Raw genomic sequence first — 115,343 nt, forward strand, 5'->3', positions numbered from 1 at the left:
GAACGTATGAATGTTGAAGCCAAGAAACTCGGTATGCATCATACGCAGTTCATGAACGTCTCAGGTATGCCGATGTCTGGACATTTTGCCAGTGCTTATGATTTGACAACTTTGGCACGGGCAATCATTCATGAGCAGCCCCAGTACTTCCCCATTTATGGGCAGCGCCAATATCGTTATAGCCCTGCTATTTTGCTTGAAAGTCATAATCCCTTGCTGGTCGATCCAACGGTTGATGGCATGAAGACTGGGCATACCAATGAGGCGGGATATTGCCTCGTCGTCACCCAGAAGATCGGCAATATGCGTTTGATTAGTGCTGTTCTGGGTACGAAAACCCGCGCGGAGTCCGGCATTCAATCCAAAGCACTATTAGCTTGGGGCTTTAATCAATTTGAGACGTTGAATCTAAGCACCAAGAACCAAGTTTTGAAAACCGTGCCGCTGTGGTTGGGCCAAAACAACACGCTGGATATCGGGACTAGAGATTCCTTTGCCATCACAATTCCACGTAGTCAGCGTCAGAATGTGCGTATTCAAACGACCCTAATCACTCCCCTCAAAGCACCCATCATTCAAAATCAACAGGTTGGGACGATGACGGCGATCTTGGATGGTCACGTTCTCGGCACGGCTCCTTTGATCGCATTGAATCATGTGCAAGAAGGGAGTGTCTTTAAACGACTGATTGATTATGTAAAATTATTATTGATTTGATGTTTGTATAAAAGGAGGGCGAGAACCCCCTCCATATCCTACACATCAGCGTTTATCTCGCAAAGTGTTCCATGAGTAGGACTTGCATTTCTCCGACGAGAAAACCGAGCGTTGCACCCACTGCAATCAGTATCCATTCATCTTGCTCAAAGGCTGGGTGCAGGAGTTCTTCAAATTCCTCCAGCGTGAGTTCGGTCATTTTTGAGGCCAGAGTTCGTTCAAGATCCATGGCATCTTCAGCATATTGTTCGATATTTTTCAGCGTCTCTGGCAGACGTTTGATGATCTCCTGAGCAACCAAGAGCTTCATTTCCTGATAACGACCACTGCCTACGGCAAATACGACAAAAGGCTTGGCAATACCAGATTGTTCATCCACTACCAATTGCACATGCTTTTGCACCATGCCAAACAAGCGATCTGACAAGGGGCCACGGAGAATCGAATCGATGATATTGCGTGGGGTGACGACCTCTTTGGCGATCAGACGTCCATATTCTGCAGACACTTCATGGCGACGCTTCAAAAATAGACCTTGCCATTGAATGAGTCCGCCGAGATACTTGGTCGGTTCTTTAGGGTTGAAAACCATTTTTAGGGCGAGCCAGTCCGTAAACCAGCCGGTGAATAGACCGAAAATTGGCATCACCCACGGGGAGTGTGTCACTGCCCATGTCACAGCTTGCACGATTCCAATGATAAAACCAAAGAGAGCGCCTGAGTTGCGAATAAAGCGAAACTCTCCGCTTCCTGCTTCTAGAAAGATCCGATTCAGGAGTTCTTTATCGCGTAAAAGACTGGTGACGACCATATCTTTGAGGTCGAATACAGAGCCGATATTGGTTTTAACATCATTCATGATGTTGTTGACGATATTGGGAGCATCATCTTGGATTCGACGGATAATCTTATTTTTAACGGATAGCGGTGCAACTTCCCAAAGACCCGGTGAGTAGTGCATTGCAACTTCACGGGTAATGTCTTCAATGGCTTCGAGTAGCGGCTTTTCAATTTCTTTAGCAATCCGATCAGGATCCAGCTTATTAAAAATATCTTCAGGGCTGATCAGTTTGGTGGTCATGGTATCGCAAGCGATGCCTGCCATGACGGCAGCTTTACGCGGCACGATCCCTTGCCAACCGAGGTAGGGCTTGATCCCAAAAAACTCAAGTGGCCTGAACATCATATTGATTGCGACGATTTTGGTACCGTAGCCAATGATCGCGGCAACAAAAGGCATAGAGGCATAGAGCCACCAGTTTTGCTGCACATCGACGACTATTTCTGACCATGTTTGCATTTCTTGTTATTCCTATCCATTAATGGCGTGGTGCTTATTTTTCATCAGTTTATGGGCCGTTGTTATTCAACGTATTTAACGCTGACATGCTGCCCAGAGGCGTTCCCCGAAGTCGGATATGCGTAGTGTATGCCGAATAATCCTGCTGCGCTGCCCATTTTTCTTCAATTGCTCAAGGACTTTACGCACCACTGGCTCTGTTTCTAATATTTCATACTTCATGGTTTGACTGTGCTCAACGGGTTCAATTCTGACGAGTCCCATATTGCGTAGATGTTGGACATAAATATGGGTGAGATCCGAGCATTGCACGCCACAGTTTTTGCCGACACTTGAGACGCACTCGACCGCATAGTGTGTCCATACAAAGCGAGTACCAGCTTCGACATGGATGAGTGGATAGCCAGTTCCTTCAGAAAGCGCTGACAGAATACGGGCCTGATCGGGCACTAAGGATTCTAGAATGGTGTAAAAATAGTTGTATTCGGCCTGCTCTCGGGTCTGGATTTGTGAGTTTTCCAGCAGTTCGGAGAGTCGTGCACTGAGCTGTCCAGAGGTAGAATGATCGACTAAGGTATGTTCGGCTTCAGTCGGTTCCATTAAATCCAGTCGATGTTTGATCTCATGCAGTAATCGTTGCTCTGCGTATTTAAGCTGATTTAATGCAAAGTCACGTCCAGGTAAATTCTTGAGAAAGCGTGACAAACGCGGTTCAGGTGTGGGCGCAGCTTCGAAGATGCTGACTTCGTAAATTTTTGATACGTCGTTATTCATGGCGTTGCTCACTTTCAGTCACATCAATGCTTGAGCGGGTAAAAAATATATGCAGTTCATCATGATAACCGCAAGTCATAGTGTCTGATTTGCTTACTGTGGATGATTACTATTGGTTTTAGTGGCGTTCTGAGGTCTCACAGGTATTTTTGTCCATGATTTTCGATGTCTGGTCCTTTTTTTGTGCATTTTTTGAAATTATTGTGATCTACTTCTAAGATTGGCTATTATGCGATTGATAGTATGAAGATGCATTTACAGAGTCAATAGGTTTTTGGCTTCACATGTGACTGGATGTCGAGGATTTACTTTCGTCTTACGATATGCATGGATTGAATCCATTTTAAAATCATGTCAGTCGCTTTATGTGGGTCCAAGTTTTGTTAAATATGGAGAATGACTTTGCGTAAGATTTACCTTGCCGCTGCGCTGTTGTTTAGCTCTCTGAGCTATGCGGCTGATCCTGCTTTGATTGCATCCAATCATCCGATTTTGGGCGTATGGAAGTGGACGACCCCAAATGCAGGGTGCTCAGAGCTGTATAACTTTAAAGCCAATAATCGTTTAGGCTTTGCAAGCGGCGCAGAAGTGGGGGAGAGTCTGTATACCGTTTCTGCTGAGCCCAGCCCGAAAGGTTATTACCGAATTGAGAATACTGTAGCTTCAGATAATGGCTCGAATGATTGCCGGGGACAACCGGGACAATCAGGGATGCATTCCACCTTATTTGCACGTTTTAGTCCTGATGGCAAGCAGGTGAAAATGTGTTTTGGAGAGTCTGATGATCAGTGTTTTGGGCCGTTGACTCGCGAATAAACCCATTAACGATTTAATTCATCGATACGTTCATAAAAAGGTCTGACACATGTCAGGCCTTTTTATTTTGATTGCACCTTTTGAGTACTGGAACACTCCTATTTTTTAGAAAGTCGTCAAACACGCTGACCAATCTACAAAAAGCATTTTCGTTCATCACGATCGCATTCGCGACCATAAAAAATTTCTTTTCCTTTTTTTGAATCCAAAAGCAGCTTTATCTCGTAATTATCTATGTGATGGTAAAAAACATCACGCACGTGGCATGGGGATCGATTCTAGATTTAAAAAAACAATGCTCGTTCAATCATTTTAAGGAAATAGAATATGAAACGTCAGCTAACTACGCTTGCGATTGCTCTCATGATGGCGACAGGGAGCTTTAGCGCCAGTGCTTCAAGTCATCGTGAAGCACCATCAATTACCAAAAGCCCCAAGGTGGATGGTACAGATTTTTATATGTTTAAAAGTTATGAGTCAGGTCGTGCAGGATATGTCACGCTGATTGCCAACTATCTGCCCTTACAGGATGGCTATGGTGGACCCAATTATTTCTCTTTAGATCCCAATGCATTATATGAAATTCATATTGATAATAATGGCGATGCTAAAGAGGATATAACCTTTCAATTCCGCTTCCAACAAATCTTAAAAGATCTTCAAGTTCCTGTGAATGGACAAATGGTCTCTGTACCACTATCGAATATCGGTGCCATTACCAATGATGCTAGCTCAGCTCAAAATACATCAGAAACGTATAGTGTGACCATGGTGAAAGGAGATCGTCGTACGGGTACGAAAACCACTTTAGGTACAGGGTTTAAAAAGCCATTTGATAACGTGGGCAATAAATCGATCCCGAATTATGCTGCCTATGCCAATAGTTTTATTCAACCTATTACGTTTCCCGGTTGCGGCTCAGGAAAAGTGTTTGTAGGGCAGCGTAAAGACTCCTTTGCCGTGAATCTTGGCGAGACCTTTGATCTGGTCAATATCAAAGCACCAGCGACGGAGTTTGATCCTCAAGCTGAAAATAAAGGTCTTAATACGCTTGAAGATAAAAACGTGACTACGATTGCACTGGAAGTTCCTGTGGCCTGTCTCACGGCAGGAAGCGAGACTGTAATTGGTGGCTGGACTACGGCGAGTTTACGTCAAGGTCGCTTGTTAAATCCCGTGCCCGGCAGTGATATTAGCTCCGCGAGCAAGGAAGGCGGCGCATGGACACAGGTCTCACGCCTAGGAATGCCGCTGGTAAATGAAGTGGTTATTGGACTGAAAGATAAAGATAAATTTAATGCCAGTAAACCCGTCAATGATAGTCAGTTTGCAACCTATGTGACTAATCCAACGTTACCTGCGCTGCTTGAGATTCTATTCAAAAGTGCGGGCGTCAAAGCACCAACAAACTTTCCGCGTACTGACTTGGTTGCAGCTTTCCTGACCGGGGTTCCTACACTTAACAAGCCCGCCAATGTTGTTGCATCTGAAGAGTTGCGTTTAAACACCGCGATTCCAGCAGCGCCAAAAGCAAGTCAGAACCGTCTAGGTGTTATCGGTGGAGATGTGGCTGGATTCCCGAACGGTCGCCGCCCCGGAGATGATGTCGTTGATGTCGCTTTACGAGTGGTGATGGGTAAGCTGTGTACGATTGATGGCGTGAATACCGCTGTGGGTTGTAAACCGAGTGATGCCCCTGTAGGCGGGTTGCATTTCACGGACGGAGCATGGCAAAGCCCAACACAGTTTGGTGAAACTTTCCCTTATTTGAATACACCGATTGCGGGTTCTCCAAACCCTGCGAATAAATAAGCGCAATCAGATCTCATCAAGGAGAAATATCATGCGTTTTAAATTGATTATTCCACTGGGATTATTGCTTTCCCTCCCGCTATTTTTGGCCAGCTGCGGTGGAAGTCATGACGATACGTCGTTTAATTTTATCCCGACGCCATCCGCCGATGATCCTTTCATTACCTTAGTACGTCAGCAGACCGATACACCCAGTGCCATGTCTGACGAATCTGAGCCGATAGACATCGTCAGAGTTGTTGCAACCACACCAGAAGATAGCGAACCACAGACAGTTAGTTTTTAAACGGTCTGTGAATTGATGCCATTGGCTACCTGTAGCCGATGGTGTTTTCATTTCGATTTTGATTTAAAAAAGGGCAGCATATGAGGCAACGATTAGATTGGGCCAAGTTTTTAAGTATCAGCCTTCTTGCCTTTGCAATGACGCAGACCTGGGCTGAGGTTTATCGTCCTGCTCAGGATTCTGAGGTTATTGATACTTTGCCTGCGGGAAGTCCCACTTTTCAATCTCGGACTCGCCTGATCTCTAGCGTGCAACAGCCTTTTACGCGTGTTGAGCCTGAAATTCGTACGCTTTTAGCCCAGTCGTATGCACAAGGTGATCCACGAGCGCTAGGCCAAGCAGAGTCGCTCATAGAGCCGTATAACAAAGAGACATCTCCTAGCGTGCGCATCCTTCGGGCCAACATTTTACAAGCCAGTCACCGCTTTGATGATGCTAAGGCAGAGCTACAGGCGATTTTGAAGAGCATCCCAAACCAGCCTGATGCCTTGCTGATGTTATCGTCTATTGATCTGGTTCAAGGGCATTTTGATGAGGCACGAGGGAGCTGTGATCATTTGCGTGATATGGGGCTGTTAGTTTTACGTTTTGCCTGCTTTGCGCAAATCGATGCAATGACCGGAAAACTGCAAGAGAGCAGAGATACTTTATTGAAATTAAAGCAAATGAATAATGGACTCACGACAGAGCAACAGCGCTGGATCAATCTGATGTTGGCTGATATTGCTTTGCGTTTGAATGATGCAGTGCTTGCGAAATCTGTCTTTGAACAATTGGACATTGAAACTGCACCCTCGTTGATGGCCCGTGCAGATTGGCTAATCGCGCACCATGAATGGGAAAAAACACAGCGGTTGCTTGCCTCTCATACTGAGAATGACAGCTTACTTTTACGTTTAGTGATGAGTGAGGTACGGCTCAAAGATCCTCAGGCGAGCGCACATTTCAAATTGCTCAGTGAACGCATTCGCGTTTGGAATGAGCGTGGCGAAACCGCCCATCAACGCGAAGAGGCGATGTACGCACTGATGTTACGTCCCCCTGAAAAATCCTTGGCACTGGCGCGTACAAATTGGCAAAAGCAACGTGAGACAGCCGATGTCGGTGTGTATGCGAATGCTGCGTTATACGCGCATAGCCGAGCTGATTTACAAGTCATTCAGGACTGGATCAAAAAGACGGGTTTTGAGTACCCCAGACTGACCCAAGTGGTCGCACAAGCATTGCAGGCGGGCCATTGATCATGAAAAAGTTATTCTTATCAAGCCGCCATTGTCTGTTGCTCATCATGGTTTTTTTTGTCTTTACAGTGCCTGAGACGACCTATGCACATCAGTCCAGTACCGCGTATTTAACGATGAGCAATTCGGCAAAGAGTGCTCGCGTTGACGCAGAATATCGCCTCGCTGTGCGTGATTTGGCACTGCTTGTTCCGATCAAAGAAGAGCAGAATCGATCGATTACTTGGGGTGCGCTAAAAGCTCAAAATGCGGCGATTGATCAACTTCTCGCGCAAAAAATGCAGTGGCAGGCTGATCAAACACCATGCCGGATGACCAGTCAGCGAGAGCCTATTGCATTGGACCATATAGCCGGAATGGCTTATGTGGTGATGTATTTGGGTGTGGATTGCGGCTCAAAGCCCCCAACGCAACTAAATTATCGAATCCTTGAACACATTGATAGTGGACATCGTTTGATTATCAGTATGAACGATACGCAGCACGTGGATAAGAGTCGCAGTTGGTTGGTTGCACCCAGTAAGGTTTCTTTACTTGCTCCAGATGGCAGTTTGAAAGAGACATTTCAAACGTATGTCAAAGAAGGTATCCATCATATTTTGACAGGCTATGATCATTTGTTGTTTTTGCTGTGCTTATTGCTACCTGCAGTTTATATGCGCATTCAGTCCACACAACTGACTGGGCGAGCTTTACACACGGATGATCAATGGGTTCCCGTGACGGCACCCATGAGCGCCGTACGTCACACCTTATATATCGCCACAGCATTTACACTGGCACACTCCATCACTTTAAGTTTGGCTGCCCTTAACGTGATTTCGCTGCCCTCAAGGCTAGTCGAGTCAACGATTGCTTTTTCGATTGCGTTGGCCGCATTGAATAATTTATTCCCCATGTTTGGAACCCGTCATATTCGTCTGGCCTTCATTTTTGGTTTAATCCATGGTTTTGGTTTTGCCAGTGCACTATCTGACTTACCGATTGGAACCGGTAGTCGTGTCTTAGCATTATTTTCTTTTAATCTGGGTATAGAGCTTGGGCAGATTACCTGTATTTTGATATTCCTACCGATTGCGCTGGCTTTAAGGCGTAGTCTGTTCTATCGTCAAATCATGTTCAAAGGGGGATCTGTGGTTGCTTGTTTTTTAGCGATCCTGTGGATGACACAACGTATATTTGACTTGAATTGGATACCAGGATGATGTTTGCACAGCTCGCAGATGAACGGACTTTATTGTTGCAAATCGGACAAGGTGATCGTCAAGCATTTCGTCAGCTTTATGATCAAACATCGCCCCACTTATTTGCAGTGGCATTACGGCTTCTTCGTAAGCGTGATATTGCTGAAGAAGTGCTTCAGGAGGTTTTTTTGACACTATGGCATGCAGCAGATCAGTACGATACCGAACGGGGATCGGTACGAACTTGGCTATCGACGATTACTCGAAATCGATGTATTGATCGAATCCGCCGTGCGCCTGTGGAGACTCTACCGTTGTTGGATGATGATGCTTTGGCTTCAGAAAAAGATGATCCCTTGACCCATGTATTGGATCAAGATCACCATGCGCTCTTGTCAGTTTGCTTAGGCGAGTTGGATGAACAGCAACGCCATTGCGTATCTCTGGCTTTTTTTGATGGCATGACGCATCAAGAAGTTGCGACTCATCTCACTGTTCCGCTAGGGTCTGCGAAGACATGGATTCGTCGTGGCTTAGATTTTTTAAAAAAATGTATGGGAGCCGTATAATTATGACTCTACATGATGACGTTCCAAATGGCGAAGAATCGCCTCTAAACCTGATCGCCGCTCAATATGTATTGGGTACCTTATCGGCCTCTGCGCGATTACGTTTTCAGGCCCGTTTGCAGCAAGAACCCGAACTTCGAGCCTTAACCCACGCATGGGAGAGGCGTTTGAATCCTCTAACGGATCTTCTGCTACCCCAAGAGGTTTCCCCAGAAGTTTGGAAAAAAATAGAATCGCGTCTGAATGCGACGGCACCAGTAAGCGTGCCCGACACAACGCAATCTCCAGTGCGAGAAGCCGCGAATGACGGCTATTGGAAACCTTGGGCATGGGCGAGCTCAGCGATAGCGGCTGGCCTAGCGGTCTTTATTCTGGTTCGTCCTGAAGGGATAATGCCGAAGAACCCTGAAATAATAGCGCAGGCACAGCAGGTCAGCCGTGATGTAGCGGTCCTCAGTACAGATAAACAAACCCCAGCTTGGGTCGTACGCCAGCAAGGACAGGCCCTCGTCTTGAGTGCTCTAAATACAGAGACCGTTCCATCAGATCGTGATCTAGAGCTCTGGAGTATTCAAGGCAATACCGCTCCGCGTTCTCTGGGCGTACTGCATATCAAAAATGGTCAAGCGACCATCTCAAGGGTTGCTGCAGATCTGGTCGTCAAGGACAGTACACTTGCAATCAGTCTAGAGCCAAAGAATGGGTCGCCTACAGGGCAACCGACAGGTGCTGTGCTCTATACGGGTAAAATTATCCGCGGTTAAGACATTATATTTTGCAGATGATGTAAACAAGGCATATGGCACGTCATCAAACTGAGATATTCTCATCTGAATTTGGTGACGCTCCCTTGGGTGTGTTGAGGCTGGTATGGCATCTTCAGAAGTGATAATTAATCCTAGTTTTAGGGTTTCAGTGTTACTGAGTTTTATCGCAGGTTATATCGATACCATTGGTTTTGTTGCTTTTGCCGGTTTGTTTATGGCACATGTCACCGGCAACTTTGTTCTGATCGGCGCGTCGATCGTGAGTCAGCACGGAGGTTTGATCGCCAAGTTTTTGGCGCTGCCAACGTTTATTGCGGCTATTGGTCTCACTATGCTGATCGTACACTTCTGCGAGAGACGTCAGCGGTCAGCAATTTCTCCCCTTTTGATGACCCAAGCATTTTTTCTACTGTTACTCATGGTGATGGGCTTGATGCTGCCAGATCGATCCCATCCTGATAGCTTACTGAGCATTCTCACTGGAATGATGGGGGTGATTGCGATGGGCATACAGAATGCCAGTGGCCGATTGGTCTTTAATGATCTTGCGCCATCCACCGTCATGACCGGTAACGTGACTCAAGTGGTGATCGACACTATTAATTTCGTGCGTCATCGTGGCGATAATAGTGCAGAGGAAAAGCGCATCAAAAAGATGCTGCCTGCAGTGCTGGCGTTTGCGTTGGGCGCGATCAGCGGTGCGTTGTTTTATCATCTTATGGGTTTTTCAGCGGTCGCCATCGCCATTGGATTACTAGCGATCGTCTGGTGGAATCGCGCATTTCCGGTCGCTGAAAAACCGATTTGAGGATGCATAGTCGTGCAAAATGAATCCTGTGTACGGTTTTTCTGCACCTGCTTTAGCTTCTAAAATCTCTTAGAAACTCACTCTTAAACTTGCGCGCACAGCGCGTGATTCTGCGGGATGGATATGCCGATCTAAAAAGCCCTCACGGTTAGTCGAGCTTGCACTACATTCGGCTGTCGCAGAGTCACTTCGCAAGCAGGAGTTGTAGAGATACTCGATATCATTCACCTGACGATTGAACAGATTCAGAATCTCTAGTTTGCCTGATAAATGTTTGGAAAATTGATACCCTGCTTGTGCATTGACCAGTGTCGATGCGGTAGAGCGCACGCTATTATCTTCGATAAGCGGTCTAGGTCCAAAATAGCGTAGACGTAAGCCTACTGACCAAGGGCTATTTGGCGTATAGGCGATACCCATGGAGGAGGTTGTACCAATGGCATCTGGGATATGATTTCCAACAAGGTCATCGTCTGTAAATTTGGCTTGTGAGAACGCCGCATCAAAATCGATTTGCCATGCTTTAGAGGGTTGGTAGTAGTTTGTCCATTCGATCCCGCGACGACGGCTGGGTCGACTGGCTTCCGTGGTGCCCGCATCGCCGACAAAGACCAATTCTGAGTCAGAATCCAATTGCCATAGGGCGATGGTACTGTGAAGGTGAGGCAGGATTTCCGTCCGTAGCCCCAGTTCCCCGCCCTTAGTGCGAACAAGAGGGGAGACTGTATTGACAGGGGATAGATAGCCCGCATCACGTGGATCGGGATTGATTCGTAGTGTGGTCCCCCGTGCATCGTTACTGTGAAATCCATAGCCATAGTTCAGATAATATTCTGTTTTTCCAAAAGGACCAAAGACAAAACCAATTTTGGGGCTGGTCTTATGTGCATTGAGATTTCCGCTGTTTTGCGCAATATTTGCATCAACATCAAAATGATAAAAATCCGTACGTAATCCGAAAGTACTGCGAAAATAAGGCGTCCAGTTCAGCGTGTTTTCTGCATAAAGTGCGACAGTGGTTTCATTGACTTTATCATCGCTGATCGTCGCATAGCGGACGCGATTTTCTGTGAGGAATAATCCGTCACTGCTGATGGCGTCATGGCGTGCAGAGATGCCAAACTTGTTTTGCATAGGGTAAGTGAGGAGGTTGCTAAAGAAACTTTGTTCATAGCGCCCGCCAAAAACGTTGCGCTCATCGAGTTGTTCGAATTGATCACCGTGAATCGGATCGTTTAGATAATAAGTAAAATCTGAAAATAAATTAAGCTTGTAGTGCAATGCAAAGAGATCCAGTTTTCGCTGCTCTGTTAACGTGGTATCTGCCCAATTAAAAGTGAGCGCAGTACGTTTGGTTTCTCCGCCATCACTGGGGTTTAACGAACCATATCGTCCTATGAGCCCATCATCAATCGCCCGCTGTGCAACTTGGTCTGTAGACCCCCAGTCGGATTGATAATGACTGAATGCCAGTGACCAGCCATCATTCAAAGTACCGCGGCTATAACGAAGTTGGACATTTTGTTTTTCTGAATTTTCGGCGACATCCCATGGACCGTTTGAATGTGAGACATCCACAGCACCGAGCAATTGCCCGCCCAGATATTCTGTAGTTCCCGCGGCTAGAAGCCGCTCATAGCCGAAAGATCCACCCGTAAGTTCAACGAAATTCTCTTTAAGTTGGCGCATTTGCTCAATTCGTACACTGCCTGCGGATGCAAAATCACCATCGGCAGCATTGTATGGTCCTTTACGGTATTGAATAAAATTAACCAGTTCAGGAATGAGGAAGTTAAGGTCACTATAGCCTTGTCCGTGGGCATGACTCGGCATATTGACAGACACACCATCAACAAAGCTCGCCAAATCAGTACCATGATCTAAATTAAAGCCACGCAGAAAATACTGATTCGCTTTCCCATCACCACTATGCTGAGTCACGATTAAGCCCGGTACGGTTTCAAGAATCTCTGCGGGTCTCAGCAAGGGGCGATTTTTGAGTTGAGCTTGGGTGACAGTGCCCTGAGATGCGGTATTTGCAACGCCCAGCAAATTGAAGGTCAGTGGTGCAGTCACTGTAATCGTCGGTAGAGAGGTTTCTTCGACTTGGTTGCTATCTAGGGGGAGCCCACCCGCATGCACATGGAATGCACAGCAAAAGGGCAGGAATGCTTGCCAGCTTCGGAGTCTGGATTGGATGATGAATCGTGACATCATGAATTCTTCCCTAATTTATCTTCCGCATGTAGCATTATTTTAAATTAATATATAAAACAATATCTTGTGCTTATTATTGGGATGCGGGTGTTTATGTGCAATACGAAGAATAACGTAATGCATTGAAGGCTTTGATCTCTATCTTTTCTGATTTCTCCAAAAACAGGCCTCTACAAGAGAAGCCTGATCGGATCATCTGCTCAAAAAATATTACTGGGGCATCAAAACAGTATCGATCACATCAATCACACCATTGGATTGATAGACGTCATACGTGGTGATGTTGGCATAACCGCCTTTTTCATCCCACACGAGGATGTTGTGTGCACCGTTCATGCTGAAGGTCAAGGTGCCGCCGCTAGCGGTTTTGAGCTTCGCTTTGCCCTGTTCTTTGGCAATCAGTTTAGACAATGCGGCAAAGTCATATTTACCAGGCACGACATGATAGGTGAGTACTTTGGTGAGTGTGGCTTTGTTTTCAGGCTTCAAGAGTGTATCTACCGTGCCCGCAGGTAGTTTGGCAAAAGCCGCGTTGGTCGGTGCAAATACAGTGAATGGCCCTTTACTTTTCAGCGTATCGACCAGACCTGCCGCTTGAACCGCAGCAACAAGAGTTGTGTGATCCGCAGAGTTGACTGCGTTGTCCACGATGTCTTTGCTGGGCAGCATGCTTTGCCCGCCGACCAGTACAGTGCTATCAGCCAGAGCAACACTGCTCAGAGCCATAGATGCTGTTAGAGCGAGGGCAAGAGATAACTTATTCATGGGGTTCATCCTTTCTCAAAATTATTAGGTAAGGTGCAATCAAGTCAGATATTGATTGTGGGTGTTACCTAGAGATATACGCAGTTGAGATGCGTTTGGATTCAAAAAAAGATGGGCAATTTTTATAATTTTTTATAATGGTGGTTTTTAGCCATTCCAGTTGAAAATTATTTTGATCTAAAATTTTAATTTGTCTATAAAAAATAAATCCTCAAGCGGTAGGTCACCGCTTGAGGATTCTGTGGTTATTTTGTTGGCTGATAGCGCTTTTCAGTCTAGGTCAGTCTTATTTGCCATGCACGACATTCGGATCAATGAAACTGTCTGCATTGAGCAATTGTTTATAGGCACCTGTTGTGACGTTAAATTGATTGACGAAATAGGTTGAACCATAGATTGAATCAAAGCCTTTGCCTTTGAGCATAGCTTTTTGATTGGCAGTGAGATCCAGTAAATGTGTGCCATTCAAGAAGTGTTGATACGTCGCAGGTGCAACGCCGACACGACCAGACATAATACGCACAGCATCCGGTTGTGTTTTCGGGTCATTGATGTACTTCACGACACGATCCCAGACTTTGCCCATTTTGATCCAGTCCGCGCGTTTGGCGGCAAGGCTGGCAGGGTTTACGGTGATTCCGTCATAGATCAACCCCGGTGCATCGGCTGAGGTGTAGAGCGGATGTGAGCCGGCTACCGCTTTAAGCGTTTGGTTCGCAACGGGCTGCCACACAGCGACTGCGGCGACACTGCCAGAGGCCAAGACCTGCGGCAATTCATTGGTTTTACCATTGACCAGTTTGACTGAGGATTCCGCTACGCCATTTTTTTTGAGCGCATTGACCAGCAGTAGGTGATCGACGAGTCCACGTTCGACACCGACAGATTTGCCGGCTAAGTCTTTGATGGATTTAATCGCGGGTGTGCCGATGACCATATCATTGCCGCTGGAGTAGTCGGTAAGCAGCACCATGACACCTTTAGTACCGCCAGCTCCTGTGACCAGCATATCGCCATTGGTTGCACCGACTGCATCGAGTTTGCCTGCGGCAAAGGCATCCAGTGAAGCAGAGTAGTCAAACCATTGGAAGCTTGCATCAACACCGGCTTCTTTTAACCAGCCTTTATCAATCGCGATCTGCCATGCAACAAAGCCTGGCCAATCGCTATAGCCAATTTTAAGCGGTGCCGCTTGGGCAACCGAAGTGATGAGCCCTGCTGTGCTTAGGATGAGCGTTGCAAGTGCAGTCCGTTTGATGAAGCGTTGAGTCTTAGATGTCGTCATGATGTTTCCCCGCGGATATAAAGTTAAAAAAGTGAATCGTTGTTTACAGTGGTGTTACGTGCTTTGTTGCTGAATCAAAAAAAATTGTCCTATAGCTTGTGCTCAGATGGGCCAAAGGAGTTTAGTGGTCGTGCGTGATGACCGAGTTTGAGTGAACCGTTGTTGAGTCGGACCTTGAGGTAGCCAAAACTTTGCGCGGTCTGGGCAAACAGATGCTCACCAGCATTCAATGCAGGATATTTTTGAATCGTTTCTGCTGTGGCAAAGGCTGGTAATGGTTCCACGCGGGTGTGATAGTCACAACCAAAAAAGAGCGGAAATGAATAGCGTTCCGTGCTGACCTTACGCACGCGATGAGCTGTGGCGACAAACGTGCCACCACTCCAGATTTCCATGAGATCACCGATATTGACAATAAAGGCATCTTCCATGGGGGGTGCATCAATCCATTTGCCTTCGCCATTGACGACTTCTAGTCCGGGTGCCGTGGGCAGCAAAATAGTGAAGCACTCATAGTCTGTATGCGCACCGATGCCCGGGCTATCACTGGCGCTTGCATCAAAAGGATAGTGAATCAGTCGTAGTTGGGAGGTGGGGTTCTGGATAAAACCATCAAACGCATCTTCGGCTAATCCGAGCGCGAGGGCAAAACCGTGTAAAAGGGTTTGACCCAGTGCAAAGACGGCTTGGTAATAGGTGCGAATTGCTGCCTCAAATCCTGTCTGTTCTGGCCAGACATTGAGTCCATGCATCGGCGTCCCTGCAATCACATCAGGATCATCCACTGAATGTTCAAAGCCCAAATCAAAAGCTTCTTTACGATCATGCTTGCCGGTGGCAAACACTTCTTCCCCTTCCGGCACATAACCCCGATGCGCTAGGTTCCCTGAATTGCCGATGTAGTAGCGCATTTTTTCAGTTAAGGGTAAATCAAAGAAATCTCGGGTTTGCTCAATCAAGTGGCTACGCATTAATCTGGATACGGCATGGCCAGTGATATAGAAGAAACCCACTTCACGTGCGGCTTTACCGAGAGCTTCTGCGGTGTGGAGGCGAATGGGAAGATCAGGACTGTATAACCCTGAAATATCAATAATCGGTAGTTGATCGAAATGATGCGATGTCGGTGGCGCGGTTGTTAAGGTCGTTTGCGAATGTGTTGCTGGTGCATGGTACATGGCGTAAACACTCAGACTGAATCTGGTCGTCCAGAAAAAGTAAGCACCATGATGTTTGGGTCGTCCCAAACGGTGGGTTATCAATAACGCGTCATCCGCGCTAAAAACAAATCATTAATGTTCATAAAAGCAAAGGACATGCCATTTTTTAAAAATGAATGCGAATCAATGCTGTGACAAAATTTAAGCAATGCTAGATTCAGCACGCTGTAAAAAAGCACTGTCATGGTGCGAGAAATGCACTCTTTCGGTGTCTCCAATCCAGCGATTCATCTGCCAAATGTCAGCCACTTGCTCACCAGTGAAAGGGATTTGATGGGTATAGCCATCTGGGCCACATTCTGGGGTCATGGTACTGATTTGATAGCCTTGCGCGCGCTGTGCATCCCATACCGCTTCCCAGCAGCGCTGGTGCGATGCTAGACAATCGGCATAAGCGGGATCTGCCGGATGAGGCACTTGTGGACCTTGCGGATAACCGATCCGACCATGAACATGATGACCATGGGGTGCGAGCTCAGCGATCGTATCCCACTCACTGTCCATGAGTCTTTCCGAGACCACGACCCAATGACTAAAATCACAAGTTAATTTCAGAGCCGGAACTTTACGTACGACATCACGCGTCACCCATGGATTGAAAAATGAACGTCCGCGATGTGTCTCAAAACTGCAGATCACATCATGTTGATCTGCGATATCAACGGCACGCGAAAAGAAATCAATTTGCTGATCCAATGACCATGCGTCACAACCTGCCATCACATTAAAAAAGCGCGGTTTCAGGTCTTTGCCATTAATGATTTTTGCTTCAAGATCAGCAAGGTGATCGGCAATTGTTGCGCTGCGCTCAGGCACATAACTGCCTGCTGTACAGATCTCGGCGATCAGCCCTAAACCTGACTCGGTCACTTCAATTGCAAAGCGTTCACGTTTGGCTGGGTCATGCGGAATCGGGGCTTCAATGCCATCGAACTGTGCTTCACGGACCGCGCTAAAGGCTTCGGATAACGGCCCGTGAAAACCCCAGAAGGTTTTGTACAATTGTAATTTCATAAAAAAAACTCACACGGTGGAAGGAGTCTTCATCCAGCAAGTTCTGTACCACGGATTTTTAGAGGCGGAAAATAGCGGTGTGATTTAAGCTAAAGCAGTTTGAATTTCTGCCCGTAGTTCACTGAGTTGCTTTGCTTTTTTAAGTTTAGCCCACAACAGTTCGGCTTCACTATAACCTTGTGTGAGCATTCCTAGCCATTGCTTATAGCGTCCGACCAGTCCGGCATCGGTTTTGGTTGGACTGTCCAAGAAATCGAGTTGCAACTGCAGCAATGTCGCCCAGTCAATCTCAGCTTGACCACGAATGCGATTCACCAGATCTGGACGGGTGACTGCGCCGCGGCCCAGCATCAGATCTACACATCCTGATACCTGTTGACATCGTACGGCGTCATCTACAGTCCAGATTTCACCATTGGCGATCAGGGACATTTTGACGGCTTCGCGTACCGCAGGTAGCTTTTCCCAGTAGGCTGGCGGCTTATAGCCATCTGTTTTGGTACGGGCGTGAATAGTCAGCCACGCGGCTCCCGCTGCCTCTATCGCGCGGGCATTATCCAGTGTCCGGCTATCGTCAAGATAGCCAAGGCGCATTTTTGCGGAGACCGGGATATGAGCAGGTACGGCTTGGCGAACAGCACTGATAATCTGGTAAATCACCTCTGGCTCATCTAGAAGCACGGCACCGCCACGATGGCGATTGACGGTTTTTGCAGGACACCCAAAATTCAGATCAATCGCAGGCGCACCAAGTTCCGCTGCAAACGCAGCGTTGTCGGCCAAAGCGATCGGATCATTACCTAAAAACTGGATATGCACGGGCGTGCCGCTGTCAGTTTTGCAGGCATTGTGCAATTCTGGGCAGTAGCTGTGAATCACATGGGCTGGCAGAAGCTGATCGGTCACGCGAATAAACTCAGTTACGCACCAGTCGTAAGAACCGACTTCGGTGAGTAGACGACGCATGGGTGGGTCAGTGAGACCTTCCATGGGGGCGAGGATGAGTTTCATGCGGGGAAAATGTGGTCAGGTGCGATTCGGGAGGTCTTTATAGCGGATTTTGAGTAATAGGTAAACAAAACCTTGAGCCTGATTGGAAAAGTGGTCTATAGCAGTGAGGTTATCTATATAGAAAAGATTATTGGAACTAAAACGAGAGATTTGATGTCAAAAAAATCACCGCAGATATGCGGTGATTTTTTGACATGGTGAACCGACTTATTTAGAGAAGTCAGGGTTGGCTTTGATAAAGGCGTTTAGCTTGGAAATGTCAAAGCTACCAAAGCCTGTGGAAGCATCCCATCCTGCCTTAGCGACATAGCCTGGGTTACTGCCGTATCCGTTATTGCCCGAGGTGATGTCGTGAACCAATGTTGTATCGGTATTGGTTGAGAAGTATTTGTAGATACTGGCCGCTGGGAAACCAAGTGTATTGTTATTGGCTGACTGCAAGCGTGCCCAGATCCCGACAAAAATAGGTGAGGCTAAGCTTGTGCCACCATATTGAACAAGTTTACCGTTGTAATAGATTTGAGCACCGCTGTTTCCGTCGGCATCGAAGGCAATGTCAGGTAGTGCACGTTTTGTTGATCCTGTGATCGCTGTGGTTTGCCATGTGGGTGCCGCTTGCAAGGTACTATAGCCACCCCCTGTTGCCCAGATTCGTGTTCCAGACAGACCTTCATTCCAGACGGTTTCGCTGCTATAAGCGGTGCCATCGGTATAGAGTCCCGTTCCGCCTACGGCAATCGCGTACGGCGAACTGGCTGGTGTTGATACAGTGTAGTTTGCACCATTAGGTACGCCACCTGTTTTTTCATATACGCCTTCATCGCCGCTGGAAACCGAAACGGTTTGCCCTTGCGCAATAGCTTGTTTAAACACGGTATTGGTTGCATCGATGCTGTCATCGGTGCCTTCATATTGACCAAAAGATGCATTGATCACTTTGACAACGTTGTCAGTCACCGCACGATTAAAAGCGTTCACGATGGAAGCATTGGTGTTCCGATCTGGGGCATTATAGAAAATAATTTGTTTTACTGCGCCTCCTGCGGCACCTACGATTGACTGGCTATCCAGTTGCCATTCCGCATTTGATTTGGAGTGAGATCCCGAGCCAATATTGATAATGGATGTTGATACAGGGCTCAGATTGTTTGCTGTCGTATAAGTATTAAGATCTTTGACTGTGAGGGTTTGACTACCCCAAGTTACGATACCTACAGCCGTATTGGATGCTGTTGGTGTGGTTCCTGCACCGTATAATCTTGAGAAGTCGAGAGGGTTATGACCCACTTTTGCAGGTGTAGCGGAAGTACGAGCGTCAGAAGCTGTTTTTCCAGTACTTAATGGAACCTCATGGTGATAGGTGCGTGCAACTGCCGCTGTTTGTAGACCGAGAACCGTATCTACGATGCCACTCAATGATTGAGGAACCTGAGCATCGGTTGTGTTGGCAAAGACAGTACTACCGTCCTTTTGGAATTGTTTCAGCGTGGTATTAAATGCTTTTTTAGCAGTCGCAGTGGTTCCTGTCGCTGTAATGAATAAGCGGTTTGGAGCAACATTAATGTTGCTATAGCCAGCTTGAGTCAAATGTTTAACAACGGTATCAACTTGTTTTTGAGTTGGACCGTATTGCTCTGTAAATTGAGCGGGAGTTAAATATTGACGCGTAGCACCCGATAGGAAAAATTGAAGCTGTTTATCGAGCTGTGCTTCGTTGCGGAGCTTGAGTCCGACAGTGATTTCGACAGGCTCGTTACTGGAGAGCTCAGTTGCATTGGCCAGTACTGACGCTGATGGCGCACTTAATCCAGAGGTAGTTGCTTTCACTGCAGCGGGATTAAAGGCTTTAGTTTTGGTAGACACCCAAGCTTCGGCACCTTGTGCGGTCAACGATGTGGCAAGCGCTACAGAGATAGCGGCGGATAATACAGTCAAACGACGCGCTTGGGTAAAGCGCTTAGCGATAGATTGTTGCATATAAAACTCCGGATAATGAAGGTATGATGCGATTTGTCTTTTTACTGATTGGTCTGTTTGTTGGTAATGAAGACAATTTGAGTATAGGATTATTTATCCAAAAATAAAGTATTATTGTTCATTATAAATAGAAGGATTTATTTTTTAATTATCGTATGAATTCATAAGTTAAATAATTATATTTAAAAACGATATTGAGCTAATTTTAAAGTTGTTATTTTATATTTATTTGATTTTTAATAATTAAATTTTATTTTCGTATTATGTGTTATCAATCTTGGATAACGAATTCAGTGTTTGTGATATCAAAAGTTAATTTAACTTTTTTGTCAACATATGGGTCTGGTTATGGGGTTTTGTAAATATATATTAAAAATCATATTATCAATTTACATTTAAATATTTGTCTGTTTTAAATGTTATTTTGTCTGAAATAATAAATAATATTATTCTTAAATGATGACTTGGTCACATTTTGAACGGATTTTTAAATCTAGAGCACTCTTTTAATCTTCATTTGCGCGATAAGAGGGTGTCATCCCTGCCTGCATCTTGGGTGCAGTGCCTTCTTTATTCTGCTTAATCCTAAGCGCGCCAATCAATGGCAAAACATGATGCACATTTAAATTGGTCTGCGCACGCGTAGCCGCCACATAAAGCAAGCGTAGCTCTTCATCGGCAATCTGGGCTTCGTTTTTATTGATTTTATAGCTGTAGTCATCTTCAAGCTGGACGTTGTGCCACTCCAATCCCTTCGCTTTATGCGCAGTAGAAATCACGTAGTCTGCCGTGGCGATCGGGGTGATTTTGAGTAAGGCTTTTTTCAGGGGGTCGGTGCCATGATCATCAACCAGTTTCACCAAGGATTTGATGTCACTGCCATCATTGGTTTCACAGTATTCATGTACGTCCTGCCAGCTTGAAAACCATGCGAGTTCAGGTGCGTCAAAGACACGTCGCCCCGCCTTAAGTGACGCGGCGGCATCGACAAATTTCAATAAGCGTTCACTGTCTGCTTGCAGCGCAACTTTATCCCCATTGACGAGGCCTGAAAGCAATAACGACATGGCTCGGGCATTGGTACGGCACAAGATGGCATTTTTGACGCTCATGCGCGGAGATAAATCAATCTTGGATTGCTTGGAGGGCTCGCCTTCCAGCGGGACTTGCTCTTTGAGCTCACGTAAAAAAACATTAGCGACATCGGCAACAGCATCACCAAAGCGAAATGAGCGGGTGAGTCGAGTCGCAGTCAGAGGCAACTGCTGCATGGCATTGACCGCACCGCGCCAAGCGTAAATTTGCTGATGCGCATCGCCAACATAAATCACCTGCGCGCGCTTTTGTTTCATCAGCACACCCAGCATTAAGGGGTCAGAATCCTGTGCTTCATCAAACAGAATATAATCCACAGGGATGATCGGATCAGACAGTGCCCAGCATTTGAGATAAATGTCATGTCCGATTCCAGCTTGATGGCGAGGATCGATCGAATCTCGCCAGCGTTTTTCAACATGGGGAAATAGATACAAACGCAGACTTTCGACATCATCGGGGTGAAGCCATTCGGGCAGTTCAATATGACGTGGAGCAGGATGCTGGGCATTGGTTGCGCAGAAGCGGCTGACTGCATTGCTGATAAAACTGCCGAGACGACTGGGAGTCAGCGTAAAGTATTCAAAACGATTACCCAGCATGCGCCGAATTTTCATCGGCTCTAGTCGATATTCTTCTGCTAAACGGGATGGACTTAACCTCGGCAGCCGTAGCTTATCCGTGATGGCACGATTGACGTGACGAAATGCCATGGAGTGGAAGGTGCGGCAATCCACGTTGGCGTGAAAACGCGTTTTGGCGTGATCGGCAATGGCTTTATTAAAGGCTAAGTAGATCCCCTTTTTTTGTGGAATCGCTTGGCTGATCAGTTGCAAAGTCGTGGTTTTACCACTGCCGGCATAAGCAATAATTTTAAAAGACTGTCCGCTCTTGGCCTGCTCAATCGCTGTGGATTGCTCAGGCGTCGCAAGCGCTGCCTTTTGACCAGTTTTTTGTGTGGTATGGATGGTGTTCGGGTTTACAGAGTTGTTCACTTCAGATCAGGTACTCGCACGACGTCTTTCAAGTATACGCGCAAAGACCAATCCTAATTCAAATAATAACCACATCGGGATCGCCAGCATCGCCATACTGATCGCATCCGGTGGAGTCACAAACATGGCAATCGCAAAGCAACCCACGATGATATAGCGTCGTTTTGCGACCAATGAATCCACAGTCACAATTCCAGCCAGAACCAGTAAGAGGGTCGCAATCGGAATCTCGAAGGTTAAACCAAAGACTAGGAATAACTTTAAACAAAAGTTTAAATAGAGATTGATATCCGTCATTGGCACCACGCTATGCGGTGCAATATGAATAAAGAATGTCAGGATTGAGGGCAACGTAATAAAGTAAGCAAATGCCACACCGACATAAAACAGAAGAATACTGGAAGTCAGCATGGGGATCGCGATCTTACGCTCGTGCTTATACAGGGCTGGCGCAATAAACTGCCAAATCTGATGCAGGATATAGGGCATACCAATCATAATCGCGACAAAGAACGTCAGCTTAAACGGTGCCATGAAGGTCGAGGTAATATCAGTCGCAATCATGGTCGCATTATGTGGAAGCTGTGCGCGCAATGGCACCGACAGCATTTCGTACAAGTCACGTGCAAAATACGCCAATGAGAAGAAAATCAATCCGACACAGCTGAAAATTCGAATGAGATGCTTACGCAGTTCAATCAGGTGTGCGGTGATCGGCATCTCTGCGTGATCATCGTTTGATTCAGGTGGGGGTAAGGCTTCAGTCATGGGTGTTTTTGTATTCTTCGGTGAGTGTCGTCTCATGTAGAGGACGAATTGCTTTGCGGTGCTGATAAGGTGCTGCTGGAATCAATGCGTCGCGTTCGGATTGAGAAATGACGACAAAATCACGTTGCACAAAGGAATGGGTTGGTGTCGCTTCGGCATTTCCTTTGATGGATTGTTCTAAGCTGCTCATTTCACCTTGGATGTTTTGATGAATACTGTTCATCTCACTGCCAATCGACTGTTCGGCTTGGCGGATTTTCTCAAGTTCGTCGTTCATGCGTTTACGCATTTCAGCCAGATTGACCTCTTGCTCAATCTCCGCCTGAATCGTCGCAATACTGCGACGAATACGACCATACCATGCCCCAGCCATGCGTGCAGCGTGAGGGAGTTTTTCAGGTCCGAGCACAATTAATGCGACGGCGCCCAGCAGTAAAATTTCAGTAAAGCCTATATCTAACACGTCAGGATTCTCTTAAAACTCGTTAAAGTTGTGCAGTATCAGTGCCGCGCTGCTTAAAGAAATGACACCGTTTAGACTTTGTCTTTATCGTGCTGTTCGGTGCGCTGTGCAGTGCCATCTAGGGTACGGTCTTGATTCAATTTAGCCGCATCTTCATCTTTCATCGATTCTTTGAAGCCTTTGACTGCGCCGCCCAGATCTTTACCTATATTTTTCAGTTTAGATGTACCGAAAACCAGAATGACAACGACCAAAATCAAAATCAAATGCGCGGGAGATAAACCAAACATGACGATGTCCTCTATATGTTTTTTAACAGGGTTGAGCCCTCTAAAAAAAGAGGGGTCAACAATAAAATAATCAATCAAAAATAGATGGGTAATCCGTACTCATCCGTTTAGCCTTCTGTGCGAGAGGCTTTTTCAGCCAGCCCAGAAAGATTGAAACGTCTTGCCAACTCATCCAATACGGCTTGAGGAGGGACATTAAACTGCCCCAGCATGACGATAGCATGAAACCAGAGGTCCGCGGTTTCATAAATAAGGTCTTGTGTGTCTGTTTCGCTGGCATCTTTTGCGGCAAGAACGGTCTCAAAGGCTTCTTCACCCACTTTTTCTAAAATCTTATTCAAGCCTTTATGATAGAGGCTGGCAACATAAGATGAGTTCGGGTCGGCGCCTTTACGCGCTTGAACAATTTGCCCGAGCTGCGCAAGCACATCGATGGTTTCCGAGTTGGGAACGTCATCAATAGTGGGTGTCGCACCGTGATCGTGTTTATGATCATGGCTATTGGCATCACCATAAATCGCCTTCGGATCTTTCTTAACCGCATCGACAATTTGCCAGCCGTCTGGGGTCAGCACACGATAGAAGCAAGATTCGCGCCCAGTGTGGCATGCAATGCCGCCCTGCTGGGTGATCTGAAGCACAATCACATCGCCATCACAATCCAAACGAATTTCATGCACATCTTGCGTATGACCCGAGCTTTCCCCTTTATGCCAAAGTGCTTGGCGTGAGCGTGAGAAATACACGCCTTGTCTACGCTCAGCAGTTAGTTGCAAAGATTCTTTATTCATCCATGCCACCATCAAGATCTGACCAGTATCGCGGTCTTGGGCTATGGCAGGGATCAGGCCGTGTGCATCAAATTTGACGTCATCTAGCCAAGATGCTTGGGATGTGCGGTTCATGCAGCTCGCTCGTTTTTTAAAAATAGCAATATAGGGAATCTATTGTAGAAGATGTTGGGCAAAATGTGGGGATTCAATCATATGAATCCTGTCGAAAGATGGTGCGAGAATCGACTTTAGATTGCTCAATAAATTTAGCGCGTGTTTTGTAATCAACTTAGATTCTGTGCAAAGTGATGTGATATTTTCCAATAGGTCAAGATTTTAAATGTCGATCAACAAGGTCGATGTTTGTTTTAACAGTTTGCTTAATTGCTGTGATCTACCCCCTTCGTTGTTTGATCAGAAAATTGCCGTGAGTCATCAGGGACGTTTCTATGAAAATCTCTAATCCGTTTGCCGAGTTGACCGGACCACAACTCCATGCCTTTATCGCTGCGTTGTCAGGTTGGTCGCTTGATGCTTTTGATTTTTTCCTTTTTGTCTTTGCGATTAAGTCGATCGCAGGTGATTTTCATACCGATGTCAAAGCAGTATCCGAAGGCATCTTTTTGACTTTAGCCATGCGCCCAGTGGGCGCATTATTATTTGGTTGGTTGGCCGAGCGTTATGGCCGACGACCGATACTGATGATTAATGTGGTGAGCTTTGCCATTTGTGAATTGGCGTCCGCATTTGCACCGAGTCTTGCTGTTTTACTCGCTTTCCGTGCCTTGTTTGGGCTCGCCATGGGCGGAGAGTGGGGGATTGGCGCAGCGCTTGCTCTTGAAACACTGCCTGCAACGAATCGTGGTTTTTTCTCTGGTCTCCTGCAAGAAGGCTATGTACTTGGCTATTTAATGGCGGCATTGGTTTTTAAATTTGCATTTGATCATGTTGGCTGGCGTGGGATGTTTATCATCGGTGCGTTGCCTGCTCTGCTCGTGTTTTTTATTCGACGTTCAGTGCAAGAGTCTCCCGCGTGGCTGGCAGGGGCAAAACAGAAACGACAAACCATCGGGGAGATGTGGGGTGCCGTGCGTGGGCATATTCCGCTGATGTTGTTTATGGTGGTGATCATGGTGTGTTTCACGGCTTTAAGTCACGGTTCTCAAGATCTATACCCCACGTTCTTACAGGTTCAACATGGCTATGGCACCGATATCACGGCAAATATCGCGATTGTTTTAAATCTTGGTGCGCTGTGTGGCGGTGTTTTATTTGGTTCTTTGTCTTCTCGCTTAGGGCGACGAAAGACCATCGCCTTAGCCGCGCTTCTGGTCCTACCAATGATCCCCCTTTGGGCTTATGCGGCGACCCCTGTTATGTTTGCTCTTGGTGCTTTCTGCATGCAACTCATGGTTCAAGGGGCTTGGGGGGTTGTTCCTGCCCATTTGAATGAATTATCCCCCCCTGCTGTCCGCGCCATTCTGCCCGGTTTTGCATATCAACTCGGTAATTTGGCTACATCGAAGATGGCGCCCTTTCAAGCGAGTATCGCGGAATCCCATAGCAATAATTTTGCGCTGGCGCTGTCATGGACCATCGGGGTTGCTGCAGTTATTTTGGCCATTGTGGCCTGGTTTGGATATGAAGCTAAAGATGTGGATTTGACAAAGTCGAGCTAGGCAGTAAGGGCTTTAGCAAAATTTTAGAGTCCCGTAACAGTTTTGAATGGGTGTTTGGGCAAGGTCAAACGCGGGGAGAATAACCTGCGTTCCAAATACACCCGTCAGCGCAGTGAGCAGAGGAATATCAATTTCATTATTGCTGTTCAGGTTATTGATCGTGATCGATGGCAGGGACAACCACCAGCCTGTTTGCGCAGCTGGAGCATCAAATGCACCCGTACTGATCGTTTGCCATTTCAACGCGGTTTTCTGTAGGGATAAATAGACGTCAGAGGTTGCCGTACCGTCGGCATTCGTGAGCGCTAGATTATGGACGGAGGATAGGGGCTCACTGTCCAAGGTAATATTGCTCAGTGTGAGATTAGAGATTGTCGGCAAGATTCCCCCCAGTTTGAGAGATCCCGTTGTTGCGCTAATACCATTTAAGGTGATCGTTGAGGCACGAGTGAGCGACTGGGTGGAGGAATAGTTGGCGATGGTTGCCGTCGTGGTCAAGAGTCCGCCACCAATTTTAATATTATTGAGTTTGCCATTAATGATGTTGACTGTGAGATTACCACTCAGGCTTGAAATACCCGTGTCATCGGCTGTCGTTGTGGTGTCATCATTCGTTCCGATCGAGAGTCTACCTAAGATACTCGCTGCACCGATTCGAAATCCCTCTACTTCTCGGGTCGATAAACTGGTTGGATTCTTAATCGCAAATTCAAGATACGGGTTGGTGATGGTTGCGTCAGAACTGGCATAACTGCCGTCTGATCCTGGATTGAGCCCAGTTAAGCTGACATTGGATAGATTGATGTCGCACCCCGGGCCATTAACCCCACCGCAGCCTAATTGCAGGGATTGGATATTGGTATTAATCGAGGTCGTTGCTTGTAAACCCACCCGGTAGAAGCCAACATTGGCAGTGGTGCTGCCATCGACCATATTGTTATTGCCGCTTGCTCCAGGGGCGACATATGTCAGGTTGAGTAGTGACTGTCCAGTGGCTTCTGACATCTCTGCATCTGGCATGACGGTCATTTTTGACCATGCTGATTGACTCAAAGGAATGAGCATCGTCGTTAAGATCGCTTGTGCAAGGTATTGTTGTAATTTGCGCATGATCAGGGTTGGCATGATGGTCGCTACGACGTCCTGTCCGTATTAGTCATGCATAAAACGGTGCAACAAAATTATGGAGCAACCATGAAGCAGAATCTGCTTGCAAATGCCGCGTCGCCGCGGCATGTTAATCAGATTCCCTCCATGAGAAATTTGCTGCGTGCGCTCATTTTTAAAACTCGTCTCAATCCGTTTGCCCATTGCGATTCGCCTCTTTATGGCCATCCTTTTGACCGCGGTGACGATTACGCTTTTGGGTCTGTGGATGTTCCATTTGGCGATGCGCGATGGCTTTGCGGTCTATGTTGCACAGATTGAGATCAATAAACTCCAGGGTTTGGTTACGCAACTGCAACAAGATTATGAGCGATCAGGGCATTGGCCCGAGTTATCAGAGGATGAAAAGCATCAGTGGTTGCGGGCACAGTTTCATCATCATATGTTTAGCAAGTTCAGTGAAAAAAAAGAAGCGCGCAGACTCATGCTGCCAAATTACCAGCCATCAACTTCAGAACCACCTCCGAACGGAGTTGATAATCATCGGCCTTATCCGCCGACGCTGAGTGACTCTGGGCCCCAAGCCCTTTTCGAGATGAAACGTTTAAAAATGCCGCCGCCGTTATTTGGAGGATTTCCTGATCGGCTGGACATAGGCAGTCGCTTGGGTCTCATTGATTCGCAAGGCATATTGGTCGCGGGTGCTTATGCCACAAATCGTGCGCCCAGATTAGTGATCCGAGTTCATGAAAAGACTGTTGGCTATCTGACTCTTGAGCCGCGTATCGATCCTGATGATGCACTGTCCAAAGCATTTTTTACTCAGCAAAAAGAGCAACTGTTTTGGATTGGCATCGGTTGTATTGTCATGAGCGCAGTAGTGGCGGGGCTGTTGGCTCGTCATTTCCGGCGCCCCATCCAAACGCTTATGGATTCTGCAAATCATCTGATTCATGGGCAGTACACGTTCAAAAATCACATCAATCGTTCGGATGAACTGGGTGATTTGGGTAAAACCATGAACCAACTGTCAGAAATCTTGAGTCAACATGAGTCCTCACGTCGGCAATGGGTTGCCGACACTTCTCACGAACTGCGTACTCCGGTCAGTGTATTACAAGCGCAAATTGAAGCGATGCAGGATGGTGTACGTGAGCCTAGTGTTCAACATTTACAGGCAATGCATGGGCAAGTGAGTGCTCTGTCACGCTTATTAAATGATGTCTATGAACTGGCGCGGGCCGATGTGGGGCAGCTCTCTTGTCATCTACGCATCACTGAGCCTTGGACAGTTGTTCATGCGGAGTGCGAAGGATTTAGTGAGCCGATGCAATCACAAGGGTTGGAGTTGCAAGTTATTCCGCCCAATTTTTCTATACAGCTCGAAATTGATGCGGATCGGATCCGTCAAGTGGTGGCCAATTTACTCGAAAATAGCCGACGCTACACCGATCCCGGTGGTGTAGTACGGGTCAGTACCGAATTACAACTTATCCAAAAGGAACGATTTTGGACCTTGTTGATCGACGATAGCTTGCCGAGTGTCTCGAATAACGTCCTTTCTCATTTAGGTGAGCGTTTTTTTCGTGCAGATTCTTCGCGGACCAGAGCAACGGGTGGCGCAGGATTAGGTCTTGCGTTATCTCGCCAGATCGCGGAAATGCATGGGGGTGATTTATTGTTTGAGCATTCTCCATTGGGTGGGCTCCGAGCGATTTTACGCTTGCCTGTCAGGCAAATCATTCATGAAAATTAATGGTAGAGGTGTGATGTGGCATATGTGATGGTGGTTGAGGATGAAAAAGAGCTCGCGAGTTTAATCGAGGATTATTTGCGCCATGCCGGTTTTGACGTCGGTGTCTATCATGATGGTCAGCGCGCTTTTGATGTCATCCATCAGAAAGTACCTGACTTGATTGTGCTCGATATCATGCTACCGCGTATGGATGGCATTACGATGTGTCATGCGATTCGCCAGTTCTCAGAAGTGCCGATTATTATGGTGACGGCCCGCAGTGAAGAGATTGATCGGTTATTGGGCTTGCGAATAGGCGCGGATGATTATTTGTGTAAACCATTTAGTCCTCGAGAGTTGGTGGCGCGGGTTCAGGCCGTTTTGCGCCGCTATCAGTATGGTCTGGCATTAGCACAAGAAAATTCAACCGATTTGGGCTTTAAGGTTGATGAGTTAGGGCGGCGGGTTCTGTTTGACGGCAAACCTTTATTGTTGACGCCATACGAATACAACTTATTGAGTTTATTTATCAAAAATGCAGGGCGGGTCTACTCTCGGGCGCAATTATTAGATCATTTGAGCCCTGATAGCATCGATGTGGCGGACCGAGTGATTGATAGTCATATCAAAAATCTGCGTCGCAAGCTAAGTGAGGCAGCCAAACGTACCGATCAATATGAGTGGATTCAGTCCATCTATGGTGTGGGTTATCGTTTTGAATGGCCAGAGTCGTCTTAGTCAGTTGACGCTCATGATGGTTTGCCCATCAATTACATCGCCGCTATGGAAGTCTTTGTATTGGCCCTGTAATCTCTTCGGATTAGGATAATTAAAAAGATCATGAAGAGGAAGAATCATTATGGCAAGTACATCTCACCCCATTTCTAAAACATCAGTCACTGAAAAGCCCTTATTGGTGTCGATTAGTGGTTATGCACTACTAGTGGTTGCATTAGTTCTATTGGCTTTTGCAGGGATTTCATTTTTGCAGGCGCACGAACCAACGATCTTATCGGTCACGCTATTTGTTTTGAGTCTGCTTATTTTTAAAGGCATGTCGGTGATTGCGCCGAATGAGGCAGTCATTACAACCTTTCTTGGCACCTATATGGGTACCATGAAAAAGAGTGGGCTGCGTTGGGTCAATCCCTTTTATAGTAAGCAGAAAATCAGCCTCCGTGCCCGGAATCTCAATGGTCAAGCGCTGAAAGTGAATGATAAAAGTGGTAATCCTATCGAAATTGCAGCCGTTGTGGTGTGGCAGGTGGACGATACTGCACGTGCGACGTTTGATGTCGATGACTATTCAGTATTTGTACATATTCAGTCCGAAGCTGCGGTGCGTAAGCTTGCAAGTTCCTATGCATATGATCATAGCGAAGATGACCATGCCGATATCACCCTGCGGGATAGTACCGGATTGATCAATGAGTACTTAGAGCGTGAATTAAATGAGCGTTTGGCACGTGCGGGTGTGGTTGTAATCGAAGCACGAATCAGTCATTTGGCCTATGCACCTGAAATTGCACAAGCGATGCTTCAACGTCAGCAAGCAGCAGCGATGATCGCCGCGCGTCGTCAGATTGTCGATGGTGCTGTGGGTATGGTCGAAATGGCACTCCTGCGCCTTGAAGATAAAGGGACGGTAACGCTGGATACCGACCGTAAAGCGGCACTGGTGAGCAATCTTTTGATCGTGCTGTGCGGGGAAAAAAGTGTTAGTCCTATTGTGAATACCAGTGCATAAGTCATCACCATGTTAGAACAAGAGGTTGGTGCCAGTGATAGCGCATGCGAACTTTGTGGGCGTGCGCAGTTGCCTTTGACCCGCCATCATCTGATTCCTCAGTCTCGTCATAATAAAACCCGCACGCAGCGTTTCTTCGATAAGCAAGATATGCAGCAGCGGATTGCGCTGCTGTGTCATCCTTGTCATTCACAAGTGCATGCGGTTTTGGACAATGCCACATTGATGCAGCATTACAATACAGTTGAAGCTCTGGCAGGTCACCCTGAAATTGCTAAATTCTCAGCTTGGGTGGCTTCTAAGCCGGCGGGTTTAAAAGTTGCTATTCGTCATAAGAAATAAGAGATCTGTCCTATTTTTTGAGTATATTTAATTCTTGCTGAATCTGACTTTCGAGCCACTTGCGTAATTCAAGACGAATCGGGTCAAGCGAGCGCTCAATGATTGTGTCAATTTGCTGATGGAGACGTTTTTCAAACTCAGGTTGAGTGGTGATCTCTGTAATGGGTGCGGCAAGATTTTTGGAAGGACTCTCGGTTTTATTTTTTTGAATCGGAGCTTGAGTGGGCGACGTGATGGGTTCGACATCATCAGTGTCGTTTTGCAGGGATTTTTCCCATTCATCAAAGTCGGTATTGGGGTCTAACAACAAGCAGACGCTACTTAAGTCACGTAGGCATTGCCGACGCTCAGCGTACGGGGTTGCGAGCCATCGACTGGGGAAGTCAGCACCAAGTTGTAAGGACATAAAACATACTCTCGAATTTCGTAAAATGATTTTTTTTTGATTATTTGATCTGATGGGTGATCGGGGTAATTCCTTGCTGTTTATATGCTTTAAACCGTTCACGTCCCGCTGCCTTAGCAGCTTCATTGGCCGCAATGATTTCAATCACACGATCAAAGCGGCTGAGTGCTTCAGCGGATGTTACTGCATGTCCGCTGAGATTAAGGCAGCCCACTTTTTGCGGTGTCGCCTGCAAAAAATCGTCAGGAATATTTAAACCCAGACAAATGGGTGCTCGTGCATCATCAATGTCATGCGGAATAAAACTGGACGCTTGAAAGTCCCACAACAATTGATCGAAGCGCTCCAAGGCTTCTGCCGATTCGCACCATACAAATAGAGGTAACCCTTCTTGCAGGGCGCGTTGGCAAAGACGACAGGCGAATAACTCATGACTCGCCTGTACATCATTCAATACATAAAAGTTGACAGCACTCACAAGCGCTTCCTTTTATTTTATACGCCAGCCCGCTTTCTTAAAAACTGCATTAGGAGTGGGACTGGACGGCCAGTTGATCCTTTATTTGCACCGCTAGTGTTCGCAGTTCCCGCGATATCCAAATGCGCCCAGCGGTATTGCTTGGTATAACGCCACAAGAAACATGCTGCGGTAGTTGCGCCTGCAGTGCGTCCACCGATATTGGCCATGTCTGCTACAGGGGAGTCAAGTAATTCTTGATAATCCTCAAGCAATGGCAAGCGCCATGCTCGGTCATGAACTTCCAGACCCGCTTGTAGTATTTCAGCAACTAACTCTTCATCGGCACTGAACAAGCCCGAGACGATCTCACCCAGTGCAACGACACAAGCGCCAGTCAGAGTTGCCATATCGATAACGATTTCTGGATTGAAGCGCTCAATGTAGGTCAGGGTATCGCACAGTACTAAACGGCCTTCAGCGTCGGTATTCAAAATTTCAATTGTTTGGCCGCTCATGGAGGTCACGATGTCACCAGGACGGGTTGCACGACCAGATGGCATATTCTCCGCACAGGCCAATGCACCAACGACATTAATCGGAAGTTTAGCGACACAAACTGCGCGAATGATCCCCAGTACGGATGCTGCGCCGCTCATATCAAACTTCATATCTTCCATGCCGGGACCGGGTTTTAGCGAAATACCGCCTGTATCAAAAGTTACGCCTTTTCCAACTAAAACAACAGGCTTACTGTCATCTTTTTTACCATTATATTCAAGAGTAACGAGTCGACCCGGACGCTCAGAACCTTTGGACACTGCTAGAAACGAGTGCATGCCTAACTCAGCCATCTGTGCTTCATCTAGAACCGAGGTCTTGAGCACGTCTGGAAATTCAGCAGCTAATGCAATCGCTTGATCTGCAAGGTATTCTGGGAAGCAGATATTGCCAGGTTGGTTAGCCAAATTGCGGGTAAAGCTTTGCCCGATATGAACTGCATTGACTAAGTTGATCCGCGCTTGCAGAGCATCGGCTTGAGCCGATTGCAGCGTAATGCTTTTCAGTTTATTGGTTGATTTTTTACTTTTATAAACATCGAATTGATAGGCTTTGTTGGCGAGTGCAAGAGCGAAAGGCTCAATCGCAGCATCCGGTAGGCTATCAATGGCAATAACAGCATGGGGCGTACGTTCTGCGAGCGCTTTAATGATACTTGCGGCTAGCTTCTGCGCTTGACCTGCGTTTAATTCATTGATGGTGCCAGCACCAACAATCAGTATTTGTTCAAATCCATCTTGCTCTGCTTGATACAATGGCAGAGTTTCACCCAGTTTTGCAGAGAAACCTGCACGACTTGCACTGGCCTGAATGGCTTGTTGTGCGCTGGCCGATAGGGTGGTTGGCAAGCCTGAAAGCGCGTCACTATCGAGTAAAATAACCAAGACATCTTCAGATGAGGCGGTAACCTGAGCGGTTGTCAGTAGGGAGAGTGCAGAACTTAAAAGCGGAGAGTCTTGAGTGTGAGTAGCGGATGGCATGAGTCGTGGTGTCCAATGAGTTTAACAGGCTTAACGATATTGAGAGTTTGGTGCTGCAAAATGCTTTGCAACTTATCCCTCATTAAAACATTGTCACTCCTTGATGAACAGTAGTTAGATTGTGATTTAAGCATGATATTGTTGTATTTGCGCACAACTGAATGGTTCAATCTCTGCTCTTCTACAGCAGTGTCAAGTGCCATGTTTTGGGCAACGAGAATGTAGTTTCTCTGTGAAGGATTGTCCGCAATCAGGTACACTGTATTTCAACGATATTCTAATGACCGACTAAACGCCTTTTTAGGCTGTTTTTGGACTCCAATATGCGCTTTCTTACGGATCATACATTGTGATTATTAGCCGTTATTTGCTGCGCCAAGTGGCGACAACGACACTGGTGGTCACCAGTTTTTTAGCGTTCATCATGATCGGCGGACGGCTTATTAAATACTTTGGTATTGCCGCTCAAGGTCGACTCGATGTCAGTGCTTTGCTCTGGCTGGTTGCTTACCGCATGCCTGATTTCTTGACGTTGATCTTACCTCTTGGCTTTTTTACAGGGCTGATGCTGGTCTTTGGTCGCCTCTATGTGGACCACGAAATGGCGGTATTGAATGCTAGTGGGGTGAGCCGGGATAGTCTGGCTCTCAGGCTATGGCCTTTGGCTGTTCTGCTGATTGTGGTTGAAGCAGGCTTAACCCTTTATGCGGCGCCGTGGGGATTTCAGCGATCTGAAAAAGTACTCGCCGAACAGTCGGCTAAGAAAGGCTTTGATCTTGTGAGTCCCGGACGCTTTATTAACTCAGGGACGTATACGTTTTATGCGGATGGGCAGTCTAAAGATCGCACTACTTTATTGAATGTCTTTGTGCATCAGGATGCTGCTAATGGTTCGGATGTGATCATTGTGGCGAAAGAAGCTGTACGCCTGATTGATCCTACGCGATTAAATACGATCGTAGAGCTACATAATGGTCGACGCTATGAGCTTAAAGCAGGTCAGCTTAAGTACTCTGAAGCACAGTTTGCCACGTACCGTTTACATTTGAATGATCCACAAGCAGCTGAAGCGGTTGCGATGTCCAATGAGTCGATGTCGACAGAGGATCTCTTGGCGCGTCCTAACGATGCAAAGGCACAAAGTGAGCTGGGTTGGCGCCTGACGATGCCTGTGATGATTATTCTAGCGGTTATTTTGTCTTTGCCTCTATCTCAAGTGAATCCGCGTCAAGGGCGATATTTACGCTTATTCCCTGCATTATTGGTTTTTGTAGCATTGGTCATTGGCGTGCTTGCGCTCAAATTGAGAATTGGGAAGGGGACCTTATCTGTCTGGTGGTATGCCGGACTGGTCTTTTTCTACCTGTCCTTTGCCATGATATTGGCGCGTAAACAGCGTTTAACGGCGCGCTTGAGTGGTAAAACACCGCACCATCCGCATGGAGGGAATGGTCCAACGAATATGCCGCATGTGGGAGAGTTATCATGATTATGCGTCGTCATGTCATTCGAGTAACTTTTTCAGCAATGATCGGTGTTGTGCTGATTCTGTTGATTGTGCAGATGTTGTTCGTCTTTTTGGGTCAGATGAGTGATCTTAAAGATACCTATCGCATCGGATCTGCACTGCGCTATGTACTTTTGCAAACGCCGGGTAATTTTTATAGCGTGCTGCCGATAGGCGCCTTGATTGGTGCTGTTGTTGGCTTGGGTTCGCTGGCATCCAGTAGTGAATTGATCGTAATGCGCGCATCCGGTGTGAGTGTCTGGCGCATCGTGGGTTGGGTGCTCCGTCCAGCTCTGATTCTGGGTTTAGTCGCATTTGCAGCAAGTCAATGGATCATTCCGCCAGCGACTCAGAAAGCAGAATTGATTCGTAGTGGTGTCGCTAAAGACTCGGGTGTACATGGCTACTGGCATAAAGAAGGTCAAGAATACGCTTTCATTTCTTATGCGAATGAAAAAGGGGCATTAGGTGTTGTTAAGGCATTTCATTTTAATGATGACCAACGCTTACTGGATAGCTGGCAGGCACCATCAGGCCAGTTTCAAGGGAATCAGATTTGGATACTCAACGATGTGTCCAATGCCAAAATTCAGCCCACGGGTCAAAGTTTCCCCATCCATGCAGCGAGCCAAATTTGGTCGGTGAATCTGAAACCCAAGTTGCTGTCGGCAGCAACAGCTGATCCCGATGAGTTGTCTCCAAGCCAGTTATTTAAATATGGTCGCCTACTGTCTTCAGATAAAACGCCAGTGCCCAGTGAATACAAATTATCATTTTGGCAGAAGATATTGGCACCTTTAGGCTTGATGTCACTCGTGGTTCTCGCTTGTGCATTTGTTTTCGGGTCTTTACGGAATCGATCAATGGGCTTTCGAATCGTGATTGCGCTGCTGGTTGGATTAGGCTTCCGTTATCTGCAAGATTTTATTGGCTATGTGGGCTTGGTTGCTGGCGGTTGGACGATTTTGTATGTGTTGATGCCGATATTGGCAGTCTTTGCCTTGGGCGGTTATTTTCTAAAGCGAGCACGCTAAGCTCGCCTTCACTTCATTTTTCATGAGATCGATGAAAGCTGACGTTATAAACGTCAGTCTTTCTGAGCCATCGTGATGGTGTAGGTTTTCCCTTGTTTGAGTTTATCCGAATTACCAAAGACTTCCTTGAACGTACGCTGCATAAATTCACGTAAACCATTGATCGTGACCACATAGAAACGACCGCCGCTATTCATTGCGTTATAGGCATCCAGTAAGTAGAGATAGTGCTGCTCTTTGCTGGCTTTGGCTGGCAGGTTTGACATGACGAGATCAAAGCGACGTTTGGGATCAACATGACGAAAGCCATTGGAGAGTTGGACTTCGGTATTGCTCAGTTTATTATCCGCACAATTTTTCTTGGCATATTCAATTGCGACAAAATCTTTATCAATGAGCAGATGCTGTCCTTCTGGGCATTCACGCGCAGCGGTCATGCCTAAAACCCCGTAACCACAACCCAAATCTATAGAGGAGTCAGCAGGGCGAAACTCAATATGATCCAGCAGCATGAGCGAGCCTTCGTCCAGTTTTTCAGGTGAAAAGAGCCCCCACGTTGAGGTGAATTTCATCGGTTTACCCAGCACTGACTCTTCAAAATGTAAATCTTGGCGCCAGCGCGTGTGCAAGCTATCGAGTTCTTGGCGATTCATGAGGATTTTTTCCGAGAATGGGTGAGTTCGGGCGCTATGATAAACGATTTGTGGTTATTCGCGTCGGATGCATTATTTTACAGGCACAAAAAAGCCGCGCTGACTCTCATCCTGATGCGCGGCTTATTTGTTCTTACGCCCTGTTTTGCACGTTTGTCATGCATCTCGCACAACGCACGGTATTCATCCCGAACCTTTTTTTTCTGTTTTGCGGCGAGGTTCTCCCCCTTGGCGATCCTTGCCGACTTCCTTGTGATGCCTGATCATAATCCAATTTTTGAGCAGGCTTCGATAGCCGCAAAGCACGTCAGTTTTTGTAAGCATTTGCGTACGTCGACGCACTTTTATACCAGGCTTAAGGGAGTGTGCTTTAGTCTACAAGGTAGTCAATCACCACAGGGGAGTGGTCGCTAAAACGGGTGTCACGATAGATAAAGACGTTTTTGATTTTATCGCGCCAATCTGCGGAAGCAATTTGATAGTCAATCCGCCACCCAACATTCTTAGCCCAAGCTTGTCCTCGGTTTGACCACCATGAATACTCTTCGGCATTTTTGTTGAGTTCACGGAAGGTGTCGATATAACCCAGTGCAAACACATCATCCATCCACGCGCGTTCATGGGGCAAACATCCTGAATTACCGATGTTGCCTCTCCAGTTTTTTAGATCAATGTCTTTGTGAGTGATGTTGACATCGCTACAGACAATAATCGAGCGATTTTCTTGACGCCATGCCTCGAAAATCGGCAGCATTTTTGCAATAAATTCGTCTTTGCGTGCTTGTGCAATTTCAGAGCTAGAACCTGACGGAATGTACACCGAAGCCACATCAAATGTTTTACCATTGACCTCAAATGTGGCAATCGTACAGCGGCCTTCACTATCGCAGAGTTCAAACCCTAAACCATCTGTGATCTTGGTAATGGGCAAGCGACTGTAGATTGCTGTCCCTGCATAGCCCGCTTTTTCAGCAGGGAAGAGATGTGTGTGCCAAAGTGCAGGTTTGTGACTCTCTACCCATTGATGGGCATGTAGACGACTTTCTTGCAGACAAATGATGTCGATATCGGATGCATCAAGCCATTCGATGAGACCTTTGCTTGCCGCGGCACGTAAACCGTTGGCATTCAGTGAAACGATGCGGATTAAACCTGTTTCCTTTGCTATCATTGCGCTATCCTCAAACTTTTAATGACACGGCTCAATTAAAACGATTTGCCTAAACCTTATATGCCGAATATGTAGACTCTTTGGGAGAAGATCATCATGTCACAGCAACCTTCACCGCAAAAATTTAGCGTACATGGACTGATTGAGCTTGCTCTTTCGCGTGGCGTACTTAAATTTGGAGAGTTTACCCTAAAGTCAGGTCGCGTGAGCCCATACTTTTTTAATGCAGGCTTACTCAATGATGGCGAAGCGCTGTCCTTGCTAGCCAGTGGTTATGCGCAAAAAATGATGGCAAGCGAAGATGTGGGCGTCTTGTTTGGCCCCGCCTATAAAGGCATCCCTCTTGTTGCGGCAACAGCCAGCGCGCTGTGGCATGAGCATGGGGTGAATGTACCTTGGGGCTTTAATCGTAAAGAAGTCAAAGATCACGGGGAAGGCGGCTTGTTGGTTGGTGCGCCTGTTGCGGGTCAACGCGTGTGGATTGTGGATGACGTGATTACCGCAGGTACGGCTATACGCGAAGTAATGAATGTATTAACGAAAGCGGGTGCAAAAGTGACTGGCGTTTTGGTTGCATTGGATCGTCAAGAGCGTGGGCAAGGTGAGCTATCAGCCATTCAAGAAATTGAACAGCAATATAATATTCCTGTTCAAGCGCTACTGACCATGACCGATCTCATGAACTATTTGAAGAAAGAAAATCGTTTGGACGATCTTGCACGCATGCAGAATTATCGTGCTGAGTTTGGCATCCAGAGCAAGTCGGTTGATTCTTTGCAACGCGGCTTGTTTGATGAGGCAGCGTTCTAAGTTAATGTTCTCGTGCCCATGAGTCTCTTTCTTCCTCCCTTTTTAATTAAAGAGGGAGGTCTACTTCTATAAAACTATGTCGATCAAAGGCTGCACCACTATGCGCGTTCTTGTTGTGATGGATCCCATTGAAAAAATTAACATCAAAAAAGATACCACTTTAGCGATGCTGTGGGCGGCCAAGCGCCGTGGACATACGTTGGGCTATGTGTTGCAAAGTGACTTATTTATCAATAACGGTAAAGCTTTTGGTTTGGTGAAACCCTTGGATGTCTTTGAGGACACGAAAGATTTCTTTACGTTGGGTGAAACCGTAAAAGAGTCTCTTGCCAGTTATGACGTGATTTTGATGCGCAAAGACCCACCTTTTGACATGAATTTTGTCTATACCACTTATATTCTAGAGCAAGCCGAGCGTGAAGGGGTGTGGGTGGTGAATCGTCCGCAAAGTTTGCGTGACTGCAATGAAAAGCTGTTTGCAACGCAGTTTCCTGACTTGATGGTGCCTACGCTGGTGACGTCTCAGCAGTCGCTGATTCGCGAATTTTTGGCGGAGCATGGCGATATTATCGTGAAGCCTTTGGATGGCATGGGTGGCTCGGGGATCTTTCGTTTGCAAACTGGTGTACCGAATGTCGGTTCGACCTTGGAAATGCTGACTAATCTAGGTCAGTTTCCCATCATGGCGCAGAAATATATTCCTGAAATTGTCGATGGGGATAAACGCATTCTACTGATTAATGGCGAGCCTGTGCCGTATTGCCTTGCCCGGATTCCACAAAATGGCGAAGTGCGTGGTAATTTGGCGGCTGGTGGGCGTGGAGAGGCGCGACCACTGACTGAAAAAGATCGTGCGATCGCAGCGAAAGTCGGTCCTGTACTGCGTGAGAAAGGGTTGATTTTTGTTGGTTTGGATGTGATCGGTGAGTATGTTACCGAGATCAATGTCACGAGTCCGACCTGTGTCCGTGAGATTGATGCCGCTTATGGCACATTGATTGCGGATGATTTGTTTAAGGTGTTGGAAGCGGGGCGTTCGTAAGACGGTTTTCGACTTGTGAAATAAATCTCCCAACACTCGTGTTTACGCTACTGTGGAAGCGATTGTTGGGTCTATAAAATCTCTTAGCTGATAATTGAACCTAACTCTTTGGTGCGAAAATAATAATACACGCCCCTAGTATCGTAACTACACAACCCGTTATATCCCAAACTGTGGGGCGTACCCCATCCACTGCCCAAAGCCATAAGATGGCGACACCAATATAAATGCCTCCGTAGGCAGCATAGACACGACCTGCAGCAGCAGGATGCAACGTCAGTAGCCATGCAAAGGCGGCTAATGCAAATGCAGCCGGAATCAATAACCAAGGGCTTTTGCCTTGCGTCAACCACAAATAAGGCAAATAGCAGCCAATGATTTCGACCACAGCGGTGATGGCGAAGAGAAATATGGCTTTAAGTTCGATCAAGAGAGAAATTCCATTATCAGTAAATGGTGATATCTCAAGAATAAGCTAAAAATGACTGTTGGGCTCTGTTAAAAATTCAATTTCTTCAGGGGTGGAAACGCGTCCTAGCACGGCATTGCGATGAGGATAGCGTCCAAAACGGTCAATGATCGCTTTATGCTTATATTCAAACGCTAGGTTCCCTGCGATACCGAGAGCGGTATAAAGTCGCACAGCCTCAATGTGAATGGTGCGAGATTCGCTATGCATAAACGGTAGGTATAAAAAGACCCGCTGTTCAGGAGGAAGCTGTTGATCAAGCCCAAGAGCAATCGCCTCTTGCGCAAGGACCAATGCCATAGGGTCAGCAGCAAATTGACGCGGATCATCACGAAACAGATTTCTCGAGAACTGATCAATCACAATAATTTCAGCCAGCCGTCCTTGCGCGCCGACTTTACGCCAAGCAGACAGCTCACAGGCAATGGCTTGCCTGTGAACATCTACAAATCGACGACGAATAGTCTCATCAAAGGCAAGATCCTTCGTAAACCACTGTTCGGGTGTGGACTCTGTAAACCAAAACGAAAGGATGTCTTGATAATTCATGATGGCTTCCATTATTGCGGGGAGTTAATCGCCGAGATGTGGTGGTTAATTAACCTAAAAAGTCACGTTTTCCCAAGGTCACACCTTGATGGCGGAGTAAGTCATAAGCAGTTGTGGTGTGAAAAATAAAATTAGGCAGTACCCACTGCGTCAAATAGTTTTGACCTGTAAAATCAACGAGGAGGCCTGGGCCGAGAGGGATTTTTAACGCGCGGGTTTCTGCACCTTCAAAAGCACTTTCTGGGATGCTCTCTAAAAATGCAATGGTTTTGACAATGCGTTCCTGAAGTTCGGGAATGGTGGTTTCAACATCTTCAAATACGGGTGCATCAATGGCGGCTAAACGCGCTGCGCCTTTCTTGACGGTATCGGTTGCCATTTGAACTTGACGGGTCAGGGGAAACATATCGGGTGCGAAACGAGCATTCAATAATGAGTTAGGATCGATACTATTTTCTGCGGCATAGCTTGCGGCTTTACTCAGGATTTTAGATTGATTATTAAGCAAGTGCTTTGCCATTGGAATCAATGCACTATAAATGGTAAATGACATGATAGAGCTTCCATTTTCATTGTAATTAAGAGATAAACTTGCCGCAGCAATTTAGCATTATCAATGCAGGGTTTTTAGGTGTTTTCTGTATTAACGTATCTTGTGATCACCCTAGATTTCCCTTGCAGAGTTTGTCCAATCATCCTGTTTAAGCATGAAGGGTGATGTATCTAAGAAGCTGTTTAATTTCTGAGCACTAGAAACAGATCAACACACATTAAACGCAGAGTTGTTTTACAGTACCGTGACGTTGCTTTATCGTCAGATAACGCCGATTACGACACAAACGCTTCAAACATGACCATGGTTGCGAGTATCATGCGCGGTCGTGGGCGAATGAGAAGAGATTCGTTCTACATTATCCGTATAGGCGTGATCAATTTTCATCTTTATTGAATCATTCAATGCATCCACTTTAGGCAAATTTTGTGTCCTCAAATTCAGCAAAACCTCAAAAAGTCCAAAAAAGAATCGCTAATGTCATGATCATGGCGGCAGGCACTGGCGGACATATATTTCCAGCACTGGCTGTGGCTGAGCGATTGCGTGCGCAAGGCGTGGCAGTACATTGGCTGGCAACACCATCGGGTATGGAGCATCGGTTGGTAGCGCCTTCTGGAATTCCTTTGTATCCGATCGATATTCAGGGGTTACGTGGAAATGGCCTGAAGCGTTTGATCGCCGCACCATTGAAGATATTAAAGGCGACCATTGCGGCCATGCGTCTGATGAAGGCTCTGAATATTGATGTCGTTGTCGGCTTTGGTGGCTATGTCGCAGGTCCGGGTGGTTTGGCCGCACGATTACTGGGCATCAAGCTGGTGATCCATGAACAGAATGCGATTGCGGGTATGACCAATCGTCAATTGGCGAGGATTGCGACCACGGTTTTACAAGCCTTCCCCAAAGCATTTTCCCCTGCTGCCAAAGTACGTACGACAGGTAATCCTGTGCGAACCGATATATTGCATGTCGCAGAACCTGCACAACGTTTTTTAGATCGTAGTGGTCCAATCGAGATTTTAGTGATCGGTGGCTCTCTAGGGGCGCAAGCACTGAATGAACGTGTACCGAAAGCTTTAGCGTTATTGGTGTCGCCAGATCAGCCGATCCATGTACGCCATCAATGCGGTCAAAAACAAGTCGATGAAACCACTGCACGCTATGACAGCCTTGCATCAAAGCCTTATCTGACATTCGAAGTGGTGCCATTTATTGATAATATGGCGTACGCTTATGCGCAATCGGATTTGATTATTTGCCGTGCGGGTGCATTAACTGTATCTGAGGTTGCGGCGGCAGGTTTACCTGCAGTGTTTGTTCCGTTGCCACAAGCAGTCGATGATCATCAGACGGCCAATGCGCGCTATTTAAGTGATTCTGGGGCGGCATTACTTTGTCCTCAGGCGACATTGACACCTGAACATCTGGCAGAACAATTGCGCCCGTTGCTGAATCGCGCAACACTGCTCACCATGGCTGAGAAGTCACGATTACAAGCGCAGCCGTGTGCGACCTCGGCTGTCGTTGATGCGGTGGTTGAAATTTAATTTGGATGAGTATTTTTAATCATCTTCGTTCATTTATTTAAAGAATATAAAACATGGAGTTGGGTATGCCAGCGTCACAACAGTCATCCGTAAGTGCTTCACCCCTTGCATCCCAAGCTCAGGCTAAAGCGAGTCGTTTGATCGAGATCCCAGAAATGCGTCGTATCGGACGCATCCACTTTGTGGGTATCGGCGGTGCCGGGATGTGTGGTATTGCCGAAGTACTCAAAAATCAAGGGTATGACGTCTCTGGCTCAGATCTAAAAATTGGTGAAACGACTCAGCGCTTAGAGGACATGGGCGTTAAAGTGTTTTACGGTCACGATGCGGCGCATGTCGAAGGCGCAAACGTACTGGTTGTTTCAACCGCAATTGATCATGAAAACCCTGAAATTCAAGCCGCGATCGAGAAGCATATTCCCTTGGTGCGTCGTGCAGAAATGCTGGGTGAACTCATGCGCTATCGGCATGGCATTGCCGTGGCTGGAACTCATGGTAAAACCACGACCACAAGCCTACTCACTATGATGCTTGCCGAAGAAGGTTTGGACCCAACCTTTGTGATTGGCGGTATGCTGAATAGTTTAGGCAAAAACGCACAGTTGGGTGCAAGTCGTTATCTGGTTGCGGAAGCAGATGAAAGCGATGCATCCTTTTTGTATTTGCAACCGATGGCGGCAATTATTACCAATATCGACGCGGACCATATGGAAACCTATGGTGGCAGTTTTGAAAAACTGAAAGATACTTTTATTCAGTTCCTGCACAATCTACCGTTTTATGGGTTGGCAGTTCTATGTGGTGATGATCAGAATATTCGTGAGTTATTGCCGCGTGTCGGCCGTCCGTTTATTACCTATGGTTTTAATGAAGGCAATGATATCCGTGCTGTGGATGTTGTTCAGCTTGGGATGAAAACACAGTTCACGGTACTGCGACGCGATCGTGAGCCACTGACACTGACCACCAATCAACCAGGTTTGCATAATGTCTTAAATGCATTGGCAGCGATTGGTATTGCCACTGATGAAGGCGTGAGTGATGCTGCAATTGGTCGTGCACTGGCGAGTTTTGCTGGCGTGGGTCGTCGTTTCCAAATTCAAGGCGAGTTTGCACATCAAGATGGTCATGTGATTTTGGTTGATGATTACGGACATCACCCTAAAGAAGTAGAAGTCACGATTAAGGCCGCACGTCAAAGTCATCCGAATCAGCGTTTGGTGATGCTCTTTCAACCGCATCGTTTTACGCGAACACGGGATTGCTTTGAGGATTTTGTTGAGGTGTTATCGCATGTCGATGTGCTGCTATTGATGGAAGTATATCCGGCTGGCGAGAAGCCGATTGTAGGTGCAGACAGTCGTAGTTTGGCTCGCAGTATTCGCGCTCGTGGTCAAGTTGAGCCGATTTTGGTGGACCCCGTGGACGAGCAATTACCGCAAGTCTTACAAGGATTACTACGTGCAGGCGATTTGTTGTTAACCCAAGGCGCAGGAAATGTCGGCGCTGTGTCTAACGATTTGGCACAGCATGGTTTGTATCTACAGGTAGAATCACCAAAATGATGCATTCTATAAAAAACATACATGAAAAACGTCATGATCAGATGTTTAGCATGATAAATTGCGCGGTTAGACACACTTTTGATTGAATGTTGATTTTCTCAAGAGTGCGGTAGAAAATTTGATCAGTGTCATTGTGGTGTTATGGGTATTGCGCGCAGAAGAGCAATCAGGTCGTTTGATCGACGGTTTGGGCATATAGATTTAGCATGGGTTTAAAAAGCATGGAACAGTTTGGCAAAGTTGCGGTGTTGTTTGGTGGAAATTCTGGAGAACGTGAAGTCTCTTTGAAAAGTGGTCAAGCCGTTCTCGATGCATTATTGACGAAAGGTGTGCAGGCTGAAGCATTTGATCCATCACATCGGGCACTCAGCGACCTCACGGATTATTCCCGTGCTTTTATCGTATTGCATGGTCGTGGCGGTGAAGACGGTCAGATCCAAGGGTTGCTGGAGTGGATGAATATCCCGTATACGGGTTCGGGTGTGCTGGCCTCTGCATTGGGTATGGACAAAGTTCGTACCAAACAGCTGTGGAAAGGGATTGATCTTCCGACTGCGCCATACCGTTTGTTGGATGAAAATACTGATTTTAATGCGGTGGTTGCCGAGCTCGGCCTACCGCTGATTGTTAAACCGGTTCATGAAGGCTCAAGCGTGGGCATGAGCAAAGTGGAGACACTGGAGCAACTGGAGCCCGCCTATCAGGCGGCAAGCGGTCATGATGCGGTGGTAATGGCGGAAGCGTGGATTACGGGCCGTGAATTTACCGTTGCGATGCTGAATGGCAAAGCACTGCCAGTGATTCGTTTGCAACCACCTGCAGATGTTGCTTTTTATGATTATCAAGCCAAATACATCCGTAATGACACGCAATACGGAATTCCCTCCGGTTTAAGCGATGCAGAAGAAAAAGAACTGCAATCACTGGCGTTACGGGCTTTTAATGCCGTGGGTGCGACTGGCTGGGGTCGTGTCGATGCCATGCAAGATGAGCAAGGTCGTTTTTGGCTACTGGAAGTCAATACAGTGCCGGGTATGACCGATCACTCTCTGGTGCCAATGGCCGCAAAAGCAATAGGGTATTCCTTTGCTGATCTGTGTGTAGAGATTTTGCGTCAGACGTTGAATCAGGATGGACACGTTGCAGATGCTACGCCAGCTTCCAAGCCTACTGCTGCACATGCGGGTTGAGATAAAATACGATATGGCTCAGTTACCTGCCTCACTCCGCTCAGAACCTCAAGTCAAAGCTGGCAATCAGACGATGGCTGGTAAGCTGTCAGGTCTCGGAAGTTGGTTGTTGGTTGTGGCAGCATTGATTCTGTGTGGTATGGGCGTTTGGGGACTGGCACATCGTTTGCTGCATGCCCCTGTAGCCGAGGTGATGGTGACTGGGGACATCAGTAGTGCTGAGCAGAGTATTTTGCAACGCGGTATACAGCCCCTTATTCACGAAAACTATTTTACAGCAGATTTAACCAAGATTCGCGATGCGGTGCTGGATCAATCTTGGGTTGAAAGCGTCACTGTGACGCGGCATTGGCCCGATGGTTTACTGGTGCGCGTGATTCCGAGGCAGCCGATTGCACGCTGGGGCAGTGGTCGTTTGCTGAGTGGTCGTGGCACGGTTTTTACAGAGGCAGTGCGTCAGGATCATAATGATTTACCTCTGCTTCATGGTCCGATCAGCCAATCTGTGGCGATGATGCAGCAGTATCAACAAATTGATCAATGGTTTACCCCTTTGGGGCTGCGCTTAAAAGAGTTGTACCTGACGGATCGTATGACATGGTTTATGTCTTTTGATTCGGGGCTGCGTGTTATTGTTGATCAAGAACAGACTAATCTAAAATTACAGCGCTTAAGTGATTTAGGTCAAGGCGATGAAAAGTTGCGTGGACTTTGGTCGCGGATTGCTGCCGTTGATTTGCGTTATCGTAATGGGATGGCGATTCAGTGGAAGGACGTTGCTATGAATCAACGTCCAGTGATGAGTACGGCAAATGCTGCTACCACACTTACCACGCCATCAGCACCGACGTTTGGTGCACTGAATACCGTGGTTCAACCTTAGGTGGCTAATGCCTCTACGAATCACTGATGAATTGAGAGAGTGGCCTATGCGCTACTTAAAATATGAATTTTGACGATGTTTTTGTGAACAAGTAGGCTGTGATAATGAGTGAAACTGAAACCATCCCGACGATAGTGGCTATTGATGTCGGCACGCATAAAGTTGCGGTACTCATTGGCCGGGTTCATGCTGCTGATCATATTGAAATTATTGGGCTTGGTCATGCCAGTAATCGCGGCATGAATAAGGGCATGATTAGCAATATGGATAAGGTTGTGGCTTCGATCAAAGAAGCGGTAGCACTGGCTGAAGATATGGCGGATTGCCGTGTCCACAGCGCTTGGGTTGCGATACCCAGTCCAGAATTGCAAAGTTTTAATGCGTCCGGTCGTACGCCTGTTGCCAATGGCACGATTACCACAGCAGAAATTGTTCGCACGCTGGAGATGGCGAAAAGTAGCCACTTGATGCCAACACACTATCTGATTAATTCGGTACCGCTTGGTGTATCGATTGATGATAGTGATGAATGGGCTGAGTATCCGATCAATATGGCTGCAAACGCGATCACAGGCCATTATCATTTGATGATGCTGCCAAACAACACCATGCAAAATTTGGATAAAGCGCTAAAGTCGGCCAATATTGGTGTTGAGCGTATGATTATCTCTAATCTTGCCACAGCAGAATCGACATTGCTGCGTGATGAAAAAGATTATGGGGTGTGTTTGATTGATATTGGTGCGAGTATTACCGCAGTATCGGTTTATCTTGAAAATCGCCTGATTTTAAGTCATACCATTCAACGTGGTGGCGAAAATGTGACGCGTGATATTGCCTCGGTACTCCAGACCTCGACTGAACAAGCAGAGACGTTGAAAGTCCGATATGGTGGAGTTAATCGTGATCTGATCCGTCCTGATCAAATGATTCAGGTTGCTGGTGTCGGTAGCAATCCAGGCATTACCCTGAGCCGTATGGATTTGGCGGATATTATTATTGCGCGCTACGAAGAGATTTTTGAAGAAATCAGGCGCTTACTGGTTGATACAGGTGCTTTTGGCGTACTACGCCATGGGGTTGTATTGTCAGGTGCGGCTTGTCAGATCGAAGGGATCGTCAGTCTAGCGCGGCAATCATTGGGTGTCCCCGTTCATTTGGGCAATCATCCTGCTAGTGTCGAAATTCGCGATGATCGTAAGCCATTGCTACACAGACCTATTTTTGCAACGGCAAGTGGTTTGTTATTGTATAGCCAAAGCGAAAACCAGCGCTGGAGTGAAGAAACTGATCGAGATGCGGGTCGAGATGGTCAGATTGTGAACCGCTTGATGGTGACGCCGTGGAAACGTACAGTGGATTGGTTACGTTCAATTTTTTGATGTCGTTTTAGGATAGGGCATTTTGCACTTACCCGAGAAGTTTTCAACGATTTAAAGTTTTATGAGTCATTTGGGTTGTTCTGGAGTTGATGGTTGTGCTGTCTTTGAGATGACTTGTCAGACAGCGTGTGCACGAAAACACAGAACTTAAACGTATTATCACACAGCATGAGGCAATGACTTGACTTAGAATGATTTAGAATAGATCAAAATCAACATAAGTCATTGCCGTACTATTTATTTTGGAGACATAACGCCATGTCAGCTTATACATTGGTGCAAGATGAAACATCTGACAATAACGGACTGGCGCGATTTACAGCGATCGGTATTGGCGGTGGCGGTGGCAATTCAATCGAACATATGGTTCGTTCAGGCATTAAAGGTGTTGCATTTGCATGTGCGAATACGGATCGCCAAGCCTTAGACCGCATGTCTGCACCAAACCGCATCCAACTGGGTCTACAAACCAGCCGTGGTTTAGGGGCTGGTGCTGATCCTCAAGTGGGTCGTCTGGCGGCACAAGAAGAACATGAGCGTATCCGTGAAACCTTACAAGGTTCGGACATGGTCTTTATCACTGCTGGTATGGGCGGGGGTACTGGTACCGGTGCGGCACCTGTCGTTGCTGAGATTGCCAAAGAAATGGGCATCTTGACCGTCGCTGTGGTCACCACACCGTTTCAATTTGAAGGCAAACGTCGTTTGGCATCTGCTCAACAAGGTATTGAAGATCTCTCCCAATATGTGGACTCGTTGATTACCATTCCGAATGACAAATTGATGAGCGTATACCGCAATCTTTCAGTCGTCGATGCATTCAAACGTGCTGATGATGTGGTGTTGAATGCGGTACGTGGTATTTCTGATTTGATTATCAATCCGGGTATGATCAATATCGACTTCGCGGATATTCGTGCAGCGATGACCGCACGTGGTCATGCCATGATGGGTATCGGTACTGCAAAAGGTGATGACCGTGCACGCATTGCGACTGAAATGGCAATTCGTAGTCCATTGTTGGATAACGTATTGCTTGAAGGCGCACAAGGCCTATTGGTCAATATCACTGCAGCGGATGTGAAGCTCGACGAGTTCCAAACCGTAGGTGAAGTGATTGCTCAAATTGCGGACGAAGATGCTAATATTTTTGTCGGTATGGTTGTGGATCCAGATGCGGGTGAAGAGCTGCGTATCACCGTGATCGCAACGGGTTTGAGCCGTGATGACCGCACCGCACCGCGCCGTCCAGTTCCTACACGTAAAGACCAAGTGTCTTTACCTCTGGATGATGCAGATGCACCTGCGATTGATCGTCGTCATGCGGGATTATCTGAACCGCTTTCGGCTGCGACTGAAGCTGCACCAACTGCTGCTTCACCAATTCGTATTCAGGATTTCTTGAAAAACCAGCAAAAACGTTAATAGCGTCTGGTTATTTGCTATGATTTGACGTTTTGTACAATTGACAATCCATCAAAAACCATCTTTCGAGATGGTTTTTTTTATTAAAATTTTTTAATGTGAGAGATAATAAATAGAGATATTTATCTAATAAGTGTGATTTGTTTGGCATTATGTTGAGTAAGATTTTCTTTTTTGTCAAATGAGAATGGCTCTTGTGTTGGCACGTGAGTCAATCAATGTTAGCATGGCGCAATACTGTAATATTTTGAAATAAAATGCTGAACTCTCCTAGCCCGCAAGGCCTCAGGCAACGTACGCTTAAGCAAACCATTCGTGCGACTGGTATTGGGCTGCATAGCGGTAAAAAAGTTTATCTCACTTTACATCCTCATGTTGCTGACGGCGGCATTGTTTTTCGTCGTGTGGACTTAAACCCTCCGATTGAGATTCCCGCGCAGGCATTATTGGTCAACGAAACGACCATGTCCTCTAATTTAGAGCATGATGGCGCCCGCATAGGTACAGTTGAACATTTGATGAGTGCTTTGGCGGGTCTTGGCATTGATAATCTCATGATCGATGTATCTGCGGCTGAAGTGCCGATCATGGATGGTAGTGCAGGGCCTTTTGTCTTCTTGATTCAAACGGCTGGTATTGTTGAACAAGATGCGCTGAAAAAATTCGTAAAAATTATTAAACCTGTTGAAGTCCTCGTCGAAGATAAACGCGCAGCGTTTATTCCGTATCACGGCTTTCGCATGTGCTTTACTATCGATTTCGATCATCCTGCCTTTGATGAAGAGCATCAATCTGCTGAACTGGATTTCTCAACAACATCGTATGTTGAAGAGCTCAGTCATGCGCGTACTTTTGGCTTCTTGCGGGACATCGAGTATCTACAAGCCAATAATCTGGCGTTGGGTGGCAGCTTGGATAATGCTATCGTGGTTGATGACCATGGTATCGTCAATGAAGACGGGCTGCGCTTTGCAGATGAGTTTGTGCGGCACAAAATGTTGGATGCGATCGGTGATTTGTATTTACTGGGCTATAGCATCATCGGTCAGTTTGATGGTTATAAATCAGGCCATGCGCTCAATAATCAGTTGCTCAGAGCCTTACTTGCACAGCCTACAAGCTATGAAATTGTGACATTTAGTGACAAGAATGACTGCCCAATTCATTATATTGCGGCCGATTAATTCATAAAAGTGTTTAAAAACAACACTAGTTATATTTTTTGAGTAAAAAGCAGGCGATGTTACAATGTAACGTTTACGTACCCACTCATCGCCGTTCTCTTGCTAAACGTCTCAAGGTATCGCTAATATCCGTGTCTTGAAACGCTGAAGCAGCATCATCCAGTATTTGTTTGACCTCAGGACTGAGGGCAGGCAAGCGTCCATGACTAATCGTCTTGGGCTTAGGCTGGACTTCAATCACAATTTTCAAATGACGAACGGCGGCAAATTCCGGATGCTGCTGTAATGATTTGATGACTTGATGCTGTAAATACTTCAATTGACTGCCCGCGGTATGATGTTCTGTTGCAATGCACAAAACATCGCCATCCAGCGCTGCAACTTGCCAGCTCACACGTGGTGCGCCCTCTTGCTGAGGAAGCACTTCGGAAAGTATTGGCAAAATCAATTGAGTTAATGTCTTTAGGTACTCAATATGAGTCTGAAGGTTTTTTAAATTGCTTTGTGAATAGGAATTTTCGGCAGTCCTGTATGATTTTTTTTGGAAGGGCTGAGCGGGAAGTTTCATGTGGATCACTACTCTTTTGAGTTGTTGTACACGGGTTGATTGGACACTAAGCATGCAACGCGTGTTGCATCCTGTTTCAATCGCAGTGAAGTGGCATTGATCTTGCTACCTTAACGAACCAGTGCTTTTTCAGCAACACTTTTGCAGTATTGGTTGTAAAGAGTGACAAAAAATGTCCTTTACAACCCAAACATGACCGATACGCAAGACTTAAAAATGAGGTTGTTATGCAATTAAAGATGTTTCGCGTGCAGCGAGCTTTGTTTGCGATATCTACGGTAGTTTTAGGTAGTGTTAGTTTTAATTCTTTGAGCTTCGCTGCAACGCAAGATGCATCTTTAACGATGAATCCTGTGGTTTCCTTTTCTGCTACAAGTGCTGCTTCTGCAGCAGATGCGCCGATTGCGCAACTGTGGCAACAACAGTCTGCATTGACTGCATCATTAGAATCATCGGGTTTGATCGCCCGTGACCATGATGAAGATCATGATCATCACACCAACCAAGACGGTATTGGCGGTGATTACGATCCCGATTATGTGACACCTTCTCGCTCTGACCGTATCTCCGATACGATCAATCAAGTGGTCGAACAGGTTCAACGTCGTGAGTCAGGTCTACAAAGCCTGAATCAGTCGATGATGACTTCACCTGAATCCAAGGTTCAATTGCGTGACATTTTGGCTGTAGAGCCTGTTGCTAATGCACGAGTGACCTCTCCTTACGGTTATCGCACCATGGGTGGCCGTGAGTTCCATCCTGGCGTGGATCTTGCTGTTCCTTATGGGACCCCAATCTATGCAACGGGTACGGGTGTAGTTGTGTATTCTGGCTGGAAAAACGGTTATGGCAACTTCATTGAAATCGATCATGGGAATGGCTATGTGACCCGTTATGGTCATTCATCGCGTCTCTTGGTATCGGTCGGTGATCAAATCAAGAAAGACCAAGAAATTGCTCTTGTAGGCTGTACTGGTCGTTGCACAGGCCCACATCTGCACTACGAAGTATTGCTCGATGGCAAGCGTCAGAATCCCGCAACATATTTAGCATTGGCACCTCGTCGCGAAGAGTAATGGATTGCGATTAAACGTACTCAATTAGCTGATAAAAAGAGCCATTTGAATCCTCAAATGGCTCTTTTTTCATGAAGCCTATATCATAGTCGTGTCGAATGCGTGATCGTCATTCAAGTTAGGGTGTGTTGTTCAGTGCAGTCTTTGCATGCGATTTTTAAAAAGTTGAAAAATTATGTCAGAACCTCGGTTAGAGCCATCGCCAAAACCGTCTATAACGCCTCCAGTACTGCGTGAGCGCTTTTGGCAGCATTACACCCTTACTGAGCTCACAGCCGATGAGTGGGAGGCACTATGCGATGGTTGTGGCCTGTGCTGTCTTGTTAAGCTTGAAGATGAAGATACCGGTGAAGTTGTCTATACTAAGGCAGCTTGCCAACTCCTAGATACTAAGACCGCACGCTGTACGGATTACCCCAACCGCCAAAGCAAAGTTCCCGATTGTCTACAACTGACTCCGGAACGTGTCCCACAGCTCAATTGGCTACCGCCGAGCTGTGCTTATCGTAGGCTGGATGAAGGCAAAGCGCTCCCGAAGTGGCATCCTCTGATCACAGGCAATGCCAATAGTGTGCGTCAAGCGAGGAAATCGGCTGCGGGACGTTGTATCTCCGAGACCTTAATTGATCCCGAAGATATCGAAGAGTATGTTATTCGCTGGGTGCGTTAAATTGAACCGTGTTTTATGCTTTGGTTAGACGTACATCCGAGATGATGCTGCCATTTTGTAAGCACCATTCTTCATGTTCTTCATGACGCGGCTCAAGGATCGCAGCGTCAGCCCAAACTTTAAGAGAAGGAAGCTCCAGTAGGCGCCGACTATATGCCATCGCTGCCGGGCTTAGTTCTAAACCATAGGTTGAGATGCGGAACGCCACGGGCGTAAAGAATGCATCCACTGCTGTAAATTCATTACCCGCCAAAAATGGTCCGCCAAAACGGCTTAAGCCTTCATTCCAAAGTTCATCAATTCGCGCAATGTCTTTGGCCAAAGGCGCAGGAATATCCTTGAGCTGGATACGTACACTGCAATTCATTGAGCAAATGTCGCGTAATGGACTAAACCCTGAATGCATTTCAGCCGATGCCGAACGTGCCCATGCACGCGCTTTGGCACCTGTGGGCCATACCTTCGGGTAGTGCTCTGCTAAGTATTCTACAATCGCCAGGGAATCCCATACCGCGAAGTCGTTATCGACGACTAAACAGGGCACTTTACCGCTAGGTGAGAATTTACGAAAAATTTCCCAGTTATCATCAGTAAACAATTCATTGCGTTCTTCAAAAGGAATACCGAGTTCGGTCATCAGTGCCCAAGGTCGTAGCGACCAAGAAGAGTAGTTCTTATTGGCGATATACAATTGGTACACAGCGGTTCTCCTGATGAGTGATAGGAAATGGAAATAAAGCATAGATCGATGCTGGGATCGTTAAGTATCCCAGCACACGTATGTAGAAATCGAAATGAAGCGAGGTTTTATTCGCCGCGGATATAGCGCTGTAATTGCTCAATCAGATTTTTTTGATCTTCAATCACACCTTTGACCAAGTCACCAATCGAAATTAGACCCAAAAGTTTGTCATTTTCCAATACGGGCAGATGACGTAAGCGATTTTCGGTCATCAAAATCATGCATTGCTCATTGGTGTGTTTAGGGGTAACCGTGATCACATCCGCACTCATAATTTCAGAGACGGTGGTGGCGTATGAAGAACGCTCCATCAGTGCCACTTTTCGCGCGTAATCGCGCTCACTCACAATACCAACAACCTTGTCGCCTTCAGCAACGATCAAAGCACCAATCCCTTTCTCGGCCATTAAGGTAATGGCTTCAAGCACCGTAGCTTTCGGGGTAATGGTATAGATGGCTTGATTGGGTTTGTCATTGAGAATATGGGCAACGGTTTTCATAGCTATTTCCATTAAGTGATGGACTAATTTGGCTTTATTTGAAGTACTTCCTGACTATGTGCCGAGTCGCTGTGACCACAAGAAAAGGGATCAAAGGCTCATATCAATTTATAGCATAAATTAATGAATGTGAAAGGGCTTTGTGCGGAACAATATACAAGATTGCATCAACTGATTATCAGATTAAAGAATCAGCCTGAATGTGAAATAAGTTGATACTCAACAACCATTTGATTAATGCCTTAACCTCTGTTCTTGATGCTTTCTCAGTATACTGAGTCGCTATGCTGAGCTGTTGGATCAAATGGTGGATGGTGCAAGCGGTTTTGGTCTGGATCAGCTCAATTAAATACGCCCAGAGGGGGTGCAGACTAAAAACACGCATTTGAAAGTCTTGATTGCGAAAGATCAGTAAGCAGGTCGGTGCGATTTCGGGTCTGGCTGGAGCGTTGTCCTGTGACCACGTATGTACAGGATACTGGTAGGCCAATACCCAGCAAGTTGTTTTTAGAGTGATCGGAATGTCTTTGTTCAACATCTTAAATTTTAAAAGAGTGGGCTCGGGTACGGGCTTTGACCCGAACGTATCGTCCAGCCATAAGGTCTCCGTCATATCCACATAGAGCGCCATCCATTCATACTGCAATAGTTCTTTTAACCAAGGGTAGCAGTGGTGAGTTTGCTGAATGAGGTTACTAGTTTTTTTGTATTCAGTATCTTCAACGCCCTTGTTTTTAAATTCCTCTTGCGGCTCTTGATTGAGAAACTCTCTAAAATGCAGTGAAATATCATAATAATATGGTGAGTCGCACTGACCATATTTAAAGAAGTTGTCGATGAGCATGGCCCAAGTTTCACTGGGGAGCATGGCTTGTGTGATGGGATAGGTATGTTCGATGAAGCTACTAACATTATTGAAAATCAGATCACGATAGGTCTGCATGCGACGTGATTCAATCTGATCAGGAATGGGCGCCGTGTTTGGATGACGAATCCACTGGGTGAATGCGCGTTGATGCTGCTGAAAATCTGTGATTTGATGATCATGCGCTGGCATAGTTTTGCTCATCCGATGTATTCACGAATCCGATTTTTTGTTTTGTTTGAATCTGCCGGATGTGATCGACTTCAGCCAGTAAAGTATCCAGTGCAGGCACATTAAAATCCCGCTCCAGTAGCGTTGGGCGAATGCCAATCGTCTCATAAGTAAATTGCAGCAACTGCCAGACCGGCGCAATAACATCATCACCATGCGTATCTATCAATAGTGTTGGATCTTCTCCATCGTGCCCTGCAATATGCAAATAGCGCACACGTTCCGCGGGCATGGCTTGGATAAAAGCATGGGCGTTTGAGCCATGATTGATACTATTCACATAGACATTGTTCACATCAAGCAACAGCTCACAATCCGAACGCCTGATGACCTCCGATACGAACTCAGCTTCTGACATTTCAGCGTTAGGCATTGCATAGGTCGATACATTTTCCAGAATTAAACGGCGACCCAGAATCTCTTGCGCTTGAATCACCCGATCCGCAACGTATTTGGCTGCATCCAAGGTCATGGGTATGGGCATCAGATCGTAAAGGTAAGAACCATCATTGGTATAGCTTAAATGCTCAGAGTAAACATCTATCTGATGCGTATCCAAAAAATCTCGCACTTGCTTTAAGAATTCAATATTTAAAGGACTGATGCCGCCAATCGACAGCGACAGTCCATGACAAGCAAAAGAATAACGCTCTGTGAATGCACGTAAATCACGCGCGTAGCGCCCCCCCATACCGATCCAGTTCTCCGGTGCAATCTCATAGAAGTCAGGTTTGTTTAAACCTTTGTTGGAGAGAAGCTCTGCGTACAGCTCAGACATAAAGTCGCGGCGTAAGCCTAGTCCTGCACCAGTGATGGCAGGATGGGAAGGGGGGCGTATGGTCACGTTAAGTTGTCCTGATTGATAGCGGTATGATTATTTTTCAACAACCATGCCGTGTGCCATTTTTTTGCCTTTATCCGCACCGCATTTTGCTTCGCCACATTTGCCTTCTTTAGAGCCACCATGTTCGGCTTTATGGACGTAAGACTCAACGACCATACCATCTTTCATTTTTTTACCTTTGTCAGCACCGCATTTTGCTTCACCACATTTACCTTCTTTCATCCCGCCCATTGCGGCTTTATGAATCCCACATTTACCTTCTTGGGCTTTCTTGTTTGCACCGCAGTTTGCGTCTTTTGCCATAGACATGGCAGGTGCAGAGGCCGCAGGCATTTCAGCAGCATGAGCAACACCAGTTAATGACATAGCGAGCATTGCTGCGATTGGGGTCAGAGTTTGTAGTTTGTTTGACATGAGCATAATCCTCGAAAAATCCTTGATTGGAGAGTGACGCGCACTGCCGTAGTGTGCGTTCAGAGAATAGACGAAGCTCATCTGGTTTTGTTACATCGATTTCAAAAAAAAATATAAATAAATTTATTTTTCAGTTTTTCTGTAATGAAACTGAGTCTGGTGTGTCTATGGATTACTTTCCATTGATGCGTTGAGTGATCACCATGAGTACCTTCATTAAAAATTCCGTTTCGACCCTTGATGCTTTATTAGATCGCTTAGGGCAGATCATCCAGCCTGTGGATGGTCTACCCGCGTTAGCGTTGCGACTTTATCTCGTTCCGGTATTCTGGACGGCGGGCATGAATAAGCTGGCAGCTTTCTCCGATACCATTGCGTGGTTTGGTGCGGATGGCTTAGGGTTACCGTTTCCAACGATCATGGCAAGCTTGGCGACGGGTACAGAGCTATCAGGTGCGGTATTGCTGGCACTGGGTCTATTTACACGCTGGATTAGCATTCCGCTGATTGTAACGATGCTTGTTGCCATCTTCACTGTGCATTTACCGAATGGCTGGCAGGCGATAGCCGATCAGACCGCACCGTTTGCCAATATGCGAGTGATGGAAGCGGGGGATAAGATTCAGGCCGCTAGAGAAATTCTCAAAGAGCACGGTGATTACGACTGGCTGACTTCAAGTGGTAATTTTGCGATTATTAATAATGGCGTTGAGTTTGCAGTGACTTATTTGGTGATGCTGCTGGCATTGATCAAGATGGGCGGTGGGCGCTTTGTGAGCGTGGATTATTGGGTGAGAAGGGTAGTTAAGCGTTGGGTGAGATAGTATAAAATCAAGAATTATGGGAACCTCACTATTTTTTAAAATGGGTGAGGAAATCGCTTACTTATCAGTCTTAATTTTGAAAATGAAATCTTGAGTTTTACGCCCACTACTTATCTTAATGTCTGGTGCTTTGCGAACTTCATTCAGGATAGCATCTCTTGATAGGCCCGTACGCTTTATTACCCTCTCAATAGTTGTCCATTCAAAGTTACTTGAGTTAATTACTTCTCTAATAAGATCTATTGGCGATCTAGTTTCATTATTTTTCAGCACAGGCTCTTTGGCAAATGTAATATCATTTTCTTCAAGTTGGGCACCAAGTTGTTCTAGCTTTTCTCTTAACTCTTTCATTGAAGAAAAATTAGCTTTTGATTCATTCAGAAGCTCTCGAATCTCTTTTTGGGCATCTAGTAATGAACCCTTAGCTTTACTTACATCCCATCCAAAAAAAGCGAGTCCAATAAATGAAAAAATCGCAAGAAAAATACCTCCACCCCAGAGACAGGCTTTAAGAAATGTAATCAGATCTTGATCAATAGACAGAGTTACTAATTTCTGTGCAGGCATATCAGCGGCTATTGCTATTGACGATTTGAGCAGAAGAAAAAACAAGAAGAGTTGGCGCATAGAATCTAATCGCTTTATTTTGGAGAATGATAGAACAAAATATGAAGTAGTAGTACTGTTACTGAGCTAATAAATAATAAGTTGTATTTGTTATGACCTAAATTTTACATACAAAAAATTAAATTACATTCTGATTTTTAATATTATTCCAACCCCTTCACCCACTTCTCAATCTGCGTATCATCAGGCTCAGGAAATTGATGCTGAGGAAGCGTGTCGTGCAGTAAATGCATTTGCTGCATAAAGCGCTGACAATTACGGCAAATACTTAAGTGCAGACGAAAGCGTACGCGCTCCGAGAGATTCATCTCTCCAGCCAGATAATCGCTTGCTCGGTAACCGATGTCTTTACACTTAAACATATTTCTCCTCAATCACGGGTTTAACAATCGCCCGTCGCTTCGTAATGTGACACCATCGCATGGATGGTCACGCGTGCACGGTGTAGTAGTACACGATGATTAGACGCAGAAATCTCCAGATTGTTACAGACTTCATCACTGGTGAGGCCCATCAAATCCGTTAGCGTCATCACCATGCGCTGCCCACTGGGCAAATTCTCCATGTGGCGCTCTAAGCATTCTTTGAGCACATGCGCCTCAAGGAGTTTATCAGGCGAATCATCTGTCCATGTTTCCCATGGCGTCACCCAGTGATCGCTCGCATCAAAGGCATGTTGCAACGGATCTTGTATGTCGCTTAATCCCTCTAAAGAGACTTCTCGACGTGTCTGGCGGATGTAGGTATAGGCTTTATTGACGGTAATCCGCACCAGCCATGTTTTCAAACTCGAACGATGTTCAAAATTCGGTAGTGCCGAAAGTGCAGAAATCCACGCCTCCTGCACGATGTCATCGACCGCATGTGAACAAATGGCCCGTGCCGCAGCAATCATTGCGCCGCCATGTAGCTTCATTAGCTCACGTAGCGCTTTCTGGTCACCCGCATTGATGCGTTTGGCAATTTGTATTTCATCGTCGTACATAGATGAGCCGTGTTAAAGACATGGGGGTGAGTTGCTGAGACTCAAATTTTTGAATCAAAGCATGATGACTTAAGCGTCATTAGATTAGCAAACTGTCTGCCAGATTGCTGCATGACTTGAGGTTTTTTATTTAAACGAATCGTTTAAGGCATCTTTTTATTTTGCGAGATGATCGATCTAAGATCAAAAGCTGTTCTACACGAAACCTGTTAAAATCCGCGCAATGCTTTCTACTGATTTTGTCTAATGTCTGATCCTCGTCCAAAAATTCCTCGCCGTGCAGTCAGCGGTGTTTTCTTACTGAATAAACCTCAAGGCTATAGCTCAAACGGCATCCTGCAAAAGGTGCGTTGGTTATACCGTGCGCAAAAGGCAGGGCATACGGGCGCACTTGACCCCTTGGCAACCGGCTTATTGCCGATTTGTTTAGGCGAGGCGACCAAGTTTTCTCACTATTTACTGGATTCGGATAAAACCTATCAGACCATCGTCAAACTCGGCGCGACAACGACTACAGGTGATGAGGAAGGTGAGATCGTCCAAGAGTTTGTGATTCCACCTTTAAATGAAGCGCTGATTGAAAGTGTGCTGGCACAATTTCGTGGTCCGATTATGCAGGTGCCTCCGATGTATTCGGCATTAAAAAAAGATGGTCGCCCGCTGTATGAACTGGCACGTCAAGGCATTGAAATTGATCGCCCTGCACGTCCTGTCACTATCTTTAATCTTGAGCTGAACGCCTTTGATGCAACGACACTGACCCTGACGGTGAAATGTAGCAAAGGCACGTATATTCGCACTCTGGCAGAAGATATTGGCGCAGCGTTGGGCTGTGGTGGACATGTAGCCAAGTTGCATCGCATACAGACGGCATCCTTTGTACTGGATGAGCACAATACCATTGAATATTTAGAGTCGTTGGATGAACCAGCGCGAGATGCCTTGTTGCTCCCCACTTATGCCGCAGTTGAATATCTGCCGCGTATTGATCTCAGTCTGGATGAGGCGATTTTCTTTAGTCGTGGGCAGGCGATCAATGCCGGAAATGTGCCACAAGGTGAAACGCTCGCTTTTGAAAATGGACGCTTTCTGGGGCTTGGAATTGTGGATAAATTCAGAACCCTGCATCCAAAAAGGGTAGTGAATTAAACCCTTTTCGCAATGTATGTTGTGATGCTCGGTTGAGTCGATATCAGTTTAAAAATAGTCTGAGTGCATGCATGAAAAGACAGTCAGTCGCCATCATCGGCGCAGGGACAGCGGGTCTGGCGACAGCAATTGTGCTGGCGAAACAAGGGCATGATGTCACGATCTTTGAACAAGCCATTGTCATGGAGAACGTTGGAGCTGGGCTATTACTTCAGCCTTCAGGCATGGCCGTTTTTCAGCATTTGGGAGCTTTAGAGCATGCTTTGGATTTAGGCGCACCTGTGGATGCGCTGCAAGGCTGGTCGAAGACACGGCTACTGGTCAATAGTTATTATGCCGAGGCTGCATCTGAGTGGACGGGTCTCGGCATGCATCGTGCCGCACTTTGCGCAGTCCTGATGCAACAGCTTAAAACGCTGGATATCCCGATCAGTATGGCCACAGAAGTCACCGCGGTGATTGACCATCAGGATCAGATGCAGGTCGATACACTGACGCAAGGCGTCAGCGCTTCTTTAAAGTTTGATATGGTCTTGGTTGCCAATGGTGCACGCAGTCAGTTACGCCCAGAAGTCTGGACACGGCTGAATCAGCCTTATCCATGGGGTGCCGTATGGGCGATCGTGCCGGAGACGACCATGTTGGATTATCGAATTTTGCATCAGTTCTATCACGGTGCCTCGCGCATGATGGGACTTTTACCGACGGGATCGGTACCAGAAAGCGGGCAGCGTTTAACCAGTATTTTTTGGAGCTTGCCGAGCGAGCAAATCGATCAGTGGATCAATGCACCACAAGATGAGTTTCAAAAATGGCAGGATGAAGTCAGTCAAATTTGGCCTGCTGCGGGGGCTTGGATTAAAGACAGCATCCAAAGTAGCCGGCAGTTTATGCCCGCACGCTATCGCGATGTGGTGATGACGTGTTTTGGGCAGAATCGCTTAGGTGTGATCGGCGATGCAGCGCATGCCATGAGTCCGCAGCTTGGACAAGGCGCAAATATGGCGCTACTCGATGCTTGGGCCATAGGGCAGGCGTTTGCAAAATCAACGAATTATGCTGAAGTTTGGTCGCAGTATCATCAACTGCGTCAACCATCGATTCGCTTTTATCAGTCGATGAGTCGCTTATTGACACCTTTTTATCAGTCTCATTCAACATCGTATGGCGTGATGCGTGATGTGGCTTTTACATGGATGTATCGTTTGCCATGGCTACGCAAGCAAATGGCAGCAACGATATCGGGTGTAAAAACAGGACCGCTACGAGAGATTGATTTAGAATCTATCCGCCGTAGCCATCCTGTTTAACGATGCAAGACCTGCTTAGTGCGGGAGTTTCTTGCTGGGTGTCATGATCTTCGCGGTCAGTAAGCCATCTTCTCCAAAGAGTTTTTCCTGCCATGTTGCAAGCAGCGCATCGGTATCGTGATGGCTTGGGTGGAAGTTGGGTTTAAACCAGTCCAAATATTGGGGGATCAGGCTAGAGAGTACGCCTTTACGACCAAAAATATAATTGAAGCCTTTTAGATTTTGACGCACTTTGAATAACTGCCCATCTTTAGCCAATAAACGGGCTTGGAACCAGAAAATAACCGCGAAGAAAACGATGGTCGTCGGGATCATAAAACTGGCTCGTAACAGGTATCCGCCGCCGACCGCTTCATAGACATCAAAGGCCACGGTTTTATGCTCGTTCTCTTCGACCGAATGCCATAGGTAAAGGTTACGGATCTCAGGTGAGAAGGTATTGATCACCTCTTCATCTTTGAGCAGCATCTCGGTAAATACGGCGGTGTAGTGCTCTAAACAGGCGGTTGCCGCTAGATGGACAATCGGTGGCGTGAAGCGTTTGACTTGGCGTAAAAGAAAGCCCACATCGCGATCCAGCTTGTCGACTTGAAAGCCCTGAACAGTTGCAGCGTCATTGAAAGCCTTATGCGCCAAAGAGTGCAATGCCTCTTGACCGATGAATCCAGAAATCTGTGCTTTGAGGACGGGATCGGTAATTCGATTGCGATAGTGGCGTACCGCTTCGACAAAGAAGAACTCGCCTTCCGGAAATAACGAGGATAATGCGGTCACGAATGTGGTTTTAAACGGATTGCCATCAACGTAATAGCGCGGTACTCTGTCTGCAGAGAAGTCAAAATCGATTCTTCTTGGTGGGATTTTTGCCTGCACACCTGCCGCCGGTTTTGCTTTAGTTGGTTCTATCGAGGTAATCGCGCTCATGGGAGTTCTTCCTTTAGTGAACAATCGTACACCCACATTATGTGACGGCCATCGCACATGTTATAGTTCTTCATACGACATTTTTCTGTCAGTTCACGACAAGTAACTTTTCTATGAATATATCGACACCTTTACCAACGGCATCACCTACCGTACTCGGGGTTTACCTCGGGCTGCTGGTCGATGTGGTTGCACGTTGGGATATCTCCGCCGAAGAGCTGCTGGACGGGAGTGGCATCAGAACTGAGCAACTCCATGATGCCTTCTGGTATGTCGATTTTAGGACGTTTTCTGCGATTTTTAAGCGCGCAGTGATCCTCACCAATGAACCCGGACTCGGTTTTCACATCGGCAAACAGATGAAAGTATCGTGTCATGGGCTGATTGGATTTGCAGCCATGATCGCAAAAGATGTGCGAGAGGCACTTGAGATTGCACAACAATTTATACACCTGCAATCCTCCGCATTCAACTTTCGTCTCGAAGTCGAAGGGGATCTTGCTTATTATTATGTCAGTGAAGTTTATCCTGATTGTTCACTCGGTGAAGTCGGAACTATGGCAATTTTGCTAGGTTTTGTGATGATGGGTGAAGCCATTACTGGTCAGCATCTGGAAGGTTCAGCGGATGTCATGTTTGAATGTCCTGATTATTTTGATCGCTTCCAGCAATTGCTGCCAGGGACGGTTCGTTTTGGTCAGCCTTATACGCGAATTGTATTTCCAGCATCATACCTTGAACTTCCTCTCATTATGGCTGATCCACTGACCGCGCGTTTAGCGCGTGAGCAGTGCAAACGTGAACTGAATTCTTTAATGAAAGACACCAGCTTTAGTCGTCTGGTGAGTGAACTGGTTTATGATGAGGCGCTCGGCTTTTGTACGATTGAAGAGGTTGCAGATAAGCTTCATCTTTCGACACGAACCCTACAGCGCCAACTTGCACAAGAGAATCAAAGTTTTAGCACCTTGATTGATGAACTTCGCCAGCGTAAGGCAACGGCTATGGTCAAGAAACGCGAGTTTAGTTTAGAGTTGATTGCTGAAAAGTTAGGCTATACGGATACGACGAATTTTATCCGTGCGTTCAAGCGCTGGACAGGCAAAACACCGAAAAAATATTTAGACTAAAACGAAAAATCCTTTCATACACATCACGCGTATGAAAGGATTGTATTGATCATATCTACTTAGACGTCTCTACAGGCGTACCCGTCATAAATACATCAAAATTACGCTCCTGATAGAGCGGTTTCAATGTGCCTAAAGCCTCTATTTTTTCGTTTTTAGGCACTAGAATCATCATTTGCTCGTTGTTTTTGATTCGGGCATCCAAATCACTTTCATTCCAGAGCAGGTGGCTTTGCTGGGGTTCAAAGCGTAGACCATCTTTGATTTGTGCTGCGCCATTATCGCCTTTGACTGAAGGCCAATCTTCAACCCATTGGATTTGACGTTTTTGGTTCAATACAAAGGGGATGTCATAGTAGTAATTGTGATAGAACACCAGCGGCATATTGGGTTTCAAATCAGCTTGAAAGGCGATCTGATCGGCACTTGATTTATGGTCTAACCATTTCACGAGGAATGTGACGCTGGTACAGAGCAGCAGGGCTGAAATTAGGCCAACCTGAAAGGCTTTAATTTGATTGCGGTGAAAGAGATAACCTGTCAATACAATGGAAATAGTCAAAACGATGGCCAGAGTCAGTAGTCCAGTAGACTCGCTCGGGGTCAATTGACTGGCTGTTTTGGGGATATAAGGCAGTGCAAATAACGCCGCAGTCAGAATTGTGAGGAAGGCTAAATTGGCCCAATCACTCCAAACTTTACGATAAGTCCCATCCAGACTAAATGCTTTATGCAAGACGCAAGCTAGGTAAATGGCCAGTGGCGGTGTTGCCGGCAAGATATAACCCGCCAATTTTGACGGTGGAATCGAGAAGAAGACGATGACCGAAACTGCCCACCAGATGAGTAATAAAAATATGGGCTTATTCAACAGTGCTGCGGCAGGTTTCCATGTATAGCGCTTACCAATCAACAGCAGCCAAGGCAGGAAGCTGATGATCAAACATACAAGATAGAAGGGCCACGGCTGTTTATTATTAAACTGGCCGGATGAGAAGCGATCAAATTGTTGTTCAATAAAGAAATAATGCAGAAAATTTGGATATTTCTGCTGAGCGAAATACAGCCAAGGTGAAATGATCGCGAGAAATAGCAATATGCCCAGCGGATGAAGCAGCGCGGGGATACGACGCCAATTTCCTGTCACGATGAGCCAAGGCAGTAAAATCATGCCCGGAATGAGTACGCCAATTAAGCCTTTGGAGAGTAGTGCTAAAGCCGCTGCTACATAACCCAGATATAAACTTTTACGCTCACGTGTCAATGTGAAATCGGCGAAGGCAAACACTGTCAACGAGATCCAAGCCGCGACCAAAAGGTCATGGTTAATATACTGACTACTGCCGTAGACCAACACACTGCTGGCCAGTACAAGCACACTGGTTCTGGCCAGTGTTTGACGATTTTTGACCTCTGCATGGCGTGAGATAAACCAGAAAACGCCTGTCAACATCACCATTGCAGCAAAAACAGGCACGAGGCGCATGACCCAGACATGGACGCCAAAAATTTCCATCAAGCCCCCACCCAGCCAATGCAGTAGCGGTGGTTTATGGAAGAAGGGTACTCCATCAATGCGAGGGGTGAGCCAATCCCCGGATTCAATCATCCAGCGGGTAATATCGGCATAGCGCCCTTCATCTGGGACGCTCAATTGCCGAATACTGGCGGCGATCCCTAGCCAAAGTGCAATAAGGACTAGAAAGACTTTATTGGAGCGAATCGTAAACATAGCTTATCTCGGGGCTCTTTTATCAGAGTCTGTTGTGTCAAATGCAAACTGCCGACTTAAAATAAAGGTCATTGCGGCAGTTAAAATAATAATAAACGGTAAACCAATGTCGATCGAAATGGTCGTAAAACGTAGCATCAGCAGTAGCAAAGTTTCATTAAATATAAAGCCAATCACCGCGACCAAAATAAAACGGGGCAACGTCTGTTGGTGAGAGAGATCCCCAGCGTCAAAGCTAAAGTAACGATGACCAAAATAACTAACCCAAAAGGCAGTCACAAAAGCAACTAGATTAGCCCAACCCGCAGCAATACCATGATTGGTTAATAGAATGGCAATCGCATAATGCGTCAGCGCGGCCAAAACACCAATGACGCCAAAGCGTGCCAGTTGCCAGAAGGTTTGGCGATTAATCATGACCAGAGCCATGTGTGGAAATATCTGATTTTGGAATTTCTAAGTTGCGTGGGGCGATGTTGTGCTCTTTGTCATATTGGCGCGCGACGATGTATTTGGGGCGACCTTTGGTTTCGTTATAGATACGCGCGATATATTCACCCAATACGCCAATAAACAGCAGTTGAATTCCCCCCAGCAACATCATGCCTGCGGCAAGGGTAGCCCATCCCGGTTGTTGCACACCATCCACCAAGGTTTCACCAGTGATATAGATGCCGTAAGCAAGCGCTAATAGTGCAATTGCTGCGCCGAGGAAGACACAGATCCGTAGCGGTAAATCCGAGAATGCGGTTAATCCTGTCAGGGCAAGGCTAGTGAGACGCTGCCAGTTAAAGTTGGATTCACCTTTGAGACGTGGCGCCTCGGTAAAGTGCACCCCGATACTGTGAAAGCCGACCCAAGCGTAAAGCCCTTTCATATAGCGGGTCCGTTCAGGCAGGTTGCGCAGAGCAAGAACGACTTGCTTATCCATCAAGCGAAAGTCACCGGCATCGGCAGGGATATCAATGGATGAACTTTTATTGAGTAGCCAGTAGAAGTTTCGTGTGAGCCATTGCTTGAGATTGCTTTCTGTATTGCGGTCACGAATGCCGTAGACCATGTCATAGCCGCTTCGCCATAAATCCAGCATGGTTTTGATTGCGCTGATCGGATGCTGGAAGTCAGCATCAATCAAGAGGGCAATATCACCATTCACATGATCTAAGCCGGCAGTGATTGCAGCCTCTTTGCCGAAATTACGGGACAGTGCTAAGACCTTAAGCGGGTAATGAGCAAGCAAGGGTTGCAACGAGGCGATGGTATTATCTTTACTGCCATCGTCGATGACGATCATTTCATAAGAAACACCGAGTTCACTTAAATTTTTGGCCAAGGCTGGGATGAACAGTGGAATATTTTCCGCTTCGTTGTACGCAGGAATCACACAAGAGATAAAAGGATGTTCGCGTGACATTTATAGCGCTCCTGAGGGCGTTGGTGCAAGTGTAATATGACGATCAGAGCAGTCTTTGAGAAATTGATCTGAACTCAGGTACTGGTATTCGCGTACGCGTGCTGCGGCGATGGTATCGCTGAGGTCGGATACATCGACTGCTGGGTGGCACATGATCAGTAAACTGTGATCAATCCGAGATTTTCGTGTCGGTATCTGAGTTTGCCTGATGCTGTTGGCATGATCTAACCAAAATTGCGTAAGCGTAGGATAGGGTGTGGTTTCTGAAAAATCATAGATGCCCGCAAATTTCTGATTCTGCTGGATGCTGACGGTTTCACTCAGTCGGGTTAATGCTTGCGCGCCTAAGAACTGCAGCATCTTACTTTTAAACCAAAAACGTGGGGTGATCACGGTGTCACTCAGGCTTCTGATCCAGCCTGTAAAATTCTGTGCAACGAGAAAATTTATCAATACATCACGAATCACGGGGAACTGATGGATATGTTGATGCCCGTCCACAAAGTCCGGAGCACGTCCCATGACGTCGATAAAGCGTTGCCACTGATAGATCAGCGTCTGTTCAATTTGGGATTTGGATAGGGTTCGAAGCCACGCTTTTTGCATCACTTGTCCCAGCGGCAGGAACAACATTCCATCGCCAAAATCATGCGTAAGGTTAAAATGTAAACCGATCTGGGCGAGTGGTTTGCTGAGTTGGAGTTCGCGGAGTGTGGTGCCGTGGATAGGCCAATCTGATGCTTGGGTCATGCAGGAGGTGGCTTGAAGGCGGTTATGTGCAATGAGATCGACTATCGCCTGACTAATCGGCGTATTTAACGCATAATCATCTGCACAAAAGATAACGTTCGCCATAAGTCAGCCACTACTGGTTAATTCAGCACATTGTGAAGATTAACATAATCATTTCACAGCCTTTTCGTCTTCATCGAAAAATTAAAACCTGATTTGAGTGATTTAAAGCATGAAGACTCAATTTTGGCTTCACATTAGCATGTGAGACTTAGCTTAGACATATGGTGGTAGTGATGTGGCTATTGGGGGATCCAGTTATGCTCTCACCATGCGGAATTCAAAGCGTAGCCCACCTTGATCTGGCCGATTATGCAAGGTTACTTGTCCGCCATAGCGCTGGGCTATTTCCTGAATGATGGTCAGTCCCAAACCACTTCCGGCGTCATTTTGCCCCAGCGCACGATAAAAAGGATCAAAGACCCGGAGTAGGTCAGATTCAGGAATGCCTAAGCCGCTATCCGTAACCTCAATCACGGCTAATGCTTCTTCGCCATAGATACGGATATCGACTTGTCCCCCTTCGGGGGTATAACGGATCGCATTGCTGATGGCATTTCGGAGGATGGTTTGCACGTCTTGTAATGCGGCATGGACCGCAACGTCATCTTGCTGTACCACGCCAAGATCGATATTTTTTTGCAGTGCGAGTGGCATGAGGTCACCAAGCACCTCATGTAAACAGGCAGTCAGCGAGACATACTCAATGTTGCCCGTATAACCACTATGCTGTTTGGCGAGGCTTAATAGTTGCTCAAGCAGGTGCTGGGAGCGATTCAGACCTTGTCTCAGTTGGCGGACGCGTTCGATGCCTTCAGGGGTGAGCGCTGTGTGTTCAAGGTTTTCAGTTTGTAGCGTGAGCGCGGTAATTGGTGTCCGTAACTCATGCGCTGCGTCTGCAATAAAGCGGCGCTGGTGATTGAGACTGTGAGAAAGCCTGCGTAATAAATTATTAATTGAAAATACAAAAGGTAAAATTTCTCGTGGAATTTTTTGATTGTTTAGTGGCAAAGGCACACCATCTTTCTGTTGATCGGTATGTAGCGCCAATGCCGTAATGGGTTTAAACGCTTGGCGAATAACCAGTGTAATGACCAGCAGCAGTACGGGAAACAAAACGACCAGTGGGATCATCATGCGCAGGCTGGTATAGCGTGCCAGTTCATCGCGTAATGCCGTCCGTTGCCCGACGAGGAATTGCTGTCCAGTGGGTAACGTTCGGACAAAAACACGCCAGTCTTCTCCCTGACTTTGGAGGGTGGATAGGCCATCTGCTAAGTGCTTGGGAACCTGTATCCAATGCGCTTGGATGGGCTGCCCATCCGCAACTAAAGGTTGAATAATGATTTTTGCTTCTTGAAGTTCTGATTCTTTATGTTTCTTTCTTTTTAAAGAGAGGTCGGTTTGAGGCGGCTCATCCATGGGAGGGGGTGGGGACGGGAGTTGTCCATGGGCGATCATGCTCGGGAAAGTGAGGGCTTGTTGATCTGCTACAAGTTGTGCGATCAATTCTAAATTATGATCTTGCATATTGAGCGCTTCTTTGCGGGTGGCATGGTACTCCCCGAAAGCGGCTAATAAACCAATAATCAAAATCAGGCTAAAGAACCACCAGACCAGATAATCGCGTAATGAGCGATATTTTCTCAAATCCTGTTCTGGCGCTAAGCGGGGTGCCGAGGTCGTCATGCGTGTTTCTCCACCATCCAGCCGACACCGCGCACATTGGTGATGGATTTGGGTCCCAGTTTTTTGCGGACATTGTGAATCACAAATTCTATGGCATTACTTTCTACTTCTTCTCCCCAGCCGTAGACCGAGGTCTCCAGATCACTGCGAGAAAGAATAGTTCCTTTGCGGGATAGCAGCGCATGCAATAGAGCGTATTCTCGCCCCGAAAGCCTAGCCGTCTGAGGCGGGTCAGTCGCGTCTCGATAAGATGCTTCGTGATTGGCAGGATTTAAGGTCAGTTTGCCATTACTGAGCAGGGGTTGTGCCGACCCGCTTTGACGTCGGGTCACCGCCCGAATCCGTGCCAACAGCTCTGGGACTTCAAAAGGTTTGACGACATAATCATCCGCACCCAAGTCCAGACCCTGAATGCGCGATTGCACATCATCGCGTGCGGTCATTATAATGACAGGTGTTTCACCACTATTCGCACGCCAATTCTTCAGCAGCGTCAGACCATCTTGCAGGGGCAGACCTAAGTCAAGCAGAATCATCTGATAGGTTTCACTGCGCAGTGCGGCATGAGCTAACTGACCGTCCATCACATGATCGACGGCATAGCTGGCGTCGCGCAGTGCAACGAGCAGCGCATCTGCAATCATGGCATCGTCTTCAACCAGTAATATTCTCATGACATCGCTAATCCAGCATTCTGCTCAAACCGTTTATACTTCACCCCTTAGGGATGACTTAGTCATCCCACGGTAAACTTTTCAGTATACTGTGAAGGTAGGTTCAGCACAGCCAAAAAACAGTTGTGTTATGGTTTTACCGCTTCAAAATATTCCTTTTTTTGATCCCTATGAGCAATCTCTATGAGTGGCACGCACGACCATCATCATGAATTTAATACCCAAAACGAAGGTCGTTTGTGGTGGGTGCTATCGATTACCTGCATCTTTCTCATTGCGGAAGTGATCGGGGGGATCTGGACCCACAGCTTGGCGCTGTTATCCGATGCCGCTCATGTTTCAACCGATGCTGCCGCAATTGCGATTGCCATCGCTGCAATTCGGGTCGGGCGCCGCCCTGCTGATGATCAGCGGACCTATGGCTATTATCGTTTTGAGATTCTCGGGGTAGTTTTGAATGCACTGCTCCTTTTTGCAGTTGCCGTTTATATTTTATATGAAGCGTATTTACGCTTGTCGAATCCACCGGAGTTGCATTCCACGGGGATGATGTTTATTGCGCTGGGTGGTCTGGTCGCCAATCTGGTCTGTATGAAGATTTTGACAGCAGGTAACGATGGTAGCCTCAATATGAAGGCAGCATACCTAGAGGTCTTGGCTGATATGGTGGGGTCGGCGGGTGTTATCGTTGGCGCCGTGATTATTTATTTCACCCAATGGGCGTGGGTGGATTCTGTGGTGGCGATTGCGATTGGATTATGGGTACTGCCTAGGACATGGGTGCTGATGAAGCAAAGTGTGCAGATCTTGCTTGAAAGTGTGCCTGAACATCTGGATGTGAAAGCGATTCGGGATGCTTTGACGGCGATTGATGGTGTCGAGAGTGTACACGATCTGCATGTCTGGTCGCTGACGGCGGATAAGGTTTCTTTGACTATTCATCTGGTTTGCCCTGAGCGCCCGACTCAAGAGGTCCTTGAGGATGCGATGGATTTGCTGGCCAAGCGCTTCTCCATTTTCCATGTCGCGATTCAATGTGAAGAGCATCCGTGTGCGATGAGTCGACCAGAAACGGAGCATTATCAGGAGCATGAAATTTCGGTCTATGATTTTTCGCATCAAGAGTCAAAACCCGAGCCACATCATCAGCATTAAACGTTTGATCTTTCAAGCATAAAAAACCGCTCCGGATTGAGAGCGGTTTTTTTTAAGACCAAGAACTTAAGATGACTTAATGCGCTTTACCTTGCTCTGCACCTACACCGGTAATGGAGCGCACGAACTGGGCATCAAATGCTGCTTGCTCAAGTTTGGCTTGTGCACTCTTGTCCGTGATGGAAAAGAACCAGCAACAGAAGAAGGACAACACAATCGAGAATAGAGCAGGATTCTGGTAAGGAATCGGTGCTGTGGTACCGAAGTGGAATGTTTCGACATAGACGGCTTTGGTCAAGCAGATCAAGAAGACCGAAGACAACATGCCGATGACACCGCCTGCAATTGCACCGCGTGTCGTAAGTCCACGCCAGAACATGGACAGCAGTAGCACGGGGAAGTTGGCAGATGCTGCAACAGCAAAGGCAAGACCGACCATGAAGGCGACATTTTGTTTCTCAAACACAATCCCCAAGATCATGGCAAAGACGGCTAGTGCTACGGTTGCGTATTTAGAAACGCGCATCTCATCTTTTTCAGTAGAGCGGCCATGAGCAATCACATTGGCATAGAGATCATGGGATACCGCGGAGGCACCTGAAAGCGTCAGTCCTGCAACCACAGCAAGAATCGTGGCGAATGCAACAGCAGAGATAAAGCCAAGGAACAGATTGCCGCCCAATGCATGTGCCAAGTGAACTGCGGCCATATTTCCACCACCAAGCAGCTCTAACTTACCGGTTACAGCCATTTTAGCCAGATCAAGATAGGCTGGATTTTGGGCAATAAACAGGATCGCACCAAAGCCGATGATAAAGGTCAAAATATAAAAGTAACCAATAAATCCTGTCGCAACAAAAACGGATTTTCGGGCTTCTTTTGCACTGTTGACCGTGAAAAAACGCATCAGGATGTGGGGCAAACCAGCGGTACCAAACATCAGCGCCATGCCGAGAGATATTGCATCAATAGGACTACTAAACAGCGTGCCGGGTCCCATGATTTTGTTGCCGTCGGTATGATTGACCGTACCGAAGACGGTTATGGCCTCTGCAAACATGCGATCTAAGCTAAAGTTAAAGTGGTAGAGCACCATGAATGCCATGAACGTCGCACCACCCAACAGCATTGCCGCTTTGATTATCTGTACCCACGTGGTGGCCAGCATGCCGCCAAACAGGACATAGATCATCATCAATATCCCGACCACGATGACCGCGATCGAGTAGTCCAGCCCAAACAGCAATTTAATGAGCTGGCCTGCACCGACCATCTGAGCAATCAGATAGAAAGCGACAACCACGAGTGTATTAATCGCGGCCATGGTGCGGATTGGCGAACGCTTCAAGCGGAATGAGGCCACATCTGCGAAGGTATATCTGCCCAGATTGCGTAAGCGCTCTGCAATTAAAAATAAGAGTAATGGCCAACCCACTAAAAACCCAATGGAGTACATCAGACCATCGTAGCCTTTGGTAAAGACCATCGCTGAAATACCCAAAAATGATGCCGCAGACATGTAGTCTCCAGCAATCGCAAGGCCGTTTTTAAAACCAGTAATGCCACCACCGGCGGTATAGAAGTCGGATGCCGTCCGATTTTTGGTCGCTGCCCATTTGGTGATCCCTAGGGTTAACGCGACGAAAATCACGAACATGATAATCGCGGTCCAGTTGGTCGCCTGCTGAACCGTTTGACCCAGATCAGGAGAGGCAACCGCTAAGCCAGAATAGGCCAGCGTTGTTGCGAGAGCCAATTGAGTTGATTTCATTTTTTGATCTCCTCCAGCACTTCCTGCGTCAGACGATCAAATTCACCATTGGCGCGCCAGACATAGATACCGCACAAGACAAAAGCACTCACAATGACAGCGATCCCTAGTGGAATCCCGATCGTTGTTGCACCACCGTCTAAAGATTGATGGACGAATGCAGGGTGATAGGACACCAAGTAGATGTAGCCAAAATAGATAAACAGCATGATGATGGAGAGAGACCAGCTTAAGCGAGATTTTTTTTGGACTAGCTGCTGGAATTTCGGGTTTTGGATAATGTTTTTGACGCGATCGGTTTCCATGATGCGTTACTCCTTGATGCGATTTTTAATTTCAAAAAATGATGATGTGTGACCATCAATCAAATCTTTGAGCATTCATTGTTTTATACGCGCAATCCCTTCCAAGTTCGATTGCGCAGGATTTTGTACACCATCACATTAGCAGGCATTGGATTAAATTGAACTTCGACTTTAGTCGAGTAAGACATCGTTCATACGCCATTGGCTGCGAAGTTGCGATATAGTGTTTCGGCGAAGAAATCGAACACGATGTGGATGCAGGAAAGCATTCAGAAAAGCTAAAAAAGAGGCAAGGATAAGGGCATCATGAATGGTTGGTTGGTCTTTGGCGTATTGGTGCTATATGTCGTGCTGTTGTTTGCCTGTGCGTTTCTGGGCGAACGAAAAAACAGCTGGCTGAGTCCGCGCGGGCGAATGTGGCTCTTTAGCCTGACCTTGGGTGTGTATTGCACGTCATGGACCTACTATGGCGCAGTGGGTGCTGCTGTACGTGATGGCATGAGCTTTTTACCCATCTATTTAGGACCTTTGCTCTTCCTCGGGCTATGGCGGGATATCTGGCAGCGTCTGGTTCAGATTCGCAATCGCCAATCGATTACCTCCATTGCTGACTTTATTGCGGCACGGTATGGCAAGTCACCGAAACTAGCTGCCCTGGTGACGATCTGTGCTGTCATCTGGATACTGCCTTATATCGCATTGCAATTGCGTGCTGTTGCACTCAGTGTGGATGTGTTGATGTCCGATCAAGCCAGTAGTGGGGTGACGTCAAATGGTGTTTTGGTGCTCACTGGATTGCTGGCGGGGCTGGCCATGCTCTTTGGCACACGGCATTTGACCAGCAGCGAACAACATAATGGGTTGATGTTAGCAGTAGCGCTGGAGTCGATGGTGAAATTGATCGCACTCTTGGCGGTGGCGATCTTTGCGGTCATGCATATCGAATCGCCACACCCCATCTCTGAGGAGTTAAGCCAACGTTTTAGCCGCTTACATGCCGATGGTTTACCTGCTGGATTTTGGACCCAAACCTTGCTCGCTAGTCTGGCGATGATTTGTCTGCCGCGACAGTTTCACGTGGGTGTGGTGGAGTGTCGCGATGTCACCTATGTGCGGGGAGCACGCCGCTGGTTTGCAATCTATCTCTTTCTAACCGTACTTGCCATAGTTCCGATTGCACTTTGGGCATTAAACATGCCGATCAGCGTGCTACCTAACCCCGATACTGCGGTGTTAATGCTGCCCTTGCTCAAAGGCGAATCGGGACTCGCCCTATTGGCTTTTTTGGGTGGATTTTCTGCGGCAACCGGCATGCTGCTTGTTGCGACAGTGACCTTGTCGATTATGCTGAGTAATGAGTTGATTTTACCGTTGCTCTGGCGGTTTAGACTGGTTCAGCATGACGGTGCGCAGTTTGAAAAAGTGATGCGAATCGTGCGGCGCTTATGCATGTTGAGTGTGATGTTACTGGGTTTTATGGCGTATCGATTATTTGCAGAGTCTACTCAACTTTCGGCCATTGGTTTACTGGCTTTTGCCGGAGTCGCCCAGTTTTCTCCTGCACTGATTGGTGGTTTGTACTGGCGAGGTGGTAGTAAAGCTGGGGTGATTGCAGGTTTGTGTGCGGGTTTTATGCTCTGGGCTTATACATTGTTGTTTCCTGCGCTGGTATCGACATTACATGGTCACTTGTCGATGGGTGTTCAAACCGCACTGCTCAATTGGCAGCATCATGGTTTATTCGGTTTAAATTTATTGCGGCCTCAAGCCCTATTGGGGCTACAGGTCAATGATTCGCTGACCCATGGTGTGATTTGGTCTTTAGGAGCCAATATCGGGTCATTCATTTGGGTTTCACGTCGATTTCGTCCAACCGTCAGTGAGCAAATGCAAGCCGCGCCTTTTTTACAGCCCGATGAACTGGATTTATCTGACAGTCAGTTTTCAGATGAAATCCCACTATCGGAGGATGTTATTTCTGGGGCTGTTGCGCGTCAGACCTTTACCGTCGGGGATCTGGCTGCGTTAGCTGAACGGATCAGCGGTGCTTCTGTGACTCAAAAAGCCTTTGCCAAATTCGCCTCGAGTTTACGAGAGCCATTAAATTTACAAATGCGGGCTGATAGCCGTTGGTGGCAGTTCACGGAGCAGTTGTTGGCGGGGGCAATAGGCGCAGCATCGGCGCGTACATTGCTGACGACAGCCTTACGCGATAATGGACTGGGTTTGGCTCAGGTTGCAGGGTTGCTGGATCAGGCCTCACAGTGGCAGCGCTTTAATCAGCAACTTCTCCTGACCATGATGGATCATTTGACGCATGGCGTCAGTGTGGTCGATAGTCAGATGTGTTTGGTGGCATGGAATCGCCGCTATCTTGAGCTCTTTAACTATCCCAGTGGTTTGGTCTATGTCGGCTGTCCCGTGGCAGATCTTATTCGTTATAACGCCGAGCGCGGCGAATGTGGCGAAGGGTCCGTCGAATCACATATTCAAAAACGTTTGAATTGGCTACGTGCGGGCAATGCACATGTATTTGAGCGGGTACGAGCCAATGGCCAAGTGATTGAAATGCGGGGGCAGCCGATCACAGGCGGTGGCTTTGTGACGACTTTTGCTGATATCACGCAGTTTCGTCAGACCGAGGCCGTGTTGGAGGGGCGCGTTCTAGAGCGAACTGAGCAGCTTGAGTTGGCGCTCTACGAGCAAAAAATTGCGCGAATCCAAGCGGATAAAGCCAATATCTCTAAAAGTCGATTTGTCGCTGCGGCCAGTCATGATTTATTGCAGCCGATGCATGCTGCACGTTTGTTTTCAGGGGTGCTTGAGCAAAGTGATCTCAATGAGTTGGATCGGCAGACCTTACAGCAACTTGATCGTGCGCTACACGGCGCTGAAAGCATTTTATCCGCTTTACTGGAGATCGCAAGGCTAGATAGTGACATGTTGCAGCCCAATATTACAGCGATTGATCTCTCAGCATTGCTGACTGATCTGGAGGGGCAGTTTGCACCCATCGCTATGCAGCGCGGCTTAAAACTGCATGTCCATCCGACACGACTCTGGGTCAGCAGTGATCCACAGTGGTTGCGTCGCATGATCCAAAATCTGGTTAGTAATGCGCTGCGTTATAGCGCCTCGGGTCGAGTGGTTGTTGGCGTTTTAGGCCATTCCCAGAGTGGTTTTCTACGCCTTGGCGTTTGGGATACTGGACCGGGTATTGATATCGCGCAACAAAAACAAATCTTTCATGAGTTTCAGCGCGGTAAAAGTGTGTCGCCGTGGGGTGAGCAGGGGTTGGGGTTAGGACTTGCGATTGTGGAGCGAATGGCAAAGCGCTTAGGGCATCCGCTTCATCTTTATTCTACTTTAGGTAAGGGGTCATGCTTTATGCTGACTTTACCGATCGCCCAGCCTGTGCAGCAGCGATCCGCGCCGACATTTGTGGGTTCCGGTGTGTTGCAAGGTCTTCGCGTGCTTTGTGTCGATAATGATGTAGCGATTTTGGATGCGATGCAGACGCTGTTAACGCGTTGGGGATGTGAGGTCTGGACCGCAACTCAGCCGAATCAAGCTATTGAGCTTGCCAAGCAGGCTCAACAACAGGCGAAACCAATTCAAGTCTGGCTGGTAGATCAGCATCTGGATGCGTATTGTGAGGGGCTGGACTTAATTCGCATGTATGCGCAAGACAGTAAGTCTGCACTCATCACTGCGGATAGTGATCCTGATTTGCCAGAGCGCACCCACGCTCAAGGCGCTGTTTTATTGAAGAAGCCCCTTAAACCTGCCGCATTAAGGGCATTTCTCATGTCTATAAAAGTAACCTAATACTAAACCCACTAAAGTTTTGCAGGCTCAAGGTTGAGGGCGCCCAAGGCCAGTACTGCTTGTGTGCGATTTTGGACGTCCATTTTTCGAAAAATTGCAGTCACATGTGCCTTAATGGTCGCTTCTGAAACATTTAAGGTATAGGCAATTTGTTTATTGAGTAAACCTTCTGCCAGCATCATAAGCACACGAAATTGCTGAGGGGTGAGGGATTGCAGTCGGGCGGCTAGATCAGCTTCATGACTGGCACGTGGGTCGGGATGATTTGAAATATGCTGATTGAGTTGTGGATCTGGCAGCCATGTTTCACCCGCCAATACCGCCTGTATCGCATCATTGATGTGCTGCGGTGGGGCTGATTTAGGAATATAAGCCAGCGCACCATGTGCCAGCGCCCGCTGCATAATGGAGCTCTCTTCATGAGCAGAAACCACAATGACGGGCAAAGCGGGATAGGCTGCGCGTAAGTGCACCAATGCCGAGAATCCTGAGGCATCCGGCAGGTTGAGATCAAGCAGCACCAAGTCTGGCTCAGGCTGTTGATCCAAGATTTCATGCAGCCCTGCAACCGATGCTGTTTCGTGCAATTGCGCTTCAGGCAGTGCTTGTCTGACCGCTTGGGTCAGTGCACTGCGAAAAAGCGGATGGTCATCAACGATGAGTATGTTCATCTGCATGAGAGTAGACTGCCGCAATTAAATTGTCCACGACTGATGGGTCGGCCAAGGTCGAAATATCTCCCAGAGAGTCGAGCTCTCCAGCAGCAAGCTTACGCAAAATGCGGCGCATGATTTTGCCTGAGCGTGTTTTTGGCAGTGCCGGTGCCCAATAAATGGCATCAGGTGTGGCAATGGGACCAATTTCACGTCGTACCCAATCACGGAGTTCACGGCGTAGGGTGTCGCTATAGGCGACATCCGCTTGCAAGGTCACAAAAGCACAAATACCTTGTCCTTTAATCTCATGCGGCATGCCAACAACGGCGGATTCGGCGACGCTGCTGTGCGCAACCAATGCACTTTCAATCTCTGCCGTGCCTAAGCGATGACCTGAAACGTTCAACACATCATCCACACGTCCGGTAATCCAGTAGTAGCCATCCGCATCGCGTTTGGCGCCGTCACCCGTGAAGTAACTATTAGGATAGACTGAAAAATAAGTCTCGATAAAGCGCTGATGATCCCCGTAAATGGTACGCATCTGTCCGGGCCAACCGCCTTGAATCACGAGATTACCCTCACAGGCTCCTTCGAGGATATGACCTTCTGCATCTACGATGGCGGGTTGTATTCCGTACAGAGGTTTACTGGCCGATCCGGGCTTGAGTGCTGTTGCGCCTGCAATGGGGGAGATCAAAATCCCTCCTGTCTCCGTTTGCCACCAGGTATCGACAATTGGGCAGCGCGATTCACCCACCACTTTGTAATACCAGCCCCACGCTTCAGGGTTGATGGGCTCACCGACTGAGCCCAGCAAGCGTAGGCTACTGCGGTCGCTTTGGCGGACAAAATCATCACCTTCCCGCATCATCGCGCGTATTGCTGTCGGTGCCGTATAGAGTATCGTGACATTGTGCTTATCTACGATCTGACCGACTCGTGCCCATGTCGGATGCTGTGGAACACCTTCAAACATCAGGGTTGTGGTGCCATTCGATAGGGCACCATAAAGTAAATAACTATGTCCGGTGATCCAGCCTAAATCTGCGGTACACCAGTACACATCGTCAGGACGCAGATCAAAGACTTCGCGGAATGTACTGGTGGCGTAGACCAGATAGCCGCCTGTAGTATGCAGCACACCTTTGGGTTTTCCCGTTGAGCCAGAGGTATATAGGATAAATAAGGGGGCTTCGGCATTCATGGCGAAGGGTTCACAGATGTCGTCAACATCAGCGATGAGTTCGTGATACCACAAGTCGCGTGGGTTCCAGAGGATGTCACCCCCAGTGCGGCGCACCACGATCACATGCTCCACACTGCTTGTGCCTTCAATCATCAGCGCGGCATCAACATTAGCTTTTAATGGCACCGCTTTACCGCCTCGCATACCCTCATCTGCGGTGATCACAATTTTAGGGCGACAGTCATCAAGGCGGCCTGCAAGTGCTTCAGGAGAGAAGCCACCAAACACTACCGAATGCACTGCACCTATGCGCGTACAGGCCAGCATAGCGATCGCGGTTTCTGGAATCATTGGCATGTAGAGCGTGACACGATCACCAACCTTGACTCCCTGATTCTTCAAAACATTGGCAAAGCGGCAGACTTCGGCATGGAGTTCGCGATATGAAATAATCTTATGCTCTGCCGGATGGTCGCCTTCCCAGATAATGGCGGGTTTATCGGGGTGTGTGATGAGATGGCGATCGAGGCAATTGGCTGAAACATTCAGTTGCCCATCGGCAAACCACTCGATCTTGAAATGATTGGGATCATAAGAGATATCTTTGACGATACTAAACGGTTTAATCCAGTCCACACAGCCCGCTTCATCACGCCAAAATTGATCATTATTTTCAATCGATTGTTGATATCGACTTTGGTATTCAGCACTTGATGTACGTGCTTTAGCCGCAAATGCGGCTGGAACAGGGTAAAGAAGCTCGGTGGTAGACGTCGGTGTTGTCGTCGTAGGCGAATTTGTGTGTTCAGTATGCGAAATCGCAGCAGAGGATGGTGTGTTCAGCATCATATATTCCTTCCATGTGAATGACCGTACTTATCGCGAAAAGCGTCATATTGGCGATCAGTTTTTGATGTTCTGTCTTTATTGTGGGCTTCATGCGGCGCTGATGAAATCATGCTTTAGTCGTAGAGGACGCTTTTTTTCAGATGGCGTACCTAAATTGATTATTAATAAAGGACCATAGATCGGTTTTGAGAGAGCAATTTTTTTAAAAAAGCGCATACAACGACTGTTCATCTGCGCTGGTTATTTTTTGTGTTGATTGGATTTTTAGCTGATGAGCAAACCTTTACGTTGTAGTGCATAGAGCGCTAGATTCAAATGCTCATGCAATGCATTTTCGATTTCCTGAGTGTCCGTAATCAGAATGCCTTGCTTATTCAAGGTAATCCGATTTTCTGCGACTTCTCCTTGTAAGTGATCGATCAGTTCAGCATGTGTATGCTTGCCATCCAGCAGTGGAAGAATACTTTCTTCAATAATGCCTAGATGTGCATTTTCGTGCCATATTGTTGTCACTAAATGATTTTCTTGTGCAGTGATACAGGCTTTGGGATCACGTAAAGGACGATCAGATACGTGTGTAGCCAGAGTGATGGGTTGGTTTCGGAATCGAATCAGTCCTCTGGTGATCATGTTTTCAATGAAACTTTGCACAACCGTCATGCACTCGACCACATCTTTTGGATGAGGCTGCTGCTGTGTCCTGAGACTGACTTCGACTGCGAGGGAGTGAAGTTGTATGGTAGCTGGATAACGCTCATTGAGAATCTGTGCTGCGATAATAGCCAAAGGATGAATAAGGCTGACTGATTGACTTTGTAAACCTTCAAACTGACTTTCATTCGTAGCATTCATGGTGTTTTTAAGCGGGATAAAAACGCCAGCATAGTGCAACTGTTGTAAGCGGACTGGGTCAAGTTGATAATTGACTAAATCGGCGCGTTTTGCGGACATAAGAATCGTTTGGCGAAAGGTTCTTGCGGTCAAAAAGTCTAAATGTTGCTCTATAGCGACTTGATTCCCGTGGCACTCTTTGAGGAGCGGTTCGATAATTTCAGTGGAATAGTTACTGAGAAACATGCTGGCTGGTTGGCTCTCTGCCAGATAAGCCAGTCCATTTTGTCGTGCACGATCAATAAATTCATGAAAGTAACAAGGATAGTTACAATGTTCAAGGAACTCGTGGATCAAATAGTAATCTTGGGCGCTGCGCAGTGTGGGTAATACATCATCGATATTTTTGCGTGTCAGGCTATTCGGGTCAGATCTTTCGTGCAGAAAATCGACCATGCCCCGTGCATACGCCAGTTTTTCTGGTGACGTTTCTCTGCTTGCACCGCGAAACATCATCGCATCACGAATGACTTCGCGGTATTTCCAGCCAGGGTAGGTATTGTAGCTAATATACGCTAGGCCTTCTGCTGACAAGCATTCTCCACAAATGCGCAGCATCGCTACCTGCGCTTCCTGTGGAACCCAGCTGTAGACGCCATGGGCGATAATATAATCAAATGTTCCGAAATTTTTTTGAATCTCGGTTAAGTCCATGAGCATGAGCGTAATGTTTTTAAGGCCGAGGTGCTGAATGGTTGCTTTCCCTTCAGCGATATGGGCTTCTGAGAGGTCGACGCCGATAATCGTTGCCTGAGGAAAGCGCAGGGCGAGGGGAATAATATTTCCACCAGAAGCACAACCTAACTCTAAAATTCGGGCCTGCTCGACAGGGACGGATTTGACATTAAAAAGCGCAGCAATCGCGGAAAGATGCGCAGGGGTAGATTGTGGGAAAGGATGGGAGTGATAAGGCGTTTCATTATAGCTATTGGATAAGCGTTCATTGATCGTGCTGGACATCCCATTTTCCCTTATTTCTTAAAAATTTATAGTAGATTGGCATCGTTGATCACTGCGCTGTCTAACGGAAGTTGACCATACTTTCTGCATATTGTAAGAGATGAGCTGGTAATGGATACATATGCTGATATTGCTGGATTTGTTTTCCAATCAGTCTCACTCGCTGTTTAAAATCTAGGGCTTTGTTTGGCGCAAGCAGTGGCTGATTCCAAGCGGGGATATCGGCACGCTGAAACTCAAAAGCACAACTGATCCGTGGTTGCCCCGCTGCCCGCGGGGACGAGTGAGATCCCCAATGTAGCACGGCTTGGTTCCAAATGATGAATTCACCTGGATTGGCAGGCAGTGCGCGTATGTCTGGGTAGAGCAACTGCCAATTCTTGTCATTTATCGTGCCATATACAGGGTCACGATCAGCAGGGAGTATGTACATACAACCGTTCAAAGGTGTAGCTGGCGTCAAGGGAATCCATGCTGTCAGGCTGCTGGGGTCACCATTACTCAGCAGGGAGCGATAACCTTTGTCGCGATGGGGAGACCAGCCAGCTTCTGCATGCTGAGGATCGATATGCCAAGCCCAAAAATCAGGAAGTATCCAATAGTCCTCACCCAGTAAGCAGGAAATCGTGGATGAGAGTTGCCCTGCCAATTGCCATATTTCATCGTAAACGAATGCAAAGACAGGCAGTAGCCCCCTATTTTTCAGTTGCTGAATCACTTCGATGATTGGCGAAAGTGGAGTATGCCATTGGCCAAAATTACCGTGTAGATACCCTTCATCATGGACCAACTGCCGAAGATAGTTTGCCTGTTCTTCAGGAATAAATGGCGCTGGAACGACGTACGCGCTGGCGCCTGCGATATGAAGCGCGGGTGCCAATGCCTGCCAGAATTCTGGTTTTAACAGGTCATCGACTGGTATGGCGGTTTGGAGAGCGTCTAGGGTCATATCGTGTTCTTTTTATCTTTAAGATTTTATGGACGTTCACGTTGCTTATTCTGGTGATCCCGCCATATCTGGTGGCAGAGATACCAAAAAAGGATAACAACGCTGGTATTCAAAATCGCTGCGATATAAACGCCATGCGTGATGCACATGGTTGCATCAATGGGTGCCCATACCCATAACGATAGGATGAGTCGCCGATAGGTACGCATGCAAGGTTGTTCCGCAAAATAATCAACGCAAATGCGACATAGTACGCCCCAGCTGGCAACTGTAGGGCCGAGGATGCAAATCCAAAAGAGCGTCTGTGCGGAATCGGTGACTGGTGTACTGCCATATAATATCTTGAGCAGCAGTGGATGCAGAGCAGGAATCCATAACACGATTGCTAGGCACAAACCACCAATTACATGAAGGTTAGCGATCCAACGCAAGCCGATTAACGCGCGGGTTATTGGTATGGGGCTTTGTTCTATCGTCATGATGGTTTTGCTTGATCTTATCCTGTCTAATACGTTTTCTAATCGTACCCTTTTGCGAGTCTATGTGCTCATTGCAACAATGTAAAACCAAGCGGCTGTCAGCCTCTAGCAATTACCTACGGTTTTCGCTATAATCCGCCACCTGCTGTAGTGATGCACGGCAGACACTCATATTATTTATGCATCTCGGAGATTAATCATGGCATTAACTAATGCTGATCGCGCTGATATCATTGCAAAATTTGCTCGTGCAGAAAATGACACAGGTTCGCCAGAAGTACAAGTTGCGTTGTTGTCAGCAACGATCAATGACTTACAAGGTCACTTCAAAGCACACAAGCATGACCATCATAGCCGTCGTGGTTTGATTCGTATGGTTAACCAACGTCGTAAACTGCTTGATTACCTCAAAGGTAAAGATGGCGAGCGTTATCAAGCGCTTATCGGTACTTTGGGTCTGCGTCGCTAAGATTGCGATTGTTTAGCCAAAAAGTGGCAGACTTTATAGATCGATAAAAGAGAAGGGAGCGTATGCTCCCTTTTTTGCTGTTTGAGCTTTGTAAAAGATACAAAAAAATAATCTCTTCGTTCAACTGTTGTTTGAAATTCATCGGTAACGAAGATGCCGTGGAATAGTTGTTGAGTTCATGCGGTTAAGTGTGGTTTGATCTTGCGGCATACTTTTTATGTATAAATAAAGTCATGCACAGGATTTAGAGCAAATGTCATTCAAAACGTTTGCTAAAAAATTGGTTTACATGTGGAGAGGCTTCTAACTGCGATTGTTTGGTGTTGATCTTAAGAGGGTTTTAGACCAGAAGGTTTATCCGTAAGAATGGACTTTTCATCGACTTTTTATAGAATCATAAAAATGAAAACAATCGCCGTTAGGGGCTTCCATATGCATTGGTATTTATGAAATTTAATGTTTTAAAAAAGGAATAATCATGTCGATGTTTAATATCGTCCGCAAAGAAGTTCAATTTGGACGTCATCAGTTAGTGCTTGAAACCGGTCGTATTGCTCGTCAAGCGCACTCTGTATTGGTCACTCTGGGTGGTGTTACGGTTCTTGTTGCGGTTGTAGCGGCGAAAAAAGCAAAACCAGGTCAAGACTTCTTTGCACTGACTGTGAATTATCAAGAAAAACAATATGCAGCGGGTCGTATTCCGGGTGGTTATGGCAAGCGTGAAGGCCGTGCCAGTGAAAGTGAAACGCTGATCAGCCGTTTGATCGATCGTCCAATTCGCCCGTTGTTCCCTGAAGGTTACTTCAACGAAGTACAAGTGACTGCCACCGTCGTCTCTTCTGATAAAACCATGGAAGCTGATATTGCTGCCATGATTGGTACCAGTGCTGCGATGTCTATTGCAGGCGTGCCGTTCAATGGCCCAATCGCGGGTGCTCGTGTCGCATTCATCGATGGTGATTACATCTTGAATCCATCGACTGAAGAACTTAGCCGCAGTGATTTGGATCTGGTTGTTGCTGGAACGGACAAAGCGGTACTGATGGTTGAATCAGAAGCGAAAGAGTTATCAGAAGATCAAATGCTCGGTGCAGTCTTGTTTGGTCATGACGAAATGCAAGTCGTGATTGAAGCGATCAAACAATTCGCTGCTGAGGTGGGGAATCCTGTAAGCACGTGGACACCAGCAGTTCAAAACGACGAATTAAAAGCACGTTTAGCGACCCGCTTTGCTGAAGAAATCAGCGTTGCGTATACTGAAACTGAAAAAGCGCTGCGTTATGAAAAATTAGATGCAATTAAACAAGCGGCTTTGGCTGAGTTTGCACCGGAAGGCAGCGATGTTGATCCAGCAGAATTGCAAAATTACTTTGAAGATCTGAAATATCGCACCGTTCGTGACAATATCTTGTCCGGCAAGCCTCGTATTGATGGTCGTGATACCAAGACTGTACGTGCGCTGGATATACAAGTTGGCGTGCTTCCTCGTGCGCATGGTTCATCCCTGTTTACCCGTGGTGAAACACAGGCTCTGGTCACAGCAACATTGGGTAATACCCGTGATGCGCTGATGGTTGACTCTTTGGCAGGTACACGCAACGATCCATTCATGCTGCACTACAATTTCCCTGCATACTCTGTAGGTGAAACTGGCCGTGAATCAGGTCCAAAACGTCGTGAAATTGGTCATGGCCGTTTGGCACGTCGTGGTGTATACCCTGTATTACCAGCAGCAGACCGTTTCCCGTACGTGATTCGTGTGGTATCGGATATTACTGAATCCAACGGTTCTTCATCAATGGCTTCAGTTTGTGGTGCTAGCTTGGCGTTGATGGATGCGGGTGTGCCGCTAAAAGCACCGGTTGCGGGTATCGCGATGGGCTTGGTAAAAGAAGGTGATCGTTTCGCGGTTCTCTCTGACATCCTGGGTGATGAAGATCACTTGGGTGATATGGACTTTAAAGTGGCGGGTTCTGCAAATGGCATCACCGCACTGCAAATGGACATCAAGATCGAAGGGATTACCGAAGAAATCATGGAGTTGGCACTCAGCCAAGCGTACCAAGGTCGTATTCATATCCTCAATGGCATGAACCAAGTGCTGGCACGTAGCCGTACTGAAATCAACATGCATGCGCCTACCTATGCCGTGATTCAAGTTAACCCGGACAAGATTCGTGACATTATTGGTAAAGGCGGCGCAACGATCCGTGCCTTGACCGAAGAAACCAAAGCCACGATTGATATCGAAGACAATGGTACGGTTCGTGTATTTGGCGAAAGCAAAGCGGCAACTCAAGCGGCCATTGCGAAGATCCAAGCGATTACTGCTGAAATCGAACCTGGTACCATTTACGAAGGCACTGTTGTGCGTATCGTTGAGTTTGGTGCATTTGTGAACTTGCTGCCAGGCACAGATGGCCTGCTGCATATTTCACAAATTTCAAACGAGCGTATTGCAAACGTTGCTGATGTTTTGCAAGAAGGTCAAAAGATCCGTGTTCAAGTGCAGGACGTTGATCAACGCGGTCGTATCAAGCTGTCGATGAAAGATCTTGCTGCAGTTGTTTGATCTTTAAAGACTTCACTTTAAAGATCGAGTGTGATGCTCGATTGAGATCAATCTCATGGATATGATTGATATCGTCGTCACCCAGCTGCTGTGAATAAAAAACCACTCGCCATCGAGTGGTTTTTTTATGCTTAAAGAATTTGTCCGTAATATTTTATAAAAATGCAGTAATGGTCGAGTCAAAGTCGTTGATTTGTGAAATGTGGCCGCTTTTTCGCTGATTGTGGCTTTTAACTGCGCAGGCTTCGTGCTATCGTCGCACGGTGTAGGGATACAGCCAGAAAAGGAATGAAAAAAATGTTCAATAGCAAGTCAAATACAAATACATCCAATCACAATACCAATCAAGTGCTTCATCAATCTGTTCAATCACGTTCAATGAAAGGCCTTATTGCAAAAAGTATGGTTGTTGCCATGACTGCAGCAATGACGCTGACTGGTTGTTCTCAAGTTTATAAAACAGGTGCAAACGTCGCGTTGCATTTTGCGGAAAATAACATTGTTCCTCCAATTATCGCGCTTGATGATACCAACATGGTTTGTGTCTCTGGCACATCACTCCAGCCTGCGATTTTAGCAACAGCCGCTATGGGTGCTGATGCCACTAAGCTTGCGGTATTGTTATATGCAGGTTCTGCACTATGTGCTGAAGATACTGCATTAGAGCATGAACTCGCTTATCTGCGTGCATCACGTGCAGGGAAAGTTGAAGAAGCGGAAGACGCACGTATTGCGCAGAAACGCTGGTCAGCGATTGCTTCCCGTCGTCAGTATGCCGCTTATCAAATGTTCCAAGAGAAATGGGAACGCGACTACCATATCAAGCTGGGTGAACAGTGCCCAACGATGCGTACTGATCTGGATAAAACCATTTATCTACTGGGTATGGTCTCTGGTTTACAGGCGGTCGTGAACGATATCAGTTCACAAGGTGCTGTTAACGTGCCTAAAGACATTGCGGCTGTTGTTGAGCGCGGTATGAAGTGTTTAGATAATGAACAGTTCTGGGGAACGCCGATGGCTGTTCGTGCTGCGATCTGGGTCTTGTTACCGGGTGCTGGCGAAGGGAAACCTGATCCTTTCCAAACCATGAAAGACTCAACACGTTTGGGTGAGCGTAAAGGGGTGCGTCTATCGCATGCAGTTTATGCGTTGGCGGCTCAAGCAACAGGTAAAGATGATCTAATTCGTGATGCATTGCGTACTTACGGTCATTCTGTTGACCAAAACATGCCGGTTAATCCGAAATATAAATTGTTCGATGCGATGGGCGGACATTTGGTTCAAGGCATTGCGGATCGTTACTGGACCGACAAGACTGGTAAGCGTGCTCCTGAAGACGGCATGACCAAGTTTTGGGATGAAAGCTCTGTGGATACCAGCGTTAAAGTTGATGACCTGTTGAACTAAGTTTGACGTGATGTTGATTCACGAGGTCTTAAGCCTGTAACAAAGCAAAACCGCCGTCCGTGGCGGTTTTGTACTATTTGATTCCAATACAAAGCTTTAAGGTCATAGCATTTTTAAGAAAAGTGATCTATGGTTTGCCTAGATTTGATAAGCGGTAGGTATTGAGCAGTCAGTTCGCTGCGAAGAACTTGGTTTTTTAGCGTAGTTTTGATGAAAATGGAGTGTGTGATGAGGTTGCGTGGTTATCTAGATGTCAGCAAACAGGGAATGATTGCTCAGGCGCAGAAGTATGCAAAATCACAAGGCGTGGTTTCTCTGCTCGGTTTAATGTTGTTCATGGGAGGCACTACTAGTAGCGTGATCGCTGCGCTACCATCGCATGATACAAGCAAAAGCCTTATCACCATTGCGCCCTCAGCATCTTCCAAAGCACAACCAATCGTGCGTAGTTCTTCGGAGCTGGTCAAAAGACGTCTATGTGTTTGGGATATCATGGGTCAAAACGGTGAAATCTATGCCAAGCTCAAAGACTATCAAGTCAAAGCAGCGACATTGGGTGTAGACTTTGATTTGAAAGGTTATGTTGATGAGCGTGTCGCCAGTGAAGACTTCCGTGTGCGTTATTGTGATGCGGCAGTGGTGACGGGACTTCGAGTACGCCCTTTCAATTCATTCACCGGTTCTATTGAAGCAGTGGGTGCAATCCCGAGTTATGATCACATGCGGACTTTGGTTTCAGTCCTCAGTAATCCTGCAGCCGCACAATATATGACGACCACGATGGATGGTCAAACTTATGAAATTGCTGGGATTATGCCTTTTGGTGCGGCCTATGGATTTGTGAATGATCGCAAAATCGATAGTCCAGAGCGCTTACCAGGTAAAAAGATTGCGATTTTTGATTACGATAAAGCGGAAGCAAAGTTGGTACGCAATCTCGGTGCACAATCCGATCCTTCCGATGTCACAAATTTTGCGGGTAAATTTAATAACGGCAAAGTCGATATCGTGATTTCCCCAGCAACAGCGTATCGTCCACTTGAACTCTATCGTGGTTTAGGGAAAACGGGTGGTATTGTTGATTATGTTTTGGCGCAAGTCAGCTTGCAGTTGATGATTCATCCAGACCGTTTCCCTGAAGGTTTCGGACAGGCATCACGGACCTATTTGGCCTCGCAATACGATGCTTACTTTAAGACCGTCCAAGGTTATGAGAGTGAAGTGGACCCCTCTTATTGGGTTCGCATTACCGCGGACAGTCGTAAGCGTTATCAAGATATGGCCCGTACGTCACGCATTGATTTGATCAAAGATGGGATCTACGATAAACGCATGATGAATTTGCTGAAAAAAATTCGTTGTCAGAAAGAGCCGTCGCTGGCAGAGTGTAGTGAAGGTGCTGAATAGGCTAAAGCCCGTAGGGGAGAATCCGCGTTATAGACTGCGAATCGTGGTCTATGGCGCAGCACTTCTCATGACGTGCTGTCAGTTCTTTTTTACGCAATTGGTTTATATTCCCTCTCTGTTGCATGCAGAACCTTGGCGATTATGGACGGGGCACTGGGTGCATCTGGGGGCATGGCATTGGGGGCTAAACGCTATCGCCCTTGTTTTACTTCCTGAGATTTTCTTTCAGGCATCCTCAAAAATTTTCCTTTTTCTCTGGTTCGCATTACCTGTTTTAATCAGCCTGTTATTTTTTTTCTTCATGCCCACCTTGTCTCTGTATGCAGGGCTTTCAGGTGTTTTGCATGGTCTTTATTTGGTTATGGCGCTGAATGCAATCACTTCTAAAAATGCCAACGAGCGGCTCATGGGGTGGATCGTGGTGCTTGGCTTATGCTTAAAAGTCGGTTGGGAGTTTTACTCCGGCAATAGCCAAACCGCAAAACTCATCGGCGCACCCGTGATCCTTCAGGCACATCAGTATGGTGCGGGGCTAGGATTTATACTCTGGTTATTTATCCTAGTATGGAAGAGAATGCGCCATAGTTCACTTTAGGCCCTGTTTAGTGATGAGGGATACAGAATTTGTTTTGATAAGTGGTTCTCATAAAAATAAAGTAAAATTAGACTAAAGTCGAATGGTTTTGTGATTTTATTGGCTTTTTAGAATGAAAATATGGATTAAAAGCCATATAAATTAAATTTTAGATCAGGCATTATATGCAACATGGACGAATGATGTCTAAAGCATTTCATGATCTTTAAATGATTTGCCTTGAGTATTAAAGCTTCATGGAGGCGTAACGGACTAAACGCATATTCTTTGTTTTTTGAATAGCACTGCCAGTAATGAGGATGTGTGGCGATCTATTGGTCGGCTATGGAAAAATGCTAGGACGCGTTTTGACGTTATTAAAGTCAAAAATCAAAAAAAGACAAGTAGGGTACTATGGAACATACAAACGCTGATGGGCGAATGGGTCCGTTAAATCGGACATGGATGGAGTGGTTAACGACCCTTCCAGTTTTCTGTTTACTTATATTGACACTACTAATCGGTACCGGGGAAATGATCCATGGGCAGCTGCTGCGCATGGGCGAACGTATGTTTGGAGATCCAGCTGCGGGGATCCAATATTCCTACCTTCGTGCAGATCCTTCAAAGCCGGATTGTGATAAAGATGCCAATATTGATGCCCTCGTGCAAAAAGAAATGGCAGCACCTGCAACGGATGATGGCTTGGGTGGATTGTTCAATGATGCCAAGAATCCAGAGCAAATTAAGCAATCTTTGCTCGCTGCTCAATCACTGTGTAAAGAAAAATACACTTTTTACGAAAACGTAAATCAGCATGTGACTACACCAGTACGCGCCTATCGTACTTTTGAAGAAGCATTCTTTTATATTTTCCACTTCGGTACACAATATCGCTCATTGATTCTGATTTTGATGATCGCCTTTGCTGCATTGTCTACCACCCTGAATCGTCATCACCTGACGTTGCGTCCACCACAAAGCGTGATCGATTATCGCGTTTATTTTGCCGCGACTATTATTGGTAATGCGATTGGTATGGCCTCGTCCATCTTCTTCCTGATCGGTCAGCGTGCCTCAGGAATTGCGATGGATCCGGTGAACATGGTGATCAGTATTACATGGCTGATTCTGTTTACGGGTTTGACCATCATCAGTATTGTTCAGGCTTTTAATATTCCTAAGAATGCGACCCCAGGCGGCAGTTTCTTTATGGCCTATCTGTCTATTCCGCTCTATGCGGTGATGGCAGTAGTCGCCGGTCTCGTATTCTTCTTGCAGCAGTATTACAGCGGTTTGCTCATCTATATGGGCCAATTGTCTGATTACTCAGCGCTGTTCCTGAGTTTGACGCTGTTTATCTGGATCGGGATGTTGCTTAGACAGACTCGTCTGATTGACATGTTGCTCGACATTTTCCGTCCATGGGGATTGTCACCAGAGGTTTTGACCTGGATCATCATGCTCTTTGCTGCCCTTGGTACTGCATATACCGGTGCATCGGGTATTTTCATTCTGGCGGCAGGTTCGATTATTTATTACGAAGTTGCCAATGCGGGTGCGCGTAAGCAATATGCACTTGCTGCAACCGCGATGTCGGGTTCACTCGGTGTGGTTTTGCGTCCGTGTCTGTTGATCATTTTGATCACCGCCATGAATAAAGAAGTGACCTCTGATCAGCTCTATGGTCACGGTCTTTGGGTGTTTGCAATGACCTCAACCATCTTTTTGGTGGTTTCTCTGCTGGTCCGTGAGAAAGGTGGTCCGAAATACCGTTTGGTCCCTGCAAAAGTTGCATTCCCTGCGTCAGCACGTGCATTGGTTCCAGTAGCTCCTTATGTTGTGATCATGATGCTGGTTGTCATGTTCTACCGCTATGTACTGGATACCAAACTGGATGAATATACTGCAGCGATGATTCTGCCGTATGTGATGCTTGCTATTGTGTTCTTCGACAAAATCCGTCGCGAGCCAGCACCTGCACACCCAGTCCCCGCACCAACACCAGGTGGACAAATTCCACCAGCGCCTGTAGAACGCCGTAGTGCGGAATCAGAAGCGGAATGGGGCAACCGTCGCAGTGGTAAAGATCGTCGTGTTGGTTTTGAACAAGCGATTCGCACCGCAACCAATGAAACGATTAGTCATATCGGCGCGTTGCTACTCCTCATGTCTTTGTCAATGAGCTTGGCAGGGGTTGTAGAGCGTACGGGTCTGATGCATATGCTGCCACATCACTTCCCGAACATCTGGGTTGCTATGACCTTCTTGGTTCTGGTTAAAGTGTTTATCGGTATGGTGATGGAGCCTATGGGTGCGATGCTTTTGGTTTCAACGACCTTGGCACCGATTGCGTATGCGAATGGCATTGATCCTGTGCACTTCTGGATGATGGTGTTGACTGCACTTGAATTGGGTTACTTATTGCCTCCTGTGGCGCTCAACCAGTTGTTGACGCGTCAGGTGGTCGGTGAGGAAGTCATGAATGCAGCCGATGCTGAAGTTCGACATAAGAGCTTCTACTATCGCTACGAGCGCTGGCTGCTCCCGGTGATGGTCATTTCAATCAGCTTGATCATTGTTGCTTATGTACCGTTGATTCTCTACGGTAAATAACAGCGTAGATCAAATGTCAAAAAAAGCACCGCAATTTGCGGTGCTTTTTTTATGCGATGAGTTTATGAGTCGGTAGGCTGTAGCAGAGGCAATCAAGTGGGTAGGCATATCGATCAGAATAGTGATCGACCCTTGGTACTAAGCGTCATTAATATCAGGCTCAAGCATTACCATGTTGTGATAAACGCTGGCTTGGACTTGATGTCTTTTTTAAGCCTTATCTTAAGCGCTAATTTTGGGGGATCTTGGCATACACAGTACCAGAGCGACCAGAATCAGGATCATGCCGAATATACTCATCTGGTCTGGATATTCATGCCAGATCAGCGCAGCAAAGATCCCAGCAAAGATGATTGCCAGATAATTGGCTGGACCAATCTTGCCTGCGGGTGCATAGCTATAGGCTTTGGACAAGCATAGCTGGCTGGTCGTGGCCAGCAAACCTGCACCCATCAGCAGTGCCAGTTCTTGCGGGGTATAAGCACGCCAGTGCCAAAACATCGGCAGGCTAGAGAACAATGTCCCAATTAAGCAGAAGTAAAATACGATTCGGGTGACGGGTTCTGTTGCTGTCAGGGCGCGGACGGTCACAAAGGCCATCGCTGCCAGAAAGCTCGATACAATACCAATGACGGATAAAACGTTGAAAAAACCTTGCTCGGGTTTAGCCACCAAGATCACACCAGCCAATCCAACTAATGCGGCAAGCCACATGAGAGATGTCATGCGTTCTTTGAGAAATAGCCATGCGACCAGCGGAATAAAGATCGGCGATGAATAGGTGAATACCATGGCATTGCTGAGTTTGAGGTGGGCAATGGCATAGAAAAAGCCATACATCGCGATCAAGCCCACAAAAGCACGCCAGCTATGCATCCACAACTTTTCTGTTTTCAGAAAAGTCGGACCTTTCATCAGTACAAAAGGCAATAACAGCAAAAGCCCAGTGAAGTTACGAAAGAAGACAATCGTGGCATTATCGACAGAGTGCGAAGCGAGTCGGATTAACACGCCCATCAGTGCAAAGAGTGCAGCCGAAAGTGTCAATAAGGTGAGGCCACGGCCAATATGAGAGGTATTAGTAGAAGACTTGGATTTCAAAGCAATGGGGGTATGGCAGCAAAATAGGGCGCTAGTCTAACAGAGCTTGGAAGGAGGGAGGTATTTTTGTCATTGATGACAGGGTAGAGGGCAGAACGCACTTATTAGAATGCGTTCTAGAGTCGATCAAAGCGCGTTTTTTTCAAGTTCTTTGATTTGTTGTTCTTTCAGTGCAAGTATTTTATTGGAGGTTTCAAGCTGTTTGGCAAGTTGAGCCTTACGTTCCGTGAGACGACTATTTTCGTCGTGGAGACGATCCAATTCTTCTGCAGCAGTTGCTTTATCCGTCGGCAGAGGCGCGCTGGCAGCATTCACTTCTTGAACTGGCGTGCTGGCAATTACCGCACTAGCGGCAGAGGCGACCGTGGTATCTTGTGTAGACACGGGCTGAACCTTTGCTGGGGGGCTTGATTTTGCCGCTACTACCGAAGATTTATTTGACCCTAAGAGTAGCCATGCCCCCAGTATCAACGCGATAACAGCCACAACCAATGCAATCATCAGTGTTGGTCGAGCAAGTACGCGTTCTACAAGTGACATATTCGTGTATCCATACTAAGTAATAAGTGACAATTGCGGTCACCTTGATTCTAGCGTATCGAACGCAGCTGTACCACATTCACTTGTTCTGATTCTGAATTATCTTTGTGAACTGCATCAAAGAATCCTTTAGAAACCACAGTTTTTGGTCGTCGTTCAGTATGTCCGCACTCTACACACTCAATCCATTCATCATCAGGCGCAATAAAGATCATGACTTTATCTTGGGCTTGGCAGGCGCTACAGCGTGCTCCTGCGATGAAGCGTTTCTTGATTCGTCCGTCTGTGCTCATGTTGTTTGCTCAACTGCAGGGGTTGTGGTGATCGACCAACCGTTGTGACGTAGCAGTGCATCGATGGATGCATCACGACCGCGGAAGTTTCTGAAGGTCTCTAAAGCGGTTTTACTACCCCCTGCCGCTAGCACATGTTGGCGGAAAGCATGCCCAGTTTCGACATTAAAGATGCCTTCTTGTTCAAAACGATCAAAGGCATCAGAGGCGAGTACTTCTGCCCATTTGTAGGAGTAATATCCCGCTGCATAACCACCCGCGAAGATATGGCTAAAGCCGTGCTGAAAACGATTATATGCAGGAGGGGGCAATACCGAAAATTGCTGACGCAAATTATCTAATATGGCTTGAACCTGATGAATATCTGGTGCGGGGCTCTGATGATGAATGTCCAAATCAAACAGTGAAAACTCGATTTGACGCAGGGCCTGCATACCACTTTGGAAATGGCGTGCAGCCAGCATGGCATCTAACAGTTCAGTTGGGAGGCTTTCGCTGGTTTCGTGATGTTGGCTAACGAGCGCTAATGCATCGGGTTCCCATGTCCAGAATTCCAGGAATTGACTGGGGAGCTCAACGGCATCCCACGCTACGCCGTTAATGCCTGAAACGGAGATTACATCCACTTCGGTGAGCATATGGTGCAGACCATGCCCAAATTCATGGAATAGCGTGACCAACTCATCGTGGCTGAGTAATGCGGGTTTGCCATCAACAGGTGGCGTGAAGTTGCCAACCATAAAGGCTACAGGCAACTGTAAGCCCTGGCTGGTTTGCATGCGGGGACGGAAACCACTCATCCATGCGCCACCACGCTTACCCGTACGGGCATAGAGGTCAAAATAGAACCCCGCAATCACCTGACCCTGTTCAGAAATTTCATAATATTGCACGCCGTTTGCCCAAACGGGTGCGCTGCGCTGTTCAATCTCAATGCCATAGAGACGTTTAGCGACTTGGAATAAACCGCTGATGGCGACATGAGCCGGGAAATAAGGCTTGAGTGTTTCCTGCGAGAGATTGTATTTACGTTGTTTAACTTTTTCAGCCAAGTATGCGGTATCCCAAGGCTGGATATCGGTGAGACCAATGCGTGCGCCTTCAGCGCGGAGCTCCGCCAGATCATCGTGGGCAGCCGCTTGTGCTTTAGTGGCGATGTCCACCAAGAATTCACGTACCGTGGCAACATCGGGTGCCATCTTGCTGGCCAGCGAAAGCTCGGCATAGCTGGTGAAACCAAGCAGTTGTGCCATTTCTAAGCGCAATGCCAAGATTTCTTCAATAATCGCACTGTTATCCTGTGCTTTGGCATCTGCCACCTCTGCAAGTTCAGAGGCGCGCGTGGTGTATGCGCGATAGAGCTCCGCGCGTAAAGCGCGATCATCAGCATAAGTGGATATGGCGATAAAAACAGGCGCATCTAATGTGGCCAAAGCTTCGATGGAGGGATCATCTGTCGCTTTTTGCTTTGCCATCTGCTGTACTAAAGCGACTGCGGACTCGGGCAAGCCTGCAAGCTCTGCTTTGGACAGCGGGCGCTGGTAGGCTTGAGTCGCATCGAGTAAATGATCTGAAAATTGTGAGGAAAGCTGAGACAAGCGCTCAGTTATCGCCGCATAGCGGGTCTTGGCTTCGCCTTCGAGTGCAACGCCTGACAGTTTAAAATCTCGCAAGGCCAGACGAATTGCTTCCTGTCTTGCTGGCGCAAGTGTCGCAAAATCGGCTTGCTGCTGAATCGTGAGATACGCTTGATAGAGGGCTTTATTCTGGCCCTGTTCGGTGTAATAGCGTGATAGTTCAGGCAGCAATGCGTTATAGGTTTCGCGTAATTCTGGTGTATTACAGGTCGCATTCAGATTGGAGAGTACGCTCCAAACTTGGTGCAGACGATTTTCAAACGCTTCTAATTGGTGAATAAAGTCGAGCTCACCGCCACTTGGAATATGATTCGCTTGATTCAGTAGGCCAAAAGCTTCAACTAATAAGGCTTCAATATCCGATTTCATGCCTGCATTGGTGAGTGCAGGGAAATCAGGGAGTGGAAGACGTGCTGGAAGGAGTGGGGTTTGGATGGTCGCGTTCATGATGATGTGATGTACTTTAATAATGTCGGATTCAGGTTTATTAATACGGCTTGGGAAGAGATGTTTCAAGGCGTTTTTGTATAGGCGTCGGTGATTTTCTACAGCGATGAGATATTTTTGTTCGGGTGCGTATTGCAAAGTAAAACAATAACAGCGGGATACAATAATGCATCCCGCTGTTATGGACAGACTCTAAAGATTAAGAAGATTTCTTCTTTTTAGCTTTAGGTGCATCTTCTTTTTTACCTGAAGATTTCTTGCCCGCTTTTTTATCTGCTTTGCCACCCTTGTCGGATTTATCAGCAGATTTTTTGGATGTGTCCTTAGCAGCGTCTTTTTTCGATTTGGCTTTAGCGGCTGATTTATCTTCACCCTTTTCAGCTTTTTTCGACTTCGCTGCTTTGGCTTTACCGACGGTTGCATCGTGCTGATCATTCGCAGGTGCTTTTGTCGTTTGGACGCTATCAACCACAGGCGCTGTAATGCTAACTTGAGTTTCAGTCTCCACCACAGGTGTGGTTTTAATCACCTCTGCTTGAGGAGTAGTAACCAGATTCACATCGGCTGCTTTTGATCCGACAGTTTGACTGCCCTGATTTGCATTTTGCCCAGGCGTCTTACGGCGGCTTGGACGTGGTGTGGTCGGTTTTGGGGCCGCAGTCGGTACTGCTTGTACAGGCGTTGCTGGCGTCACCGCTGGCGGTGCCACTTGAGTAGCTGGTTTTCTACGTGAGTTACGTCCAGTACGAGGGGCATTGGTCGATGCACCCTCTGCAGCGGTTTTCGCAGCAACAGGTGCGTTTGGCTGACTGGTTGCAGGCTGATTTGCTGGCGCACGTTTCACGGGCGCTTTGGCCGCTGGTGCCTTAGCTGCAGGTGTATTGGCGGTATTAGCGCGTGGCGCTTTTTCGCGAACGGCTTTGCCACCACTTGAGAGTTGTTTCACGAGCTGGAAGTCGATTTTGCGTTCTTCAAGATTGGCACCCGCCACTTGAATTTCGACTTTATCACCCAGTGCAAACTTCTGACCGTGGGTTTTGCCATTCATACTTTGGCTTGCGACATTGTACTCATAGAAGTCATTACCCAGATTGCGTACATGCACGAGACCTTCCACATAGAGGTCACTCAGCGTCACGAAGAAACCAAATTCAGTGACAGCGGTAATGACGCCCGTGAAGCGATCACCGATATGCTGCTGCATATACTGGGTTTTAAGCCAGCTCATGACACTGCGCGCAGCATCATCTGCTCGGCGTTCGGTTCGTGAGAATTGCTCGCCCGCCGCAATCAGTTGATTGCCTTCCAAGACAGGCGGCTTACCTTGCAGGTGGTTTTTAATCGCACGATGCAATAGCAGGTCTGGATAGCGACGAATTGGCGAGGTGAAGTGGGTATACGCTTCATAGGCTAAGCCAAAATGACCTAAATTTTCAGGGGCATAGACTGCTTGCATCATCGAGCGCAGGAGCACGGTATGGATACTTGCCGCATCAATACGATCTTTGGTTGCTTCGATAATCTTTTGATAGTCCGATTGGATCGGCTTCTCTGGGAAACTTAAGCCCAGCAATTTGACGTAATCACGGACCTTTTGCACGCGACTGGTTTCAGGTGGCTCGTGATTACGATAGAGCACCGGAATCAGGTTTTTGAGCGCGAAAGCCGCAGCACAGGTATTGGCGAGCAACATGCACTCTTCAATCAAGCGATGCGCATCATTACGCGTACGTGGCTTGATTGACGCAATCCCACCTTTGTCATCAAAGGTCATGTAGGTTTCAGTGGTTTCAAATTCCATTGCACCGCGTTTAGCGCGTACATCCAGCATGACGTGGAACAATTGATTTAAGGTTTCAATTGATTTATGCACGGCAGGGATGTTGGGAATGGCATCGGCTTTACCCGCCAAATGATCTGCCACTTGGTTGTAGGTCAAACGGGCCTGAGAGTGCATGACGGATTCATAGAATTCGTAGCTCATCACTTTGCCTGCACGCGATAAATTAATATCGCAGACCATACACAGACGATCAACTTCAGGCTTCAGTGAGCATAAGCCATTGGATAAGGCTTCGGGCAACATCGGCACTACGTAGTTCGGGAAGTAAACCGAGGTACCGCGAGATTGGGCTTCGTCATCCAGTGCCATACCCAGTTTGACGTAGTGACTGACATCCGCGATCGCGACGATCAGGCGGAAACCGCCACCTGTGCGCTTCTCTGCATAAACGGCATCGTCAAAGTCTCGGGCATCTTCACCATCAATGGTGACCAACGGCAGTTCACGTAAATCTTTGCGGCCTGCACGATCTTTGGCAGACGGTTCTTTATATTTGTTGGTTTCCGCTAAAACCGCCTTGTTAAACACATGCGGCAGATCAAAATCGATCAGCGTGGTCGGTATGATGAGTTGGGTATCGACCTTATTGGAGAAGGCTTCGACCACATGACCATTGGCGTATTCTTCACGGGTTGGCCAATCATCGATTTCGATTTGTGCCGCATCGCCCACGCTGAGTTGCGCGGCTTGTACTTGATCCGGCTCAAGCGCAATCGGTTGGTGTGCATTGGGGTGTGAGGGTTGAATATAGTATTGGCCTTCAACCATCTGCAGATGACCGATAACTTGGGTTTGCTGACGTGTTTTGACTTCAACAATGCGGCCCAGTGGGCGACCACGGCGATCTGTGCCGGTCGCGCGAGCGCTGACGGTATCGCCATTGAACACCAAACGCATTTCGCGTTCAGTGAGGAATAAATCAGGGTGGTCGGCGAGCACCACGAAACCAAAACCGTTGGTATGCGATTGAACTTTACCGATAAACAGATCGTCTTCACTGATCAGGCGATAGCGCTGTGGGTTATGTCCCACTGTGGTCAATTGACTGTCACGCACCATGGCGGATAAGCGTCTACTGACGGCTTCGATCGCATCGGGTTCGTGCAAGTTAAAGAGGGTAACGAATTCTGCGTGGCTTAAAGGCTGTGGATTTTGCCCTAAGATGTTGAGAATGAGAGTGCGGCTTGGGATGGGTGATTCATAACGTTCAGCTTCACTGAGCGCATCAGGGTCATTCCAAGTCATAGCGGGGTCTTTTGTATTTTTCATGGCGATGAGTTTAACACAGCTTTTATGACAATACGGAAAATGCAAGCAGGGCTATGGATGATTTTGCGTAAGATTTTGGTTCAAAACGTTGCATGAATTTGGAGGTCACTCCACATTTTCTGGATGTTTTTAGGTCAAAGGGCAGAAATTTTGCAAATTTGTGAAAATTAATAGGCTGGTGGCTTAGATAAGGCTTGACGGTTTTTATCGAAATCTATAGCATTGCCGACCTACGCGGATGTGGCGGAATTGGTAGACGCACCAGTTTCAGGTATTGGCGAGTAAAATCGTGGAGGTTCAAGTCCTCTCATCCGCACCAAATTGAAGTTTGCTGTCGTTTATGGCAGATCTAAAAAAGCCCTATAGCTGATGTTATAGGGCTTTTTTTATTGTTTTAATCATGGTCTTGATCGTATTTTGTGCTATCCGGCAGCTTTAAATACGGGTGCGGCCACCATGAACTACTATGTGCAATATACAGCAGTGGGTGGCCCTGCCACCGAAGGCAAGGTTAGCAGCCGAACCAATTACACGATCGTTTATAACTAAGAGAATAGAAGCGTTAACGGCATTTATGTGTTAACGCCTATGTTTGACTGCAATAAACCGTCATGATGTTATGACGGTTTATTTTCTTCAATGGGTGGTTCTACCACTACGGTATTTTGACTCGCAATAACCTGCTGCTGCTCATGCTCATGGGTGAGCCACTCCCGCCAAACCGCAAGCAACATGGCGAGAATCACGGGACCGATAAAGAGTCCGATCATTCCGAAAGTCGCAAGACCCCCAAGCACACCAAACAGCACGACCAAGAACGGGATTGCCGTGGCGCTGGAAATAACCATCGGGCGCAAAATATTATCGATGATAAAGATCACTGCACCAGCCCAAACGGCTAATGCCACCGCGGCAATCGGGTGCCCCGTAATCGCCAGCCAAGCAATCGCCAGCCCCCAAGCCAATGGGGATGCAAAGGGAATCATCGCGACAATGGCGGTAATGACGGCCAAGAGTAATGCGCCGGGCATGCCCGCAACCGCATAGCCGATTCCAGCAAGCAGACCTTGAGCCGCTGCGGTGAGGACGATGCCATAAACCACTGCACGTGTTGTCACAGCGATGGCAGACAGGTAGTGATCACCGCGCACACCTACAATACGCTCTAGTGCCGCACGGATCTGCACCATGATGCGCAGACCATCTTTATAAAAGAAGAACATGGTGATTAAGCAGAAACCGACAGAAGCAATATGCTCGGCTACATTGCCGACTAAGCGTGCACCTTTGCCGACCTGATCTTGCAGCATGCTACGCAGTTGGGTGATGAACTGGCTGGGATCATCATTTAATTGATCGACCATGTCCTGCAAGTCGCTACCGACCCAAGGCAGATTGGCGAGTGCGGTCGGGAGCACAAGTTGACCGGCATTCAGTTGATCATGCAACTGGTGGTACCAGGTCACGGCTTGATGCTCGGTGACCAGAAAAGCGATACCGATGGGCACGCCGACCAGCGTCATAAGCCCCGCAGTGACGATACCCGCCGCATGACTTTCACGCCCTGAAAATTTATGGAGAGTCCATTGATACAAGGGCCATGTGATATAGACCAAGATGGCAGCCCAAGCGATGGGCGAGATAAAAATCCGCACAATCTCGAAACTAAAGAACACCAAAATTCCGAGCAGGATGGGTAACAGCATACGCTGAATGGAAAGCGTAGAAATCAGAGCTGGGCGAGACATAGTTTTTAGATGCCGTAACTTGGAGTTGTGTCCAGTGTACGAGGTGATTTCTGTCGGGGCAATCGCTAGCTATTTTATTCTGTTGGAAAAATGCAAGAAAGTGGTGCTATATTACGCCACCGATGAATAAAAGACTGATTCATGGGTAATAAATGAAAAAAGTTCTTAGTGATAGGGACGATATTGGGACTTAAAGAATGAGTCCAGATTTTAAAAAATGGAGAACAATAATATGATGCATCGTATATCGCACCAATGGCCGACCTGTTTTTTGATTGCAGTGATTTTAATAAGTGTGGGGGGCTGTAGTAAGAAAAAACCTGATCCAGCCATGGAGACACCTGAAACACAAACCGCTTCTTTAAGTGCCGCAGAAAAATTTATCAAGCAACAAGAAGAGGATAAGCACTCTGCTGACTACTATAAAGTCGATAATAAAGAACGCGTTGTCGTTGAAGACAGCATTATTGACGATGTCAATGCGAATATAGGCGATGTGAAAGCCAATGCTGAAAAAGCGCGAATCATTGCGCTAAAGGATAATGAAGCCTCCGGAAGAAAATACCAACAAACACAACAAGCTGACAAGTCCCACTGATAAAATTGGTGGTTTCCTGACCTGTCATCAAGATTAATGATAATTAGTCTTGTGATTATGCTTTTGTTTTTGTAATATACCCGCCTCGTGGTGAGGTGGCCGAGTGGCTTAAGGTACTCCCCTGCTAAGGGAGAGTAGGTTAACCCCTACCGAGGGTTCGAATCCCTCCCTCACCGCCATTATATTTGTGTCAGTGGTATTTTTGATTTTAAAAATGTTCAGTATCGATAAGGTGTTGAAATAAAAAATCAAAAAAGATGCAAATAGTGTTGACGTAGCGTTAGTATTTCAATAGAATACGCCACCTCGACGCGCTGCAGATAAAAATGCAGAAACGTTGAAAAAATGTGAACGACTTCAATCGTCTACATATTGCGCTGGTAGCTCAGCTGGATAGAGCATCAGGCTACGAACTTGAGGGTCGGGGGTTCGACTCCCTCCCAGCGCACCATATTGAATCGCAAAAAGCCTGCATTATGCAGGCTTTTTTGTGTCTGTCGTTTCGGTTTAGAGATAAAAAATCCCCCGAAAATCTAATTTTCGGGGGATCAGCGTGATGAGCTTTCTATTATTTCTTTTAGGAAGCCGTAGGTGGAGGCTCCTTCTTGACTCTAAACCATGCAGCGTAGAGTGCCGGTAAGAAGAGTAGCGTCAATGCGGTTGCGACGATCAAACCACCCATAATCGCAACTGCCATCGGTCCAAAGAACACGCTACGTGAAAGCGGGATCATCGCCAGTACCGCCGCAAGTGCGGTGAGCACAATTGGACGCAGGCGTCGTACCGTGGCTTCAATAATCGCATCCCACGGTTTGTGACCTGCACGGATATCCTGCTCAATCTGATCAATCAAAATCAATGAGTTACGCATGATCATGCCCGATAGGGCAATCGTTCCCAGCATCGCCACAAAACCAAAGGGTTTTTGGAAAAGCAGTAGGAAGAGCGTCACGCCTATCAAACCCAATGGCGCGGTCAGGAAGACGATGATACTGCGTGAGACACTGCGTAACTGCAACATCAGCAAGGTGATCACTACCACCAAGAACAGCGGCATACCGGCATTGACCGAATTCTGTCCACGTGCAGAATCCTCCACTGTACCCCCGATGCTTAACTGATAGCCACTCGGGAGCTTGGCGCGGATACTATCCAGCGTCGGGGAGATTTGATTCACGAGGCTGACGGGCTGGGTATTATCATAAATGTCTGCACGCACCGTGACCGTGGGTAGACGGTTGCGGCGCCAGATAATCCCTTCTTCAAAACCGTATTCAATGGTCGAGATTTGCGAGAGCGGCACGGTGCCGCCGTTGTCAGAAGGCACAGCCAGACTGGATAGCATGCCGACTTCACGACGATCTAGCGCTGCACCGCGCAACTGGATATCGATCAACGATTTATTTTCGCGATATTGGCTAACGGTTGCGCCGGTGAGTGCGCTTTGCAGGAAGTTAGCCAGTTCTTGACTGTTTACTCCCAACTGACGCGCACGGGCCTGATCAACGGTTAAGTAGGTTGATTTACTCGGCTCTTCCCAATCCAGATGGACATTTACCACATGTGGATTTTCCTGCACCTTGGCGGCGACTTGGCGGGCGAGAGCGCGTACGTTCTGGATATCTTCACCGGAAACACGGAATTGAACGGGATAACCCACGGGTGGGCCGTTTTCAAGACGTGAAACACGGGTGCGAACATCGGGGAAGTCCTTATCGAGGGTCTGGATCAACCATGCACGCAGTTCTTCACGATCTTTCAAGGTCTTCGCCAGAATCACAAATTGGGCAAAGCTTGCCTGTGGCAATTGTTGATCTAAGGGCAGATAGAAGCGCGGCGAACCCGTACCCACATAGCTGACAAAGTTATCTATGCCTTTACGGGTTTTAAGCAAGGCTTCCAATTGCTTGGCTTTGGCTTCTGTGGCGGTCAACGAGGCGCCTTCCGTCAGCTTCATATCGACCATCAGTTCAAGGCGACTGGAGTCAGGGAAGAACTGCTGTGGAACGAAGCCAAACAGAACGATAGAGCCTACAAATGCCGCAATCGTAATCGCAATGACGGTTTTGCGGAAGTTCAAGCACCACTGTACCAGTGCGCGGAAGCGCTGGTAGAACTTACTGGCATAAGGATCATGCGCCTCGTGGTCCAGATTTGGATTTGCTGTACTCTCTATAGGTGGCGCAGCAACAGGCTCAGGATCTTTGCCAAAGTATTTCTCTTTTAAACTGCCGATTTTGGATGAGCTTTTTTGCTGATTTTTTTTGGCTTGATTCTTCTTGTAGTCGGGCAGCAGGATATCACCCAAATAAGGCACGAAGATCACCGCAGCAAGCCACGAGACCAGCAGGGCAATGGTCACCACCTCAAAGATCGAGCGCGTGTATTCCCCTGTGCTGGATTGAGCGGTTGCGATCGGCAGAAAGCCTGCTGCTGTAATCAATGTCCCGGTCAGCATCGGAAATGCGGTTGAGGTCCACGCAAAGCTGGCGGCTTTTAGACGACTAAAGCCTTGCTCCATCTTGATCGACATCATTTCCACGGCGATGATCGCGTCATCAACGAGCAGTCCAAGCGCCAAGACCAGCGCGCCTAAAGAAATCTTATGTAAACCAATATCAAAGAAATGCATCGCCGCAAAGGTCATCGCCAAGACCAGTGGGATGGTGAGCGCAACCACCGCTCCGGTGCGAAAGCCCAGAGAGAAGAAGCTGACCAAAAGCACGATAATCACCGCTTCGGCCAAGGCATGCACAAACTCACTGACACCGGATTTTACGGCGGCAGGCTGGTCAGAGACCTTGCTGAGTTGCATGCCGACGGGTAGCGTTTGTTGTAAGGAGGCAAAGGTAGTTTGCAAATTCTTGCCCAAAGCTAAGATATCGCCACCCGGTTTCATCGAGACTTCGATACCCAGTGCATCCTCACCCATAAAGCGCATGCGCGGCTGTGCAGGATCGCTAAAGCCGCGATGGACATCGGCAACCGTGCCCAGCGTAAACGTCTTGCCTGCAATGATGATCGGGAAGTTGCGAATTTCATCGACCGATTTAAAGCGCCCACTGACCCGCAGTTGAATACGATCAGTCGGCGTTTCAAAGAAGCCCGCGGGGGCAACGGCATTTTGCGCTTGTAGGGCTTCTTGTACTGCTTGTAGTGGCAAGCCTAGGCTTGCGATCTTGGTGTTTGACACCTCAATCCAGATTTTTTCATTCTGCAGACCGACCAGATCAACTTTGGCAACGTCAGGGACATTCTCCAATTGCAACTGAATACGATCGGCATAGTCTTTCAGCACCGCATAATCGTAGCCTTTACCGGTTAAGGCATAGATGTTGCCGTAGGTATCACCAAATTCATCATTAAAATAAGGCCCTTGGATGCCCACAGGTAAAGTCTGTTGGATATCACCAATTTTCTTACGGACCTGATACCAGAGGTTGGGAATCTCGGAGGAGTGCATCGAATCCCGTGCAACAAAGGTCACCATCGACTCCCCAGGACGGGAGTAGGAGACGATCTTTTCGTAGTTACCGGTCTCCATCAGTTTCTTTTCGATGGGATCGGTGACCAGTTTGGAGACTTCCTCGGCGTTGGCACCGGGCCAGTAGGTCTGAACCACCATGACTTTAAAGGTAAATGGTGGGTCTTCACTCTGACCGAGTTTGGTATAGGAGATCGCGCCGATGATGCCTAGCAGGACCATGAAATACAGCACGAGCTGGCGGTTTTTGAGTGCCCAAGCAGAAAGATTAAAGTTCATGGCATTAACCCTGTTTGCTGTTTGGGGCCGTGGCGACCACTGGTGTACTTTGTGTTCCGGTTGTCGCGGTTACAGGGCGGTTTTGCCGATCTACGGGTTGAATCTTCTGTCCATCATGCAGGAGTTGAACGCCAGCAACCACCACCCAGTCGCTGGGATTTAATCCAGACAGCACTGGCACGATGTCGCGATCATAAGCGCCTGTTTTGATAAAGGTGCGTTTGATGACGGAGGTGGAAGGGTTCAAAACCCAGACGTAGGCCGCGCCTTGCTCAGCAGTCACGGCTGATAGCGGAATTGAGAGGGCGGTTGCGGTCTTGGGATCTGCCGCATACACGCGTGCGCTCTGTCCGATATCGACGGATGGATTGGGCTGGTCAAAGGCGATACGTGCCGCGAAGGTATGGGATTGATCCGCTGCGGGTGACAGTTCGCGCACGTGGGCAGGGAAGCGTGCATCTGGCTGTGACCAGACGGTGACGGTCACGTGCTGTCCGATATGAAAGCGCGGCAAGTCCTGCTCAGGCAGCCCGATCACCACTTCGCGGTCGCCCTGTGCGGCTAAGGTATAGATGGGTTGGCCTGCGGTCACCACCTGTCCGGCTTCGACTTGGCGCTGGACGATCACGCCGTTTTCAGGTGCGCGCAAGGTATTGTAGTTGGCTTGATTGGACGCGACATCGTACTGTGATTTGGCTTGTTGTAGTGCAGATGCGGCTGACTTATATTGGTTTTCAACCTGATCGTACTGCGAGCGGCTGATCGCGTTCGGTGCAAGGAGCTGCTTATAGCGATCCAGCTCTGACTTGGCGACGCGTTCTGCGGATTCTGCACTGGCAAGCTGTGCGGCAGCGGCGGTGCGTTGTAATTGTGCGTCTTGTGGATCCAATTCTGCAAGGATTTGTCCCGCTTTTACGGTATTGCCGACATCCACCCAGCGTTTAATCACCTTGCCGCCCACACGGAAAGAAAGCTGAGGTTGTACGCGGGCGGTCACATCCCCTGCATAGCTATTGAGCAGTAGACCTGCGGAGATCGGCTGAGTAACCATGGCAGGACGTGGCTGTGGTTTGGCAGGTTCCTGTTTGCCACAGGCACTGAGCATTGCGATAGAGAGCAAGAGGATGGGGCGGTTGATTTGCTGAGAAATCATGGGATGTATCCTTTAAGACTGAAGATCTTGTGTTTGTTGTTTCATCTTTGATCATGACTTTATTGCTATTAATGTCATCGATCATATTGATATGAATGCCATGCTCAAAAAGTCGTCAGCGTGGTAGATTATTGCTATACTATGCAGTATATTAATATTAGTAAACCCTCTGGTTCAATATTTGGTGAAAAAAGTTCAGTACTTTTTTGATCCCTATAAAAGCCGAGGATCGAAGATGGTTTGAACATACTATGAGTGCACAACTTCCTCTTAAATCGCCAACCCCCGCCAGCCCCGGCCGCCCAAAGGACATGGTCAAGCGCGCTGCTATTTTGCAGGCCGCGAAGGATCTGTTTTTAAGTTTAGGGTTTGACGGCAGTAGTATGGATGCCATTGCGGCAGAGGCAGGCGTGTCCAAGCTGACGGTCTATAGTCACTTTAATGATAAAGAATCGTTGTTTGCGGCGGCAATCGAAGCACATTGTGAGCATCAGTTGCCTTCGGTTTTATTTGATCTGCCGGAAGAGTTACCCGTCTCTCGAGCGTTGTATGAAATCGCGCGTCGTTTTCAAGCGATGTTACAGACGCAAGAGGCGATTGAGCTCAATCGGTTGATGGTGGCGCAGGCTAAGCAAAATCCAAAGTTGACCCAGCTTTTTTATAATGCGGGCCCGCAGCATACCCAAGATGAAATGAAGCGCTTATTGCAGCAAGCCCATGACCAAGGCAAGCTGAATATCTCGAATACCACGTTTGCATCGGAGCATTTTTTATCGGCATTTAGTGGTGGGTGTAGCCAACTGCGTCGCAGCTTCGGGATGGACTCCCTCACTAACCCCAATGAAGATGAAGAATATGCCCGCGAAATCGTCAAACGTTTCTTGCGCGCCTATCGCCCTGAATAAATGCGCGAAGTAACGACTGACTTAATTCAGCTTCCACAGCGCACGCCACAGTCTTTCCAGCAATCCGCGCGGTGAGGGCTGGAGTTGTGATTCTGATGAGACGCCGTAATTGCGGTAGTTATCACCACGCGCACTACGCGTATCCCGCCCAGCAAAATCCCCGCGCCGCGTTGCCATCATGGTTGAGAGCGGCATATTGACGCGTTTTTGTTTGATCTCAGTGGAGAGCTGTGGAAAAAGATCCAAACCGATCTTGGCATTCAACTCCGCAAGTGTCAGCACTTGCACCTGCCCCGATGAGTCATTGGGTGAGAAATACACCCCGACCGCTTGGCGTTTCGGAAAGTACACCGCTTTATAGATATCCGACGGCACGATCACATTGCCAATCTTTTGCAAGCTATTACCCAAGAACGCCGCCCCTGTGATGACATAAGCTTCGTCTTCTTGTTTGACCAACTCGCGTGTGGCCTCCTCAAGCAGACGCCATGGATTCTGGTTGTTATAGCTGTTTTGCGGCACGATATTCGCCAGCGAGAAGCTATTAAACTGCTGCGCCCGCGTGCCCATGTCGCCATTGGGCGACATATGTCCGCGATCAAAGCCACTGCCTTTATAGTCAGAGAGTGTTGAGCGCTCTGTGTAATCAATGCGGGTCTCTTCGTGGAAATTATTCATGCGGCTGAGTGCTTGGGCACGTTCGATGCGGTCGCGTGTTAGGTATTCAGCGGACCACAGCGGCGTACGGGTAATCCCTGAATACATCACGGTAAAGCCATCAAAACACAATTCCTGCGTGCTTTGCGACAGGTTGGGATTGTTAAAGTCTGGTGCCTCACCTTTGTAATAATTCTGACTGCATAACGGATCATCGGCTTCGGTAGCTTCTTCATCCCCCGTAGGTTCAGCCGTTGCCGTGGCTGTCGCTTGCGATGCGGAGCTGGTTGTGGCGTCAGTTTTGCCATAGCCCGGTGCATAAGCAGTGGCGATTTCTGCATGGAGCGTGCTGCACGGTATGGCGAGGATCAACAGTAAAGCAGGGAGGGATCGGTAAACAGTGAACATGGACACTCGTGTTAATCGGTTAAACATTAAGAAACTAGGTATAAAAGCAAAGGCTTAAATCAAAGCTCAAAAATAAAGACAAAGCCGAGGATTCAACTTTGTCTTCGTTTAGAGGCAGGACATTCAGCGGAATATCCTGCCACATCGCAATCCTAAATCTCGATCTGACTACCCATCTCGACCACGCGATTGGTCGGGATCTGGAAGAAGTCACTGACCGCGCTGGTATTGCGCGACATTGAAATAAACAGCTTCTCACGCCATGGCGCCATGCCATCGCCCACGGTATGCAGAATACGCTCGCGAGAGACAAAGAAGCTGATCATCATCATATCAAACGGCAAGCCCAGCTCTTTTAAACCCAGCTCCACCGCATCAGGTACATTCGGTTGTTCTTTAAACCCATAGCGCGCAATGATCCGCGAGAAACGCTCATTGATCCGCTCAACCGTGACCCGCGTTGCTTCATCAATATAAGGCACATCTTCGGTCTGCACTGTCATCAGGATATTGGTTTCATGCAGGATCTTGTTGTGCTTCAAGTTGTGCAATAGCGCATGCGGCACGATGGCTTGGCTCGCGGTCATAAAGACAGCTGTACCCGTCACGGTATGCGCCGTGGTGCTGACGCTATTGATAAACAGATCCAGTGGCAGGGTATCTTTTTGCAGCTTGGCAAACAGCAACTGACGACCGCGTTTCCACGTCATCATGATGGTAAAGGCAATCGAACCAATCAGCAGTGGGAACCAGCCACCCGCGATGATCTTCATTGACGTTGCGCCAAAGAACACCAAGTCTAGGGTCAGGAAGGGCAGCACGATGAGCAGGACTTTTGGAGCTTTCCAGCGCCACAGGTTGTACATCACAAAGCCGACCAGCAAGGTATCGCAGAGCATGGTCATGGTTACTGCCAGACCATAAGCCGAGGCCAGATTCGAGCTGGATTTAAACATCACCACCAGCACGAGAATCGCGCCCAGCAGTAGCCAGTTTAAAAACGGAATATAGATCTGACCAATCTCAGACTCTGAGGTGTGCATGACCGTAAAGCGGGGTAGATAGCCCAGTTGCATCGCCTGACGCGCAATCGAGAAGACGCCAGAGATCACCGCTTGAGACGCAATCACCGTTGCAATCGTCGCAAGGATAATCATCGGCAGCAGCGCCATCTCAGGGATCAGCTTATAAAACGGATTGGCAATCGCCGCAGGATCACGCAGCAGGAGTGCGCCTTGACCTGCATAGTTCAGTAGCAAACAGGGTAGTACTACGGCAAACCACGCCATCTGGATCGGCTTACGCCCAAAGTGACCCATATCAGCATAGAGCGCTTCACCACCCGTGATGGTCAGCACGACCGCACTCATGGTAATAAAGGAAGCGACTGGATGATTGACCACAAAGATCACTGCCCAGTGCGGGCTCGCCATCTGTAGAATCGAAGGATTTTGAATGATGCTCATGATCCCGAGCACCCCCAAGGAGACAAACCATAGCAGGGTAATCGGACCAAAGAAACGACCGACCGAGCCTGTGCCCTTGCGCTGAATCATAAACAAGCCGATCAACACCGCGATGGTAATCGGGATCACGAAGGGGGTGAAGACCGGTGTCATGATCGACAGCCCTTCAACCGCCGAGAGTACGGATACCGCAGGGGTGATGATGCCATCCCCAAAGAACAACGCCGCACCAAAGAGACCAATGGCGATCAATCCCGAGCGGGTCTTGGCACCGATGCGTTTGCTTCTGAGGCTTAGCGCCAGTAGCGCCATGATCCCGCCTTCGCCGTTGTTATCCGCATGCATGATGACCATGACATATTTGATGGACACCACGATCATCAGTGACCAGAAGATCAGGGACAGCACGCCCAAAACATTGGCATGGTTGAGCGCGATACCGTGAGACACGTGGAAGCATTCTTTTAATGCATAAAGAGGGCTGGTTCCGATATCGCCAAACACGATACCCAATGCTGCGAGAGTCAACGCGGACATTGCTGGGCGCTGTTGCATAGCCTGCATAGGTCTAAATCCAATCTGTACTGTAGCGCACATGGTAACATTGAATGAATGACAGTCGCAGTGCAGGGTTTCAAAAAATATGATTGGCTTTCAATCGGTTTTTCGTTAGACTACCGCCCCTTGGTGAGGTGTCCGAGTGGCTGAAGGAGCACGCCTGGAAAGTGTGTATGCGCTAATACCGTATCGAGGGTTCGAATCCCTCTCTCACCGCCAAATAGCTGTACACTGTAGTCCAATACAGACCATTAACCCCAATGCTCATAAGGCTTTGGGGTTTTTTGTTGTCCATTGCGCCACTACAGAGTGGGGATATAAAACAGGTAGCATGCATGTATCGCGTCAATAAATATCTTGTTTGGGTGAGTACTATGCTACCTTCGCGGTCCTTCATTCTAGTGGTAGCTAATACTCTAAATTTATCTAGCACACTCTGGATTACATTCGCTTATTTCTACACTATGGTTGGATCAATACTTTGCTTAATATACTTTTTTGTATAATCCAGTTTATACGAGGTTCAGCTAATAAAACCTCTATTTAGTGAGGCGTTAATGCATGCACTTGTTGATCTTAAGAGCCTAGAGTTGTAGGGCTACATGAATGTGCCCAGAGAAGCTTCTCTAAGAAAATAGATAGCTTTTGTCTTGTATTCGGAATTAATCAATATGCTTTATCAAAGACAATAACAGGGTTACGAGTTAATCAATTTTTCATATTTTAAGCTAGAATAGCTGCTCTAAGATGTTATTTGGCTGTATTTTTTTGAATATGAATGTTATATATTCATATGCTATTTAATTTCAAAAGTTCTACCGATAAAGGATTGGTGAGATGGGCTTGACATTTAAGATGGCGGCACGAGCCTTAAGACATTTAGGTGCTGAGTTAATTACATCAGAAGAAATGGCTCTAAATGAGTTAATGAAAAATGCGTTTGATGCAGGTTCTCCTAAAGTTGAAATAAATATTAGCTATCCAGCCAGTATTAAAGTAGTCGAAGAGTCGCTAAAGATGTTTGTTGGGGGGGGGTTAAATAAAGCCGAGACAATAGATAAAATTAAAGAAAATACCAAAGAGTATTGCCATGAACGTAATCCTTGTATAGATTTTTTAAAACAATTTGAACAAATATTAGAAAAGGTAACAGTCGACAGCATTGATCAAGCTCTCGCTGATATTAAGAGGGAGGCTTACTTCATTAAGGTAAGCGACACTGGGTCGGGTATGACTAAAGCTGAGCTTGAGTCTGTTTTTCTGACAATTGGAACATCTTCTAAATTAAATATTCAATCTGTTGGAGATCGTGTATTGCTGGGCGAAAAGGGTATAGGCCGTTTATCCATGATGCGGCTTGGGGATGTTTCTACAGTATCTACAAAAACAATAGATGAAAATAATCTCAATAGAATAAATTTTGAGTGGAGGAAGTTTGATGATCCAAATCTTTTTCTTGAACAAATTTCAATTGAGTCTGAAGAGGTAATCCCTGAAGAAGGATTTGTGAAAGGCACTCAGATATTAATTTCTGATTTAACAAATGATTGGACTTATTCAAAGACAGAAAAGTTTGTTAATGAATATGTTCAGCGCCTCCGTAGTCCGTTTAGTGAAGAGCATGAATCTGATTTTCCGATTGGCATTTTTCAGAATAAAAGAAGAATTCCAATCAAGCCTATGCCTAGCTGGTTGATTGAGCAAGCAAACTTTAACGCGACTTATAGTTTTAACCCTGAAGTAAAGCAACTCGACCATATCGCACTTCAAGGTGAAATAATATGGAAAGACTCAAAGTCTTCAGAAGCTCGAAGCTGGAGTTTGGCTGATTTAATCAGATTGTTAGAAGTACCTGTTGAGGATTTTAAAGGAATGGGTGCTTTAAGCATTAAGGCACTTTGGTTTAATAGGAATGATCTTACCCCCACGTTGGAAAGAAAACTTGGGGATATTAAAAAAGAGCTTAATTACTGGGTTGGAGGTTTTGGGATTTATCGGGATGGATTTCGAATAGGTTTTACTGGAGGGCTTAGCGATGATTGGCTGAGTATGGACAGGAAGACCCTGACTAGTCAGGGCTATACTCTAAATAGATATCAAACAGTCGGGGAGGTAGCTATATCAAAAATTATTAATCCTCATTTACGTGATAGTGCAAACAGACAGTCTTTGATTGAAAATTCGGATTTTATTATTTTAAAGGCACTATTTAGCAAAATAATAATTCGAGATCTAAAAAGTCGTATAGAAGCATATAAAAAATTACAAGAAGTTATTGCTTTAGATTCATTGTCAAAAACAATAGAGTCAACTGAGGAGTCACATATAAATGCAATCGAAGCTATTGGTAGAATCGCGAAAAAATTGCCTAAAGAAGATAAGACTGTTCTAGATGGAATTCAGTCGGTAATGAAGAATCAAAGTGAAATTATTGAAGATCTTCATTCCAGAATTTTTCAAGTAATGGAAAAAAATACAGATATCCTTGAGCTAGCCAATTTAGGCCAAATGGTTGATATTATTTCACATGAGCTTGCGCGTATTACGCAAAATACTTCAATGCTACTAGATCGTTTAAAAAATAATCAGGATAATCAGAAAGAAACAGAAAAAATTATGACGGAATTGCGTAAACAAGTTATTGCAACCGAAAAAAGAATTCGAAGTATAGATGTATTAAGTCCAGCAACAAGGCAAAGAAAAGAGACGTACGATATTACTGCTCAATTTAAAACAATACTTGAAGGGTATGCTCCTAAATTTGCGAGGCATTCAGTCAAGTCCATACTTTTTGTTGATGGCAAGCAGGAGCTTTCTAGCGTTAAAGTGACAATGGTTAGAGGTCTTGTAGCTCAAATAATGGAAAATTTATTAACAAACTCAGTATATTGGTTACAACAAGGTCTAAAATCTGGAGAACATGAGAGATTTATTGAAGTAGACATAGATAGTGTATCTCAAGCAATTTTTGTTCGAGATAATGGGCCAGGTATTGATCAAAAGTATAGTCTTGATGTCTTTAAGCCGTATTTCACTAATAGGAAAGGTGGTAAAGGATTGGGGTTATATATTGCATCAGAAATAGCAAAATATCATGATGCAAGTCTTTATCTCGATAGTGCAGCAGAAGAGGATGGTAGATTAAGGACATTTGTAATTCAGTTGCCTAAAGAGTCTCAAAAATGATAAATGTAGCGGTAAGGCCATTGAAGAAAATTCTTGTTATAGATGATGAAATTTATGGTATTAGAGCCGACAGAATATATACCGTTGCAAAAGATTTTTTTGAAGAATTAAGGGATATTCATCAACCACTCACAATTAGTTTAGTTAATTTCTTGGTAAGTAATTCTGATCAATTTGATATTGATTTAACATTAGGAATTAATAATATAGGCCCAACAGATCTTTATAGTCAGGCTATTTCTAAAAAAATTTTCAAAGAGAATGCTCCAGAAGAAATATTGACAGAGTTGCAGTCCTTATATGATGAGAATGATAATGTCTTGAAAATTCGGGAAGTAATAGAGGAGGCCTTTCCGAGTAACAGCTATGAAGTAAGCCTTCTGGATAAGTTACCACAAAATGCTTATGATGAAAGTTATTTGGAAGACTTTGATCTTATAATTGTGGATTTATATTTACTGCCGCAGCAAGATGATCCCACATCTACCTCTTATTTGAACCATATTTCAAATTTTCCAAACTTACCGCCAATAATTATCATATCTTCTCATTTCAATAACTTAGATATAGTAAATACTTCTGCATATTTTAGAAAGACTAACTTAAGCGCTACTGGACTTTCCACTTTATCAAAAGAGAAGTTATTATCAAATGATTTTGGATCTATGGGTTTACAGCTCATGTTTCAAAAAATGTCAAATCAAAGAGCCATATCAAACAAGACGCGGGCATTAATTCAAACTTGGAAACAGACACTTACCGATACTGTGGAATCTTTTTCAGAAACTCTCTGGAAATTGGATGCCTCAATAATGCAACAACTTTATAATGATGCAATCGAAGATACTCAATCTTTTGATGACTTGCTCAACTCTTTTTTAAGCAAAGAATTATTATGGCACATGGAGAAATGCTCAAACCTTAAAGTTGCTATGGCGCAACTCTCTGAAGGTTTTTCTCAAGCAGATAACATAAATTTATTAACGTATGAGGTTGATGTTGCTGCACATCGATCTATGCTTTCCCATCATTTCTACATTGGTGGAGAGCAAGTCGTAGAGTTATGGAGGGTATACGGGAATGGAAGGCATCAACGAACAGCTTTAAAAGATTTAAACAAAAATCTTCTTACAGTATTGCCATTTGGTTCTGTTTTGAAGAGTGATACTGCAACAGGTAATTCATTCATTTATATTAATATAACTCAACCTTGTAATTTAGCTAACTTTCCAAGAAGTGTAATTAAGTCAGAGAACTCACCTAATTCAATTATGCTCATTAGAGCAAAAATCACACCCAAAACTAACGCAAATTTCATTCCATTCAACAGTGAACGAAATATTTCTATTTTTGAGCTTATTGATAATTATGGAAATATTCTTCAAGCGTATGATGTCGATCCTCAAAGCAGTCAAGTAATAAGTTTGGGTTTAACTGATCTTTTGAGCTTCATTAAATTACAGAAGCTCTCAAGAGTTGGACGTATAAGGCCAGAAATTGCTATCAATCTACAGCAACAAGTTGCAATAAATCTAATTCGGCCAAGTCAATCTCGATTCAAAAGGATAGGATTAAGAAAGGTTGTAGTACTTCTTAAAAAGCGTGGTGAGAGTGAACCTTTAAAGTTTAAGCAGGGGGAAATACTAAATGTAGTGGAGTCAGAGAAAAACAAAATTACAATACCTGGCCGGGAAAGTTTAGATATGTCCTTATGGCTGTTTAAGCTACTTGATGATGTTAGTTTTAATATCGAGACAATAAGCGAGGTATTAAGCAAGCCCTTATCACTGACTGCAAAAAAAACGATTTTCCAGAATATCGAAATACAGTTTTATGAAATAGATAATTTAGCCAATGCACTCCAAAAACTCAGGAGCATGAGCGGGTCAAAAGAATTAAACCTATTCATATTTATTGAAAAAGCTCCTTAAATATTCCAACTCAAATTATGGGAGCGTTGCAATCCAAACTATTTGTGGCAGGTCAGGCACGATCCATTCCCCTCATCCTCTAAATAAAGATCATCTATATCTAGGGTTTCAATTTGTTGGGGCCGTAATGGGTTGATTGGCTTGCGTTGAATCGCCTTCTGTTTACGTAATTCGAAATCAGCTTGAATTTGTTTAATCCGAGGAGGTTTTTCTAATTCTTCGAGAGACTCGCCTCTGGACCAAGTAAATGGTGATCCCGCATTTAAAGCTGTCTTTTCATAGGCTTTTGCTTCTTCAAATGCAGAGGGGTGTCTTTCTTTAAGTCGTACCCATTCAATTTTTTGTTGAAAAAAACAAAACGTACATCCACTACGAGAACGCCATTCGTAATATTTCGGTAAACCAACACCCGATGCTTCTAGTAACTCGTATACACCGGCTTTATCTATCCCATGTTGGCGAAAAGGGAAAG

99 protein-coding genes, 4 tRNA genes and 1 pseudogene (2 of these 104 cut by a window edge) are annotated in these 115,343 nt (G+C 46.7%); 47 read left to right on the forward strand and 57 right to left on the reverse strand.

Annotation, left to right across the window (positions count from 1 at the left end):
* Positions 1-717: the 3' portion of a D-alanyl-D-alanine carboxypeptidase family protein gene (locus HYN46_RS00815; protein ID WP_114897673.1), read on the forward strand. Its footprint begins 441 nt before the window's first position; 717 of the gene's 1,158 nt are visible here — the last part of the coding sequence; the start codon falls outside the window, past its left edge; the stop codon is at positions 715-717.
* Between the two features lie 52 nt (positions 718-769).
* Here HYN46_RS00815 and HYN46_RS00820 read toward each other — a convergent pair whose 3' ends face one another.
* Together HYN46_RS00820 and HYN46_RS00825 are read right to left on the reverse strand one after the other, a co-directional pair.
* Entirely contained in the window at positions 770-2,017 is a 1,248-nt protein-coding gene (locus HYN46_RS00820) for a DUF445 domain-containing protein (protein ID WP_114897674.1), read from the reverse strand.
* Positions 2,018-2,092: 75 nt separating this feature from the next.
* On the reverse strand, positions 2,093-2,791 hold the full coding sequence (locus tag HYN46_RS00825; protein WP_114897675.1) for an Abi-alpha family protein: 699 nt from the start codon (positions 2,789-2,791) through the stop codon (positions 2,093-2,095).
* Positions 2,792-3,193: 402 nt separating this feature from the next.
* On the opposite strand from HYN46_RS00825, the gene HYN46_RS00830 reads away from it, so the two are divergent.
* From HYN46_RS00830 to HYN46_RS00865, 8 genes are all read left to right on the forward strand, one after another.
* On the forward strand, positions 3,194-3,607 hold the full coding sequence (locus HYN46_RS00830) for a hypothetical protein (RefSeq protein WP_162818047.1): 414 nt from the start codon (positions 3,194-3,196) through the stop codon (positions 3,605-3,607).
* Between the two features lie 327 nt (positions 3,608-3,934).
* The gene (locus HYN46_RS00835; protein ID WP_114897677.1) at positions 3,935-5,419 is read left to right on the forward strand and encodes a DUF4331 domain-containing protein; all 1,485 of its coding nucleotides are present in this window, start codon (positions 3,935-3,937) and stop codon (positions 5,417-5,419) included.
* 31 nt (positions 5,420-5,450) lie between these two features.
* Positions 5,451-5,705, forward strand: coding sequence for a hypothetical protein (locus HYN46_RS00840; protein ID WP_114897678.1), 255 nt, complete (start codon positions 5,451-5,453; stop codon positions 5,703-5,705).
* Between the two features lie 80 nt (positions 5,706-5,785).
* On the forward strand, positions 5,786-6,946 hold the full coding sequence (locus HYN46_RS00845) for a tetratricopeptide repeat protein (RefSeq protein WP_114897679.1): 1,161 nt from the start codon (positions 5,786-5,788) through the stop codon (positions 6,944-6,946).
* Positions 6,947-6,948: 2 nt separating this feature from the next.
* Positions 6,949-8,151: a HupE/UreJ family protein gene (locus tag HYN46_RS00850; RefSeq protein WP_114897680.1), complete on the forward strand. Its 1,203-nt coding sequence runs from the start codon at positions 6,949-6,951 to the stop codon at positions 8,149-8,151.
* Entirely contained in the window at positions 8,148-8,699 is a 552-nt protein-coding gene (locus HYN46_RS00855; RefSeq protein WP_114897681.1) for a sigma-70 family RNA polymerase sigma factor, read from the forward strand. The genes HYN46_RS00850 and HYN46_RS00855 overlap by 4 nt, the downstream gene beginning before the upstream one ends.
* A gap of 2 nt (positions 8,700-8,701) precedes the next feature.
* The gene (locus HYN46_RS00860; protein WP_162818048.1) at positions 8,702-9,463 is read left to right on the forward strand and encodes an anti-sigma factor; all 762 of its coding nucleotides are present in this window, start codon (positions 8,702-8,704) and stop codon (positions 9,461-9,463) included.
* Between the two features lie 106 nt (positions 9,464-9,569).
* Positions 9,570-10,274: a YoaK family protein gene (locus tag HYN46_RS00865; protein WP_114897683.1), complete on the forward strand. Its 705-nt coding sequence runs from the start codon at positions 9,570-9,572 to the stop codon at positions 10,272-10,274.
* A gap of 69 nt (positions 10,275-10,343) precedes the next feature.
* Here HYN46_RS00865 and HYN46_RS00870 read toward each other — a convergent pair whose 3' ends face one another.
* The 12 genes from HYN46_RS00870 to hisIE form a co-directional block, all read right to left on the reverse strand.
* Positions 10,344-12,491, reverse strand: a complete 2,148-nt coding sequence (locus tag HYN46_RS00870) for a TonB-dependent receptor (RefSeq protein ID WP_228254850.1) — start codon at positions 12,489-12,491, stop codon at positions 10,344-10,346.
* A 210-nt stretch (positions 12,492-12,701) separates the two neighbouring features.
* A complete protein-coding gene (locus HYN46_RS00875; protein WP_114897684.1) occupies positions 12,702-13,256 on the reverse strand; it encodes a fasciclin domain-containing protein in 555 nt (184 codons plus the stop codon).
* Positions 13,257-13,542: 286 nt separating this feature from the next.
* Positions 13,543-14,541 (reverse strand): ABC transporter substrate-binding protein, encoded by a 999-nt coding sequence (locus tag HYN46_RS00880; RefSeq protein ID WP_114897685.1) that lies wholly within the window; start codon positions 14,539-14,541, stop codon positions 13,543-13,545.
* Positions 14,542-14,630: 89 nt separating this feature from the next.
* Complete coding sequence (locus tag HYN46_RS00885) at positions 14,631-15,719, reverse strand: isopenicillin N synthase family dioxygenase (RefSeq protein WP_114897686.1); 1,089 nt, start codon at positions 15,717-15,719, stop codon at positions 14,631-14,633.
* Between the two features lie 183 nt (positions 15,720-15,902).
* Positions 15,903-16,775, reverse strand: a complete 873-nt coding sequence (locus HYN46_RS00890) for a sugar phosphate isomerase/epimerase family protein (protein ID WP_114897687.1) — start codon at positions 16,773-16,775, stop codon at positions 15,903-15,905.
* Positions 16,776-16,859: 84 nt separating this feature from the next.
* On the reverse strand, positions 16,860-17,786 hold the full coding sequence (locus HYN46_RS00895) for a tRNA dihydrouridine synthase (protein WP_114897688.1): 927 nt from the start codon (positions 17,784-17,786) through the stop codon (positions 16,860-16,862).
* A 207-nt stretch (positions 17,787-17,993) separates the two neighbouring features.
* Positions 17,994-19,763, reverse strand: coding sequence for a S53 family peptidase (locus HYN46_RS00900; protein ID WP_114897689.1), 1,770 nt, complete (start codon positions 19,761-19,763; stop codon positions 17,994-17,996).
* Positions 19,764-20,269: 506 nt separating this feature from the next.
* On the reverse strand, positions 20,270-21,826 hold the full coding sequence (locus tag HYN46_RS00905; RefSeq protein WP_114900501.1) for a UvrD-helicase domain-containing protein: 1,557 nt from the start codon (positions 21,824-21,826) through the stop codon (positions 20,270-20,272).
* 33 nt (positions 21,827-21,859) lie between these two features.
* Positions 21,860-22,621 carry a twin-arginine translocase subunit TatC gene (tatC, locus tag HYN46_RS00910; RefSeq protein ID WP_114897690.1) on the reverse strand — a complete coding sequence of 254 codons (762 nt, stop codon included), beginning with the start codon at positions 22,619-22,621 and terminating at the stop codon, positions 21,860-21,862.
* On the reverse strand, positions 22,614-23,084 hold the full coding sequence (tatB, locus tag HYN46_RS00915; RefSeq protein ID WP_114897691.1) for a Sec-independent protein translocase protein TatB: 471 nt from the start codon (positions 23,082-23,084) through the stop codon (positions 22,614-22,616). Before tatB ends, tatC begins: the two co-directional genes overlap by 8 nt.
* Before the next feature lie 71 nt (positions 23,085-23,155).
* Positions 23,156-23,374, reverse strand: a complete 219-nt coding sequence (tatA, locus tag HYN46_RS00920) for a Sec-independent protein translocase subunit TatA (protein ID WP_114897692.1) — start codon at positions 23,372-23,374, stop codon at positions 23,156-23,158.
* Between the two features lie 107 nt (positions 23,375-23,481).
* The gene (gene hisIE / locus HYN46_RS00925; protein ID WP_114897693.1) at positions 23,482-24,279 is read right to left on the reverse strand and encodes a bifunctional phosphoribosyl-AMP cyclohydrolase/phosphoribosyl-ATP diphosphatase HisIE; all 798 of its coding nucleotides are present in this window, start codon (positions 24,277-24,279) and stop codon (positions 23,482-23,484) included.
* 317 nt (positions 24,280-24,596) lie between these two features.
* On the opposite strand from hisIE, the gene HYN46_RS00930 reads away from it, so the two are divergent.
* On the forward strand, positions 24,597-25,826 hold the full coding sequence (locus tag HYN46_RS00930) for an MFS transporter (RefSeq protein ID WP_114897694.1): 1,230 nt from the start codon (positions 24,597-24,599) through the stop codon (positions 25,824-25,826).
* Between the two features lie 12 nt (positions 25,827-25,838).
* On the opposite strand, the gene HYN46_RS00935 is transcribed toward HYN46_RS00930, so the two are convergent.
* Complete coding sequence (locus HYN46_RS00935; protein ID WP_114897695.1) at positions 25,839-26,951, reverse strand: hypothetical protein; 1,113 nt, start codon at positions 26,949-26,951, stop codon at positions 25,839-25,841.
* Between the two features lie 145 nt (positions 26,952-27,096).
* Between HYN46_RS00935 and HYN46_RS00940 the strand changes: the two genes are divergently transcribed.
* The 4 genes from HYN46_RS00940 to HYN46_RS00955 all read left to right on the forward strand — a co-directional run bounded on the left by HYN46_RS00940 (position 27,097) and on the right by HYN46_RS00955 (position 30,757).
* Positions 27,097-28,689: an ATP-binding protein gene (locus HYN46_RS00940; RefSeq protein WP_114897696.1), complete on the forward strand. Its 1,593-nt coding sequence runs from the start codon at positions 27,097-27,099 to the stop codon at positions 28,687-28,689.
* A 15-nt stretch (positions 28,690-28,704) separates the two neighbouring features.
* The gene (locus HYN46_RS00945; protein ID WP_114897697.1) at positions 28,705-29,406 is read left to right on the forward strand and encodes a response regulator; all 702 of its coding nucleotides are present in this window, start codon (positions 28,705-28,707) and stop codon (positions 29,404-29,406) included.
* Positions 29,407-29,527: 121 nt separating this feature from the next.
* Positions 29,528-30,415 (forward strand): SPFH domain-containing protein, encoded by an 888-nt coding sequence (locus tag HYN46_RS00950; protein WP_114897698.1) that lies wholly within the window; start codon positions 29,528-29,530, stop codon positions 30,413-30,415.
* A gap of 9 nt (positions 30,416-30,424) precedes the next feature.
* The gene (locus HYN46_RS00955; RefSeq protein WP_114897699.1) at positions 30,425-30,757 is read left to right on the forward strand and encodes a hypothetical protein; all 333 of its coding nucleotides are present in this window, start codon (positions 30,425-30,427) and stop codon (positions 30,755-30,757) included.
* A gap of 10 nt (positions 30,758-30,767) precedes the next feature.
* On the opposite strand, the gene HYN46_RS00960 is transcribed toward HYN46_RS00955, so the two are convergent.
* From HYN46_RS00960 to HYN46_RS00970, 3 genes are read right to left on the reverse strand one after another with little or no spacing between them, the layout of a single operon-like run.
* Positions 30,768-31,163: a hypothetical protein gene (locus HYN46_RS00960; RefSeq protein WP_114897700.1), complete on the reverse strand. Its 396-nt coding sequence runs from the start codon at positions 31,161-31,163 to the stop codon at positions 30,768-30,770.
* Between the two features lie 40 nt (positions 31,164-31,203).
* Positions 31,204-31,641, reverse strand: a complete 438-nt coding sequence (locus HYN46_RS00965) for a DNA polymerase III subunit chi (protein ID WP_114897701.1) — start codon at positions 31,639-31,641, stop codon at positions 31,204-31,206.
* A gap of 17 nt (positions 31,642-31,658) precedes the next feature.
* Entirely contained in the window at positions 31,659-33,161 is a 1,503-nt protein-coding gene (locus HYN46_RS00970) for a leucyl aminopeptidase (protein ID WP_114897702.1), read from the reverse strand.
* A 349-nt stretch (positions 33,162-33,510) separates the two neighbouring features.
* On the opposite strand from HYN46_RS00970, the gene lptF reads away from it, so the two are divergent.
* Positions 33,511-34,650, forward strand: a complete 1,140-nt coding sequence (gene lptF, locus HYN46_RS00975) for an LPS export ABC transporter permease LptF (protein WP_114897703.1) — start codon at positions 33,511-33,513, stop codon at positions 34,648-34,650.
* Positions 34,647-35,702, forward strand: coding sequence for an LPS export ABC transporter permease LptG (gene lptG, locus HYN46_RS00980; protein ID WP_114897704.1), 1,056 nt, complete (start codon positions 34,647-34,649; stop codon positions 35,700-35,702). Before lptF ends, lptG begins: the two co-directional genes overlap by 4 nt.
* Positions 35,703-35,755: 53 nt before the next feature.
* On the opposite strand, the gene HYN46_RS00985 is transcribed toward lptG, so the two are convergent.
* Together HYN46_RS00985 and HYN46_RS00990 are read right to left on the reverse strand one after the other, a co-directional pair.
* Positions 35,756-36,355, reverse strand: coding sequence for a class I SAM-dependent methyltransferase (locus HYN46_RS00985; RefSeq protein WP_114897705.1), 600 nt, complete (start codon positions 36,353-36,355; stop codon positions 35,756-35,758).
* 370 nt (positions 36,356-36,725) lie between these two features.
* On the reverse strand, positions 36,726-37,526 hold the full coding sequence (locus HYN46_RS00990; RefSeq protein WP_114897706.1) for an exodeoxyribonuclease III: 801 nt from the start codon (positions 37,524-37,526) through the stop codon (positions 36,726-36,728).
* 96 nt (positions 37,527-37,622) lie between these two features.
* On the opposite strand from HYN46_RS00990, the gene pyrE reads away from it, so the two are divergent.
* Positions 37,623-38,336, forward strand: coding sequence for an orotate phosphoribosyltransferase (pyrE, locus tag HYN46_RS00995; RefSeq protein WP_114897707.1), 714 nt, complete (start codon positions 37,623-37,625; stop codon positions 38,334-38,336).
* Between the two features lie 100 nt (positions 38,337-38,436).
* Entirely contained in the window at positions 38,437-39,378 is a 942-nt protein-coding gene (gene gshB / locus HYN46_RS01000) for a glutathione synthase (RefSeq protein WP_114900502.1), read from the forward strand.
* A 100-nt stretch (positions 39,379-39,478) separates the two neighbouring features.
* Here the strand turns inward: gshB and HYN46_RS01005 are convergent, their stop codons facing one another.
* Genes HYN46_RS01005 through HYN46_RS01015 form a run of 3 tightly spaced genes read right to left on the reverse strand, consistent with a single transcriptional unit; the run spans position 39,479 to position 40,949 of the window.
* Complete coding sequence (locus tag HYN46_RS01005; protein WP_114897708.1) at positions 39,479-39,808, reverse strand: YnfA family protein; 330 nt, start codon at positions 39,806-39,808, stop codon at positions 39,479-39,481.
* Between the two features lie 45 nt (positions 39,809-39,853).
* Complete coding sequence (locus HYN46_RS01010; RefSeq protein ID WP_114897709.1) at positions 39,854-40,396, reverse strand: DUF924 family protein; 543 nt, start codon at positions 40,394-40,396, stop codon at positions 39,854-39,856.
* A gap of 49 nt (positions 40,397-40,445) precedes the next feature.
* Entirely contained in the window at positions 40,446-40,949 is a 504-nt protein-coding gene (locus tag HYN46_RS01015) for a DUF1993 domain-containing protein (RefSeq protein ID WP_114897710.1), read from the reverse strand.
* 428 nt (positions 40,950-41,377) lie between these two features.
* Here HYN46_RS01015 and murG point away from each other — a divergent pair, with 428 nt between their 5' ends.
* The 7 genes from murG to lpxC all read left to right on the forward strand — a co-directional run bounded on the left by murG (position 41,378) and on the right by lpxC (position 50,128).
* A complete protein-coding gene (gene murG / locus HYN46_RS01020) occupies positions 41,378-42,499 on the forward strand; it encodes an undecaprenyldiphospho-muramoylpentapeptide beta-N-acetylglucosaminyltransferase (protein WP_228254851.1) in 1,122 nt (373 codons plus the stop codon).
* 155 nt (positions 42,500-42,654) lie between these two features.
* Positions 42,655-44,064, forward strand: a complete 1,410-nt coding sequence (gene murC, locus HYN46_RS01025; RefSeq protein ID WP_407640781.1) for a UDP-N-acetylmuramate--L-alanine ligase — start codon at positions 42,655-42,657, stop codon at positions 44,062-44,064.
* 221 nt (positions 44,065-44,285) lie between these two features.
* Positions 44,286-45,254, forward strand: coding sequence for a D-alanine--D-alanine ligase (locus HYN46_RS01030; RefSeq protein ID WP_407640764.1), 969 nt, complete (start codon positions 44,286-44,288; stop codon positions 45,252-45,254).
* A 13-nt stretch (positions 45,255-45,267) separates the two neighbouring features.
* Positions 45,268-46,137: a cell division protein FtsQ/DivIB gene (locus tag HYN46_RS01035; RefSeq protein ID WP_114897714.1), complete on the forward strand. Its 870-nt coding sequence runs from the start codon at positions 45,268-45,270 to the stop codon at positions 46,135-46,137.
* A 104-nt stretch (positions 46,138-46,241) separates the two neighbouring features.
* A complete protein-coding gene (gene ftsA / locus HYN46_RS01040; protein WP_114897715.1) occupies positions 46,242-47,519 on the forward strand; it encodes a cell division protein FtsA in 1,278 nt (425 codons plus the stop codon).
* 258 nt (positions 47,520-47,777) lie between these two features.
* On the forward strand, positions 47,778-48,944 hold the full coding sequence (gene ftsZ, locus HYN46_RS01045; protein WP_114897716.1) for a cell division protein FtsZ: 1,167 nt from the start codon (positions 47,778-47,780) through the stop codon (positions 48,942-48,944).
* A gap of 257 nt (positions 48,945-49,201) precedes the next feature.
* A complete protein-coding gene (lpxC, locus tag HYN46_RS01050; protein ID WP_114897717.1) occupies positions 49,202-50,128 on the forward strand; it encodes a UDP-3-O-acyl-N-acetylglucosamine deacetylase in 927 nt (308 codons plus the stop codon).
* Positions 50,129-50,213: 85 nt separating this feature from the next.
* Here the strand turns inward: lpxC and HYN46_RS01055 are convergent, their stop codons facing one another.
* Positions 50,214-50,576 (reverse strand): DciA family protein, encoded by a 363-nt coding sequence (locus tag HYN46_RS01055; protein WP_162818049.1) that lies wholly within the window; start codon positions 50,574-50,576, stop codon positions 50,214-50,216.
* A 347-nt stretch (positions 50,577-50,923) separates the two neighbouring features.
* Between HYN46_RS01055 and HYN46_RS17560 the strand changes: the two genes are divergently transcribed.
* Together HYN46_RS17560 and HYN46_RS01065 are read left to right on the forward strand one after the other, a co-directional pair.
* Positions 50,924-51,772 carry a M23 family metallopeptidase gene (locus HYN46_RS17560; protein ID WP_322887813.1) on the forward strand — a complete coding sequence of 283 codons (849 nt, stop codon included), beginning with the start codon at positions 50,924-50,926 and terminating at the stop codon, positions 51,770-51,772.
* Between the two features lie 175 nt (positions 51,773-51,947).
* Positions 51,948-52,442, forward strand: a complete 495-nt coding sequence (locus HYN46_RS01065) for a YcgN family cysteine cluster protein (protein WP_114897719.1) — start codon at positions 51,948-51,950, stop codon at positions 52,440-52,442.
* Between the two features lie 13 nt (positions 52,443-52,455).
* On the opposite strand, the gene HYN46_RS01070 is transcribed toward HYN46_RS01065, so the two are convergent.
* The 5 genes from HYN46_RS01070 to HYN46_RS01090 all read right to left on the reverse strand — a co-directional run bounded on the left by HYN46_RS01070 (position 52,456) and on the right by HYN46_RS01090 (position 56,038).
* Positions 52,456-53,142: a glutathione S-transferase family protein gene (locus HYN46_RS01070; RefSeq protein WP_114897720.1), complete on the reverse strand. Its 687-nt coding sequence runs from the start codon at positions 53,140-53,142 to the stop codon at positions 52,456-52,458.
* Positions 53,143-53,249: 107 nt separating this feature from the next.
* Complete coding sequence (locus HYN46_RS01075; RefSeq protein ID WP_114897721.1) at positions 53,250-53,684, reverse strand: CBS domain-containing protein; 435 nt, start codon at positions 53,682-53,684, stop codon at positions 53,250-53,252.
* A 178-nt stretch (positions 53,685-53,862) separates the two neighbouring features.
* Positions 53,863-54,741, reverse strand: a complete 879-nt coding sequence (locus HYN46_RS01080; protein WP_162818050.1) for an HvfC family RiPP maturation protein — start codon at positions 54,739-54,741, stop codon at positions 53,863-53,865.
* The gene (locus HYN46_RS01085) at positions 54,728-55,624 is read right to left on the reverse strand and encodes an HvfB family MNIO-type RiPP peptide maturase (RefSeq protein WP_228254852.1); all 897 of its coding nucleotides are present in this window, start codon (positions 55,622-55,624) and stop codon (positions 54,728-54,730) included. Before HYN46_RS01085 ends, HYN46_RS01080 begins: the two co-directional genes overlap by 14 nt.
* A gap of 30 nt (positions 55,625-55,654) precedes the next feature.
* The gene (locus HYN46_RS01090) at positions 55,655-56,038 is read right to left on the reverse strand and encodes an HvfA family oxazolone/thioamide-modified RiPP metallophore (protein WP_114900505.1); all 384 of its coding nucleotides are present in this window, start codon (positions 56,036-56,038) and stop codon (positions 55,655-55,657) included.
* A 215-nt stretch (positions 56,039-56,253) separates the two neighbouring features.
* Here HYN46_RS01090 and HYN46_RS01095 point away from each other — a divergent pair, with 215 nt between their 5' ends.
* A complete protein-coding gene (locus HYN46_RS01095; RefSeq protein ID WP_407640782.1) occupies positions 56,254-56,862 on the forward strand; it encodes an HvfX family Cu-binding RiPP maturation protein in 609 nt (202 codons plus the stop codon).
* Positions 56,863-56,919: 57 nt separating this feature from the next.
* Here HYN46_RS01095 and HYN46_RS01100 read toward each other — a convergent pair whose 3' ends face one another.
* The 3 genes from HYN46_RS01100 to HYN46_RS01110 form a co-directional block, all read right to left on the reverse strand.
* The gene (locus HYN46_RS01100; RefSeq protein WP_114897724.1) at positions 56,920-57,489 is read right to left on the reverse strand and encodes a hypothetical protein; all 570 of its coding nucleotides are present in this window, start codon (positions 57,487-57,489) and stop codon (positions 56,920-56,922) included.
* Positions 57,490-57,632: 143 nt separating this feature from the next.
* The gene (locus HYN46_RS01105) at positions 57,633-57,851 is read right to left on the reverse strand and encodes a zf-HC2 domain-containing protein (RefSeq protein ID WP_114897725.1); all 219 of its coding nucleotides are present in this window, start codon (positions 57,849-57,851) and stop codon (positions 57,633-57,635) included.
* Positions 57,852-57,871: 20 nt separating this feature from the next.
* On the reverse strand, positions 57,872-58,474 hold the full coding sequence (locus HYN46_RS01110; protein ID WP_114897726.1) for an RNA polymerase sigma factor: 603 nt from the start codon (positions 58,472-58,474) through the stop codon (positions 57,872-57,874).
* A 246-nt stretch (positions 58,475-58,720) separates the two neighbouring features.
* Here HYN46_RS01110 and truB point away from each other — a divergent pair, with 246 nt between their 5' ends.
* Positions 58,721-59,623: a tRNA pseudouridine(55) synthase TruB gene (truB, locus tag HYN46_RS01115; protein ID WP_114897727.1), complete on the forward strand. Its 903-nt coding sequence runs from the start codon at positions 58,721-58,723 to the stop codon at positions 59,621-59,623.
* A gap of 71 nt (positions 59,624-59,694) precedes the next feature.
* Positions 59,695-60,933, forward strand: a complete 1,239-nt coding sequence (locus tag HYN46_RS01120; RefSeq protein ID WP_114897728.1) for an FAD-dependent oxidoreductase — start codon at positions 59,695-59,697, stop codon at positions 60,931-60,933.
* Between the two features lie 15 nt (positions 60,934-60,948).
* On the opposite strand, the gene HYN46_RS01125 is transcribed toward HYN46_RS01120, so the two are convergent.
* On the reverse strand, positions 60,949-61,857 hold the full coding sequence (locus HYN46_RS01125; RefSeq protein WP_210009278.1) for a metal-dependent hydrolase: 909 nt from the start codon (positions 61,855-61,857) through the stop codon (positions 60,949-60,951).
* Between the two features lie 113 nt (positions 61,858-61,970).
* On the opposite strand from HYN46_RS01125, the gene HYN46_RS01130 reads away from it, so the two are divergent.
* Positions 61,971-62,987 (forward strand): AraC family transcriptional regulator, encoded by a 1,017-nt coding sequence (locus tag HYN46_RS01130; RefSeq protein WP_114897729.1) that lies wholly within the window; start codon positions 61,971-61,973, stop codon positions 62,985-62,987.
* A gap of 55 nt (positions 62,988-63,042) precedes the next feature.
* On the opposite strand, the gene HYN46_RS01135 is transcribed toward HYN46_RS01130, so the two are convergent.
* The 6 genes from HYN46_RS01135 to HYN46_RS01160 form a co-directional block, all read right to left on the reverse strand.
* Positions 63,043-64,719, reverse strand: coding sequence for an ArnT family glycosyltransferase (locus tag HYN46_RS01135; RefSeq protein WP_114897730.1), 1,677 nt, complete (start codon positions 64,717-64,719; stop codon positions 63,043-63,045).
* 3 nt (positions 64,720-64,722) lie between these two features.
* On the reverse strand, positions 64,723-65,136 hold the full coding sequence (locus tag HYN46_RS01140; protein WP_114897731.1) for a GtrA family protein: 414 nt from the start codon (positions 65,134-65,136) through the stop codon (positions 64,723-64,725).
* A complete protein-coding gene (locus HYN46_RS01145; protein ID WP_114897732.1) occupies positions 65,129-66,133 on the reverse strand; it encodes a glycosyltransferase family 2 protein in 1,005 nt (334 codons plus the stop codon). Before HYN46_RS01145 ends, HYN46_RS01140 begins: the two co-directional genes overlap by 8 nt.
* Entirely contained in the window at positions 66,134-66,988 is an 855-nt protein-coding gene (locus HYN46_RS01150) for a ChbG/HpnK family deacetylase (RefSeq protein WP_114897733.1), read from the reverse strand.
* Positions 66,989-67,183: 195 nt separating this feature from the next.
* The gene (locus HYN46_RS01155; RefSeq protein WP_114897734.1) at positions 67,184-68,614 is read right to left on the reverse strand and encodes a sensor histidine kinase; all 1,431 of its coding nucleotides are present in this window, start codon (positions 68,612-68,614) and stop codon (positions 67,184-67,186) included.
* Positions 68,611-69,288, reverse strand: a complete 678-nt coding sequence (locus HYN46_RS01160) for a response regulator (protein WP_114897735.1) — start codon at positions 69,286-69,288, stop codon at positions 68,611-68,613. Before HYN46_RS01160 ends, HYN46_RS01155 begins: the two co-directional genes overlap by 4 nt.
* A 183-nt stretch (positions 69,289-69,471) precedes the next feature.
* On the opposite strand from HYN46_RS01160, the gene HYN46_RS01165 reads away from it, so the two are divergent.
* On the forward strand, positions 69,472-70,443 hold the full coding sequence (locus HYN46_RS01165) for a cation diffusion facilitator family transporter (RefSeq protein WP_114897736.1): 972 nt from the start codon (positions 69,472-69,474) through the stop codon (positions 70,441-70,443).
* A 76-nt stretch (positions 70,444-70,519) separates the two neighbouring features.
* Here HYN46_RS01165 and HYN46_RS01170 read toward each other — a convergent pair whose 3' ends face one another.
* Both HYN46_RS01170 and HYN46_RS01175 read right to left on the reverse strand, forming a co-directional pair.
* On the reverse strand, positions 70,520-72,214 hold the full coding sequence (locus HYN46_RS01170; protein ID WP_114897737.1) for a cation acetate symporter: 1,695 nt from the start codon (positions 72,212-72,214) through the stop codon (positions 70,520-70,522).
* Positions 72,211-72,519 carry a DUF485 domain-containing protein gene (locus HYN46_RS01175; RefSeq protein ID WP_114897738.1) on the reverse strand — a complete coding sequence of 103 codons (309 nt, stop codon included), beginning with the start codon at positions 72,517-72,519 and terminating at the stop codon, positions 72,211-72,213. Before HYN46_RS01175 ends, HYN46_RS01170 begins: the two co-directional genes overlap by 4 nt.
* 306 nt (positions 72,520-72,825) lie before the next feature.
* On the opposite strand from HYN46_RS01175, the gene HYN46_RS01180 reads away from it, so the two are divergent.
* Entirely contained in the window at positions 72,826-76,347 is a 3,522-nt protein-coding gene (locus tag HYN46_RS01180; protein WP_114897739.1) for a hybrid sensor histidine kinase/response regulator, read from the forward strand.
* A gap of 11 nt (positions 76,348-76,358) precedes the next feature.
* Here HYN46_RS01180 and HYN46_RS01185 read toward each other — a convergent pair whose 3' ends face one another.
* The 5 genes from HYN46_RS01185 to HYN46_RS01205 form a co-directional block, all read right to left on the reverse strand.
* On the reverse strand, positions 76,359-77,018 hold the full coding sequence (locus HYN46_RS01185) for a response regulator (RefSeq protein ID WP_114900507.1): 660 nt from the start codon (positions 77,016-77,018) through the stop codon (positions 76,359-76,361).
* Positions 76,999-79,041 carry an acetate--CoA ligase gene (gene acs, locus HYN46_RS01190; protein ID WP_228254853.1) on the reverse strand — a complete coding sequence of 681 codons (2,043 nt, stop codon included), beginning with the start codon at positions 79,039-79,041 and terminating at the stop codon, positions 76,999-77,001. The genes HYN46_RS01185 and acs overlap by 20 nt, the downstream gene beginning before the upstream one ends.
* Positions 79,042-79,305: 264 nt before the next feature.
* On the reverse strand, positions 79,306-80,892 hold the full coding sequence (locus HYN46_RS01195; RefSeq protein WP_114897740.1) for a methyltransferase regulatory domain-containing protein: 1,587 nt from the start codon (positions 80,890-80,892) through the stop codon (positions 79,306-79,308).
* Between the two features lie 61 nt (positions 80,893-80,953).
* Complete coding sequence (locus HYN46_RS01200; protein WP_114897741.1) at positions 80,954-81,841, reverse strand: phytanoyl-CoA dioxygenase family protein; 888 nt, start codon at positions 81,839-81,841, stop codon at positions 80,954-80,956.
* A 26-nt stretch (positions 81,842-81,867) separates the two neighbouring features.
* Positions 81,868-82,320, reverse strand: a complete 453-nt coding sequence (locus tag HYN46_RS01205) for a hypothetical protein (protein ID WP_114897742.1) — start codon at positions 82,318-82,320, stop codon at positions 81,868-81,870.
* A 199-nt stretch (positions 82,321-82,519) separates the two neighbouring features.
* Between HYN46_RS01205 and rpsO the strand changes: the two genes are divergently transcribed.
* The 6 genes from rpsO (at position 82,520) to HYN46_RS01235 (ending at position 91,368) form a co-directional block, all read left to right on the forward strand.
* On the forward strand, positions 82,520-82,789 hold the full coding sequence (rpsO, locus tag HYN46_RS01210; protein ID WP_114897743.1) for a 30S ribosomal protein S15: 270 nt from the start codon (positions 82,520-82,522) through the stop codon (positions 82,787-82,789).
* A gap of 484 nt (positions 82,790-83,273) precedes the next feature.
* Positions 83,274-85,361, forward strand: coding sequence for a polyribonucleotide nucleotidyltransferase (pnp, locus tag HYN46_RS01215; RefSeq protein ID WP_210009466.1), 2,088 nt, complete (start codon positions 83,274-83,276; stop codon positions 85,359-85,361).
* Between the two features lie 378 nt (positions 85,362-85,739).
* Positions 85,740-86,771 carry a hypothetical protein gene (locus tag HYN46_RS01220; protein ID WP_114900509.1) on the forward strand — a complete coding sequence of 344 codons (1,032 nt, stop codon included), beginning with the start codon at positions 85,740-85,742 and terminating at the stop codon, positions 86,769-86,771.
* A gap of 228 nt (positions 86,772-86,999) precedes the next feature.
* Positions 87,000-88,178, forward strand: coding sequence for a putative solute-binding protein (locus HYN46_RS01225; protein WP_114897745.1), 1,179 nt, complete (start codon positions 87,000-87,002; stop codon positions 88,176-88,178).
* The gene (gene rrtA / locus HYN46_RS01230) at positions 88,168-88,773 is read left to right on the forward strand and encodes a rhombosortase (RefSeq protein ID WP_162818051.1); all 606 of its coding nucleotides are present in this window, start codon (positions 88,168-88,170) and stop codon (positions 88,771-88,773) included. Before HYN46_RS01225 ends, rrtA begins: the two co-directional genes overlap by 11 nt.
* 393 nt (positions 88,774-89,166) lie before the next feature.
* The gene (locus HYN46_RS01235; RefSeq protein WP_114897747.1) at positions 89,167-91,368 is read left to right on the forward strand and encodes a TRAP transporter large permease subunit; all 2,202 of its coding nucleotides are present in this window, start codon (positions 89,167-89,169) and stop codon (positions 91,366-91,368) included.
* Positions 91,369-91,590: 222 nt separating this feature from the next.
* On the opposite strand, the gene HYN46_RS01240 is transcribed toward HYN46_RS01235, so the two are convergent.
* The 5 genes and pseudogenes from HYN46_RS01240 to rnr all read right to left on the reverse strand — a co-directional run.
* Positions 91,591-92,469: a DMT family transporter gene (locus HYN46_RS01240; protein WP_114897748.1), complete on the reverse strand. Its 879-nt coding sequence runs from the start codon at positions 92,467-92,469 to the stop codon at positions 91,591-91,593.
* Positions 92,470-92,595: 126 nt separating this feature from the next.
* The gene (locus tag HYN46_RS01245) at positions 92,596-93,009 is read right to left on the reverse strand and encodes a hypothetical protein (protein ID WP_114897749.1); all 414 of its coding nucleotides are present in this window, start codon (positions 93,007-93,009) and stop codon (positions 92,596-92,598) included.
* A 50-nt stretch (positions 93,010-93,059) separates the two neighbouring features.
* A complete protein-coding gene (locus HYN46_RS01250) occupies positions 93,060-93,302 on the reverse strand; it encodes a YheV family putative zinc ribbon protein (protein ID WP_114897750.1) in 243 nt (80 codons plus the stop codon).
* Positions 93,299-95,386: a M3 family metallopeptidase gene (locus HYN46_RS01255; protein ID WP_114897751.1), complete on the reverse strand. Its 2,088-nt coding sequence runs from the start codon at positions 95,384-95,386 to the stop codon at positions 93,299-93,301. The genes HYN46_RS01250 and HYN46_RS01255 overlap by 4 nt, the downstream gene beginning before the upstream one ends.
* Before the next feature lie 721 nt (positions 95,387-96,107).
* Positions 96,108-98,474 (reverse strand): annotated as a pseudogene (gene rnr / locus HYN46_RS01260) (ribonuclease R); the annotation flags it as partial.
* A gap of 258 nt (positions 98,475-98,732) precedes the next feature.
* Between rnr and HYN46_RS01265 the strand changes: the two are divergent.
* Positions 98,733-98,817 (forward strand) — tRNA-Leu (locus HYN46_RS01265).
* Positions 98,818-99,115: 298 nt separating this feature from the next.
* Here HYN46_RS01265 and HYN46_RS01270 read toward each other — a convergent pair.
* Positions 99,116-100,246: an AI-2E family transporter gene (locus HYN46_RS01270; protein WP_114897753.1), complete on the reverse strand. Its 1,131-nt coding sequence runs from the start codon at positions 100,244-100,246 to the stop codon at positions 99,116-99,118.
* A 232-nt stretch (positions 100,247-100,478) separates the two neighbouring features.
* Here HYN46_RS01270 and HYN46_RS01275 point away from each other — a divergent pair, with 232 nt between their 5' ends.
* The 3 genes from HYN46_RS01275 to HYN46_RS01285 all read left to right on the forward strand — a co-directional run bounded on the left by HYN46_RS01275 (position 100,479) and on the right by HYN46_RS01285 (position 101,295).
* A complete protein-coding gene (locus HYN46_RS01275) occupies positions 100,479-100,844 on the forward strand; it encodes a hypothetical protein (protein WP_114897754.1) in 366 nt (121 codons plus the stop codon).
* A gap of 89 nt (positions 100,845-100,933) precedes the next feature.
* Positions 100,934-101,023 (forward strand) — tRNA-Ser (locus tag HYN46_RS01280).
* A 195-nt stretch (positions 101,024-101,218) separates the two neighbouring features.
* A tRNA-Arg gene (locus tag HYN46_RS01285) sits at positions 101,219-101,295 on the forward strand.
* A gap of 126 nt (positions 101,296-101,421) precedes the next feature.
* Here HYN46_RS01285 and HYN46_RS01290 read toward each other — a convergent pair.
* Together HYN46_RS01290 and HYN46_RS01295 are read right to left on the reverse strand one after the other, a co-directional pair.
* Positions 101,422-104,607, reverse strand: coding sequence for an efflux RND transporter permease subunit (locus HYN46_RS01290; protein ID WP_114897755.1), 3,186 nt, complete (start codon positions 104,605-104,607; stop codon positions 101,422-101,424).
* A 4-nt stretch (positions 104,608-104,611) separates the two neighbouring features.
* A complete protein-coding gene (locus HYN46_RS01295) occupies positions 104,612-105,760 on the reverse strand; it encodes an efflux RND transporter periplasmic adaptor subunit (RefSeq protein WP_114897756.1) in 1,149 nt (382 codons plus the stop codon).
* Positions 105,761-106,011: 251 nt separating this feature from the next.
* Here HYN46_RS01295 and HYN46_RS01300 point away from each other — a divergent pair, with 251 nt between their 5' ends.
* A complete protein-coding gene (locus HYN46_RS01300) occupies positions 106,012-106,665 on the forward strand; it encodes a TetR/AcrR family transcriptional regulator (protein ID WP_114897757.1) in 654 nt (217 codons plus the stop codon).
* Positions 106,666-106,686: 21 nt separating this feature from the next.
* Here HYN46_RS01300 and HYN46_RS01305 read toward each other — a convergent pair whose 3' ends face one another.
* Both HYN46_RS01305 and HYN46_RS01310 read right to left on the reverse strand, forming a co-directional pair.
* Positions 106,687-107,730 carry a DNA/RNA non-specific endonuclease gene (locus HYN46_RS01305; RefSeq protein ID WP_162818052.1) on the reverse strand — a complete coding sequence of 348 codons (1,044 nt, stop codon included), beginning with the start codon at positions 107,728-107,730 and terminating at the stop codon, positions 106,687-106,689.
* A 152-nt stretch (positions 107,731-107,882) separates the two neighbouring features.
* Positions 107,883-109,760: a potassium transporter Kup gene (locus HYN46_RS01310; RefSeq protein ID WP_114897759.1), complete on the reverse strand. Its 1,878-nt coding sequence runs from the start codon at positions 109,758-109,760 to the stop codon at positions 107,883-107,885.
* 122 nt (positions 109,761-109,882) lie between these two features.
* On the opposite strand from HYN46_RS01310, the gene HYN46_RS01315 reads away from it, so the two are divergent.
* The 3 genes from HYN46_RS01315 to HYN46_RS01325 all read left to right on the forward strand — a co-directional run bounded on the left by HYN46_RS01315 (position 109,883) and on the right by HYN46_RS01325 (position 114,871).
* Positions 109,883-109,973: transfer RNA gene (locus HYN46_RS01315), tRNA-Ser, on the forward strand.
* A 618-nt stretch (positions 109,974-110,591) separates the two neighbouring features.
* Complete coding sequence (locus tag HYN46_RS01320) at positions 110,592-112,940, forward strand: sensor histidine kinase (RefSeq protein WP_114897760.1); 2,349 nt, start codon at positions 110,592-110,594, stop codon at positions 112,938-112,940.
* A complete protein-coding gene (locus HYN46_RS01325) occupies positions 112,937-114,871 on the forward strand; it encodes a hypothetical protein (protein ID WP_114897761.1) in 1,935 nt (644 codons plus the stop codon). Before HYN46_RS01320 ends, HYN46_RS01325 begins: the two co-directional genes overlap by 4 nt.
* Before the next feature lie 38 nt (positions 114,872-114,909).
* Here HYN46_RS01325 and HYN46_RS01330 read toward each other — a convergent pair whose 3' ends face one another.
* Positions 114,910-115,343 carry the 3' portion of a phosphoadenosine phosphosulfate reductase domain-containing protein gene (locus HYN46_RS01330; protein WP_114897762.1) on the reverse strand. The gene runs 409 nt beyond the window's last position, so 434 of the gene's 843 nt are visible here — the last part of the coding sequence; the start codon falls outside the window, past its right edge; the stop codon is at positions 114,910-114,912.

Origin of the sequence: Aquirhabdus parva (assembly GCF_003351745.1) — a bacterium.
In the GTDB taxonomy this organism is placed as follows: domain Bacteria; phylum Pseudomonadota; class Gammaproteobacteria; order Pseudomonadales; family Moraxellaceae; genus Aquirhabdus; species Aquirhabdus parva.

Bases quoted from the DNA above. Each gene is read 5' to 3' on its own strand.
- HYN46_RS00820 (WP_114897674.1), bottom strand. From the start codon at position 2,017: ATGCAAACATGGTCAGAAATAGTCGTCGATGTGCAGCAAAACTGGTGG.
- HYN46_RS00825 (WP_114897675.1), bottom strand. From the start codon at position 2,791: ATGAATAACGACGTATCAAAAATTTACGAAGTCAGCATCTTCGAAGCT.
- HYN46_RS00835 (WP_114897677.1), top strand. From the start codon at position 3,935: ATGAAACGTCAGCTAACTACGCTTGCGATTGCTCTCATGATGGCGACA.
- HYN46_RS00840 (WP_114897678.1), top strand. From the start codon at position 5,451: ATGCGTTTTAAATTGATTATTCCACTGGGATTATTGCTTTCCCTCCCG.
- HYN46_RS00845 (WP_114897679.1), top strand. From the start codon at position 5,786: ATGAGGCAACGATTAGATTGGGCCAAGTTTTTAAGTATCAGCCTTCTT.
- HYN46_RS00850 (WP_114897680.1), top strand. From the start codon at position 6,949: ATGAAAAAGTTATTCTTATCAAGCCGCCATTGTCTGTTGCTCATCATG.
- HYN46_RS00855 (WP_114897681.1), top strand. From the start codon at position 8,148: ATGATGTTTGCACAGCTCGCAGATGAACGGACTTTATTGTTGCAAATC.
- HYN46_RS00860 (WP_162818048.1), top strand. From the start codon at position 8,702: ATGACTCTACATGATGACGTTCCAAATGGCGAAGAATCGCCTCTAAAC.
- HYN46_RS00865 (WP_114897683.1), top strand. From the start codon at position 9,570: ATGGCATCTTCAGAAGTGATAATTAATCCTAGTTTTAGGGTTTCAGTG.
- HYN46_RS00870 (WP_228254850.1), bottom strand. From the start codon at position 12,491: ATGATGTCACGATTCATCATCCAATCCAGACTCCGAAGCTGGCAAGCA.
- HYN46_RS00875 (WP_114897684.1), bottom strand. From the start codon at position 13,256: ATGAATAAGTTATCTCTTGCCCTCGCTCTAACAGCATCTATGGCTCTG.
- HYN46_RS00880 (WP_114897685.1), bottom strand. From the start codon at position 14,541: ATGACGACATCTAAGACTCAACGCTTCATCAAACGGACTGCACTTGCA.
- HYN46_RS00885 (WP_114897686.1), bottom strand. From the start codon at position 15,719: ATGTACCATGCACCAGCAACACATTCGCAAACGACCTTAACAACCGCG.
- HYN46_RS00890 (WP_114897687.1), bottom strand. From the start codon at position 16,775: ATGAAATTACAATTGTACAAAACCTTCTGGGGTTTTCACGGGCCGTTA.
- HYN46_RS00895 (WP_114897688.1), bottom strand. From the start codon at position 17,786: ATGAAACTCATCCTCGCCCCCATGGAAGGTCTCACTGACCCACCCATG.
- HYN46_RS00900 (WP_114897689.1), bottom strand. From the start codon at position 19,763: ATGCAACAATCTATCGCTAAGCGCTTTACCCAAGCGCGTCGTTTGACT.
- tatC (WP_114897690.1), bottom strand. From the start codon at position 22,621: ATGACTGAAGCCTTACCCCCACCTGAATCAAACGATGATCACGCAGAG.
- tatA (WP_114897692.1), bottom strand. From the start codon at position 23,374: ATGTTTGGTTTATCTCCCGCGCATTTGATTTTGATTTTGGTCGTTGTC.
- hisIE (WP_114897693.1), bottom strand. From the start codon at position 24,279: ATGAACCGCACATCCCAAGCATCTTGGCTAGATGACGTCAAATTTGAT.
- HYN46_RS00930 (WP_114897694.1), top strand. From the start codon at position 24,597: ATGAAAATCTCTAATCCGTTTGCCGAGTTGACCGGACCACAACTCCAT.
- HYN46_RS00935 (WP_114897695.1), bottom strand. From the start codon at position 26,951: ATGCCAACCCTGATCATGCGCAAATTACAACAATACCTTGCACAAGCG.
- HYN46_RS00950 (WP_114897698.1), top strand. From the start codon at position 29,528: ATGGCAAGTACATCTCACCCCATTTCTAAAACATCAGTCACTGAAAAG.
- HYN46_RS00955 (WP_114897699.1), top strand. From the start codon at position 30,425: ATGTTAGAACAAGAGGTTGGTGCCAGTGATAGCGCATGCGAACTTTGT.
- HYN46_RS00960 (WP_114897700.1), bottom strand. From the start codon at position 31,163: ATGTCCTTACAACTTGGTGCTGACTTCCCCAGTCGATGGCTCGCAACC.
- HYN46_RS00970 (WP_114897702.1), bottom strand. From the start codon at position 33,161: ATGCCATCCGCTACTCACACTCAAGACTCTCCGCTTTTAAGTTCTGCA.
- lptG (WP_114897704.1), top strand. From the start codon at position 34,647: ATGATTATGCGTCGTCATGTCATTCGAGTAACTTTTTCAGCAATGATC.
- HYN46_RS00985 (WP_114897705.1), bottom strand. From the start codon at position 36,355: ATGAATCGCCAAGAACTCGATAGCTTGCACACGCGCTGGCGCCAAGAT.
- HYN46_RS00990 (WP_114897706.1), bottom strand. From the start codon at position 37,526: ATGATAGCAAAGGAAACAGGTTTAATCCGCATCGTTTCACTGAATGCC.
- pyrE (WP_114897707.1), top strand. From the start codon at position 37,623: ATGTCACAGCAACCTTCACCGCAAAAATTTAGCGTACATGGACTGATT.
- gshB (WP_114900502.1), top strand. From the start codon at position 38,437: ATGCGCGTTCTTGTTGTGATGGATCCCATTGAAAAAATTAACATCAAA.
- HYN46_RS01010 (WP_114897709.1), bottom strand. From the start codon at position 40,396: ATGAATTATCAAGACATCCTTTCGTTTTGGTTTACAGAGTCCACACCC.
- HYN46_RS01015 (WP_114897710.1), bottom strand. From the start codon at position 40,949: ATGTCATTTACCATTTATAGTGCATTGATTCCAATGGCAAAGCACTTG.
- murC (WP_407640781.1), top strand. From the start codon at position 42,655: ATGCGTCGTATCGGACGCATCCACTTTGTGGGTATCGGCGGTGCCGGG.
- HYN46_RS01030 (WP_407640764.1), top strand. From the start codon at position 44,286: ATGGAACAGTTTGGCAAAGTTGCGGTGTTGTTTGGTGGAAATTCTGGA.
- HYN46_RS01035 (WP_114897714.1), top strand. From the start codon at position 45,268: ATGGCTCAGTTACCTGCCTCACTCCGCTCAGAACCTCAAGTCAAAGCT.
- ftsA (WP_114897715.1), top strand. From the start codon at position 46,242: ATGAGTGAAACTGAAACCATCCCGACGATAGTGGCTATTGATGTCGGC.
- ftsZ (WP_114897716.1), top strand. From the start codon at position 47,778: ATGTCAGCTTATACATTGGTGCAAGATGAAACATCTGACAATAACGGA.
- lpxC (WP_114897717.1), top strand. From the start codon at position 49,202: ATGCTGAACTCTCCTAGCCCGCAAGGCCTCAGGCAACGTACGCTTAAG.
- HYN46_RS17560 (WP_322887813.1), top strand. From the start codon at position 50,924: ATGCAATTAAAGATGTTTCGCGTGCAGCGAGCTTTGTTTGCGATATCT.
- HYN46_RS01065 (WP_114897719.1), top strand. From the start codon at position 51,948: ATGTCAGAACCTCGGTTAGAGCCATCGCCAAAACCGTCTATAACGCCT.
- HYN46_RS01075 (WP_114897721.1), bottom strand. From the start codon at position 53,684: ATGAAAACCGTTGCCCATATTCTCAATGACAAACCCAATCAAGCCATC.
- HYN46_RS01080 (WP_162818050.1), bottom strand. From the start codon at position 54,741: ATGCCAGCGCATGATCATCAAATCACAGATTTTCAGCAGCATCAACGC.
- HYN46_RS01090 (WP_114900505.1), bottom strand. From the start codon at position 56,038: ATGTCAAACAAACTACAAACTCTGACCCCAATCGCAGCAATGCTCGCT.
- HYN46_RS01100 (WP_114897724.1), bottom strand. From the start codon at position 57,489: ATGCGCCAACTCTTCTTGTTTTTTCTTCTGCTCAAATCGTCAATAGCA.
- HYN46_RS01105 (WP_114897725.1), bottom strand. From the start codon at position 57,851: ATGTTTAAGTGTAAAGACATCGGTTACCGAGCAAGCGATTATCTGGCT.
- HYN46_RS01110 (WP_114897726.1), bottom strand. From the start codon at position 58,474: ATGTACGACGATGAAATACAAATTGCCAAACGCATCAATGCGGGTGAC.
- truB (WP_114897727.1), top strand. From the start codon at position 58,721: ATGTCTGATCCTCGTCCAAAAATTCCTCGCCGTGCAGTCAGCGGTGTT.
- HYN46_RS01120 (WP_114897728.1), top strand. From the start codon at position 59,695: ATGAAAAGACAGTCAGTCGCCATCATCGGCGCAGGGACAGCGGGTCTG.
- HYN46_RS01125 (WP_210009278.1), bottom strand. From the start codon at position 61,857: ATGAGCGCGATTACCTCGATAGAACCAACTAAAGCAAAACCGGCGGCA.
- HYN46_RS01130 (WP_114897729.1), top strand. From the start codon at position 61,971: ATGAATATATCGACACCTTTACCAACGGCATCACCTACCGTACTCGGG.
- HYN46_RS01135 (WP_114897730.1), bottom strand. From the start codon at position 64,719: ATGTTTACGATTCGCTCCAATAAAGTCTTTCTAGTCCTTATTGCACTT.
- HYN46_RS01140 (WP_114897731.1), bottom strand. From the start codon at position 65,136: ATGATTAATCGCCAAACCTTCTGGCAACTGGCACGCTTTGGCGTCATT.
- HYN46_RS01145 (WP_114897732.1), bottom strand. From the start codon at position 66,133: ATGTCACGCGAACATCCTTTTATCTCTTGTGTGATTCCTGCGTACAAC.
- HYN46_RS01150 (WP_114897733.1), bottom strand. From the start codon at position 66,988: ATGGCGAACGTTATCTTTTGTGCAGATGATTATGCGTTAAATACGCCG.
- HYN46_RS01155 (WP_114897734.1), bottom strand. From the start codon at position 68,614: ATGACGACCTCGGCACCCCGCTTAGCGCCAGAACAGGATTTGAGAAAA.
- HYN46_RS01160 (WP_114897735.1), bottom strand. From the start codon at position 69,288: ATGAGAATATTACTGGTTGAAGACGATGCCATGATTGCAGATGCGCTG.
- HYN46_RS01165 (WP_114897736.1), top strand. From the start codon at position 69,472: ATGAGTGGCACGCACGACCATCATCATGAATTTAATACCCAAAACGAA.
- HYN46_RS01170 (WP_114897737.1), bottom strand. From the start codon at position 72,214: ATGAAATCAACTCAATTGGCTCTCGCAACAACGCTGGCCTATTCTGGC.
- HYN46_RS01175 (WP_114897738.1), bottom strand. From the start codon at position 72,519: ATGGAAACCGATCGCGTCAAAAACATTATCCAAAACCCGAAATTCCAG.
- HYN46_RS01180 (WP_114897739.1), top strand. From the start codon at position 72,826: ATGAATGGTTGGTTGGTCTTTGGCGTATTGGTGCTATATGTCGTGCTG.
- HYN46_RS01185 (WP_114900507.1), bottom strand. From the start codon at position 77,018: ATGAACATACTCATCGTTGATGACCATCCGCTTTTTCGCAGTGCACTG.
- acs (WP_228254853.1), bottom strand. From the start codon at position 79,041: ATGATGCTGAACACACCATCCTCTGCTGCGATTTCGCATACTGAACAC.
- HYN46_RS01195 (WP_114897740.1), bottom strand. From the start codon at position 80,892: ATGTCCAGCACGATCAATGAACGCTTATCCAATAGCTATAATGAAACG.
- HYN46_RS01200 (WP_114897741.1), bottom strand. From the start codon at position 81,841: ATGACCCTAGACGCTCTCCAAACCGCCATACCAGTCGATGACCTGTTA.
- HYN46_RS01205 (WP_114897742.1), bottom strand. From the start codon at position 82,320: ATGACGATAGAACAAAGCCCCATACCAATAACCCGCGCGTTAATCGGC.
- rpsO (WP_114897743.1), top strand. From the start codon at position 82,520: ATGGCATTAACTAATGCTGATCGCGCTGATATCATTGCAAAATTTGCT.
- pnp (WP_210009466.1), top strand. From the start codon at position 83,274: ATGTTTAATATCGTCCGCAAAGAAGTTCAATTTGGACGTCATCAGTTA.
- HYN46_RS01220 (WP_114900509.1), top strand. From the start codon at position 85,740: ATGAAAGGCCTTATTGCAAAAAGTATGGTTGTTGCCATGACTGCAGCA.
- HYN46_RS01225 (WP_114897745.1), top strand. From the start codon at position 87,000: ATGAGGTTGCGTGGTTATCTAGATGTCAGCAAACAGGGAATGATTGCT.
- HYN46_RS01235 (WP_114897747.1), top strand. From the start codon at position 89,167: ATGGAACATACAAACGCTGATGGGCGAATGGGTCCGTTAAATCGGACA.
- HYN46_RS01245 (WP_114897749.1), bottom strand. From the start codon at position 93,009: ATGTCACTTGTAGAACGCGTACTTGCTCGACCAACACTGATGATTGCA.
- HYN46_RS01250 (WP_114897750.1), bottom strand. From the start codon at position 93,302: ATGAGCACAGACGGACGAATCAAGAAACGCTTCATCGCAGGAGCACGC.
- HYN46_RS01255 (WP_114897751.1), bottom strand. From the start codon at position 95,386: ATGAACGCGACCATCCAAACCCCACTCCTTCCAGCACGTCTTCCACTC.
- HYN46_RS01270 (WP_114897753.1), bottom strand. From the start codon at position 100,246: ATGTCTCGCCCAGCTCTGATTTCTACGCTTTCCATTCAGCGTATGCTG.
- HYN46_RS01275 (WP_114897754.1), top strand. From the start codon at position 100,479: ATGATGCATCGTATATCGCACCAATGGCCGACCTGTTTTTTGATTGCA.
- HYN46_RS01290 (WP_114897755.1), bottom strand. From the start codon at position 104,607: ATGAACTTTAATCTTTCTGCTTGGGCACTCAAAAACCGCCAGCTCGTG.
- HYN46_RS01295 (WP_114897756.1), bottom strand. From the start codon at position 105,760: ATGATTTCTCAGCAAATCAACCGCCCCATCCTCTTGCTCTCTATCGCA.
- HYN46_RS01300 (WP_114897757.1), top strand. From the start codon at position 106,012: ATGAGTGCACAACTTCCTCTTAAATCGCCAACCCCCGCCAGCCCCGGC.
- HYN46_RS01305 (WP_162818052.1), bottom strand. From the start codon at position 107,730: ATGTTCACTGTTTACCGATCCCTCCCTGCTTTACTGTTGATCCTCGCC.
- HYN46_RS01310 (WP_114897759.1), bottom strand. From the start codon at position 109,760: ATGCAGGCTATGCAACAGCGCCCAGCAATGTCCGCGTTGACTCTCGCA.
- HYN46_RS01320 (WP_114897760.1), top strand. From the start codon at position 110,592: ATGGGCTTGACATTTAAGATGGCGGCACGAGCCTTAAGACATTTAGGT.
- HYN46_RS01325 (WP_114897761.1), top strand. From the start codon at position 112,937: ATGATAAATGTAGCGGTAAGGCCATTGAAGAAAATTCTTGTTATAGAT.